The 107090-nt window shown below is 69.8% G+C and carries 113 protein-coding genes and 1 pseudogene (2 of these 114 only partly in view); 58 read left to right on the top strand and 56 right to left on the bottom strand.

All coding sequences use genetic code 11. The features are described 5' to 3' along the window. On the top strand, positions 1-352 hold the 3' portion of the coding sequence (locus ACZ1DY_RS34510; protein ID WP_257484711.1) for a DUF3224 domain-containing protein. It extends 26 nt beyond the left edge of the window; only the last 352 of its 378 coding nucleotides appear in the window; its start codon lies beyond the left edge, outside the window; it ends in the stop codon at positions 350-352. Between the two features lie 85 nt (positions 353-437). Here ACZ1DY_RS34510 and ACZ1DY_RS34505 read toward each other — a convergent pair whose 3' ends face one another. From ACZ1DY_RS34505 to ACZ1DY_RS34495, 3 genes are all read right to left on the bottom strand, one after another. Further along, positions 438-1379: a S1C family serine protease gene (locus ACZ1DY_RS34505; protein ID WP_465482171.1), complete on the bottom strand. Its 942-nt coding sequence runs from the start codon at positions 1377-1379 to the stop codon at positions 438-440. Positions 1380-1459: 80 nt separating this feature from the next. Further along, a complete protein-coding gene (locus ACZ1DY_RS34500; RefSeq protein ID WP_465482170.1) occupies positions 1460-2788 on the bottom strand; it encodes a M20 family metallopeptidase in 1329 nt (442 codons plus the stop codon). Continuing rightward, positions 2785-3555: a class I SAM-dependent methyltransferase gene (locus ACZ1DY_RS34495; RefSeq protein WP_257484714.1), complete on the bottom strand. Its 771-nt coding sequence runs from the start codon at positions 3553-3555 to the stop codon at positions 2785-2787. The genes ACZ1DY_RS34500 and ACZ1DY_RS34495 overlap by 4 nt, the downstream gene beginning before the upstream one ends. A gap of 141 nt (positions 3556-3696) precedes the next feature. Here ACZ1DY_RS34495 and ACZ1DY_RS34490 point away from each other — a divergent pair, with 141 nt between their 5' ends. The 3 genes from ACZ1DY_RS34490 to ACZ1DY_RS34480 are packed head-to-tail and all read left to right on the top strand — an operon-like array spanning position 3697 to position 6672. Next, positions 3697-4638: a DNA-3-methyladenine glycosylase family protein gene (locus ACZ1DY_RS34490; protein ID WP_465482169.1), complete on the top strand. Its 942-nt coding sequence runs from the start codon at positions 3697-3699 to the stop codon at positions 4636-4638. A gap of 35 nt (positions 4639-4673) precedes the next feature. Further along, complete coding sequence (locus ACZ1DY_RS34485) at positions 4674-5387, top strand: M50 family metallopeptidase (protein ID WP_007031724.1); 714 nt, start codon at positions 4674-4676, stop codon at positions 5385-5387. 52 nt (positions 5388-5439) lie between these two features. Further along, on the top strand, positions 5440-6672 hold the full coding sequence (locus ACZ1DY_RS34480) for an aldehyde dehydrogenase family protein (protein ID WP_465482168.1): 1233 nt from the start codon (positions 5440-5442) through the stop codon (positions 6670-6672). Positions 6673-6782: 110 nt separating this feature from the next. Here the strand turns inward: ACZ1DY_RS34480 and ACZ1DY_RS34475 are convergent, their stop codons facing one another. The 4 genes from ACZ1DY_RS34475 to ccrA form a co-directional block, all read right to left on the bottom strand. Next, the gene (locus tag ACZ1DY_RS34475; RefSeq protein ID WP_257484717.1) at positions 6783-7928 is read right to left on the bottom strand and encodes an adenylate/guanylate cyclase domain-containing protein; all 1146 of its coding nucleotides are present in this window, start codon (positions 7926-7928) and stop codon (positions 6783-6785) included. Next, the gene (locus ACZ1DY_RS34470; RefSeq protein WP_007031721.1) at positions 7928-8377 is read right to left on the bottom strand and encodes a universal stress protein; all 450 of its coding nucleotides are present in this window, start codon (positions 8375-8377) and stop codon (positions 7928-7930) included. Before ACZ1DY_RS34470 ends, ACZ1DY_RS34475 begins: the two co-directional genes overlap by 1 nt. 105 nt (positions 8378-8482) lie before the next feature. Continuing rightward, positions 8483-9592 (bottom strand): chromosome segregation protein, encoded by a 1110-nt coding sequence (locus ACZ1DY_RS34465; protein ID WP_465418597.1) that lies wholly within the window; start codon positions 9590-9592, stop codon positions 8483-8485. A gap of 104 nt (positions 9593-9696) precedes the next feature. Next, the gene (gene ccrA / locus ACZ1DY_RS34460) at positions 9697-11046 is read right to left on the bottom strand and encodes a crotonyl-CoA carboxylase/reductase (protein ID WP_126732823.1); all 1350 of its coding nucleotides are present in this window, start codon (positions 11044-11046) and stop codon (positions 9697-9699) included. A 203-nt stretch (positions 11047-11249) separates the two neighbouring features. Here ccrA and ACZ1DY_RS34455 point away from each other — a divergent pair, with 203 nt between their 5' ends. Together ACZ1DY_RS34455 and ACZ1DY_RS34450 are read left to right on the top strand one after the other, a co-directional pair. Next, positions 11250-11618, top strand: a complete 369-nt coding sequence (locus ACZ1DY_RS34455) for an SPW repeat protein (RefSeq protein WP_125673593.1) — start codon at positions 11250-11252, stop codon at positions 11616-11618. A 16-nt stretch (positions 11619-11634) separates the two neighbouring features. Next, positions 11635-12198, top strand: a complete 564-nt coding sequence (locus tag ACZ1DY_RS34450) for a TetR/AcrR family transcriptional regulator (RefSeq protein ID WP_126732824.1) — start codon at positions 11635-11637, stop codon at positions 12196-12198. Here ACZ1DY_RS34450 and mce read toward each other — a convergent pair. Then, positions 12192-12641, bottom strand: a complete 450-nt coding sequence (gene mce, locus ACZ1DY_RS34445; protein ID WP_093937501.1) for a methylmalonyl-CoA epimerase — start codon at positions 12639-12641, stop codon at positions 12192-12194. The two genes, ACZ1DY_RS34450 and mce, sit on opposite strands and share 7 nt — an antisense overlap. 131 nt (positions 12642-12772) lie before the next feature. Here mce and ACZ1DY_RS34440 point away from each other — a divergent pair, with 131 nt between their 5' ends. Together ACZ1DY_RS34440 and meaB are read left to right on the top strand one after the other, a co-directional pair. Continuing rightward, positions 12773-13954, top strand: a complete 1182-nt coding sequence (locus ACZ1DY_RS34440) for an acetyl-CoA C-acetyltransferase (RefSeq protein ID WP_126732825.1) — start codon at positions 12773-12775, stop codon at positions 13952-13954. A gap of 5 nt (positions 13955-13959) precedes the next feature. Next, on the top strand, positions 13960-14928 hold the full coding sequence (gene meaB, locus ACZ1DY_RS34435; RefSeq protein WP_395874346.1) for a methylmalonyl Co-A mutase-associated GTPase MeaB: 969 nt from the start codon (positions 13960-13962) through the stop codon (positions 14926-14928). 216 nt (positions 14929-15144) lie between these two features. On the opposite strand, the gene ACZ1DY_RS34430 is transcribed toward meaB, so the two are convergent. Beyond that, entirely contained in the window at positions 15145-15732 is a 588-nt protein-coding gene (locus ACZ1DY_RS34430; protein ID WP_126732827.1) for a hypothetical protein, read from the bottom strand. Positions 15733-15878: 146 nt separating this feature from the next. Between ACZ1DY_RS34430 and ACZ1DY_RS34425 the strand changes: the two genes are divergently transcribed. Then, the gene (locus ACZ1DY_RS34425; protein ID WP_465485743.1) at positions 15879-16559 is read left to right on the top strand and encodes a peptidylprolyl isomerase; all 681 of its coding nucleotides are present in this window, start codon (positions 15879-15881) and stop codon (positions 16557-16559) included. Here ACZ1DY_RS34425 and pdxR read toward each other — a convergent pair. Further along, a complete protein-coding gene (gene pdxR / locus ACZ1DY_RS34420) occupies positions 16556-17935 on the bottom strand; it encodes a MocR-like pyridoxine biosynthesis transcription factor PdxR (protein ID WP_465482167.1) in 1380 nt (459 codons plus the stop codon). The two genes, ACZ1DY_RS34425 and pdxR, sit on opposite strands and share 4 nt — an antisense overlap. Positions 17936-17981: 46 nt before the next feature. On the opposite strand from pdxR, the gene ACZ1DY_RS34415 reads away from it, so the two are divergent. Continuing rightward, on the top strand, positions 17982-18446 hold the full coding sequence (locus ACZ1DY_RS34415) for a carboxymuconolactone decarboxylase family protein (protein WP_016336647.1): 465 nt from the start codon (positions 17982-17984) through the stop codon (positions 18444-18446). Beyond that, positions 18443-19186 carry an isocitrate lyase/PEP mutase family protein gene (locus ACZ1DY_RS34410; RefSeq protein WP_465482166.1) on the top strand — a complete coding sequence of 248 codons (744 nt, stop codon included), beginning with the start codon at positions 18443-18445 and terminating at the stop codon, positions 19184-19186. Before ACZ1DY_RS34415 ends, ACZ1DY_RS34410 begins: the two co-directional genes overlap by 4 nt. A 62-nt stretch (positions 19187-19248) precedes the next feature. Here ACZ1DY_RS34410 and ACZ1DY_RS34405 read toward each other — a convergent pair whose 3' ends face one another. The 6 genes from ACZ1DY_RS34405 to ACZ1DY_RS34380 all read right to left on the bottom strand — a co-directional run bounded on the left by ACZ1DY_RS34405 (position 19249) and on the right by ACZ1DY_RS34380 (position 25173). Beyond that, a complete protein-coding gene (locus ACZ1DY_RS34405) occupies positions 19249-20877 on the bottom strand; it encodes a solute symporter family protein (protein ID WP_465482165.1) in 1629 nt (542 codons plus the stop codon). After that, complete coding sequence (locus tag ACZ1DY_RS34400) at positions 20874-21215, bottom strand: DUF485 domain-containing protein (RefSeq protein WP_063272717.1); 342 nt, start codon at positions 21213-21215, stop codon at positions 20874-20876. The genes ACZ1DY_RS34405 and ACZ1DY_RS34400 overlap by 4 nt, the downstream gene beginning before the upstream one ends. A gap of 67 nt (positions 21216-21282) precedes the next feature. After that, positions 21283-23016 carry a sodium/solute symporter gene (locus ACZ1DY_RS34395; protein ID WP_465482164.1) on the bottom strand — a complete coding sequence of 578 codons (1734 nt, stop codon included), beginning with the start codon at positions 23014-23016 and terminating at the stop codon, positions 21283-21285. Further along, positions 23016-23363 carry a hypothetical protein gene (locus ACZ1DY_RS34390; protein ID WP_257484726.1) on the bottom strand — a complete coding sequence of 116 codons (348 nt, stop codon included), beginning with the start codon at positions 23361-23363 and terminating at the stop codon, positions 23016-23018. Before ACZ1DY_RS34390 ends, ACZ1DY_RS34395 begins: the two co-directional genes overlap by 1 nt. Next, positions 23360-24130, bottom strand: coding sequence for a LytR/AlgR family response regulator transcription factor (locus ACZ1DY_RS34385; RefSeq protein WP_465482163.1), 771 nt, complete (start codon positions 24128-24130; stop codon positions 23360-23362). Before ACZ1DY_RS34385 ends, ACZ1DY_RS34390 begins: the two co-directional genes overlap by 4 nt. After that, positions 24127-25173 carry a sensor histidine kinase gene (locus tag ACZ1DY_RS34380; protein WP_257484728.1) on the bottom strand — a complete coding sequence of 349 codons (1047 nt, stop codon included), beginning with the start codon at positions 25171-25173 and terminating at the stop codon, positions 24127-24129. Before ACZ1DY_RS34380 ends, ACZ1DY_RS34385 begins: the two co-directional genes overlap by 4 nt. A gap of 71 nt (positions 25174-25244) precedes the next feature. On the opposite strand from ACZ1DY_RS34380, the gene ACZ1DY_RS34375 reads away from it, so the two are divergent. After that, a complete protein-coding gene (locus ACZ1DY_RS34375) occupies positions 25245-25724 on the top strand; it encodes a hypothetical protein (protein ID WP_465482162.1) in 480 nt (159 codons plus the stop codon). A gap of 69 nt (positions 25725-25793) precedes the next feature. Here the strand turns inward: ACZ1DY_RS34375 and ACZ1DY_RS34370 are convergent, their stop codons facing one another. From ACZ1DY_RS34370 to ACZ1DY_RS34350, 5 genes are read right to left on the bottom strand one after another with little or no spacing between them, the layout of a single operon-like run. Next, positions 25794-26783 carry an ABC transporter substrate-binding protein gene (locus tag ACZ1DY_RS34370; protein ID WP_257484730.1) on the bottom strand — a complete coding sequence of 330 codons (990 nt, stop codon included), beginning with the start codon at positions 26781-26783 and terminating at the stop codon, positions 25794-25796. A 28-nt stretch (positions 26784-26811) separates the two neighbouring features. Then, complete coding sequence (locus ACZ1DY_RS34365; protein ID WP_240600417.1) at positions 26812-27873, bottom strand: ABC transporter permease; 1062 nt, start codon at positions 27871-27873, stop codon at positions 26812-26814. Next, the gene (locus tag ACZ1DY_RS34360) at positions 27870-28634 is read right to left on the bottom strand and encodes an ATP-binding cassette domain-containing protein (protein WP_126732836.1); all 765 of its coding nucleotides are present in this window, start codon (positions 28632-28634) and stop codon (positions 27870-27872) included. Before ACZ1DY_RS34360 ends, ACZ1DY_RS34365 begins: the two co-directional genes overlap by 4 nt. Then, positions 28631-29686 (bottom strand): class I mannose-6-phosphate isomerase, encoded by a 1056-nt coding sequence (locus ACZ1DY_RS34355; RefSeq protein ID WP_465482161.1) that lies wholly within the window; start codon positions 29684-29686, stop codon positions 28631-28633. The genes ACZ1DY_RS34360 and ACZ1DY_RS34355 overlap by 4 nt, the downstream gene beginning before the upstream one ends. Next, positions 29683-30669 (bottom strand): LacI family DNA-binding transcriptional regulator, encoded by a 987-nt coding sequence (locus ACZ1DY_RS34350; RefSeq protein WP_034315485.1) that lies wholly within the window; start codon positions 30667-30669, stop codon positions 29683-29685. Before ACZ1DY_RS34350 ends, ACZ1DY_RS34355 begins: the two co-directional genes overlap by 4 nt. Before the next feature lie 263 nt (positions 30670-30932). Here ACZ1DY_RS34350 and ACZ1DY_RS34345 point away from each other — a divergent pair, with 263 nt between their 5' ends. Both ACZ1DY_RS34345 and ACZ1DY_RS34340 read left to right on the top strand, forming a co-directional pair. Then, entirely contained in the window at positions 30933-33320 is a 2388-nt protein-coding gene (locus ACZ1DY_RS34345) for a GH92 family glycosyl hydrolase (RefSeq protein WP_465482160.1), read from the top strand. 203 nt (positions 33321-33523) lie between these two features. Next, the gene (locus tag ACZ1DY_RS34340) at positions 33524-33892 is read left to right on the top strand and encodes a DUF3817 domain-containing protein (protein ID WP_465482159.1); all 369 of its coding nucleotides are present in this window, start codon (positions 33524-33526) and stop codon (positions 33890-33892) included. Positions 33893-33953: 61 nt separating this feature from the next. On the opposite strand, the gene ACZ1DY_RS34335 is transcribed toward ACZ1DY_RS34340, so the two are convergent. Further along, positions 33954-34454, bottom strand: a complete 501-nt coding sequence (locus tag ACZ1DY_RS34335) for a MarR family winged helix-turn-helix transcriptional regulator (RefSeq protein ID WP_465482158.1) — start codon at positions 34452-34454, stop codon at positions 33954-33956. A gap of 87 nt (positions 34455-34541) precedes the next feature. Between ACZ1DY_RS34335 and ACZ1DY_RS34330 the strand changes: the two genes are divergently transcribed. Beyond that, positions 34542-34841: a thiamine-binding protein gene (locus tag ACZ1DY_RS34330; RefSeq protein WP_465482157.1), complete on the top strand. Its 300-nt coding sequence runs from the start codon at positions 34542-34544 to the stop codon at positions 34839-34841. A gap of 1 nt (position 34842) precedes the next feature. Here ACZ1DY_RS34330 and ACZ1DY_RS34325 read toward each other — a convergent pair whose 3' ends face one another. Beyond that, a complete protein-coding gene (locus tag ACZ1DY_RS34325) occupies positions 34843-35259 on the bottom strand; it encodes a hypothetical protein (RefSeq protein WP_257489907.1) in 417 nt (138 codons plus the stop codon). A gap of 97 nt (positions 35260-35356) precedes the next feature. On the opposite strand from ACZ1DY_RS34325, the gene ACZ1DY_RS34320 reads away from it, so the two are divergent. Next, positions 35357-36319: a tetratricopeptide repeat protein gene (locus ACZ1DY_RS34320; protein WP_257484734.1), complete on the top strand. Its 963-nt coding sequence runs from the start codon at positions 35357-35359 to the stop codon at positions 36317-36319. Between the two features lie 80 nt (positions 36320-36399). Here ACZ1DY_RS34320 and ACZ1DY_RS34315 read toward each other — a convergent pair whose 3' ends face one another. Then, a complete protein-coding gene (locus ACZ1DY_RS34315; RefSeq protein WP_465482156.1) occupies positions 36400-37863 on the bottom strand; it encodes a neutral zinc metallopeptidase in 1464 nt (487 codons plus the stop codon). Between the two features lie 144 nt (positions 37864-38007). On the opposite strand from ACZ1DY_RS34315, the gene glgP reads away from it, so the two are divergent. Continuing rightward, a complete protein-coding gene (glgP, locus tag ACZ1DY_RS34310; RefSeq protein ID WP_126732844.1) occupies positions 38008-40548 on the top strand; it encodes an alpha-glucan family phosphorylase in 2541 nt (846 codons plus the stop codon). Between the two features lies 1 nt (position 40549). On the opposite strand, the gene ACZ1DY_RS34305 is transcribed toward glgP, so the two are convergent. Continuing rightward, positions 40550-40744: a LapA family protein gene (locus ACZ1DY_RS34305; RefSeq protein ID WP_192743073.1), complete on the bottom strand. Its 195-nt coding sequence runs from the start codon at positions 40742-40744 to the stop codon at positions 40550-40552. Positions 40745-41065: 321 nt separating this feature from the next. On the opposite strand from ACZ1DY_RS34305, the gene ACZ1DY_RS34300 reads away from it, so the two are divergent. The 4 genes from ACZ1DY_RS34300 (at position 41066) to ACZ1DY_RS34285 (ending at position 43857) form a co-directional block, all read left to right on the top strand. Continuing rightward, a complete protein-coding gene (locus ACZ1DY_RS34300) occupies positions 41066-41920 on the top strand; it encodes a hypothetical protein (RefSeq protein WP_465482155.1) in 855 nt (284 codons plus the stop codon). A gap of 21 nt (positions 41921-41941) precedes the next feature. Continuing rightward, positions 41942-42298 (top strand): hypothetical protein, encoded by a 357-nt coding sequence (locus ACZ1DY_RS34295; protein ID WP_257484738.1) that lies wholly within the window; start codon positions 41942-41944, stop codon positions 42296-42298. A gap of 16 nt (positions 42299-42314) precedes the next feature. Further along, the gene (locus ACZ1DY_RS34290; protein WP_465482154.1) at positions 42315-42956 is read left to right on the top strand and encodes a putative T7SS-secreted protein; all 642 of its coding nucleotides are present in this window, start codon (positions 42315-42317) and stop codon (positions 42954-42956) included. Between the two features lie 76 nt (positions 42957-43032). Continuing rightward, positions 43033-43857 carry a hypothetical protein gene (locus ACZ1DY_RS34285; RefSeq protein WP_465482153.1) on the top strand — a complete coding sequence of 275 codons (825 nt, stop codon included), beginning with the start codon at positions 43033-43035 and terminating at the stop codon, positions 43855-43857. A 4-nt stretch (positions 43858-43861) separates the two neighbouring features. On the opposite strand, the gene ACZ1DY_RS34280 is transcribed toward ACZ1DY_RS34285, so the two are convergent. Continuing rightward, entirely contained in the window at positions 43862-44257 is a 396-nt protein-coding gene (locus ACZ1DY_RS34280) for a rhodanese-like domain-containing protein (RefSeq protein ID WP_257484741.1), read from the bottom strand. Continuing rightward, positions 44254-44802 (bottom strand): cysteine dioxygenase, encoded by a 549-nt coding sequence (locus ACZ1DY_RS34275; protein WP_126732851.1) that lies wholly within the window; start codon positions 44800-44802, stop codon positions 44254-44256. The genes ACZ1DY_RS34280 and ACZ1DY_RS34275 overlap by 4 nt, the downstream gene beginning before the upstream one ends. Positions 44803-45120: 318 nt before the next feature. On the opposite strand from ACZ1DY_RS34275, the gene ACZ1DY_RS34270 reads away from it, so the two are divergent. The 5 genes from ACZ1DY_RS34270 (at position 45121) to ACZ1DY_RS34250 (ending at position 49348) form a co-directional block, all read left to right on the top strand. Continuing rightward, entirely contained in the window at positions 45121-45933 is an 813-nt protein-coding gene (locus tag ACZ1DY_RS34270) for an ABC transporter ATP-binding protein (protein WP_465482152.1), read from the top strand. A 55-nt stretch (positions 45934-45988) separates the two neighbouring features. Continuing rightward, positions 45989-46768, top strand: a complete 780-nt coding sequence (locus ACZ1DY_RS34265; RefSeq protein ID WP_005167845.1) for an enoyl-CoA hydratase/isomerase family protein — start codon at positions 45989-45991, stop codon at positions 46766-46768. 5 nt (positions 46769-46773) lie between these two features. Beyond that, positions 46774-47736, top strand: a complete 963-nt coding sequence (locus ACZ1DY_RS34260) for a class I SAM-dependent methyltransferase (RefSeq protein ID WP_126732853.1) — start codon at positions 46774-46776, stop codon at positions 47734-47736. Position 47737: 1 nt separating this feature from the next. Continuing rightward, positions 47738-48910, top strand: coding sequence for a class I SAM-dependent methyltransferase (locus tag ACZ1DY_RS34255; protein ID WP_465482151.1), 1173 nt, complete (start codon positions 47738-47740; stop codon positions 48908-48910). A 63-nt stretch (positions 48911-48973) separates the two neighbouring features. Continuing rightward, the gene (locus tag ACZ1DY_RS34250) at positions 48974-49348 is read left to right on the top strand and encodes a DUF427 domain-containing protein (protein WP_257484743.1); all 375 of its coding nucleotides are present in this window, start codon (positions 48974-48976) and stop codon (positions 49346-49348) included. 4 nt (positions 49349-49352) lie between these two features. On the opposite strand, the gene ACZ1DY_RS34245 is transcribed toward ACZ1DY_RS34250, so the two are convergent. Beyond that, positions 49353-50072 (bottom strand): hypothetical protein, encoded by a 720-nt coding sequence (locus ACZ1DY_RS34245; protein WP_465482150.1) that lies wholly within the window; start codon positions 50070-50072, stop codon positions 49353-49355. A gap of 67 nt (positions 50073-50139) precedes the next feature. Between ACZ1DY_RS34245 and ACZ1DY_RS34240 the strand changes: the two genes are divergently transcribed. Beyond that, on the top strand, positions 50140-50916 hold the full coding sequence (locus tag ACZ1DY_RS34240; RefSeq protein WP_465482149.1) for a helix-turn-helix domain-containing protein: 777 nt from the start codon (positions 50140-50142) through the stop codon (positions 50914-50916). Between the two features lie 27 nt (positions 50917-50943). Further along, positions 50944-51369: an acyl-CoA thioesterase gene (locus tag ACZ1DY_RS34235; RefSeq protein WP_465482148.1), complete on the top strand. Its 426-nt coding sequence runs from the start codon at positions 50944-50946 to the stop codon at positions 51367-51369. On the opposite strand, the gene ACZ1DY_RS34230 is transcribed toward ACZ1DY_RS34235, so the two are convergent. Further along, positions 51340-51885 carry a GNAT family N-acetyltransferase gene (locus tag ACZ1DY_RS34230; RefSeq protein ID WP_465482147.1) on the bottom strand — a complete coding sequence of 182 codons (546 nt, stop codon included), beginning with the start codon at positions 51883-51885 and terminating at the stop codon, positions 51340-51342. The two genes, ACZ1DY_RS34235 and ACZ1DY_RS34230, sit on opposite strands and share 30 nt — an antisense overlap. A 28-nt stretch (positions 51886-51913) precedes the next feature. On the opposite strand from ACZ1DY_RS34230, the gene ACZ1DY_RS34225 reads away from it, so the two are divergent. Both ACZ1DY_RS34225 and ACZ1DY_RS34220 read left to right on the top strand, forming a co-directional pair. After that, positions 51914-52789: an aminoglycoside phosphotransferase family protein gene (locus tag ACZ1DY_RS34225; protein WP_465482146.1), complete on the top strand. Its 876-nt coding sequence runs from the start codon at positions 51914-51916 to the stop codon at positions 52787-52789. 31 nt (positions 52790-52820) lie between these two features. Beyond that, the gene (locus ACZ1DY_RS34220) at positions 52821-53291 is read left to right on the top strand and encodes a GNAT family N-acetyltransferase (RefSeq protein ID WP_465482145.1); all 471 of its coding nucleotides are present in this window, start codon (positions 52821-52823) and stop codon (positions 53289-53291) included. A gap of 724 nt (positions 53292-54015) precedes the next feature. Here ACZ1DY_RS34220 and ACZ1DY_RS34215 read toward each other — a convergent pair. Then, positions 54016-55272 (bottom strand): HNH endonuclease signature motif containing protein, encoded by a 1257-nt coding sequence (locus ACZ1DY_RS34215; RefSeq protein ID WP_465482144.1) that lies wholly within the window; start codon positions 55270-55272, stop codon positions 54016-54018. 383 nt (positions 55273-55655) lie between these two features. On the opposite strand from ACZ1DY_RS34215, the gene ACZ1DY_RS34210 reads away from it, so the two are divergent. Together ACZ1DY_RS34210 and ACZ1DY_RS34205 are read left to right on the top strand one after the other, a co-directional pair. After that, entirely contained in the window at positions 55656-56507 is an 852-nt protein-coding gene (locus ACZ1DY_RS34210) for a nitroreductase/quinone reductase family protein (RefSeq protein ID WP_465482143.1), read from the top strand. Between the two features lie 476 nt (positions 56508-56983). Then, complete coding sequence (locus ACZ1DY_RS34205; protein ID WP_457951735.1) at positions 56984-57970, top strand: acyl-CoA desaturase; 987 nt, start codon at positions 56984-56986, stop codon at positions 57968-57970. 5 nt (positions 57971-57975) lie between these two features. Here ACZ1DY_RS34205 and ACZ1DY_RS34200 read toward each other — a convergent pair whose 3' ends face one another. The 4 genes from ACZ1DY_RS34200 to ACZ1DY_RS34185 are packed head-to-tail and all read right to left on the bottom strand — an operon-like array spanning position 57976 to position 60983. Continuing rightward, the gene (locus tag ACZ1DY_RS34200) at positions 57976-58770 is read right to left on the bottom strand and encodes an alpha/beta hydrolase (protein WP_465482142.1); all 795 of its coding nucleotides are present in this window, start codon (positions 58768-58770) and stop codon (positions 57976-57978) included. A gap of 2 nt (positions 58771-58772) precedes the next feature. Beyond that, positions 58773-59711: a sigma-70 family RNA polymerase sigma factor gene (locus ACZ1DY_RS34195; protein WP_465482141.1), complete on the bottom strand. Its 939-nt coding sequence runs from the start codon at positions 59709-59711 to the stop codon at positions 58773-58775. A 5-nt stretch (positions 59712-59716) separates the two neighbouring features. After that, positions 59717-60373 (bottom strand): enoyl-CoA hydratase/isomerase family protein, encoded by a 657-nt coding sequence (locus tag ACZ1DY_RS34190; protein WP_034315833.1) that lies wholly within the window; start codon positions 60371-60373, stop codon positions 59717-59719. Position 60374: 1 nt separating this feature from the next. After that, on the bottom strand, positions 60375-60983 hold the full coding sequence (locus tag ACZ1DY_RS34185; RefSeq protein WP_257484755.1) for a TetR/AcrR family transcriptional regulator: 609 nt from the start codon (positions 60981-60983) through the stop codon (positions 60375-60377). A 250-nt stretch (positions 60984-61233) separates the two neighbouring features. Between ACZ1DY_RS34185 and ACZ1DY_RS34180 the strand changes: the two genes are divergently transcribed. Next, complete coding sequence (locus tag ACZ1DY_RS34180) at positions 61234-61581, top strand: DoxX family protein (RefSeq protein WP_038509265.1); 348 nt, start codon at positions 61234-61236, stop codon at positions 61579-61581. Here the strand turns inward: ACZ1DY_RS34180 and ACZ1DY_RS34175 are convergent. From ACZ1DY_RS34175 to ACZ1DY_RS34165, 3 genes are read right to left on the bottom strand one after another with little or no spacing between them, the layout of a single operon-like run. After that, on the bottom strand, positions 61464-61925 hold the full coding sequence (locus ACZ1DY_RS34175) for a VOC family protein (protein WP_465482140.1): 462 nt from the start codon (positions 61923-61925) through the stop codon (positions 61464-61466). The genes ACZ1DY_RS34180 and ACZ1DY_RS34175 overlap by 118 nt on opposite strands. A gap of 38 nt (positions 61926-61963) precedes the next feature. Beyond that, positions 61964-62620 carry a transcriptional repressor LexA gene (gene lexA, locus ACZ1DY_RS34170; RefSeq protein ID WP_465482139.1) on the bottom strand — a complete coding sequence of 219 codons (657 nt, stop codon included), beginning with the start codon at positions 62618-62620 and terminating at the stop codon, positions 61964-61966. A 10-nt stretch (positions 62621-62630) separates the two neighbouring features. Then, positions 62631-62783 carry a hypothetical protein gene (locus ACZ1DY_RS34165; protein ID WP_465482138.1) on the bottom strand — a complete coding sequence of 51 codons (153 nt, stop codon included), beginning with the start codon at positions 62781-62783 and terminating at the stop codon, positions 62631-62633. A gap of 396 nt (positions 62784-63179) precedes the next feature. On the opposite strand from ACZ1DY_RS34165, the gene ACZ1DY_RS34160 reads away from it, so the two are divergent. Continuing rightward, a complete protein-coding gene (locus ACZ1DY_RS34160) occupies positions 63180-63614 on the top strand; it encodes a hypothetical protein (protein WP_257484759.1) in 435 nt (144 codons plus the stop codon). 1 nt (position 63615) lies between these two features. Here ACZ1DY_RS34160 and ACZ1DY_RS34155 read toward each other — a convergent pair whose 3' ends face one another. After that, the gene (locus ACZ1DY_RS34155) at positions 63616-64065 is read right to left on the bottom strand and encodes a MarR family winged helix-turn-helix transcriptional regulator (RefSeq protein ID WP_126734550.1); all 450 of its coding nucleotides are present in this window, start codon (positions 64063-64065) and stop codon (positions 63616-63618) included. 53 nt (positions 64066-64118) lie between these two features. Here ACZ1DY_RS34155 and ACZ1DY_RS34150 point away from each other — a divergent pair, with 53 nt between their 5' ends. After that, positions 64119-64490: a VOC family protein gene (locus tag ACZ1DY_RS34150; protein WP_321183586.1), complete on the top strand. Its 372-nt coding sequence runs from the start codon at positions 64119-64121 to the stop codon at positions 64488-64490. Between the two features lie 24 nt (positions 64491-64514). Here the strand turns inward: ACZ1DY_RS34150 and ACZ1DY_RS34145 are convergent. Continuing rightward, positions 64515-65333: pseudogene (locus ACZ1DY_RS34145) on the bottom strand (helix-turn-helix domain-containing protein); the annotation flags it as partial. Positions 65334-65435: 102 nt separating this feature from the next. Here ACZ1DY_RS34145 and ACZ1DY_RS34140 point away from each other — a divergent pair. From ACZ1DY_RS34140 to ACZ1DY_RS34130, 3 genes are all read left to right on the top strand, one after another. Beyond that, the gene (locus ACZ1DY_RS34140; RefSeq protein ID WP_465482137.1) at positions 65436-66341 is read left to right on the top strand and encodes an MBL fold metallo-hydrolase; all 906 of its coding nucleotides are present in this window, start codon (positions 65436-65438) and stop codon (positions 66339-66341) included. 9 nt (positions 66342-66350) lie between these two features. Next, positions 66351-67616: a carboxylesterase family protein gene (locus ACZ1DY_RS34135; RefSeq protein WP_465482136.1), complete on the top strand. Its 1266-nt coding sequence runs from the start codon at positions 66351-66353 to the stop codon at positions 67614-67616. Positions 67617-67715: 99 nt separating this feature from the next. Then, complete coding sequence (locus tag ACZ1DY_RS34130) at positions 67716-68852, top strand: FAD-dependent oxidoreductase (RefSeq protein WP_257484764.1); 1137 nt, start codon at positions 67716-67718, stop codon at positions 68850-68852. Between the two features lies 1 nt (position 68853). Here ACZ1DY_RS34130 and ACZ1DY_RS34125 read toward each other — a convergent pair whose 3' ends face one another. Next, positions 68854-69378: a TetR/AcrR family transcriptional regulator gene (locus tag ACZ1DY_RS34125; protein ID WP_465482135.1), complete on the bottom strand. Its 525-nt coding sequence runs from the start codon at positions 69376-69378 to the stop codon at positions 68854-68856. Between the two features lie 89 nt (positions 69379-69467). On the opposite strand from ACZ1DY_RS34125, the gene ACZ1DY_RS34120 reads away from it, so the two are divergent. The 4 genes from ACZ1DY_RS34120 to ACZ1DY_RS34105 all read left to right on the top strand — a co-directional run bounded on the left by ACZ1DY_RS34120 (position 69468) and on the right by ACZ1DY_RS34105 (position 73887). Continuing rightward, positions 69468-70817, top strand: coding sequence for a carotenoid oxygenase family protein (locus tag ACZ1DY_RS34120; protein ID WP_465482134.1), 1350 nt, complete (start codon positions 69468-69470; stop codon positions 70815-70817). A gap of 27 nt (positions 70818-70844) precedes the next feature. Then, positions 70845-71789, top strand: coding sequence for an RNA polymerase sigma-70 factor (locus tag ACZ1DY_RS34115; RefSeq protein ID WP_465482133.1), 945 nt, complete (start codon positions 70845-70847; stop codon positions 71787-71789). A gap of 82 nt (positions 71790-71871) precedes the next feature. After that, positions 71872-73038: an NAD(P)/FAD-dependent oxidoreductase gene (locus ACZ1DY_RS34110; RefSeq protein ID WP_465482132.1), complete on the top strand. Its 1167-nt coding sequence runs from the start codon at positions 71872-71874 to the stop codon at positions 73036-73038. A gap of 30 nt (positions 73039-73068) precedes the next feature. Beyond that, positions 73069-73887 carry an NAD(P)H-binding protein gene (locus ACZ1DY_RS34105; protein ID WP_465482131.1) on the top strand — a complete coding sequence of 273 codons (819 nt, stop codon included), beginning with the start codon at positions 73069-73071 and terminating at the stop codon, positions 73885-73887. On the opposite strand, the gene ACZ1DY_RS34100 is transcribed toward ACZ1DY_RS34105, so the two are convergent. After that, entirely contained in the window at positions 73863-74381 is a 519-nt protein-coding gene (locus ACZ1DY_RS34100) for an SMI1/KNR4 family protein (RefSeq protein ID WP_257484771.1), read from the bottom strand. The two genes, ACZ1DY_RS34105 and ACZ1DY_RS34100, sit on opposite strands and share 25 nt — an antisense overlap. A 4-nt stretch (positions 74382-74385) precedes the next feature. Next, positions 74386-75006: a TetR/AcrR family transcriptional regulator gene (locus tag ACZ1DY_RS34095; RefSeq protein WP_465482130.1), complete on the bottom strand. Its 621-nt coding sequence runs from the start codon at positions 75004-75006 to the stop codon at positions 74386-74388. Positions 75007-75107: 101 nt separating this feature from the next. Between ACZ1DY_RS34095 and ACZ1DY_RS34090 the strand changes: the two genes are divergently transcribed. Continuing rightward, a complete protein-coding gene (locus ACZ1DY_RS34090; RefSeq protein ID WP_465482129.1) occupies positions 75108-76127 on the top strand; it encodes a hypothetical protein in 1020 nt (339 codons plus the stop codon). 15 nt (positions 76128-76142) lie between these two features. Here the strand turns inward: ACZ1DY_RS34090 and ACZ1DY_RS34085 are convergent, their stop codons facing one another. Beyond that, positions 76143-77270: a C40 family peptidase gene (locus ACZ1DY_RS34085; RefSeq protein ID WP_465482128.1), complete on the bottom strand. Its 1128-nt coding sequence runs from the start codon at positions 77268-77270 to the stop codon at positions 76143-76145. Next, a complete protein-coding gene (locus ACZ1DY_RS34080) occupies positions 77270-78229 on the bottom strand; it encodes a nucleoside hydrolase (RefSeq protein ID WP_465482127.1) in 960 nt (319 codons plus the stop codon). The genes ACZ1DY_RS34085 and ACZ1DY_RS34080 overlap by 1 nt, the downstream gene beginning before the upstream one ends. A gap of 53 nt (positions 78230-78282) precedes the next feature. Here ACZ1DY_RS34080 and ACZ1DY_RS34075 point away from each other — a divergent pair, with 53 nt between their 5' ends. Next, the gene (locus ACZ1DY_RS34075) at positions 78283-79041 is read left to right on the top strand and encodes an acyltransferase (RefSeq protein WP_126734537.1); all 759 of its coding nucleotides are present in this window, start codon (positions 78283-78285) and stop codon (positions 79039-79041) included. Positions 79042-79144: 103 nt separating this feature from the next. On the opposite strand, the gene ACZ1DY_RS34070 is transcribed toward ACZ1DY_RS34075, so the two are convergent. Together ACZ1DY_RS34070 and ilvA are read right to left on the bottom strand one after the other, a co-directional pair. Further along, positions 79145-79711, bottom strand: coding sequence for an NADAR family protein (locus tag ACZ1DY_RS34070; protein ID WP_185927198.1), 567 nt, complete (start codon positions 79709-79711; stop codon positions 79145-79147). A 56-nt stretch (positions 79712-79767) separates the two neighbouring features. Beyond that, positions 79768-81024 (bottom strand): threonine ammonia-lyase IlvA, encoded by a 1257-nt coding sequence (gene ilvA / locus ACZ1DY_RS34065; protein WP_126734536.1) that lies wholly within the window; start codon positions 81022-81024, stop codon positions 79768-79770. Positions 81025-81125: 101 nt separating this feature from the next. Between ilvA and ACZ1DY_RS34060 the strand changes: the two genes are divergently transcribed. Further along, a complete protein-coding gene (locus ACZ1DY_RS34060) occupies positions 81126-82313 on the top strand; it encodes a serpin family protein (protein WP_465482126.1) in 1188 nt (395 codons plus the stop codon). On the opposite strand, the gene ACZ1DY_RS34055 is transcribed toward ACZ1DY_RS34060, so the two are convergent. Then, positions 82310-83134 carry an NAD(P)H-binding protein gene (locus tag ACZ1DY_RS34055; protein ID WP_465482125.1) on the bottom strand — a complete coding sequence of 275 codons (825 nt, stop codon included), beginning with the start codon at positions 83132-83134 and terminating at the stop codon, positions 82310-82312. The two genes, ACZ1DY_RS34060 and ACZ1DY_RS34055, sit on opposite strands and share 4 nt — an antisense overlap. 78 nt (positions 83135-83212) lie before the next feature. Then, positions 83213-84640 carry a short-chain fatty acyl-CoA regulator family protein gene (locus tag ACZ1DY_RS34050; protein WP_126734533.1) on the bottom strand — a complete coding sequence of 476 codons (1428 nt, stop codon included), beginning with the start codon at positions 84638-84640 and terminating at the stop codon, positions 83213-83215. A 228-nt stretch (positions 84641-84868) separates the two neighbouring features. Here ACZ1DY_RS34050 and aceA point away from each other — a divergent pair, with 228 nt between their 5' ends. The 3 genes from aceA (at position 84869) to ACZ1DY_RS34035 (ending at position 88431) form a co-directional block, all read left to right on the top strand. Continuing rightward, positions 84869-86155, top strand: coding sequence for an isocitrate lyase (gene aceA, locus ACZ1DY_RS34045; protein WP_126734532.1), 1287 nt, complete (start codon positions 84869-84871; stop codon positions 86153-86155). A gap of 98 nt (positions 86156-86253) precedes the next feature. Further along, entirely contained in the window at positions 86254-87858 is a 1605-nt protein-coding gene (gene aceB / locus ACZ1DY_RS34040; protein ID WP_465482124.1) for a malate synthase A, read from the top strand. Positions 87859-88299: 441 nt separating this feature from the next. Continuing rightward, the gene (locus ACZ1DY_RS34035) at positions 88300-88431 is read left to right on the top strand and encodes a hypothetical protein (RefSeq protein WP_255431986.1); all 132 of its coding nucleotides are present in this window, start codon (positions 88300-88302) and stop codon (positions 88429-88431) included. 285 nt (positions 88432-88716) lie between these two features. Here ACZ1DY_RS34035 and ACZ1DY_RS34030 read toward each other — a convergent pair whose 3' ends face one another. Next, positions 88717-89970 carry a glycosyltransferase family 4 protein gene (locus tag ACZ1DY_RS34030; protein ID WP_240600501.1) on the bottom strand — a complete coding sequence of 418 codons (1254 nt, stop codon included), beginning with the start codon at positions 89968-89970 and terminating at the stop codon, positions 88717-88719. 108 nt (positions 89971-90078) lie between these two features. Between ACZ1DY_RS34030 and ACZ1DY_RS34025 the strand changes: the two genes are divergently transcribed. Next, entirely contained in the window at positions 90079-91845 is a 1767-nt protein-coding gene (locus ACZ1DY_RS34025) for a glycoside hydrolase family 2 protein (protein WP_465482123.1), read from the top strand. Here the strand turns inward: ACZ1DY_RS34025 and ACZ1DY_RS34020 are convergent. From ACZ1DY_RS34020 to ACZ1DY_RS34000, 5 genes are all read right to left on the bottom strand, one after another. Beyond that, complete coding sequence (locus ACZ1DY_RS34020) at positions 91833-92060, bottom strand: hypothetical protein (RefSeq protein ID WP_465482122.1); 228 nt, start codon at positions 92058-92060, stop codon at positions 91833-91835. The genes ACZ1DY_RS34025 and ACZ1DY_RS34020 overlap by 13 nt on opposite strands. After that, positions 92060-93121, bottom strand: a complete 1062-nt coding sequence (locus ACZ1DY_RS34015) for a S1 family peptidase (RefSeq protein ID WP_257484783.1) — start codon at positions 93119-93121, stop codon at positions 92060-92062. Before ACZ1DY_RS34015 ends, ACZ1DY_RS34020 begins: the two co-directional genes overlap by 1 nt. Before the next feature lie 271 nt (positions 93122-93392). Next, positions 93393-93878, bottom strand: a complete 486-nt coding sequence (locus tag ACZ1DY_RS34010; protein ID WP_126734526.1) for a glutathione peroxidase — start codon at positions 93876-93878, stop codon at positions 93393-93395. Between the two features lie 13 nt (positions 93879-93891). Then, on the bottom strand, positions 93892-95403 hold the full coding sequence (locus ACZ1DY_RS34005; RefSeq protein WP_465482121.1) for a 1,4-alpha-glucan branching protein domain-containing protein: 1512 nt from the start codon (positions 95401-95403) through the stop codon (positions 93892-93894). After that, positions 95400-96173 (bottom strand): class I SAM-dependent methyltransferase, encoded by a 774-nt coding sequence (locus tag ACZ1DY_RS34000; protein WP_465482120.1) that lies wholly within the window; start codon positions 96171-96173, stop codon positions 95400-95402. The genes ACZ1DY_RS34005 and ACZ1DY_RS34000 overlap by 4 nt, the downstream gene beginning before the upstream one ends. 69 nt (positions 96174-96242) lie before the next feature. On the opposite strand from ACZ1DY_RS34000, the gene ACZ1DY_RS33995 reads away from it, so the two are divergent. Next, positions 96243-96665 (top strand): hypothetical protein, encoded by a 423-nt coding sequence (locus ACZ1DY_RS33995; protein ID WP_257484786.1) that lies wholly within the window; start codon positions 96243-96245, stop codon positions 96663-96665. Here the strand turns inward: ACZ1DY_RS33995 and ACZ1DY_RS33990 are convergent. Beyond that, positions 96646-97497, bottom strand: a complete 852-nt coding sequence (locus tag ACZ1DY_RS33990) for a DegV family protein (RefSeq protein ID WP_457951781.1) — start codon at positions 97495-97497, stop codon at positions 96646-96648. The two genes, ACZ1DY_RS33995 and ACZ1DY_RS33990, sit on opposite strands and share 20 nt — an antisense overlap. 243 nt (positions 97498-97740) lie before the next feature. Between ACZ1DY_RS33990 and ACZ1DY_RS33985 the strand changes: the two genes are divergently transcribed. The 4 genes from ACZ1DY_RS33985 to ACZ1DY_RS33970 all read left to right on the top strand — a co-directional run bounded on the left by ACZ1DY_RS33985 (position 97741) and on the right by ACZ1DY_RS33970 (position 101375). Next, positions 97741-98526, top strand: coding sequence for an electron transfer flavoprotein subunit beta/FixA family protein (locus ACZ1DY_RS33985; protein WP_126734521.1), 786 nt, complete (start codon positions 97741-97743; stop codon positions 98524-98526). 26 nt (positions 98527-98552) lie between these two features. Then, positions 98553-99512: an electron transfer flavoprotein subunit alpha/FixB family protein gene (locus ACZ1DY_RS33980; RefSeq protein WP_126734520.1), complete on the top strand. Its 960-nt coding sequence runs from the start codon at positions 98553-98555 to the stop codon at positions 99510-99512. 175 nt (positions 99513-99687) lie between these two features. After that, a complete protein-coding gene (locus ACZ1DY_RS33975) occupies positions 99688-100470 on the top strand; it encodes a GNAT family N-acetyltransferase (protein ID WP_257484789.1) in 783 nt (260 codons plus the stop codon). Next, a complete protein-coding gene (locus ACZ1DY_RS33970; protein WP_257484790.1) occupies positions 100467-101375 on the top strand; it encodes a lysophospholipid acyltransferase family protein in 909 nt (302 codons plus the stop codon). Before ACZ1DY_RS33975 ends, ACZ1DY_RS33970 begins: the two co-directional genes overlap by 4 nt. Positions 101376-101399: 24 nt before the next feature. Here the strand turns inward: ACZ1DY_RS33970 and ACZ1DY_RS33965 are convergent, their stop codons facing one another. Beyond that, positions 101400-102290: an NADP-dependent oxidoreductase gene (locus ACZ1DY_RS33965; RefSeq protein WP_257484791.1), complete on the bottom strand. Its 891-nt coding sequence runs from the start codon at positions 102288-102290 to the stop codon at positions 101400-101402. Between the two features lie 134 nt (positions 102291-102424). Here ACZ1DY_RS33965 and ACZ1DY_RS33960 point away from each other — a divergent pair, with 134 nt between their 5' ends. The 4 genes in view from ACZ1DY_RS33960 to mnmA are tightly spaced (at most 48 nt apart) and all read left to right on the top strand, a layout consistent with a single transcriptional unit that may run on beyond the window. After that, positions 102425-103678, top strand: coding sequence for a helix-turn-helix transcriptional regulator (locus ACZ1DY_RS33960; protein WP_257484792.1), 1254 nt, complete (start codon positions 102425-102427; stop codon positions 103676-103678). A gap of 24 nt (positions 103679-103702) precedes the next feature. Further along, on the top strand, positions 103703-105097 hold the full coding sequence (locus ACZ1DY_RS33955) for an MFS transporter (RefSeq protein WP_465482119.1): 1395 nt from the start codon (positions 103703-103705) through the stop codon (positions 105095-105097). A 48-nt stretch (positions 105098-105145) separates the two neighbouring features. Next, the gene (locus tag ACZ1DY_RS33950) at positions 105146-106342 is read left to right on the top strand and encodes a cysteine desulfurase family protein (RefSeq protein WP_465482118.1); all 1197 of its coding nucleotides are present in this window, start codon (positions 105146-105148) and stop codon (positions 106340-106342) included. Positions 106343-106347: 5 nt separating this feature from the next. Continuing rightward, positions 106348-107090 carry the 5' portion of a tRNA 2-thiouridine(34) synthase MnmA gene (mnmA, locus tag ACZ1DY_RS33945; RefSeq protein WP_126734513.1) on the top strand. Its footprint extends 349 nt past the window's final position, so the window shows 743 of its 1092 coding nt (coding positions 1-743); its start codon is at positions 106348-106350; its stop codon lies off the right edge, out of view.

Below are 107090 nucleotides of genomic sequence, written 5' to 3'. Positions count from 1 at the left end.
CACCGTGGACGGCTGGGATCCGCAAGCCACCGAGAAGGCCGAAGGCACCGAGTTCTCCCGGGTGCTGCTGACCAAGACGTTCACCGGCGACGTCGAGGGGACCAGCGCCGTGGAGATGCTGACGGCGGTGAACGAGACGTCGTCGGCGTACGTCGCCTTCGAGCGGCTGGCCGTCACCGTCGACGGGCGCAAGGGTGGCTTCGTCCTGCATCACTCGGCGGGGGAGAACGGGCATCACCTGATCGTCTTGCCGGGCTCCGGTCACGGTGAGCTGGCGGGTATCACCGGAACGGCGGAGATCGTCAAGGACGACGAAGGCAACCACACCTTCACGCTCACCTACGAACTCTGAAAGTCCGTGAAGGCCTCCTGTCGAAGGAGGCCTTCACGGACAGTGCCTGCTGGGCCGCCCCCTGACAGCGGTCCAGACGGCCGGATCAGCCGACGATCTGCTCGGCGATCTTCTTCGCGTCGTTGATGGGGATCGCGAAACCGATGCCGATGCTGCCGGTCGAGGCCGGGTTGTACAGCGCGGAGTTGATGCCGATGACGTTCCCCTGCGCGTCCACCAGCGCCCCGCCCGAGTTGCCCTGGTTGATCGGGGCGTCGGTCTGGATCGCGGTGTAGCTCGGACCGGCTTCGTTCGTGGTCCTGCTGTAGGGCGAGCGCCGCTCCTGACCACTGCTCAGCTCGTCGAGCTTGCGGTTCAGCGCGCTCACGATCCCGGTGGTCACGGTGTTCTGCAGCCCGCCGGGCGAGCCGATCGCGACGACCTGCTGGCCGACGGCGAGCTTGCTGGAGTCGCCGAGCGAAGCCGGCGTCAGGCCGCTCGCGTCCTTCGCCTGGAGCACGGCGATGTCGGCCTTCGTGTCGGCGCCGACCACGCTGGCCTTGTACTGCTTGCCGTCCGACAACGTGACGGTCACGTCGCCCTCGGCGTCGGCGACCACGTGGGCGTTGGTGAGGATGCGCCCGTCCGCCGTCAGGATGACGCCGGAGCCGACCGCCTCACCCTGCGCGGTGGTCACGTTCACCTGGACGACACTCGGCGTCACCTTCGCGGCGACCCCGCTGACGTCACCCGAAGTGTTGTTCCCGACCAGTTGCCCGTTGGCGACCGCGGACGAACCCGTGCCCGACGCCGACGACGTGGAGCCGAGCCCTGAGATCGCCGCTCCGCCGACACCACCGACGAGCGCGGCGGCGAGCGCCGTCGCGCTGACGAGGACGGCGACCCGGCCGCCCTTCTTGCGTGGTGGCGGGGCGACGAGCGGATTCGGCGCGGCCTGCCAAGTGGGGTAACCGGGGTACTGCTGCTGATGCGGCGGCTGGTGCCCACCGGTTGAGGCGGGGCCTGGCCGACTCTCGTTCTCGGTCATGGAACAAGATTCGCGCCCGTACTTGTGAACCGCCTGTGGAATCCCCCTGTGCTTTCCTGAGAAGAATCAGCTGAGAACGCTCAGTCGAAGAACGCCGGTACGTCCAGCGCTCCGCCCGACGCCTCGAACTCTTCGTGCACCGCGGCGCGGAGTTTCGCGTCGGCCAGGTAGTCGACGGCGGTCAGCGCCAGTCCCAGCGCGCCGTCGACGACCGCGCGATCGCCGTCCGGCGAACCGGCCGCGGCCGCGAACTCCTTGGTGTGCAAGGCGGTCGTCGGTCCGGCGATGGCGATCATCGGGTGGATCGCGGGCATCCGGTAGGAGAGATTGCCGAGATCCGTCGAACCGGTGAGGAATTCGGGCACGATCCCCGGCGGCAGCGGTTTGCGGCCGGCGTCGACCTGGTGCACGGACCAACGCCCGGCGAGGGTGGTGTTGAACCGGATCGGGAGATACGCGGGCTGGGCGTCCCATTTCAGTTCGACTCCGCAGCCGGTCATTTCCGCCGCACCACGCGCGATCGCCGAAACCCGCTCGGCGAGGTCGCGCAGCGTGTCCGGCTGCGCGGAGCGGAGGTAGAACAGCAGGGCCGCGCGTTCGGGGACGACGTTCGGCCGCGCGCCGCCGTCGGTGAAGACCCCGTGGACGCGGTCGCCCGACGGCAGATGCTGCCGGAGCGCCGCGACTCCCTGGTACGCGGCGACGGCGGCGTCGAGCGCGTTGCGTCCCATGAACGGCTGAGCCGAGGCGTGCGCGCCGACCCCGTGGAACACCATTTCCAGCTGCCGCCTGCCGAGGAACGGGTGCATGGCGATGTCGTGGCTGAACGGATGCAGCATGACCACCGCGTCGACGTCGTCGAAAACGCCGACGCGGGCCATGGTCTCCTTGCCGCCACCGCCTTCCTCCGCCGGTGTGCCGATCAGCGAGACCCGGCCGCCGAGGCGTTCGGCGACCGCCGCCGCGCCGAGGAAGCCGCCCGCGCCCGCGGTGCAGATGACGTTGTGCCCGCAGCCGTGGCCGAGCCCGGGAAGCGCGTCGTATTCGGAGAGGACCGCGATATGCGGGCCGCTGCCGGGGGTGGTCGCGACCAAGGCGGTGTCGAGCCCGCCCGCGCCGATCGTCACCTCGTGGCCGTGCCGCTCGAGCAGGTCACCGAGCGCGCGGACCGAGCGGTGCTCGGCGAAACCCTCTTCCGGATGAGCGTGCAGGTCCTGGCTCAGCCCCACCAATTCCGCTTCCAGCGCGCGGATCTCGGTGCTGACGGCGTCTCGCGTGGCGGCGTCCGCGCCGTCGTGGGGCGAACCGAGGGGTTCGGCCGCGGCGACGGCGTCCGCGGTCGCGTCGACCAGCGAGCGGAGATAGCTGTCGTCGGGCGGGATCGGCGAAGCGTGCTCAGAGCGGATCATTTCCGGATGTTAACTCCTAGCTCGCCGGTGACGATCTGCGTGACACCGGAGTACCGCTCGCCGACGTGGTCGAAGCCCCGCCGGAACAGCTTCGCCGCGATCTCGCCGCGGTCGAACATCCGCTGCCCGCTCAGCCTGCCGAGGACGGTGTCCGCCAGCCGCATCGGCTGCTCGCCGTGCCGGGCGCTGGTCAGCACCACCAGCGAGCCGCCGGGTTTCAGCACCCGGGCGAACGAATCCAGTGCCGCGTCCGGATCGGCGAACATGTGCAGCGCGGCGAAGCAGCAGACGCCGTCCACAGTGGAATCGTCGAGCGGCAGGTCGACGGCGTCGGCGCGCAGATAGGTCACCGAAGGGGGATTGGGCGCGGCGAGGGCCTTCTCCAGCATGGAGACCGAACCGTCGAGCCCGATGGACAACCCGTCCGGACCGACCGCTTCGCCGAAAGCGCGGGTGAACCTGCCGGTGCCGCAGGCGACGTCCAGCGCGACCTTGCCGGGCCGGAGGCCGAGCGCTTCGAGCGCGATCCGGACCTCGCCTGCCATGCTCGGGCCGTTCAGTCCTTTCGCGACCCTGCCCAATGCCGGCCGCCAGTACCGCTCGTAGATCATCGGCACGGCGGAGGTGCGCATCAGCCGCTGAGCGAGTCCGGTCGGTGGCCCCGCTTGCGGGATTTCCCCCAGCAGGTCAAGGAAATCCTTGCGGTCGGCGGCGGGTGTGGTGCCCGGCCGCAGGAGGCTCCTCAGACGTTCGCGATGGTCCGGCATGGCTGCTCCCTTCACGGTCCTCACCGGAGAATCTGCCATGACCGGCCCGTTCGCGACATTCCCGCCGCCACGACCCGAAACTGTCGGTGGCCCTCTCTAACGTCGGAGGGAGTCGCCGTTCCCCAGCCGAAGGAGCCCGAAATGACCGGCTCGATCCTGCAGCACACCGCCTCGACCACGCTTCGCATCCCGGTGCGCGGCCCGTTCGACCTCGACAAGTCCATCCGTTTCCTGACCGATTTCCCGCCCGCGTGCCGCGCGGACGCCGCCGCCGAACCCGGCACCCTGCGCTTCGCCTTCCCCGCCGAGGCGGGCTGGGAGCACGTCGGTGCGGCCGTCAGACAGAGATCGCCCGGTTCGATCGAGGTGGAGGTCTTCGCTGAAGAAGGCCTCGCCGTCGAAGTCGGCGCCCAGGTCCGGCGGATCCTGTCGGTGGACGTCGACGGCGTCGGCTTCGCCAAGGTCGGCACGGCGGATCCCGTGGTGCGCCGCCTCCAGCAGGCGCACCCCGGGCTGAGGCCGGTGCTGTTCCATTCGCCCTATGAAGCGGCCTGCTGGGCGATCCTGAGCCACCGGGCGGGGATGTCCCAGGCGGCCACGGTGAAACGACGGCTCGCCGAGGAGTTCGGCAGGCCCGTGGACGTCGGCGGGAAGGTCCTCAGGTCGTTCCCCGCGCCGGACGTCCTGGCCGGGCCGGAGGCCGGGCGGGCGCTGCCGGAGGTGAAGGCCGAGCGGTTGCGCGCGGTGGCCAACGCCGCCAAGGACGGTCTGCTCGACGCCGCGTACCTGCGTGCGATGCCGGTGCCGGACGCGTTGCGCTGGTTGCAGCGCTTGCCGGGGATCGGCCCGTTCTCGGCGCAGCTGATCCTGATCCGGGGCGCCGGGCACCCGGACGTCTTCCCCAGTGGCGAACCCCGGTTGCAGGAGGCCATGCGGGCCGCGTACGACCTGCCTGAGGCACCACCCGAAGAGCTGGAGGAGCTGTCCGCCGTGTGGCGGCCCTTCCGCAGTTGGGTGGCTTTCGCCCTGCGCAACGACGGGGAGTTTCGCACGCGCGGGATCGGAGGTTCGATGACCGCCTGACACGGGACATATCCGGCTTGTGGTGAGCTGAAGAGGTGAGCTCGTCTCCCGCCGAAACGGTTTCCGACATCGCCCAGTCCACCCCTCCCGGCACGATCACCCTGGTCACCGGTGGTCTCGCGCTGCTCGTGGTGCTCTCGGGCAGGCCTTGGCGGATCGCCCGCAACCTGATCACGCTCGTCCACGAGGCGGGTCACGCGCTGGCGGCGGTGCTGGTCGGCCGCCGGCTGCAGGGCATCAAGCTGCACTCGGACACCTCCGGCGTCACGGTCTCCCGTGGCAAACCGGAGGGCCCGGGGATGGCGTTCACCGCGCTCGCCGGGTACCCGGCGGCCGCCGTGCTCGGGCTGGTGTTCGCGGGGCTGCTCTCGTCGGACCTGATCACCGTCGTGCTGATCATGATGGCGTTGATGCTGCTGGGTGTGCTGGTGATGGTGCGCAACACCTACGGCGTGTTCACCGTGGTCGCCAGCTCGGTGGTGCTCGGGCTGGTCGCGCTGGTGGCGCCCTCGTGGTTCCAGGCGATCTTCGTCTACCTGCTGACCTGGTTCCTGCTGTTCGGTGGTGTCCGGCCGGTGGTCGAGCTGCAGATCAAGCGGCGCCGGGGAGCGGCCCGGGATTCCGACGCCGATCAGCTCGGCAGGCTCACCGGGATGCCCGCGGTGCTGTGGGTGCTGGTGATGGCCGTGCTGACGGTGAGCTGTCTCTTCGCGGGCGGGTTGTGGCTGCTGGAGCCGACCGTCGCCTGACCGGGGCGGTACGGCAGACTGATGGCTCGTTCCGCGCGGAAGGAGTCAGCAGATGGATGAGGTCGCCAAGGCCGTCGAGGAATGCGCTCGATCGGCGAAACGGGCCGCGCCGTCACTGGCCGCCGCGACCGCGGAGGCGATCGACGCCGCGCTGAACGCCATGGCGGACAAGCTGGTCGAGCACGCCGACGTCGTGCTCGAAGCGAACCAGGCCGACATCGCCAAGGCACGCGAGGACGGCATGAGCGCGGGCCTGCTCGACAGGCTCACCATCACGCCCGAGCGGCTGACCGGGATGGCCGAACAGCTCCGTCTCCTGGCGGGTGCGCCGCATCAGGAGCGGTTCGTCGACGTGTCCACTTTGGACGGAGGCCTGCGGCTGGTGGAACGCCGCCGCCCGGTCGGCGTGATCGGCGCGAACTACGAGGCGCGCCCGAACGTCACGGTGGACGTCGCCTCCCAGCTGGTGAAGTCGCGCAACGGTGGCGTGCTCCGCACGGGTTCCGCCGCGCTCGGCTCGGCGCAGCGCCTGCGCGAGACGGTCATCGCGCCCGCGCTCTCCGAAGCGGGTATCGACCCGGACGTCATCCAGCTGGTGCCGCGCGCCGAGCGCGAAGCGGCTTCCGCGCTGGTCCGGTTCCCCGCGCTCGTGCCGCTGGTCATCCTGCGCGGCAGCGGTGACAGCACCCGGGCGCTGGCCACCGAGGCGGCCGTCCACGGCGTCCGCACGCTGGCGCACGCCGATGGCGGCGGTGTGCTGTACGTCGACGAGGCTGCCGACACCGACAAGGTGCGGGACCTGGTCTTCAACAGCCTCGACCGGCTCGGCGTCTGCAACCGGCTGAACCTGCTGCTGATCCACGAGAGCGCGCACGACCGCGTCTGGCCCGGCATCTCCGGCGCGCTGGCCGAGCGGGGCGTCACCCCGTCGCTCGCGCCGCACGAGCACGCCATCGGCTACGAATGGGCGCTCGACTCCGACCGCGAAGCGACCGTCACCGTCGCGAAGGTCTCCGGCCTGCCCGAAGCGGCGGAGATCGCCAACGAACGGACCTCGGGCCTGGCCGCCGGCATCGCGACCGAAAGCAGCGAAGCGGCCGACGCGTTCTTCGACGCGTACACCGGCACCGGTGTCTTCTGGAACGCCCCGACCCGGCTGCTCGACGGTTTCAAGCTCCTCGCCGTCCCCGAGACCGGCATCAACCTGGACAAGGTCCCCGGCCCGCGCGGCCCGGTCACCTACACCGATCTCTACGTGCGGCAGTACGCCGTGCTGCCCGCCTGACCTCACGTTGGTCGTGAGTGGCGATTCGGGTTAGAACACGAAACGCCACTCACGACCGGGCTCGCTCGCGGAAGTGGTAGCAAAGGTCCCTTGCTCTCCCCGGCAGGGGATCAGCGCCGCCGCCGCTTCGAGCGAGGCCGAGGCGGCAACGAGTCCGCGGTGGCGTCCTCGACTTCCTCCGGAGCGGGCGCGGGGGGAGGAGTGGCGTCGGCCAGCCCCAGCATCTCCGCGGCGAGCTGCTGCGAAGACGCGAACATGCCCGAAGGCCGGTCCCGCGCGCGGCGGAGGGACGAAGGCCGCAGCCGGTTGTAGCCCCGCACCGAAACGGGCCGCCGCGACCGGACCTCGTACTGCGGGAAGCCCGAAAGCTCGGCGGCGAGTTCCTTGTCGACCAGGATGGTGCCCGGCCGCGCGGTCGAGGTGAGGCGGGCGGCGAGGTTCACGACCGAGCCGTAGACGTCGCCGAACCGGCTGAGGATCCGGCCCGAAGCCAGCCCGGCGCGCACGGAGGGCAGGGTCTCGTCGGCGTCGGCGCGTTCGGACAGGGCGAGGGCGATCTCGGCACCGTCGACGGCGGAATCGGCCACGAACAGGACCTCGTCGCCGATCATCTTCACGATCCGCCCGTGGTGATCGGCGACGACCTCGGTGGCGACGGATTCGAACCGGTCGAGGATGTCGGTCAGCTCTTCTTCGCCGACCTGCCTGGTCAGCCGGGTGTAGCCGACCATGTCGACGAAGCCGACCACTTCGGTCCGAGCTTGGAGGTCTTCCTCCGGCATGGCCAGCGCCCGGCCGGCGTAGGCGGCCAGGTGGCGGCGCCAGACGAATTCCTGCACTTTCTCGAGCTCGGGCAGCAGCCGCTCGACGAGCCTCCCGATCTGACGTTCGCTGGTGCCGATCTCCTTGTTCTCGGTGATCATCGTCCACAGCATGTGGACTTGCCATTCCGCGAGCCGCGAAAGGTGCTGGCCCAGCGCGCGCGTCACGGCCAGTTCGATGCTCGGGTCGATCAGCCCCGAGTTCATCAGTTGATCGGCCGTGCGGATGGCTTCGATGTCGGCGTCGGTGAAGACGACCTCGTCGTCCTCGACCGTCGCGAAGCCCAGCGCACGCCAAAGCCGCCGAGAGCGTTCCTCGGGAACGCCTGCCTTCTCGGCGACTTCGAGCCGGGTGTACTTGCGCCTTCCACCGAGCAGGATCCGTTCGAGGCGCTGTTGCAGCGCGTCGGGCGAGATCTCGCCGGGTTCGGGCATCAGGTGGTGTGGACGATGAGCACGTCCACCCCGGACTTCCGCGCGACCTCGGACGGCACGGAGCCCAGGATGCGGCCCGCGAGCGTGTTCAGCCCGCGGTTGCCGACCACCAGCAGGTCCGCGGAGCGCTCGGCGACGACCTTGCGCAGCGAGTCGACCGGGTCGCCCACGACCGCGGCGGTCTCGATGGTCTTCGCGCCGGCCTTCGCCGCCCGGTCGCGGGCGGACAGGAGGGTGTCCTCGGCGGGCGCCGAGCCGACAACCTGGTACGCCTCGTCACCGAGGACGTCCTGCGCCTTCTCCACGTCGCCCTTGTTGGCGGGGTAGTAGGCGCACACGATGACCAGGGTCGCTCCGGAGTCCCCGGCGACACCCGCCGCCCGGTCGACCGCGGCGAACGAGGAATCCGATCCGTCCGTGCCCACGACCACGGTCCGATATGCAGCCATCCGCAACCTCCACCGATCTGACAGCCCGCACCTGCGCGCGAGCAGCGACGATAACCGCTCGTCGGCGGCCTCGCAGGCCGCCGTGAGCACGGTCGGGTGAAAAGGTTACTCGCCAGTCGGTTTCTGCGCTGCCGCAGGTCGCGGTGAAGGCTTCGCGCCGGATGTGGCCTTCGGCACATCGGCCGTCCGGAGCTGCACGGTGGCTTCCGAGTCGGGCGACGGCTTCGCCTTCAGGTCCGCCGGGACATGCGGCTCGTCGCCGAGCACGTGCGTCGCCTCGGCGAGCGCGGTCCGCGCGGAGCGGACCTGCTCGGCCAGGCTGGAGCGCACCTTGCGGAGCGCTTCGACCCGTTCGGTGGCCTGCGTGATCCGCCGGTTGGACTCTTCGGTGGCCTGCCGGACGCGGCGGCGTGCCTCGTCGGCCGCCTCGGCGAGCCGGGCGTTGGCCTCGGTGATCGAGTCCTGCTTGCGCTTGTTGGCGTCGGCGACGGACTCGCGCTGACGGCGTTCGATGTCGGCCTTGGCCGCCGTCTCCTCTTCGAGCACCTTCGCGCGGATGGCGGCGGCGTCCTCGGTGGCCTCGCGGACGCGGCGGGCGGCCTCGGCCTTGCTCGCGGCCTCCTGCTCGGCCAGCGCGTGCATGGCCTCGGTACGCCGCGACGCCATCGCGATCTCGAAGTCCTCTTCGACCTGCGTGCGGCGCTGCTGCGACTCGGCGTCGAGCTTGTCGCGCTCGGCCTTCGCCTTGTCGATGATGTCCTTCGCCTCGGCGCGGGCCTTCTCGAGCACGCCGCGGTGCTCGGCCTCCATCTCCTTGCGACGGAGGTCGAGCTCGTTGAGCAGCTGCTCGTAGCGGGCCCGCATGGCGCTCGCGTCGGTCTCCGCCTTCGCGCGGATGTGCCCGGCTTCGGCCTCCGCGCGCGCCTTGGTGTCGGCGGCTTCGTCCTGCGCGAGCCGCAACATGCGCTGCAGGCGCTCGGAAAGGCCTTCGACGCTGGTCGGCGGCTGGGCGAGCCGGTCGACCTGCCCGCGCAGGTCCGCGATCTCGCCGCGTGCGATCTCCAGCTGCCGTGCCAGGTCGCCCGCCTGTCCGATGGCGGCATCGCGATCGGCGGTGAGCATCTTCAGATCGGCGTCCAGCCGTTCGAGATGTTCGTCGACCTGCGCACGGCTGTAACCGCGCTTCGCCACGTCGAAGCCGGCTCCCAGCGGCACTAGCTCCCGTTCCTCGCCAAGGCTCATTCTTCTACCGTAGTCGAGCTGGAGTCACGGAAGGGTGAGCACCCACGCAACGCGCGGCGAAAGCACGTTCCGGCGCGCTAAACGTTCCGGAAGGCGTTGATCCCGTCGATGTGCTTTTCGCGCAGCTCGTGGTTCCGGACACCCAGACCTTCTTCCGGCGCAAGGGCGAGCACGCCGACCTTGCCCTGATGTGCGTTGCGGTGGACGTCCAGCGCGGCCTGCCCGGTCTCTTCGAGCGAGTAGGTCTTCGACAGCGTCGGGTGGATCAGACCTTTCGCGATGAGCCGGTTCGCTTCCCACGATTCGCGGTAGTTGGCGAAGTGGCTGCCGATGATCCGCTTCAGGTTCATCCACAGGTAACGGTTGTCGTACTGGTGCATGTAGCCGGAAGTCGACGCGCACGTGACGATCGTGCCGCCCTTGCGCGCGGCGTAGACGGACGCGCCGAAGGTTTCCCGGCCCGGGTGCTCGAAGACGATGTCCGGGTCTTCGCCACCGGTCAGCTCGCGGATCTTCTTACCGAACCGCTGCCACTCCTTCGGGTCCTGGTTGTTCTCGTCCTTCCAGAACTTGTAGCCCTCACCAGTGGCGCTGCTGCGGTCGATGATCAGCTCCGCGCCCAGCTTCCGGCAGATCTCCGCCTTTTCGGGGCTGGAGACCACGCACACCGGGATCGCGCCGCCGTTGAGCGCGTACTGCGTCGCGTAGGAGCCGAGGCCGCCCGAAGCGCCCCAGATCAGCACGACGTCGCCCTGCTTCATGTCGGCGCCGTTGCGCGAGACGAGCTGGCGGTAGGCCGTGGAGTTCACCAGACCGGGGGAGGCGGCCTCCTCCCAGGTGAGGTGTCCCGGCTTCGGCATCAGCTGGTTCGCCTTCACCAGCGCGATCTCCGCGAGCCCACCGAAGTTCGTCTCGAAACCCCAGATCCGCTGCTCGGTGTCGAGCATCGTGTCGTTGTGCCCGTCCGGGCCCTCGAGTTCGACGTTGAGGCAGTGCGCGACGACCTCGTCGCCCGGCTTCCAGTTGTGCACGCCGGGCCCGGTGCGCAGCACGACGCCGGACAGGTCCGAGCCGACGACGTGATAGGGCAGGTCGTGGCGCTTCGACAGCGGCGAAAGCCGCCCGTAGCGCTCCAGGAACTTGAACGTCGAGACCGGTTCGAAGATCGAGGTCCAGACGGTGTTGTAGTTGATCGCGCTCGCCATGACCGCGACCAGCGCCTCGCCCGGGCCGAGTTCCGGCGTCGGGACCTCGTCGACGTGCAGCGACTTGCGCGGGTCCTTGTCCCGGCTTTCGAGGCCTTCGAACATGCCGGCCTCGTCCTTGTGCACGGTCACCCCGCGATAGGACTCCGGCACGTCGAGCGACGCCACGGCGCCGAGGTCATCGTTCAGAATGGCCTGCTGGATCTCGCCGAGCTGCGACATCGGAACCTCCGCGAATGGGGGACGGCGTGTGGCGCCCTAAATTACTCATGGGTAACCAGGTCCACAACTGTACGAGACGTGGAGCACGTACACATCCCGAAGCGTTATCGACCGGTCTTGACCGGCCGGCCAACCAAGCGCACCATGGGCGGTGGAGATCTCTCCGACCTGCAGGTTCAGCCGATATTCGGAGGTGAGCACGCATGAACGAACCCACGACGCGCCCTTGGACCCGTCCCCATGACTGGGCGGAGGTGGTCATCGGTGTCGTGGTCGCTCTTTCACCCCTCTGGATGACCACGGACAACACCGCCATGTGGACGCTCGTCATCCTCGGCGCGCTGGTCGCCCTCGACGGTCTCGCGTCGCTCGCGATGCCTGGCATGGTCTATGGCGAAGGCATTCAGATCGTCCTGGGCGCGCTGCTGTTCATTTCGCCATGGGTGATGGGATACGCCGACTTCATGGGCGCGTCCTGGACCGCTTGGATCGGTGGCGTCCTGACCGTGGTGGCCGGGGCGGCGGCGATGCCGATCGCCCAGGCGACGCACCGGACGGCGGGACAGCACTGACCCAGGAGGAAACGGCGTGAAAGAGGATTCGGCGAAACAGCGCATCCTGCGGGCCGCGGAGGCGCTCTTCGCCGAATCCGGTTTCGACGCCACGCCCACTTCGCGGATCGCGGAGCGGGCGGGCGTGCCGAAAGGCCTGGTGCACTACTACTTCCGGCGTAAGTCGGATCTGCTGGCCGCGCTGGTCGCCGAACTGCCCGACGCCCGGATCGAACCGGCCGTCGTGGTCGTCCCCGGCGATCTCGCGGGCAGTCTTCGCGGCCTCGTCGTCGAACTCGACAGGCGGTTCAACCGGTCCTTGGCGCTGTCACACCTGTTGTGGCGCGAGGCCGACACGCACCGCGCGGTCCGCGACGCGCTGGCCGAACGCTTCCAGCAACTGGTCCGGCAGGTGAAGGCCGTGATCGTCGCCGCGACGGGCGGCAAGGTCGCGATCGCCGACGTCGATTCGGCGTCGGGACTACTCGCGCGGGCGGTCAGCCATCGTCACGCGACGGCACGGCACAGCGAAGACGGGGACCCCGCCGAGATCGACCGCGAGGTCCTCTTCATCGCTTCAGCGTTGACGCGGGGTCAGTGACCGTCCTTCGCGGGCTCCACCAGTTCGACGAGCACGCCGCCGGCGTCCTTGGGGTGCACGAAGTTCACCCGGCTGTTGGACGTACCGCGCTTCGCCTCGTCGTAGAGCAGCCGCAGTCCCTGCGCGCGCAGCGCCGCGGCGGCCGCGTCCACATCGGACACTCGGTACGCCAGCTGCTGCAGCCCGGGGCCGCTCTTCGCGAGGAACTTGCCGATCGCGGAGTCGTCACGCAGCGGCGCGAGGAGCTGGATCGCGGTCTCGGTCCCCGCGGTGCCCGGCGCGCGCAGCATCGCCTCGCGGACGCCCTGCTCCTCGTTGACCTCCTCGTGCGCGACCTCCAGGCCGAAATGCTCGGCGTGGAAGGCGATCGCGGCGTCGAGGTCGGGTACCGCGATGCCGACGTGGTCGATGGCGGTCACGAACGGTTTCAGCGCCTGGTTCATGCAGAGCAGGATAGGTGCGCGGACCGGCGGACCGGCGTGCGCCGCCTCACACTGGCTCCATCAAGAGACCCGCGACCCGGGTATGGTCGCGAAGACCCCCTTTGCCCTTGCGCCGATGCTTGGAGGACGCCGTGTCCGGTTCCGTGATCCTGGGTGCCGCCCGTACACCGATCGGGCGATTGCTCGGTTCCCTGAAGGACTTCTCGGGCGCGCAACTCGGCGGATTCGCCATCAAGGCGGCGCTGGAACAGGCCGGTGTCTCGCCGGACGCGGTCCAGTACACGATCATGGGACAGGTGCTCACCGCCGGCGCGGGCCAGATCCCGGCCCGGCAGGCCGCGGTCGCCGCCGGTATCCCGATGAGCGTCCCGGCGCTGACCATCAACAAGGTCTGCCTCTCCGGTCTCGACGCCATCGCGCTGGCCGACCAGCTCATCCGCGCGGGTGAGTTCGACCTGATCGTGGCGGGCGGCCAGGAGTCGATGACCCAGTCGCCGCATCTGCTGCCGAAGTCCCGCGCGGGCTTCAAGTACGGCGACACCACGCTCGTCGACCACATGGCCTACGACGGTCTGTTCTGCGCCTTCGACCAGGTCGCCATGGGTTCGTCGACGGAGAAGTACAACAGCCGCTACGGGATCACCCGTGAGCAGCAGGACGAGTTCTCCGCGCGGTCGCACCAGCGTGCCGCCGCCGCGATCGCCGAGGGCCGCTTCGACGCCGAGATCGCGCCGGTGTCGATCCCGCAGCGCAAGGGCGACCCGGTCGTCTTCTCGCAGGACGAAGGCGTCCGCGCCGACACCACCGCCGAAGGCCTCGCGAAGCTGCGTCCCGCCTTCGCCTCCGACGGCACCATCACCGCCGGCTCGGCTTCGCAGATCTCCGACGGCGCGGCCGCGGTCATCGTCGCGAGCAAGGCCAAGGCCGAGGAACTGGGCCTGACCCCGCTCGCCGAGATCGGCGCGCACGGCGTGGTCGCCGGTCCGGACGCCAGCCTGCACGAGCAGCCGTCGAACGCGATCCTGGCCGCGCTGGCCAAGGCGAACCTGACCGCGGACGCGCTCGACCTCGTCGAGATCAACGAGGCGTTCGCCGCCGTCGGCCTGGTTTCGGCCGACAAGCTCGGGCTCGACCCGGAGAAGGTCAACGTCGACGGTGGCGCCATCGCGCTCGGTCACCCGATCGGCGCGTCCGGCGCGCGGCTCGCCGTGCACCTGGTCCACGAACTCCGCCGTCGCGGCGGCGGCCTCGGCGCGGCCGCCCTCTGTGGTGGTGGCGGCCAGGGCGACGCGCTGCTGATCCGCGTTCCGTAAAGCCCTTGCCGGTACAGCTGGACATCGACGAACTGGTCGGTCGCGCGCGGGACGGCGTCCCCCGCGCGATCGCCCGGTTGCTGTCGCTGGTCGAGGACGCTCATCCACGGTTGCCCGAGGTCGCGGCCAAGCTGACGCCGCATACCGGCAACGCGCGGGTCGTCGGCCTGACCGGTCCGCCGGGTGTCGGTAAGTCGACATCGACGTCCGCGCTGCTCACGGCCCTGCGGGCGCGGGGCCTGCGGGTCGGGGTGCTGGCGATCGACCCGTCGTCGCCGTTTTCCGGCGGCGCGCTGCTCGGCGACCGGATCCGGATGACCGAACACGCCACCGATCCGGGTGTCTTCATCCGGTCGATGGCCACGCGCGGTCATCTCGGTGGGCTGTCGTGGGCGACGCCGCAGGCGGTCCGGGTGCTCGACGCGGCCGGGTTCGACGTCGTGCTGATCGAGACCGTCGGTGTCGGTCAGTCCGAAGTGGACGTCGTGAAACTGGCCGACACCACGGTGGTCCTGCTCGCGCCGGGAATGGGCGACGGGATCCAGGCGGCCAAGGCGGGCGTGCTGGAGATCGCGGACGTGTTCGTGGTCAACAAGGCCGACCGCGAGGGCGCGGACGCGACCGTGCACGACCTCAAGCAGATGATCTCCTTGGTGCGCCGGGAGATCCGCGGTCCGAGCTGGCGTCAGCCGATCGTGCGAACGGTGGCTTCGCGGGGCGAAGGTGTCGAGGACGTCGTCCGGGCGTTGGACGAACACCACGATTGGCTGGTCCGGCGCGACGAACTGCCTCGCCGTCGTGCGGCGCGGGCCCGGGACGAGGTCGAGGCGATCGCCGTGCAGCGGTTGCGCGCGGAAATCGTCGACCTGCGCTCCGGTGACCGGCTCACCGAATTGGCCGAACGCGTGGTCGCGCGGAAACTCGACCCGTTCGCGGCGGCCGAAGAACTCATCGCGGACCTTCGCGGCTCGTGAGCTTGCCCGCTTGAGGTACATGAAGGACCCCTTCCTTGCGCCAGGCGCAAGGAAGGGGTCCTTCATGTACTGGGGAAGGGGTGGAGGTCGAGTTTCCTCGGCTGAGCCGAGGGAAGGGGGCCTTCACGGACCGGCCCGGCACCAACCGCGGCCGGAACCACGGAGGTACCTAAGACACCCTTGGCCCTAACTGTCCTTACCACTCACGAGGCTTGGTCAGAATTCGACGTACATCTTGATGTCGCCGAAATCGCTGTCGAGATTGTCCAGATGGGCGATCGCGTCCTCTTTCCAGACTTCGAGCTGGTTCGTCTCGCCGTAGGTGAGCTGCTCGCCGTCCGCCACCTTGTGGGCGTAGTTCGTGATGGTGACGGTCTGGCCCCGGCAGAACTCCACGCGTTCCAGGAACCGGTCGGCCATGTCGGGATCGAAGACGCGGCCCATCCGGACGTAACCGTTGTTGATGTGCTCCTCGCAGTAGAAGTGCGCCGCGGCCGAGGCGATCCACTCGGTCAGCGACGCGTCGCGAGGCGGCCACTTCTCCCGTACGTGCGACTTGATCTCCCTGGCGAGGCGGATGACGCGGCGCCGTTCGAGATCGCTCAGCCCGTCCTCCTTGCGGAAGTCGAGGATCATGTCGTCGACGACCTTGGCGAGCCTGAGCATGCGCGGCTTGTCGAGTTCGGCCGGTTTCTCCGGCGGCAGCCCGGCCATGACCCGCTCGTGCACGAGGACGTACTGCGTGTACGCGTACAGGAAGGTCAGGGCGTTCAGCTGCCATTGGTGTCGTTCGGCGATCTCCACGGCTCCGACCCTAACCGCGGACCTACTTCCGGACCTGTGTGAGCGCCGGGGATTCACCCTATGCTCTGCTCTTCGTCCACGGCTGGGAGGCAGGAACCGTGCAGAGGATCGCGAAGGTCTTTGTGGCAGTGCTGGGAGCCGGGCTGATGCTCGCGGCCGGCACCGGAACGGCGTCGGCGGAGGGTGCGCCGCCGAAGGTGACGAAGGGGCCGTGCCAGTACACGGAGACGCCGGACGAGCCGGCCGCGCGGCCGGTCCCGCTGCCGCCGGACCCGCGGCACACGCCCGACCGGGGCAAGGTCCCGGTGCAGCTGAAGACCAACCAGGGCAAGATCGACCTGACCCTCGATCGGGCGAAGGCGCCGTGCACGGTGCAGAGTTTCCTGCACCTGGCGAAGCACCGCTTCTACGACCGCACGACGTGTCACCGGCTGACCGCGTACCCGACCTTGAAGGTGCTGCAGTGCGGTGACCCGAGCGGTACCGGCGAGGGCGGCCCCGGCTACAAGTACAAGGACGAGCTGCCCGTGGGCCTGCCGCCCGCGCCGACCGACCCGACCGGCGAGCGCAAGGTGTACGCGCGTGGCGTCCTCGCGATGGCCAACGCGGGCCCGGCGACGAACGGAAGCCAGTTCTTCGTCGTGTACGGCGACTCCGCGTTGCGCCCGAACTACACGGTCTTCGGCACCGTCGGTCACGAAGGCCTCGAAACCCTCGACGACGTCGCCGCCGGCGGCATCAAGCCGACCCCGGAGAACCCCGCCCCGGTCGACGGCGCCCCCGCCCTGAAGACCGACATCCTCCGGGCGCGCCCCTGGTTCTGCTAGGTGACCTCGAAGATGGCCTCGCGCAGGGCTTGGGTGGCGCCGCCGAAAGCGTGCTTCGCGGCGGCGCCGTACCCGATGATGAGCCCTTCGCGTTGCGGTTCGCCGATCCAGTAGCCGCTGAGGCCTTCGAGCCCGATGGCGCGACGGCGGCAGGCGGCCAGTACCTCCATCTCCCGGGGGAGGTCGCCGGGGAACTGGAGCACCAAGTGCAGCCCGGCGGAGATCCCTTGTGGCAGCACGGAATCCGGCAGGGTCGCGAGCAGTTTGTCGCGCCGGGACCGGTATTCGACGCGGCAGCGGCGGATGTGCCGGTCGTAGGCGCCCGATTCGATCAGCTCGGCCAACGCCAGCTGGTCCAGCAACGCCGGTCGCGCCCCGCTCTCGGCCAGCGCCGCGCGCACCGGTTCGACCAGGAACCGCGGCAGCACCATCCAGCCCAGGCGCAGCGACGGCGCGAGCGTCTTGCTCGTCGTGCCCACGTAGACGACCCGTTCGGGTGCCAGCGCCTGCAACGCGCCGACCTGCTGATGGTCGAACCGGAACTCGCCGTCGTAATCGTCCTCGATGACGACTGCGCCGGTCTCCTCCGCCCAGCGGGTGAGTTCGGCCCGCCGCCCGGGCGCGAGGGTGACGCCGAGCGGATACTGGTGCGCCGGGGTGACCACAACCGCCGGACTGTCCAAAGAGGACACTGTGATCCCGTGATCGTCGACGGGGACGCCGACCACGCGGGGACCGTTGGCGGCGGCGATGTTCCGGTAGATGTGCAGCGACGGGTTCTCGAACGCGATCTCGTCCGCGCCGCGCGCGTGCAGGACCCGCGCCAGTACCGCGATCGCGTGCGAGAACCCGGAACACACCAGGATGCGGGCGGGGTCGGCGAGCACGCCGCGGCTGCGGGCCAGGTACGCGGCGAGCGTTTCCCTCAGTTCCGCCGCGCCGGACTCGGCCGTGTAGTCGAACGCCGACATCGGCGCCTGGTGCAGCGCCCGCCGGGTCGCGGCGAGCCAGGCCGCGCGAGGGAACGCGGACAGGTTCGGCCTGCCGGGGCGCAGGTCCCAGCGTGGCGCCGGATTGCGGGGGACGGGCCGCGGCGGCGACGCGGGCAGCGCCCCCGCCGTCGCGACCCGGGTCGGCGCGCCCTGCGTGGTCCGCAGGTAGCCCTCGGCGGCGAGGTCGGCGTAGACCCGCGTGACCGTTCCCCTGGCCACGCCGAGGTCCTGTGCCAGCGCCCTGGTCGAGGGCACCGCGGCGCCCGCCTGCCAGCGTCCCTCGCGGATGGCCGCGCGGATCGCAGTCGCGAGCCCGCTCCGGCCGCTTTCGGGACGCCAGTCCAGGTGGACGTCTATTCCCGAACTGGACCACGAATCTGCCATGACACTGGACCATACTCGTGGGCCAGTCGTCGCTAGATTCGACGGCATGACCGAGCGAATCCATGTGGGCAAGCGAGTGCCCGAGATCTACCAGGCCATGGCCAAACTGCAGGCCGAAGTCGAGAAGGCCGCCGCCAACGCCGGGGTCGACCAGAAGATCCTCGAACTGGTGAAGATGCGGTCGTCGCAGATCAACCACTGCGCGTTCTGCCTCGACATGCACTCCCACGACGCGCTGCAGATGGGCGAGTCGCCGCGGCGGCTGTTCGTGCTGCAGGGGTGGCGCGAGACCGAACTGTTCACCGAGCAGGAGCGCGCCGCCCTCGCGCTCACCGAGGCGATCACGAACGTGGCGACCCTGCACGACGTCCCGGACGACGTCTACGAAGAGGCCACCCGCGTCTTCACCGAGGAGCAGTACCGCGCGATCGTCTGGGAGGCCATCGCGATCAACAGCTGGAACCGGATGTGCGTGACCAGCCACGCGCCGCTGCCCGAGCGCGCCGAATGACGGCGGCCCGGCTGCGGGAACTGCACGTCGCGGGTAGCCCGCTGCTCCTGCCGAACGCGTGGGACGCCGACAGCGCGCGTCTCGTGGAAGCCGCCGGCTTCCCGGTCGTGGCGACGAGTTCCTTCGCCGTGGCCAAGGTCCTCGGGTACGACGACGGGGAGGACGCGCCGGCCGCCGAGATGTTCGCGGCGGCGGCGCGGATCGCGCGGGCGGTCTCGGTTCCGGTGACCGTCGACGTGGAAGGCGGGTACGGCCTCGAAGCGGGAGAGCTCGCGGCGAGGCTGGCCAAAGCGGGTGCCGTCGGCTGCAACTACGAGGACACCGATCACGCTTCAGGTGGAGTACGCCCGCTCGAGGCGCAGGCGAAACGGGTCGCGGAGTTGCGCGAGGCCGCCGGGGACGCGCTGGTGATCAACGCCCGCGTCGACGTCTTCCTCGGCGCGTCCGACGAACGAGCGGTACTGGACGACGCGATCTTGCGGGCCAAGGCGTACTTCGAGGCCGGGGCGGACTGTGTCTATCCGATCATGGTGAAGTCGCCGGAGGTGCTCGGCGAGTTCGTGAAGGCGGTGGCGCCGGGAGCGGTCAACGCCGCCCCGATGCCCGGAGGCCCCGATCTCTCCGCGCTCACGGCACTGGGGGTGGCGCGGATCTCGCTGGGTACCGGGCTGTGGAAGTCCGTCCGCGCCGATCTCCGCGCGAAGCTGGCGGAACTGACTGCGGGGAAGCTGCCTTACTAGGGGAAATGGGAACCGGGGCGGTGCGGCCGGGGGCGTTGGTGCCGGCCGCACCGTCCCGGCGACTAGTGGGCGACGGCCTTTTCGGCGCCCGCCCCGGTGAGGGACCGGACCTCCATCTCGGCGTACTTCTTCTGGTTGTGCTCCTTGGACAGCACGGTCCCGAGCCAGCCGAGGAAGAACGCCACGGGGATCGAGACGAGACCCGGGTTGTCCAGCGGGAACCAGTGGAAGTCGACGCCCTGGATCATCGAGGCGCTCTTCCCGGTCTTCGGGTCCACGGGCTTACCCGAGACCGCAGGCGAGAACACGATCAGCACGATGCAGACCGCGAGACCGCCGTAGATGCTCCACAGCGCGCCCTGGGTGTTGAACCGCTTCCAGAACAGCGAGTAGAGGATCGTCGGCAGGTTCGCCGACGCCGCCACCGCGAAGGCCAGCGCCACCAGGAACGCGATGTTCTGCCCGTTGGCGAGGATGCCGCCGAGGATCGCGACCGCGCCGATCACCAGCGCGGTGATCCGGGCGACCTTCACCTCCGAAGCCGGGGACGCCTTGCCCTTCTTGATCACGTTGGCGTAGACGTCGTGCGCGAACGACGCCGACGCGGTGATCGTGAGCCCCGCGACCACGGCGAGGATCGTCGCGAACGCGATCGCCGCGATCAGGCCGAGCAGGATCGGGCCGCCGAGTTCGAGCGCCAGCAGCGGGGCCGCCGAGTTCACGCCACCGGGTGCCGCCTTGATCTTGTCCGCGCCGACGAGCGCGCCGGCGCCGTAGCCGAGCACCAGCGTGAACAAATAGAAGACACCGATCAGGCCGATCGCCCACACCACGGAACGACGGGCTTCCTTGGCGGTCGGCACCGTGTAGAAGCGCATCAGGACGTGCGGCAGGCCCGCGGTGCCGAGCACCAGCGCGATGCCCAGCGACAGGAAGTCGAGTTTCGTCGTGCCGCTCTTGCCGTACTGGTTGCCCGGCCCGAGCAGCGCCTCACCGGCCCGGCCCGCCTTGTCCACGGCGCCCTGCAGCAGCGCGGAAAGGTTGAAGCCGTACATGCCCAGCACCCACAGCGTCATCGCCAGCGCGCCGGCGATGAGCAGCGCCGCCTTGATGATCTGGACCCACGTGGTGCCCTTCATCCCGCCGATGAGCACGTAGGCGATCATGATGATGCCGACGATCACGATGATCGCGGCCTGCCCGGCCTTGCTCTCGATCCCGAGCAGCAGCGCGACGAGGCCACCGGCACCCGCCATCTGCGCCAGCAGGTAGAAGAACGACACCGCCAGCGTGGACGTCGCCGCCGCGGCCCGCACCGGGCGCTGCTTCATCCGGAACGCCAGCACGTCGCCCATGGTGAACTTGCCGGTGTTGCGCAGCAGTTCCGCGACCAGCAGCAACGCGACCAGCCACGCGACCAGGAAGCCGATGGAGTAGAGGAAACCGTCGTAGCCGTAGATGGCGATCGCGCCGGCGATCCCGAGGAACGACGCGGCGGACAGGTAGTCACCCGCGATGGCGACGCCGTTCTGCGGGCCGGTGAAGGCGCGGCCGGCGGCGTAGTAGTCCGAAGCAGTCTTCGTGTTGCGGCTCGCCCGGAACACGACGAACAGCGTGACCACCACGAACAGGCCGAAGATGGTGATGTTGAGTACGGGGCTGCTGCCCTCGACTCCGGCGGCGAGGTTCATTTGGCCTCACTCTCGATGTCCGTGCGGATCTTCTCCGCGATGGGGTCGAGTTTCTTGTTCGCGTAGCGGACGTAGAGCCCGGTGATCACGAAGGTCGAAACGAACTGCAGCAGGCCGAAGACGAGGCCGACGTTGATGTTGCCGACCAGCTTCGTGCTCATGAAGCCGTGCGCGTAGTCGGCGAGCAGCACGTACAGCAGGTACCAGAGGAGGAACAGCGCCGAGACGGGGAAGACGAACCGGCGCAACCGAGCCCGCAGTTCCTTGAACTCCGCGCTGTCATGGGCTTTGTCCCAGTCCGTTTCCGGTGGACTGGGAGCGTTCGTTTCGGTACTCATCGTGCTCTCCTCGCACCGCGAATGTGTTCCGCGACACGTTAAGGAGAGGTCAAGGAGACCGGAACCTTCAGCGGTTCAAACGTCTGCCGAGACGACGAACGGTCGACGAACGGTGGTCGGACCACGACGAAGGGGTCTCGGCTGTGCGATCGTCCAAGTGCAGCCGCAGCATGGCGGCCGTCGACCAGGCGGGAGGCCTGCCCCGCAAGGAAACCACGATCATTACTCCGAATGCCAGCGGAACCGACCACGGCGCGGGCTGCGACACGAGGATCGCGGGCAGGCCGCTCAGGCTGGGGACGAACAGGGCCACGAGGATCGAGCCCGAAGACGCGACGAGCCCAGCGAGGACACCGCTGATCGCGCCCGCGGCGGTCAGCCGGTTCCACCAGATGCCGAGCACCAGCAACGGGCAGAACGTGGACGCGGCCACGGTGAAGCCCCAGGTGACGAGCACGCCCGCGTCCAATCTGGCCGACGGCAGCGCGAGCAGGACCATCACCGCCGCCGCCCCGAGCACCGACCAGCGCAGTCTCCGGAGGCCGCCGGGCGCCAGGTCGTGCGCGACCGCGCCGGAGATCACCAGCAGCAGCCCGAGCGACGTCGCCAGGAACGCGGCGAACGCGCCCGCCGTCAGCAACCCGGTGAACAACGAGCCCGCCCAGCCGTCGTCGATCTGTGCAGGCAGCGCGACGACGACCGTGTCGGTCGCGCCGGAGACGTACAGCTCGGGCACCAGCACGCGGCCGAAAACGCCGTAAACCCCTGGGAACAGGTAGAAGACGCCGAGCAGGGCGACCGTGATCGCCGCGGTCCGGCGGGCGGCGCGGCCGTCCGGGCTGGTGTGGAAGCGCATCAGGACGTGCGGCAGGCCCATGGTGCCGAGCATGGTGGCGATCAGGATCGCCCACGTGCCGAGCAGCGGATAACCCTGATCGCCGAGGTCGAGCAGCGGCCGCTGCCAGTCCGGCCCGCCCAGCGGGGCACCACCCCGGACGGCCGGAACCGGGGTGCCCTCGGCGAATACCAGCGTCTCGCCGCTCCTGGCGACCAGCTCACCCGGTGGCACGACGCGTTTTTCCGGGGCGAGCAAGGTGGTCGGCTCGCGCAGGGTCAGCGTCACGTCGATCTCGAAGGACAGCCGGGTGTCGCGGGCGAAGTGGGTGAATTCCACCGGATGCACCGAAGCCGATCGCTGCTCCGGGGAGACCTGGGAGACCAGCCAGATCGCGGGAACGATGAACAGCAGCAGTTTCAGCACGAACTGGAAGGCCTGGACGTAGGTCGCCGCGCGCATCCCGCCGAGCGCCAGCGTCGCGCTGACGGCGGTGCCCGCGATGACCACGCCGACCCAGTACGGCGTGCCGCCGACGGCGGTCAGCACCAGCCCCGCGGTGCGGAATTGCGGGACCAGGTAAAGGGTTCCGATCACCAGGACGACGACGGCGGCCAGACGGCGCAGGGCGGGGGAGGCGAGCCGCGCCTCGGCGAAGTCCGGCACGGTGAGCGCGCCGGAGCGCCGCATCGGCGCCGCCACGAGCACCAGCATCGCGATGTACCCGGCGGTGAAGCCGACCGGATACCAAAGCGCGCCGATACCGTCCTTCACCACCAGCCCCGCCACACCGAGGAACGACGCCGCGGACAGGTATTCGCCGGAGACCGCGGCGGAGTTGACCAGCGGCGAGATCCGGCGCGAGGCGACGAGGAAATCCGACGTCGTGCGCATGGCCGCGACCCCGCGCAACCCGATCAGCAGGGTGACCAGCACGACGGGGGCCACCGAGAGCGCCGCGACCACTACTCGTCCTCGATCTTTTCCGCCCGGCGCAGCTGCCACCACGACAGCAGCGCCATCGCCGGGTACGGGAGGATCGCGATCATCAGCCAGGACAGCGGGATCCCCAGCAGCCGCACCGAATCCAGCCCGGGGAACACCCCGAACACCAGCGGGAGCCCGAACACCAGCCCGAACATCCCGGCCAGCGCGGGAATCCCGCGGCGGCGCTGGGCCCGGTAGAGGGCGTCCGCGCGTTCCGCGTCGCCCGCGGCGAGACGGGGAACCCGCCACCGTCCGCGTGAACGGCGCCGCGAATGCGCGAGCCGGGTCTGCGGGCTGGTGACGGCCACCCGTTTGACGCGGCTCACGGACGGCTTCCCCGGCCCAGTTCACCGCGTTGCGCGGCGGCGAGCAGCCGGTCGCGCAGGTCGCGCGCGTGACGGCGGCTCACCGGCACGTCACCCGCTTCGGTATGCGCCAGCAGCCCGCCGGTGGTGTCGCTGCGCAGTTCGAGCACGGCGTCCACGGAAAGCAGGAAACCCCGGTGCACGCGGGTGAATCCTGTTCCTTCCCAGTACTCTTCGAGCCGGGAGATGGGCATCCGCGTGACGTGGACGCCGGATTTCGTGTGCAGCCGGACGTAGTCGCCGTGCGCCTCGACGAACTGGACGTCGTCGCGGCGGACGTACCGGGTGCGCCCGCCGGATTCCACCGGCAGCGCGGACATCGCGTCCGGCGCGGGCTTCGGCTCGTCGGGCTGGTTGCCCGCCATCCGGACCACTTTGGACAGTGCGGCGGACAGCCGTTCCGCGCGGACCGGCTTGAGCAGGTAGTCGACCGCGCCGATCCCGTACGCGGCCACGGCGTGCCCGTCGTGCGCGGTGACGAACACGATCACCGGCGGTTCGCTGAGCCGGGCCAGCAGCGAGGCGAGCTCGAGCCCGTCGAGGCCGGGCATGGAGATGTCGAGGAAGACGGCGTCGAAATGACTGCCCTGCAACAGCTTGAGCGCGTTCAGTGCGTCACCGGCGGCGACCACCTCGGCGACTTCCGGTGCCTCGCGCAGCAGGCTGCACAGCTCGTCGAGGGCGGGCGGGACGTCGTCGACCGCCAGCACCCGCAGCCCGTTCGTCACGGCAGCACCCCCGGCTGGAATCGGGGCACGCGCACCACGACCCTGGTGCCCGCGCCGGTCTCGGTCTCGACCGTCAGGCCGTACCACGGCCCGTAGACGCTGCGCAGCCTTCTGTCCACATTGGCCAGTCCGACGCCGCCGTCGTCGCCGTGCCCGGCCAGGATCGCCGCCGCGCGTGCGGGGTCCATGCCGACACCGTCGTCCTCGACGCTGATCACGCAGTCGTTCCCTTCCGCCATTCCCTGAACCTGGATGAACCCCGCCTCGGCGCGTGGCTCGATCCCGTGCCGGATCGCGTTCTCCACCAGCGGTTCCAGCACGAGGTACGGCACCGCGACGGCCAGCACCTCCGGCGCGACGCGCACCTGCACCCGCAGCCGCTCGCCGAGCACCGCGCGCTGCAAGGCCAGATAAGTCTCGATGGCGCGGAACTCCTCGGCGACCATCGTGTACTCGCCGTGCCGGGCGAGGCTGTAGCGGGTGTACTCGGCGAAGTCGAGCATCAGGTCGCGGGCGCGATCCGGGTCGGAGCGGACCAGCGAGGAGATCACGGTGAGCGCGTTGTAGACGAAATGCGGCGAGATCTCGGCCCGCAGCGCGCGCAGCTCGGCTTCCGCGGCCTGCTCGGCGGAGGCCTCCAGCCTGCCGCGTTCGAGCGCGTGGACGACGAGTTCGGCGGCCTGGCGGGCGACGGCGTTCTTGCCGTCGGTGACCAGGAGGACCCCGGCCAGCTCGTCGTGGACGTGGAGCGGCAGCGCCCACAGCCCGGGTTCGGACACCGGCGTCTCGGAGTGGAGGACCTCGTCGAGCGCGGAGGCGACGACGTCGTCCGCCGCCGGACGGCCGGACCAGACGAGCGAGCCGGACAGGTCGGCGAGACCGAGCCCGGCGACCCCGAACAGCCGCCGGAGGCCGTGCGCCGCCTGGCGGGCGCGGGGTCCCGCCAGGCCGTCCATGAGATCGTCCGAGACGCGCTGGGCGGCGACGAGCACCGGTACCGGATCGACGCTCGCGGCGGGACGCCAGGGCAGACGGGTGCTCATCCGGCCTCCTCCACGACGTCGGGGCCTAGATCCTAACGTCGCTGAGTGGTTTCGCCGGTTACGCTCCGGGCATGGTCACTGGGGATGCCGTGGTGCTCCGGCTGGACGTCGTGATGCGCCGGGTCGCGTGGGCTGGGTTCGTGGTGTTCGGCGGGGGCGGCCTGGTGGCCGTCGTGCTGTCGTCGTTCTCCGGCTCGGTTTCCGGGGTGGTGTTCAGCCTGCTCAGCGTGGCCTTCGCGGGGCTGATCCTGCTCGCGCTCCGGAAGTCGGCGGGCTCGCTGGTGATCTCCGCCGCGGGGTTCGCGGTGCCGGGGGTGTTCGAGGTCCGGTGGACCGAGGTCACGCGGTTGCGGGTGTACCGGGAGAAGCGGCGCGTGGGGCGGTGGATGCACTGGTGGCACTACCGGCTCGACTGGACCGGTTCGGGGCCCGAAGTGCTGCTCGAGGACGGTGAGTACAGGTACGCGCTGGGTCACCTGGGCGGTGGCGCCCGGCTGTACGGAGCGTTGGAGCGGTTCGCGCCCGCTGGGGTGGTCGAGTTGCGGGAGTGAGTGGGTCCCGTGGGTCGTGAGTGGCGATTCGGGTTCTAACCCGAATCGCCACTCACGACACGAGGTGAGTCAGCAGCTCTGCTTGTAGAAGTACTGCGCGTTCGCGTCCATGTTCGCCTTGGTGATCGAGTGCAGCGAAGCGGTCAGGTTCCGGGTCACCGGCTTGCCCTCCAGCGCCGCGATGGCCTGCTGGACACCCTGCTGCCCGATGGCGGCCGGGTCCTGCGCGATGAGGCCCTGGTACTCGCCCTTCTTCAGCCCCTCGATCTCCGACGGCGAAGCGTCGAAACCGATCAGGTTGACCGCGCCGATCTTGCCCGCGTTCCGCAGGCCGGTCGCGGCGCCCTCACCGGTGTTGAGGTTGGTCGCGAAGATGCCGATCAGGTCCGGGGTCGACGCCAGCGCGGCGGTCACCTTGGACGCGGCCTGGTCGGGCTCGTTCTGGGTGAACTGCACGCCCGCCGACTTCAGGTTCGGGTAGTTCTTCAGCTCGTCCTCGAAGCCCTTCGCGCGGGTGTTCGTGGTCGAGGTGCCCGCGATGGTGTCGAGCACCAGCACCGAGCCGGTCTTGCCCGCGGCCAGCTCCGCCATGGTCTTGGCGGCGAGCTTGCCGCCCTCGGCGTTGTCCGAGGAGATCGACGACTCGGCCACGCTGGTGTCCTTCAGCGCGGTGTCGACCTCGATGATCTTCGAGCCGCGGTTCTTGACCTGCTGGATCGGCGCGAGCATCGCCTGCGCGTCGGTCGGCGCGATGAGCAGCGCGGCGGGCGGGTTGGAGCCCAGCGCGTTGACGAGCTGGGTCTGCATGGCCGCGTCGAACTTCTGCGGCGCCTGCGTGGTGAGCTCGTAGCCCGCCTTCTTGGCCTCGGCCTCGGCGCCGCACTGCATCGAGATGTAGAACGGCTCGGCCTGCACGCCCGGGATGAGCGACAGCTTCTTGTTGTTGGTCTTGGCGCCGGAGTCGCCCGACGGCGCCTGGCCGACGGTGCCACCGCCGCACGCGGTGAGCAGGAGGGCCGCGGAAACGGCGGCACCGGCGGCGAGCAGGGTCTTCTTCATGGGGATAGCACCTCTTTGTGCGTAGGGATCAGCGAGAGTTGCGGCGACGACGGCGCCGCTGGTCGAACCAGACCGCGGCGATCAGCACCGCGCCGACCGCGATCATCTGCCAGAAGTCCTGGACCTGCGTGATGTTGAAGCCCTTCTTCAGCACGGCCGGGATGAACACGCCGATCACCGTGCCCAGCACCGAACCGACCCCGCCGAAGAGACTCGTGCCGCCCATCACCGTGGCGGCGATGGCGTTGAGGTTGTCGGTGGTGTGCGCCGAAATGGTGGTCGACGCGTAGTACGCCAGTGAGAGGAAACCGGCGACACCGGCGAGGAAACCGGTGAGCGTGTACACCTTCAGCAGATGCGCGGTCACCCCGATGCCCGCCCGGCGCGCGCCCTCGGCGTTGGAGCCGACGGCGTAGGTGTAGCGGCCGAATTTGGTGGTGTGCAACAGCCACGCGCCGATCAGCGTGATCACCACGGCCACCAGCACCAGGTTCGGCACGCCGCCGAACGACGTCCCGTAGCCGAGCGTCTTGTTGAGCTCGGTCGGCACGCTGCGCACGTCGGACCCGTTGTTCAGCAGGTACGCGGCGCCGAGCGCGGCACCCATCGTGCCGAGCGTGACGATCAGCGGCGGGATGTTCGCCACCGCGATCAGGAAACCGTTGATCAGCCCCCAGATCGTGCCCGCGACGACCGCCGCCACGAGCCCGGCGGTGATGACGCCCCACCCTGCCTTCGTCGCGTCGCCGTCCGGGCTCAGCGCCTCCATCGTCTTGCCGGCCACCATGCCCGCGAAGATCAGCACGGAACCGACCGAGAGGTCGATCCCGGAGGTGATGATCACGAACGTCATGCCGACCGAGAGCACCAGCAGCACCGAAGTCTCGATGAGCAGGGTCTGGAAGGTGAACAGCGTCGCGAACTCGGCGGGCGCGATCGCGGTGAACACGATGATCAGCGCCAGCAGCACCAGCGCGATCCAGAACGTGTTCGCCCCGATCATCCGCTGCCCGATCGACCGCTTGCCGAAGCCACCGTCCACTGTGGTCTGGATCTCGGGGCCGTTCTTCGTCGGAGTGGACACGGTCACGCCGCCTCCTCTTGTACGAGGGCGCCCGTCATCGCGGCGACCAGGTCTTCCAGTTTCGTGTCCGCGCCGGTGAACCGGGCGACGCGTTTGCCGAGCCGCAACACCTCGACGCGGTCGGCCACCGACAGCACCTCGGGCATGTTGTGGCTGATCAGCACGACGGCGATGCCCTTGTCCCGCACCTTCTTGATCACGTCGAGCACGCGTTCGCGCTGCACGACGCCGAGCGCGGCCGTCGGCTCGTCCATGAACACGACCTTCGACGCCCAGACGACCGACCGCGCGACGGCGACGCTCTGCCGCTGCCCGCCCGAAAGCGAGCCGATCGGGACGTCGGTGCTCTGCAGGGTCACGCCGAGCCGCTGGAACTCCTCCACGGCCTGGCGTTTCATCTCCTTCTTGTCCAGCATCCCGAGTTTGCCGAGGATCCCCTTGCGGTGGATCTCCCTGCCCAGGAACAGGTTCGCGGCCGGGTCGAGTTCCGGTGCGACCGCGAGATCCTGGTACACCGTCTCGATCCCCATGCGCCGTGCGGTGGTGGGGGAGTCCAGCACCACCTCGGAGCCGTCGAGCAGGATCTTCCCCGACGTCGGCTGCTCCGCGCCGGAGAGGCATTTGACCAAAGTGGACTTCCCGGCGCCGTTGTCACCGATCAGCGCGGTGACCTCACCGGCCCGCGCCTGGAAGGACGCGCCTCGCAGCGCCTCCACTGAGCCGTAGCGCTTGACCAGGTTCTGTGCGTCGAGCAGGAGTTCGCTCACGATCGCTCCCTCTTCTCGGGTGCGGGCGGCCGGCAGCGGATGACGGTGACGTCGCCATCCAAAGTGGACTGACCGGCGTCGTGCGGGACCACGTACGTCTCGCCCTTGCGCAGCGCGTACTCGCCGCCGTGTTCGGTGCGGAGTGTCCCCGAACCGTCCATGACGACCAGCACCGCGAACGACGGATCGAGTGACAACGTTGTCGACCTACCGGAAAGGCCGGGGCGCAGCTGATCGGCACGGAAGAACGCGTCGCTGCCGTCCGCGAGAAGGTCCACAGTGGACGCTTCGTCGCCCGCGGTGCGCTTGACGATCGAGCCGAGCCGTTCTTCGTCCCAGCCGGTGGTGTCCAGGGTTTCGATGGCCGTCTCGAAGCCGATGCCGAGGTGCGCCTTCTCCGGGTTCGCCAGGAAGTCCCGCCATTCCAGGGTCAGCGAGAAGTCCGTCGGCTGCTGGAGCTCGACGACGAAGACGCCTTCGCCGATCGCGTGCGGCAGGCCCGCCGGGATGTAGACCGTGTCGCCGGGGGTGACCGCGACGCTGTTCAGCGCTCCGAGCATGGCGGGAGCGTCCTGCGTGCGGGCCCATTCGTTGACCGTCGCTTTGTCGACGGTCTCCTTGAAGCCCGGGTAGACGCGCGGGTCGTCGCCATAGGTGCCGACCACGATCCACGCTTCGGTCTTGCCGAAGTGCGAGTCGAAGTGCCGCTTCGCGAACGAGTCCGACGGGTGGAAGTGCACCGGCAGGCGCTGGCCCGCGTCGAGCAGCTTCACCAGCAGGCCGGTCGAATCGCCGAGCGCCTCGACGTGTTTGGCGCCGAGCCAGGCGGACGGGTTCTCGCGGACGGCGTCGCGCAGCCAGACCCCGCTGGGCAGCTTGGTCAGGCCGTTGGTCTCCTGGCCGAACATCGTGGTGGCCGAGCCGACCCAGTCCTCCGGGCCGTACTTGGACTCGGAGGAAGCGCCCCGCAACGCGGCGATGGCGTCGCCGCCGCGGTAGAACTGCGGCGGCTGGTTCGCCGGCAGGCGGATCGGTTCGAGGTGGCCGCTCATGAAGGGGCGACCTCCCCGGAACCGCGGGCTACGAGATGCACGGGCAGAACTACCTTTCTCGGTGCGGATTGATCTCCCTGGACCCGGGCGAACAGCAGTTCCGCGGCCGCCCGGCCCAGTGCGCTCACGTCGTGCGCGATCACGGAGACCGGCGGATCCAGCAGATCCGCCAGCTCGAAGTCGTCGAAACTGATCATCGCGGGACGCCGCTCCGCGTGCGCCAGCGCGCGCAGCAGGTGGACGGCGACCCGGTTGTTGCCCGCGATCACGGCGGTGGCCGGATTCGGCCCGGTGAGCAGCCGCTTCACCGCGTCGCCGACGCTCTCGGCGGTCGGCGTCCGCATCACGACGAGGTGCTCGTCGTAGGGGATCCCGTTGCGGACACAGCCTTCGCGGAAGCCGCGCAGCCGTTCGCCCGCGGTGAAAATGTCCGGGCTGTCGGCGAGGAACGCGATCCGGCGGTGGCCGTGTTTCGCCAGCTGGGCGACCGCTTCGACGGTGCCGCCGATGTTGTCGACCAGCACCGTGTCGGCCACGATGTCGCCGGCGGGGCGGTCGAGGAACACCACGGGCGTGCCCGCACGCATCTCGGGGACCAGGTAGCCGTGCTGCATCCCGGCCGGGACGACGAGGATGCCGTCGACACGGCGGGAGCAGAACTCCAGGACCAGTTCGCGTTCGCGGTCGGAGTTCTCCTCCGACGAACCGGTCAGCACCTGGCGGCCGAACGAGGTCGCGATGCGTTCGACGGCCCGGTTGAGCTCAGAGTAGAAGGGGTTTCCGACGTCCTCGACGATCAGGCCGATCGTCCCGGTCGTCGAGCCGCGCCGCAGGTTCCGCGCGCCGAGGTTGCGCCGGAACCCGAGCTGCTCGATCGCCGCCATGACGCGCTCCGCGGTGTCCGGATGGACGGCGGGCTCGTCGTTCACCACTCGCGAGACGGTCTTGATGCTCACGCCCGCGAGCCGGGCCACGTCACTCATCGTGGCCCGTCGGCCGGTGGTGCGGTGGCCGTTGTCCGGTCCGCTGGAAGACAACGTTGTCATAGTGGCCGGAATTGAACGCCAGCGGCGCGGCGATGTCAATGCCCGGTTCGTCCTTGGCGCGTTTTCCGAGTTCGAACCGTTACGGCCCTCCGGGTCGCTGTCCCGAATCGGACAGGGTTCGACGAACCTCTTGACCAGGTGGTCCGTTCTTGTCGAAGGTGGGCGGGCAGCGACAACGTTGTCAGGAGGCGGCCTTTCCCATGCCTGCACGCACCTCGATCCGCGTCGCCGGGTTGCTCACCGCGCTCGTCGTCCCCGCCGGGCTGGTCACGCCCGTCGCGGCGGCGGCGCCCGGTGGCGACCCCGTGGACGCGGTCAACACCTTCATCGGCACCAAGGACGACGGCAACACCTTCCCCGGCGCCTCGGCGCCGTTCGGGATGACGCAGGTCAGCCCGATTTCCTCGCATTACGCCGGCTATCGCTACGACGACACCGCGATCCGCGGCTTCGGGCATTTCTTCCTGTCCGGCGCGGGCTGCTGGGAGCAGGGCGGCCTCGTGTCGTCCCTGCCCACCACCGGCGCGGTCGGGCCCGGCGCGGCGTTCGACACCACGAAACCCGAGACGTTCGACCACAAGAAGTACGCCTCGCCGTACACGCACGAGGGCGAGGTCGGCAAGCCCGGCTACTACAAGGTCCGGCTCACCGGTTACGGCGGCGTCGACGCGGAGACCACCGCGACCACGCGGACCGGCGTCGAGCGGTACACCTTCGCGAAATCGGGCGACGCAAACGTTTTCGTCAACGTCGGCCAAGCCAACGACAAGGAACCGGTGACGGCGAGCCAGGTCCGCGTCGTCGGCGACCGGACGGTCGAAGGGATGGTGGAGTCGCAGGCGTTCTGCGGTGGGAAGCCGTACAAGACCTGGTTCACCACGACGTTCGACAAGCCGTTCAAATCCTTCGGCACCTGGTCGCCCACCGGCGGCACGCCGGGTTCGAAGGAGTCGGCGGGCGGTGAAGGCCTGCGTGGCGCCTGGCTGACCTTCGGCGGCGGGCAGGTCACCGCGACGACGGCGATCTCCCATGTGGACGCTTTCGGTGCCCGGCTGAACCTGGCGGCGGAGAAGGGGCGCTCGTTCGACGCGGTCCGCGACGGTGCCCAGCGCGCCTGGCGCAAGGAACTGTCCTCAGTGGACATCAAGAGCGGGACGAAGGACGACCGCACGGTCTTCTACACCTCGCTGTACCACGCGCTGCTGCAGCCGCTGACCGGCAACGACGCCGACGGCCGCTACCGCGGGTTCGACGACAAGATCCACCGCGCGCTGGGCTGGACCTACTACGAGTTCTTCTCGTTGTGGGACACCTACCGCACGCAGAACCAGTTGCTCGCGCTCTTGCGGCCGGCTCGCGCGAAGGACGTCGCGAAGTCCGTGCTCGCCATCCACGACCAGGGTGGCTGGCTGCCGCGCTGGGCGTACGCGAACCAGGAGACGAACACGATGACCGGCGATCCGGTCACCCCGTTCCTGGTCGACCTGTGGCGGTTCGGCGCGCTGTCGGGTCAGGAGTTCAAGGCGTACCAGGCACTCTTGCAGAACTCGCGCGAGATCCCGCCCGCGTCCTCGCCGTTCCAGGGCCGCTCGGGGAACGCGAGCTACCAGAAGGACGGGTTCGTCCAGTACGACAAGGACTTCCCGAAGAAGGGGCAGGACACCGACCCGAACCACGGCGCTTCGGCCACGCTGGAATACGCGCTCGCGGACTGCTCGTTGTCCATCATGGCCGCCGGGCTCGGCAAGGAGGTCGACGCGAAGGCCTTGGCGGAGAAGGGACGCAGCTACCGCACGCTGTGGGACTCGTCGGTGACCGACCGCGGCTTCACCGGGTTCTACCGGCCCAAGGTCGAAGGCGGGGAATGGTTCAGCCCGGCGGGCAAGCCGTACACCCCGCAGAGCCAGGACGGATTCCACGAGGGCACGTCGTGGCAGTACCAGTGGCTGACCCAGCAGGACGTCCCCGGGCTCGTCGAGCGGATGGGCGGTGAGGAGAACGTCGGCAAGCGGCTCGACGACTTCTTCGCCTACGGGGATCTGGTCAAAGACCCGGCGAAGACCGTGCGCGAGGAATGGGTCGTCGGCCCGTACAACTACTACAACCAGTTCCGCTACAACCCGAACAACGAGCCGGATCTGCACTCGCCCTGGATGTACACGCTGACCGGGCAGCCGTGGAAGACCTCGGCCGTGGTGCGCGCCGCGCACACGTTGTTCACCAACGCGCCGAACGGTGTCACCGGGAACGACGACCTCGGGACCATGTCCGCGTGGTACGTCTTCAGCGCGCTGGGGCTGTACCCGGCGGTGCCGGGCACCGGCCAGTTCGTGCTCAACGCGCCGCGGTTCGAGAAGTCCGTGGTGCATCTGGAGAACGGCCGTGACATCACGATCAAGGCCGACGGCGCCGACGGGTCGAAGCTCCAGTACGTCCAAGGGCTGGGAACCGGCTCGCAGCGGGCGTATGTCGGGTTGGAACAGTTGACGCGGGGGACCACTTTGGACTTCAGGCTCACGGACGACCCGTCGAAGGCGACGTGGGCGACCGGTCCCGAAGGGGCGCCGAAATCGCCCTGCGCCGGGTGATCCGAGTGGTTTAGACCGGTTCGTACCGGGGGTCGTGAGGAGCATCACGGCCCCCGGTGTTCCGGTGAGCGTCGTCACGCCTCACACTGGTATTACCACGTCCGACAGCGCTGTTGACGTTCTTGGCGAGTCCGCCTTGGACAGTGCTCGTCGGACGTAGTCATGTGTGTACGCATAGTGGTGAGACCCCACAGGAGGAGAAAGTGTCCAGCAAGGCCGCTCTAGTATTCCGCGTGGCCGCGGTAGCCGAAGCCCTCTCGTGGGCCGGGCTGCTGGTCGGGATGTTCCTCAAGTACGCCGTCAAGCTCGGCGAGGGCGGCGTTCCCGTCCTCGGCATGGTGCACGGCGTCGTCTTCGTCCTCTACGTGCTGGTCTCCCTGTCCGTGGCGAAGCCGCTCGGCTGGCGCCCGAAGACCCTGATCCTCGCGCTGCTCTCCAGCATCCCGCCGCTGTTCACGTGGCTGTTCGAGTCCTGGGCCCTGCGCAACGGCAAGCTGGACGGCCCGCAGCGGCTGTCGCACGGTGGGGTCGGCCTGTTCGCCACCAAGTCCGCGGAGCCCGCCGCCGTCTGATTCTTTAGCGCGTGAAGGCCCCCTTCCCTCGGCTCAGCCGAGGGAAGGGGGCCTTCACGCGCTATTCGGCGAAGTCGCCGGTGGCCTTGCGGACCTTGGTGAGCAGCTCGGTGAGCTGCTCGGTCTGCTTGCCGGTGAGCCCGGTCAGCCCGAAGTCGATCTCGGTGACCGCCTTCGTGGCCTCTTCGCGGCGTACGCGGCCTTCGTCGGTGATCTCGACCAGCGTGGTCCGGCGATCGGTCGGATGCGGCACGCGTTTGACCAGGCCGTCCTTCTCCAGCCGGTCGACGATGTTGGTGACGCTCGTCGGGTGCAGCTGCAGCCGCTCGCCCATCACGCGCATCGGCAGATGGGACGCGCGGGCGAAGGTCAGCAGCACCAGCGCCTCGTACCGGGCGAAGGTCAGCCCGTGCGGTTTGAGCGCACCGTCCACCGCGGACTGGATGATCTGTTGCACGCGCATGATCCCGGTCACCGCGGCCATGGTTTCGGAGGGCCCGATACGGGCCTCCCACAGCTGCGCCGCGCGGGCGATCGGGTCGAACGGCAACGGACGGCTCATGGCGCTCGAAGTTACCAGCGGGTACCCGTGCCATGCCGCACCACCGGGTGTTATGCGTGGGAAAAGCGTCTGAACGAGGAGCAGAAGATGATCGTGGCCTTCAGTGTCAGCCCGTCCGCGGCCGAGGAGGACGGCGGTGTCAGCGAGGCGGTCGCCCGCGCGGTGAAAGTGGTCCGTGAGTCGGGCCTGCCGAACTCGACCAACGCCATGTTCACGAACATCGAGGGTTCGTGGGACGAAGTGATGGACGTCGTGAAGCGGGCCGTCGAGGCCGCGGGCGAGGGCTCGTCGCGGGTCGGGCTGGTGCTCAAGGCCGACATCCGGCCGGGTTTCGAGGGGCAGCTGACCGCGAAGGTGGAGCGCGTCGAGAAGCACCTGAGCGAATGAGTCAGGGGAGCGGCGGGGTGAACGAGACCAGCCACAGCTTGTCCTTGACCGCGATGGCCACCGGGTAGCCGAAGGAACTGCCGTCGCCCAGTTTCCCGCTGACGGTCGCCGACGTCGGCGCGAGCTCGTCCGGGGCGAACTTCACCGTGACGTCGTGGGCGCCGCGTTCGGTCAGCGCGTCGATATAGGACTTCGCGAAGTCGCCTGCCGACGCGGGCGGGTAGTCGATGAGTTCGGAGAGGGCCTCGACGTCGTGTTCGTTGAGCGCGGCGGTGAGGCCCTCCCGGAGTTGCCCGGGAGTGGCGACACCGGGATCGGGTTGATGGGCGATCAGGACCGTGATGACGCTCACCCACGTGACGGCGATGGCGATCGCGACGGCCACGGTGGCCGTCCTGCGTGTCGGAATGTCGATCACCCCCTCGTGGCGAGCCTGCCGGAACACCGACGTCCTGCCAAGCGGGCAGCCGGGGGCATGCGGTGAAACGCTCGGGGATGCGTGCCAGGATGGAACCGTGACACACCCACGCGGATCAGCATCGAAGACGGCGGCCCTCTCCGCCGCGCTTTCCGGCGCGGTCGACCTTTCCGCGCTCAAGGCGCGTGCCGAGGCGCCCCAGAAACAGCCTCCTGCCCCACCTCGTCCGGCGGACGGTGCCGCTCCCGCCACGGCCGGCGCCGTGATCGACGTCACCGAGGCGACGTTCCAGGCCGAGGTCGTCGAGCGCTCGCTGCAGCAGCTGGTGGTCGTCGACCTGTGGGCCGAATGGTGCGGCCCGTGCAAACAGCTCAGCCCGGTGCTGGAGCGCCTCGCCGCCGAGTCCGGTGGCGCCTGGGTGCTCGCGAAGGTGGACGTCGACGCCAACCCGCGCATCGCGCAGCTGTTCGGCGCGCAGTCGATCCCGACGGTCATCGCCATCGGCGGCGGCCAGCCGGTCGACGCGTTCTCCGGCGCGCTGCCCGAACCCGAGATCCGCAAGTGGCTCGGTTCGCTGCTCGACGCGCTGCGCGACCGGCTGCCCGGTATCAAGGCCGCCGAGCAGAACGGCGGCGGTGTCGAGGTGCCGGAGGACCCGCGGTTCACCGAGGCCGAGGAGGCCTTCGAGCGCGGCGACTTCGCGGCGGCGCAGGCGGCCTACGAGCGCATCCTCGACGTCGAACCCGCGAACGAGGAGGCCAAGACCGCGCTGGCGCAGGTCAAGTTCACCGCTCGCGCCGAGGCCGCCGGCCCGGACGCGATCGCGAAGGCCGACGCGAACCCGGCCGACCTCGACGCCCAGCTCGCCGCCGCGGACCTCGAAGTCGCGGGGCAGCAGCCCGAAGCGGGCTTCGCGCGGCTGATCGCCGTCGTGCGGCGTACCGCGGGCGACGAGCGCAACCGCGTGCGGGAGCACCTGGTGGCGCTGTTCGACCTGTTCGACTCGGCGGACGAGCGCGTCATGAAGGCGCGGCGGGATCTGGCTAGCGCTCTGTACTGAGGTTTCTCGCGGTACATGAAGGCCCCCTTCCTTGCGCCTAGCGCAAGGAAGGGGGCCTTCATGTACCTGGGCGGGACCGATCAGCCGTACTGGGTCGAGCAGACCGCCGAGCTCTCCAGGTAGCCCTTCCGCAGCGCCTCGATCCGCTCGAAACCGTTGTCCACGCGCTTGCCGTTGACGTCGGCCGAGACCAGGCTCTCCGGGCTCAGCAGGTCCGAGATGGCCTCGTCGAGGTCACCGGAAGAGAGCCGCAACGTCGCGCCGGGCACGGTGCTGGCCTTCGCCCAGGCGCCGACCAGGCAGGCGGTGCGCAGACCCGCGTTCGCGTTGTCGATCGACGCGCCGACACCCTTCTGGATGCCCATCGCGTACCGGGACGCGATTTCCGAGAACGCGGCGAAGTCGCCCTTGCCCTCGCTGTGCCCGCTTTCCCATTCCTCCTGCTGGTCGACCGGCTGGGCGAGCTCGCGCAGCTTGGCCAAGTCGATGCTGACGGTGTTGTTCGACGGGCAGTACGACGCGGGCGGGGTGCTCGGGCCGCCGGGGCAGCTGCCGTTGCCGTCCTCGGTGATCTCCGGGCCAGGGACGCCGGCGCCCACGAAGGCCTTGTCCAGGCTCTCCTTCAGGATCCCGATGATCTTCATGTCGAGCTTCGCGTCGCCCTTGCCCTTGTCACCCTTGTCGAACGGGCGCTCGGTGATCCGCGCCTTGATGTTGTCCTCGTTCATCGCCGCGCATTCCTTCGGGCCCTTCTCGAACCCGACCTGGAACGCGTACGTGCGGTCGAACGCCGTGCCGTGCGCGCCCTGTTTGGTCGCGCTGGTGCCCGCCTGGTCGCGGATCAGGAACAGCGACGCCATGACCTGGTTGAGGCCCTCGGACGTGGAGACGCGGTAGAACTTGCTCTTGTCCTCGGCGACCCAGCGGAAGTAGCCGCCGGCGAAGCAGTCGGCCTGCTGCTCCTTGACGATCGACGGGGTGTTCTTCTTGATGCTGGCCTTCTCGCCGAGCCGGTACTGCACGGCGTGCCCGAGTTCGTGGGCGAGGACGACGGCGCCCGCCATCTTCCCGAACCGCTCGCGCAGCATCGGCAGCAGCACGCCGCGGTCCCACGCCACCAGGTCACCCGGCGGGCAGTAGAACGCGTTGACGAGCTTCTTGACGCTGCCGCATTCGGTCTCTTCGTCGTCGGTCTTCGCGCTGTAGGACAGCAGCGACTTCAGCGGCTCGTACGGCTGCCCGAAGTCGCGCGGCATGACCTCGGTCCAGTAGGCCTGCGCGTCGGCGATGGCGGCGATGGCGAGCTGGTCGTCTTCGGAGCCGTCCTCGTTGCGGACCTGCAGATCCGGCTTGGGCGCGTTCGGCTTGAGCCCGCTCTCGAAATGCGTGACCGGCAGACCGGCGATGTCACCGGCGCCCGGCTGGCTGCCCTGCTGGCCGGTCGAGCTTCCCTTGTCGCTGCAAGCGCTCAGCCCGAGGGCCAGCACCGTCACGACCGCGATCAGAGCCGGGCGCTTGAAACCCCGCGCTCCCCCTTGGATCATGTTCACTCGCTTGTCGTCAGGGCCCCGACCGGGCCGCGTACTCCGGCAAGCAGGGACCCTACCCAGCGCTTATGGCCCGCGTGCAGGTAATCCCCGAAGTGGGTCTTGAGCGGGGCGGGGGCCGTGCCGATATGGTCGCTCTTCATGAGAGCAGTCCGCCGGTTCACCGTCCGCGCGAGCCTGCCGGAGTCGCTCTCCGGCCTCGGTGACCTCGCCACGAATCTGCGCTGGACCTGGCACCCGCCCACGCGCGACCTGTTCGCGTCGATGGACGCGGAGCTGTTCAACCGCGTCCGCGACCCGCTGCGGATGCTCACCGCCCTGCCACCGGCTCGGCTCGACGAACTCGCCGTCGACGACGCCTTCCTCGCCCACGCGCGCGAGGCGGTCGCCGATCTGGAGCGCTATCTCGCCGAGCCGCGCTGGTACCAGAAGCAGGACGACGCCGACCTCCCGCCCGCCGTCGCGTACTTCTCGATGGAGTTCGGGGTCACCGAGGCGCTGCCGAACTACTCGGGCGGCCTCGGTGTGCTCGCCGGGGATCACCTCAAGGCGGCGTCGGACCTCGGCGTGCCGATGGTCGGTGTCGGGCTGCTGTACCGCGCCGGGTACTTCCGGCAGGCGCTCTCGCTCGACGGCTGGCAGGTCGAGCACTACCCGGTGATCGACCCGAACGCCTTCCCGCTGGAACTCGTGACCGACGGCGGCAAGCCGGTGCTGGTCGACGTCGCGATGCCCGCCGGGCGCACGCTGCACGCCCAGATCTGGAAGGCCCGCGTCGGCCGGATCCCGCTGCTGCTCCTGGACACCGACACCGAGGCCAACGACGAAGACCTGCGCGCGGTCACCGACCGGCTGTACGGCGGCGACGCCGACCATCGCATCCGGCAGGAGATCCTGGCCGGGATCGGCGGCTTCCGCGCGGTGCGGCGCTACTGCGAGCTGACCGGGCACCCGCAGCCGAAGGTGTTCCACACCAACGAAGGCCACGCCGGATTCCTCGGGCTGGAACGCGCCCGCGAGATCATCCAGGCCGACGGGCTGGCGTTCGACGAGGCGCTGCCCGCCGTCCGCGCCGGCACCGTGTTCACCACGCACACCCCGGTCAGCGCCGGGATCGACCGGTTCCCCGTGGACCTCGTCCAGCGGTACTTCACCGACGGCAGGCTGGTCCCGGACGTCGACCCGCGCCGCGTGCTCGCGCTCGGCGCGGAGGACAACCCCGGCCTGTTCAACATGGCGCATATGGGACTGCGGCTCGCCCAGCGCGCGAACGGCGTCTCCGCGCTGCACGGCCGCGTGTCGCGGCGGATGTTCTCGCGGCTGTGGCCGGGATTCGACTTCGACGAGGTGCCCGTCTCGTCGGTCACCAACGGCGTCCACGGGCCGACCTGGGTGGCGCGCGAGCTGAGCGCGCTGCTCGGGCGCAATCACGAGGAGCTGGGTCTCGACGGCGCGCGGGGCAAGCCGCTGCGGGACGGCGTCAGCGACGAGCAGTTGTGGGCGCTGCGACGGGAACTGCGCGAGAAGCTGGTCGCTGAGGTGCGGCGCCGGGTGCGGGCCGCGTGGATGCAGCGCGGCGCGTCCGCGCTCGAACTCGGGTGGACCGACACGGTCTTCGACCCGGACGTGCTGACCGTCGGCTTCGCGCGCCGCGTGCCGACGTACAAGCGGCTCACGCTGATGCTGCGCGACCCGGAGCGCCTGCGCGCGCTGCTGCTGGACGAGCGGCGTCCGATCCAGCTCGTCGTCGCGGGCAAATCGCATCCGGCCGACGAGGGCGGCAAGCAGCTGATCCAGCAGATCGTCCGGTTCGTCGACGATCCCGAGGTCCGGCGCCGGATCGTCTTCCTGCCGGACTACGACATGTCCATGGCGCGCTACCTCTACCGCGGCTGCGACGTCTGGCTGAACACGCCGGTGCGGCAGCTGGAGGCGTGCGGCACCTCGGGGATGAAGTCCGCGCTCAACGGCGGCCTCAACCTGTCCATCCGCGACGGCTGGTGGGACGAGTGCTACGACGGCAGCAACGGCTGGGCGATCCCGACCGCGGACGGCGTCACCGACCCGCTGCGCCGTGACGAACTGGAGGCCGCGGCGCTCTACGACCTGCTGGGTCACCAGATCGCGCCGTTGTTCTACGACCGCGGCGCCGACGGCGTTCCCGGCGGCTGGATGTCGATGGTGTGGCACACGCTGGAGACCCTCGGGCCGCGCGTGCAGGCCGCGCGGATGGTGCGGGAGTACGTCGAATCGGGTTATCTGCCCGCCTCGCGCATGGTTGCCGAAGCCACGGGTGACGGATACCGCGGCGCGCTGTCGCTGGCCGACTACCGGACCAAATTGGACGTCGCCTGGCCGCGGGTGCGGATCTTCGACACCGAACTGCTCGTCGAGGGTTCCGCGCCGATGGTCACCGGGACCGAGGTGACCATCCGGGCGCGGATCGACCTCGCCGGTCTCGAACCGTCCGAAGTGGACGTTCAGGCCGTCGTCGGGAAGGTGGGCGACGGGGACGAACTGAGCGACCCCGTCACCGTCCCCATGTCGGGCGACGGGATCGGCGCGTTCGCGGCGCGGCTGAAACTGCCGCATCCGGGCTCCATCGGTTACACCGTCCGCGTGCTGCCGAAACACCGTCTGCTGGCGACACCGGCGGAATTGGCGCGGGTCGTCCACGCCTGAATCACCTCAAGAACGGCGCACCGGTCCCATGCGGGTACCGGTGCGCCGAGACGTATCCGGCGTACCGCGCGTATTCCCATGCCTGGGCGAACTGAACGAGTTCCGCCCGGCGGCGCTGATGCCACCGTGCCGAAACGAGCCAGCCGGCCGCGGCCCCGAGCAGCATCGCCAGCCCGACGATCACGACGAGTTCCATTCCGTACTCCTGATTCCTGGCCGCTCGATCAGCGGCGGTCGCTCCGACGCTAAGCGGATTGATCGTCTTCGCGCACCCTCTGCCGGGCCTTGGCCAGTAAGTGGTCATGAGACGTACGTACGGTTTTCATATGCCACGGATTGGTCACCGGCGTTCGTTGTCAATTCGGTGGCGAACAAAAGGGGGTTCGAGCCCTGATGGTGTCCAAAAAATGGCAAAAGTGCAGGTGAAAGGCGCTTTATCGGGCGCGTGGGGGCGATTCGTGCGGCATATTGTGATCGCCTAGGCTCTTCGTCCTTGAGGTCGCGCAGGGGAGGAATAGTGACTTCGACGAGGAAAAGAAAAAAGCCCGAGGACAGCGTGCTCGGCATCCACAAGCGCAATGGCATCTGGCAGGACGGGCTCGCCAGGGTGATGGGCCCGGAGCTGCTCGAACGCTGGGGGATCGCGGAAGACGCCGAGGCGTCGCGCGTGCGGGAGATCGCGCTCCTGCGGTTGAGCCGTGTCCTGAGGCAGTTCCCGAAAACCGAAATGCATCTGATCGTCTGGACCGCGTACAACCTCGGCGCGGCTTCGCCCGGGGAGGAAAGCGGAGTCGTCCAGCGGCTCCAACGATTGGTCGACGAGGGCGGCGTCGAATGCAGCGTCCGGACCTGCACCCGCCGGTTCAACGACACTTTCCTGCCCGCTGTCGTGGACAGCCTGAGCGCGGAACAATGCGCGATCACCGACGAGGACCTCACCCGGGCTTCGCGCTGGCTGGCCGGGAACATCCGGCCCGAGCCTCCGGAACCCGCCGTGGTCGCCGACGGACTGTCCGCCGCGATCCGAGGGTTGCGGACCCCCATGGACCCGGTGCTGAAGATGTTCCTCGACGGCCCTGTCCACGGCCCCGCGGACCGCGACGGTGTGCCGCTCGCGGCGAAGCTCGATACCCGGGGCGAGTGGCTGTGCGTCTTCACCGGAGAGCGCCTGCTGGCCGCCTATCGCGAGTCCACCGGTGCGGGCTGGGCCCGGATCGGCCGGTGGACGGGGCGTGACGTCGTGCGGACGGCGGCGGGCCGCATCTTCCCGACCGGGATCCTGATCGATCCGAGTCCGGTGCTGGGCGCGGGAGCCGACGCCACGCTCCCCCTCCCGCCGGCGGAGATCGACCGGCTCGCCCGTGAGTGCTGACCCGAGACGAGGACACCGGACATGTTCGATTTCGAGGCCGTTCCCGGCGAGCTCGGCCGGGCGGGCGACCGGCTCCACGACATCACCGAGATGATCACCAGGCAACCGGCGCTGAAGTTCAAGGCCACGGCGAGCGAAGCGGGGGACCCCGTGCTCGTCGCGGCGCTGGAGAGCTTCCAGGAGGCTTCCGCGCACAGCGTCGCCGTGCTCGCCGAGGATGTGCGGCGCCTCGGGGACCGGCTGGGCGAGGCCGCGCGCGCCTACCGGAACGGCGAAGAAGCGGCGATCGAGAAGGTCACTGCGATCGGGGCCGCCGAAAGCCTTGCCCGGCGGACCGGCGACTCGGACGACGGCACCATCCGGGCCGTTCTCGGCTGAGCGAACAGGACGGACGATGAAGCCGGAAGACCCGGACGGGGCGAGCGCGCCCTGGACGGCCGGGACGGTCAGCGTGCTCCGAAGCGAGGCGGAGCGCTTGCGGGCGGTTTCCCGGACGTTGGAAGACCAAGCCGTCGAGGTGCGCCAGGTAGATCCTCATGGCTGGTCCGGCACTGGACACGACGCGTATTCGGGCCGCCGGACCGAGTTGGCCGCCCGGTGCCGGATGGTCGCGGAGGAGCACGCCCGCGCCGCGCGGGCGCTGGACGATTACGTGGCGGTCCTGGAGCAGTTGACCCGGACCGCGCGGGACACCGCGGATCCCACGCTCATCCGAGGGTTGATCGCCCAGCGGACCGAGGCGGCGGCACGGGCCGCGGCCACGCTCACCGAAGTGGGCAGGGACCTCGCCGCGTTGAAGACGGTGCTCGGTGAGGTCGACCGGCGCGTGGTCCAGGAATCCCGGCCCGCGCCTACCGCTGGGCCGATTTCACCGACGCCCGACACCGGCCCGGACCAGACTGAACTGGTGCCCGCTCTCCTGCTGGCCGATCCGGTCGAATTCGACCGGCGGGCGCAGGGACTGAGTGACGCCATGTGGCGATTCTGGTCCATTTCCCCGTTTGTCAAGCCGGTGGCGAACAGAGGAAACCTCTGATCTTCGATTTCCGCCGGACAATGCGGAACGGCCTGGTGAAATACACTTTGCCGGGCCCTTCCCGAATGGCGGAGGAATGGTGGCTTCGGCTAAGGAAACGAAAACCTCGCGCAGAGCCAAGGACCGGCTGCACCATGTCCACGCCCGCGCCGGGATCCGGCAGGACGGGCTGCGCCACGCGCTGGGGCCGGAATTGCGGGGCATCTGGGGGATCGCCGAGGACGCCGATGCCGGCCGGACGCGGGAAATCGTCCTTCTGCGGCTGAACCGCGTTCTCGATCGGTTCGCCGACCCGCTCATGCCCGAGATCGTCTGGACCGCCTACAACCTCGGCGTGGATCCGGTGCACGGCGGGGCGGGCATGGTCGGCCGGATCAGGACCATGGTCGGCCGCGGCCGGGTGCCGGTCTCCGAGCGCACCTGCACCCGGCGGTTCTACGACTTCCTCGGCAGCGTCAAGAACAGCCTCGACGGTTTTCAGGAGGACCTCACCGGCGAAGACTTCAGGCTCGCTTCGCGGTGGATCGCCGAGAACGTCCGCCCCGAGCGGGAACGAAGCCCGCGCGAGCCCGTCCCCTCGGTCATGCGGATGTTCCTCGACGGCACGGTGTGGGGCCCGGCGGACGAGGCGGGCGCCCCGGTCCCGGCCAGGCTCGGCGCGCACGGAGACTGGCTCTGCGTCTTCACCGACGAGCGATTGCTGGCCGAGTACCGCGCGGTCACCGGCGCGGGCTGGGGCCGGATCCGGCACCGGACCGGCCGCGAGGTCGTGCTCGCGGCCGCCGGCCGCGCCGCGGCGACGGGCGTGCTGGTCAACCCCAGGCCGACGCGGGGCACCGGGATCCACGCCGCGCTCCCGCTCTCCCCGGAATCGGTCGCCAGGCTCGCGGTCCGGCGGTAGCGGATCAGGGAACGGCGGGGGTGCCGCCTTCCCGGACCGGGAGCCCCGCCGAACGCCAGGCCCGGAACCCGCCTTCGAGGTCGGTGGCACCCGGCAGGCCGAGCCGCTGCAGGTCGGCGGCGGCGAGGCTCGACGAGTACCCCTCGTTGCACACGACGATCACCGTCGAGTCCGGTTTCACCTCCGGCAGCCGCCATTCGCTGTCCGGCGCGAGCCGCCATTCGAGATGGATCCGCTCGACGACCACCGAGCCGGGGATCTCGCCCTCTTCGGCCCGGTTGACGTGCGGGCGGATGTCCACGATCAGGGCGCCGTCCCGTTGCAGCCGCAGTGCCCGCTCGGGCTCCGCCCGGTCCAGTCCGGCCCGGGCGGTGGCCAGCAGGCTGTCGATCGCGCTCATCGGCCCAGTATCGGGGCCAGCGAGGGGATCTCGGCGGGAACGTCGGCGAGCGTGGCGTATTCGCGGGTCGCGACCAGCGGCGGCGAGTAGGCGTGGACGCTGGCGGCGGGCTCGGTGCCGATGCCGGTCACCTGGTGCGCGCGCCCCGCGCCGAAGCCGATGCCCTCGCCCGCGACGTGGGTGCGGCGCCGCACCGGGCCGCCGGGGTAGCGGTACTCCTCGCCGATCTCCCCCTGCAGCACGGTGAACGAGCCGGACGCGCCGCCGTGGTCGTGCGGTTTGGTCTGCTGGCCGGGCAGCCACGACAGCAGCCACAGCTCGACGCCGTCGGTCAGCGCGAGCCGCGCCCACCAGCGGTGGTCCGGGTCGAAGCGCAGCAGGCCGCGCAGGCCCGAGGTCAGCTCGGTGGTGACCGTGGAGGTCAGCTCGGCCAGTTCGCGGGGAGTCCAGAGCAGACGGTCGGGGTGCAGCAGATCGGGGAGCAGCGGATCGGCCAGCTGCGGGTGGATCTCGAAATCCTGGCGGGGCGTGATGGACGTGGTCACGGAAAGGCTCCTCGTGAAGGTTCGCGGGCGCGGAAGGCAAGGCGCGGCGCGACACGGGGAGTGCCGTCGGAAAGAGGAACTCAGCCGTGTCGCGCGGTGGTACACCCGCACGAGGCGACGAGGAGCAGATCGATGGCCCGGCGGCGCCAGAAAGAGCCCCCGATGACGGGGAAGGCGGCGGACACGGACCTGATCACGTCGCCGATGGTGCCACAGCCACCGCGCGCGGGTCGCTTCGTCCCACTTCCTGGACCAGCCGCTTTCCCCCGACCGGCGGCCCGGTGCACACACGCGCGCGAGTGCGGACACAATGGGCGCGTGAGCGAGCCGATCCAGCCCAGCGAACTTGACGACCTCGTGATGAGGATGACCGGTGTCGGGGTCCGCCGAACAGGCAACGACCTCCTCGCCGACCTCGATTGGACCGTGGAACTGGACGAGCGCTGGGTGGTGCTCGGCCCGAACGGCGCGGGCAAGACCACCCTGCTCCGGCTGGCCGCGGCCGAGCTCCACCCGACCACCGGAACGGTCGACCTGCTCGGCGACCGGATCGGCAAGGTCAACATCTTCGAGCTGCGCCCGCGGATCGGGTTCACCTCGGCCGCGATCGCCCAGCGTGTGCCGGGCGAGGAGCGCGTCGTCGACGTCGTGGTGAGCGCCGGTTACGCCGTCGTCGGCCGCTGGCGTGAGGAATACGACAGCCTCGACACCGACCGCGCCATGGAGCTCCTCGGTGCCCTCGGCATCGCGCACCTGGCCGACCGCACCTTCGGGACGCTGTCGGAGGGCGAGCGCAAGCGGACGCTGATCGCGCGTTCGCTGATGACCGACCCGGAGATGCTGCTGCTCGACGAGCCCGCCGCCGGGCTCGACCTCGGCGGCCGCGAGGACCTCGTCGCCCGCCTGTCCGAGCTGGCCCTCGACCCGGAGGCCCCGGCCATGGTGCTCGTCACCCATCACGTGGAAGAAATCCCGCCGGGGTTCACCCACGCGCTGTTGCTGCGCGACGGCCGCGCGGTCGCCTCCGGTCTCGTGGACGACGTCGTGACCAGCGACAACCTGTCCAAGACGTTCGACCAGGACCTCCTGCTCGAACGATCCGGTGATCGCTTCTTCGCCCGTCGCCGCTGACGGGTCGTACTGACCGGTAGCCTGCACTCTGTCTTGGACGGTTAAGGAGGACGGCGTGGGAGAGTTCGTAAGTCTCGAGGTCGAAGGCGGGGTCGGCACGATCCGGCTGGACCGCCCGCCGGTCAACGCGCTGAACAACCAGGTGCAGGCCGAGCTGGCCGAAGCGGCCCGTGAGGCCTCCGAGCGCGACGACGTGCGCGCCGTGATCCTCTACGGCGGCGAGAAGACCTTCGCGGGTGGCGCGGACATCAAGGAGATGGCCGAGCGCACCTACCCGGAGATCGCGAAGTTCGGCGCGGCGCTGACGGCGTCGCTGGCCACCATCGCGAACATCCCGAAGCCGGTCGTCGCGGCCATCACCGGCTACGCGCTGGGCGGCGGCCTCGAACTCGCGCTGACCGCCGACCGCCGGATCGCCGGTGACAACGTCAAGGTCGGCCAGCCGGAGATCCAGCTCGGCGTCATCCCCGGCGCCGGCGGCACGCAGCGCCTGGCGCGGCTCATCGGCCCGAGCAAGACCAAGGACCTCGTGTTCACCGGCCGTTTCGTGAAGGCCGAAGAGGCCCTCGCGCTCGGCATCCTCGACGAGGTCGTGGCGCCGGACGACGTCTACGCCGCCGCGCACAAGTGGGCCTCGCAGTTCGCGAACGGCCCGGCCGTGGCGCTGCGCGCCGCGAAGGCCGCCATCGACGGCGGTCTCGACACCGACCTCGCGAGCGGTCTCAAGCTCGAATCCCACCTCTTCGCCGCGCTCTGGGCGACCGAGGACCAGCGCAACGGCATGAAGTCGTTCATCGAAAACGGCCCTGGCAAGGCCACCTTCGAGGGGAAGTAAGCCCGATGACGCAGGTGAACGATCCGGCGCCGAATCCGCACGCCACCGCCGACGAGGTCAAGGCCGCCTTCGACGACCCCAAGCTCGCCAACGTGCTCTACCACGACTGGGAAGCCGGGACCTACGACCAGAAGTGGTCCATTTCCTACGACGAGCGCTGCATCTCCTACGCGACGGACGTGTTCAACGCCGTCGCCGGTGAGGACGGCCAGCCGTACCCGACCGCGATGGAACTGGGCAGCGGCACCGGTTTCTTCCTGCTGAACCTGATGCAGGGCGGGGTGATCAAGAAGGGTTCGGTCACCGACCTCTCACCGGGCATGGTGCAGGTCGCGCTGCGCAACGCCGAGAACCTCGGCCTCGACGTCGACGGGCGGGTCGCCGACGCGGAGCGGATCCCGTACGAGGACAACAGTTTCGACCTCGTCGTCGGGCACGCCGTGCTGCACCACATCCCGGACGTGCGCGCGGCGTTCGCGGAGGTGCTGCGGGTGCTGAAGCCGGGCGGCCGGTTCGTCTTCGCGGGCGAGCCGACGAAGGTCGGCGACTTCTACGCCCGCAAACTCGGCCAGATCACGTGGTACCTCACCACGAACCTGACCAAGCTCCCGGTGCTGAACGGCTGGCGCCGCCCGCAGGAGGAACTCGACGAGTCCTCCCGCGCGGCCGCGCTGGAGGCCGTGGTCGACATCCACACCTTCGACCCGTCCGAACTCGAGTCGATGGCCCGCGGCGCGGGCGCGCAGGACGTCCGCGCGGTCACCGAGGAGTTCGCCGCCGCGCTCGCGGGCTGGCCGATCCGGACCTTCGAAGCCGCCGTGCCGCAGGAGAAACTGACCCTGCGCTGGCGTCTGTTCGCGTACCGGCTCTGGCTGCGACTGTCCGCTTTGGACAAGAAGCTGCTCGCCAAGGTGCTGCCGCGCGAGCTGTTCTACAACGTGATGATCACCGGTACCAAGCGATCGTAGGTTGCCGTACCAGTTCACCCTCGACGACGTCGCCTTCCTGCGCTCCGGCGCGGGAAGCGCGGCGCTCGCCGAATGCTCTTCCCTGCCGCTGACCGACAAGACCCGCATCGCCGACGTCGCCGCCGTGCGCCGGATCGCCCCGGACCACGCGGCCGCGGTGCTGGAAACGGTGGTGCTGCGGCGGAAGTCGTCGTACAAACTGGACGCCGCGGGCTCGTGGCTGTTCACCGGCGACGCCCTCCAGCAGGCCAGCGCCACGCTGGTCGCCCGGCACCGGGCTTCGCGGCTGGCCGGTCGTGACGTCCACGACGTGACGTGTTCCGTCGGTGCCGACCTGATCGAGATCGCCCGCGTCGCCGCCAAGGCGCTGGGCTCGGATCTGGACGACGTCCGGCTGGCGATGGCGCGGCACAACGCCGCCGAGGCCGGGGTTTCGCCGGCGTTGCTCAGGGCCGACGCGTTGCGGCCGGTCAGCCGGGCCGCGGTCGTCGTCGCCGACCCCGCCCGCCGTGACTCCGCCGGGCGCCGGGCGTGGAAACCCGCCGACTTCCTGCCACCGCTGGACGGCCTGGTCGACGCCTATCCCGGACGCGAGCTTTCGGTCAAATGCGCGCCTGGCCTCGATTTCTCCATCGCGCCCTGGGCGGACGAGGTCGAACTGGTCTCTTTGGACGGTCAGGTCCGCGAGGCGTGCCTGTGGCGCGGTGTGGGCTCGACGGTGTCGCGCCGGGCGACGGTGTTGCGTTCGGACGGTACACAATGGACGGTCACCGACGCCGATCCCGACGAGATCCCCGCGCGTGAGCCGGGTGAATGGATCGTCGACCCCGACGGCGCCGTCGTCCGGGCCGGCCTCGTACGGCACTACGCGGCGCGGCACGGGTTGTGGCAGCTCGACGAGCGCATCGCGTACCTGACCGGGGACACCCCGCCACCCGGGATCCGGGCGTTCCGGGTGTTCGAGCACGGACCGTACAGCGAGAAGAACCTTCGCGTCCTGCTGAAGAAGCACGACATCGGCCGATTGGAAATCCTCGTCCGCGGGCTCGACATCGACCCGGACGCGTTGCGGCGCAAACTGAAGCCTCGCGGTGGCGAGGAAGCGACTCTGGTGCTGACCAGGATCGGTCGTTCCGGAGTGGCGTTCCTCTGCCGCGCGCAGCTACCCGCCTGAGGGAATATCCGTGCGGCCGGCGTCGCTGTGCCCGGTATCGGAAACCCTCGAGGGAGCTGATCCATGTCTGACAAGAAGGTACTGAAGCCCAGCGCCGAGCACCCGATCACGGTGGAGCCGAACAAGGCGCGGGTGGTCGTCACGGTGGGTGGGAAGGTCGTCGCGGACAGCGCGAACGCGCTCACGCTGCGGGAGGCGAACTACCCGCCCGCGCAGTACATCCCGCGCGCCGACGTCGACTTCGGCCTGCTGGAGCGGACGGACCACTCGACGTACTGCCCGTTCAAGGGCGACGCGTCGTACTACAGCATCCGCACCGGTGACGGCGTCGCCGAGAACGCCGTCTGGACCTACGAGGCGCCGCACGACGCGGTCGCCGAGATCAAGGACCACGTGGCGTTCTACCCGACGAAGGTGGACGCGATCGAAGAGCGCTGACCCGTCACGGGAGCTGGTTGATCCGGTCCCCGTCGGCCGCGAGCGAGGTGTCGGACTCGATCGGCCAGACCTCCAGCCCCGGTGCCTTGACCAGGGCGTCGATGAGGGCCTGCTCGCCCGCGACCAGGGTCGAATCGAAGTCGACTTCGGTGGCGACGCACCACGCGCGGTCGTCCGGCCAGAACAGGTTGGGCGACTGCGCCTCGAACCAGTTCGGCCGGGGCCGCCAGCCGAGTTCCGTGGCGGACGTCAGCGGGCCTTGGAAGAGCAGGTAGTCCCGGCCGGGGTGGCGCAGGCGTGGCGCGTCGAGGTGCTCGCGGGACAACGTCGCCTCGTCGGCCCAGCCGTAGCCGTCCCAGAGGCCGAACCAGGCTTCCGAAACGGACGTGTGCTCGCCGAGGACGGCCAGCAGCGCGGTGAGGCTGTGCGACGGCAGCGTGCCGCGTCCCGGCGGCGAGCCCCGCCAGAGCGAGCCGGTGAGATTCACCGGATCCGGGGAGCCGACCAGCGCGTGCCACTGCATGGCGCCATGGGCGCGCCGTCCCGTCTCGGCCGCGGCTTCGCTCCAGCTCGCCCAGCCGCCGCGGTCGCGCTCGGCGGGGTGGCACAGGCGCGCGTAGGCGGCGTAACCACGCGGAACCGTGCGACCGGCCGCGCCGAACGTCCCGCCGAGCCTGGGAAAGATCCACTCGGCGGGGGACGGGTCGAACACCGGTCGCAGCACGGCGGCAAGTCTTCAGCAAGATCAGGTGGAGCGCATCTTGTCGGTGGGCGGGGGCATACTGCCGGACGTGGGTGTTCCGCTGCGTCGCCGTTCGGGCCGTTCGGTGTACCGCGAAAGCACGCCGGGCGCGGCCGTGGCCGGCGTCGTCGAGAGCGCCTGGACGGGGCTGGTGGGCTGCCGTCGGCCGCTGAGGGTGTTCCCGGACGGCTGTGTGGACCTCGTCTGGGACGGCTCGGTGCTCGCCGCGGTCACCACGGTGCGCGGGGTGCTGCGGCACGAGCTGCCGTCGGCGGAGTGGACCGCCGGGTTGCGCCTGAAGTGCGGCGTCGGTGGTGCGGTGCTGGGCCTGCCGATGACGGAGCTGAGCGCGGGCGCGACGCCGTTGCGCGACCTGTGGGCCGCCGGCGCACGCCGCGCGGAGTCCGAGCTGGCCGGGTGCGGGACGCCCGGCGAGGCGCGCTCGGTGCTGGAAACGCTGATCGCCGAAAGGCTCCGGGACGTCGAGGTGGACGGGCTGTCCCTCGCGGCCGCTCGCGCGCTGCGTGCGCCCGGTGCACGGACCGACCGGGTGGCCGCGGAGCTGGGCGTGAGCGAGCGTGGCCTTCGGCGGCACATGCGGCGTGACGTCGGCGTCGGTCCCAAGGAGCTGCAGCGGGTGCTGCGGTTCCGCCGGTTCCTCGAGCGTGTCGGGGCCGTGGGCCGGGGCCAGACGTCGCTCGCCGACGTCGCCGCCGATGTGGGCTACGCGGATCAGTCCCATCTCGGGCGCGAATGCCGCCGGCTGTCGGGGACTTCGCCCGGCGCGCTCGTGCGGTCGTGGACTGGCCGAAACGTTCCAGACTGAGCGGTCCGCCGGGGCGAAGATCGGAAGGTGCCCGAACCTTTCCGCGTCACCATCGACATCCGCACGGACGATCTCGACATCAACGGTCACGTCCGCGGCCCCGCCTACCTCGCGTACGCCGATCACGCGCGCTGGGAGTGCGTGTGGGCGGCCGGCGTGGACCCGTTGGCGCTCAAGGCCGGGAACCTCGGCCCGGTCAACCTCGAAACGACGATCCGGTTCCGCCGGGAACTACGTGCCCGCGCGCGGATCGACGTCCTGACCAGGTTCGCCTGGGAGCCGGGCAAGGTGTCACGGGTCGTCCAGGAATTCGTGGCACCGGACGGCGCCGTCGTGGCCGAGGTCGAGAGCCTTTCCGGGCTGCTGGATCTCGAAAGCCGCCGCCTCGTCCCGGATCCGGGGCGGCACTGGCGGCAGTACGCCTCACGGCCGGAAATCCTCGGCCTGCCGTGAGCCGGTTGGCCTTTCGTAGAGGCTGGTGGGCCATTTCGCCTCGGGCGGATCGGCCACGTGCTCGAAACCCATGCGCTCGTAGAACCCGCGCAAGGCGGCGTTGTCCCTCGTGGTCGCCACCCGGACGAAGGCCTTGTGGTGAGTCGTGGCCTTCTCGCCGACCCAGTCGATGATCCTGTCCCCGAGCCCGGCCCCGGCCGCCTCCCGCGCCACCGCGAGGCGGCCCAGGTAGTAGGCCGGTTCTCGCGTTTCACCCCAGAGCCCGGGATCCGCCTCGGTCACCACACAGGTCGCGATCGGCTCGCCGTGCCCGACGACCAGCAACGCCTCACCCGCCTGGATCTGATCGCGCACCGGCTCCCGGGGAAAGCGTTGCGGCCATTGGTGGATCCCGCGCCCGGTGAGCCAAGCGGCGGCTTCGGCGAGGAGGTCGAGTACGGCGTCTTCCTCACCCGGCAGGGCCGGGCGGATGGTGCGCTCGGGGGTGAGTGGCTCGGGGCCGGTGAGGATCGGCATGGCCCGATGATGCCCGCGCGGTGGTTGGATGTCCGTCGTGGTCGACGAGAACCTGGTGCGGAAGCTGATCGCGGCGCGGTTCCCCCGGTGGGCGGGGCGGACGGTCGAACGGTGGCCGTCGGGCGGCACGGTCAACGCCATGTTCAGGTTGGGCGACGACATGGTCGTCCGGTTGCCCCTGACCGAAGGCGGCGCGAAAGACGTGGCGCTGGAGCAGAAGTGGCTGCCGCGCATCGCGCCACGGCTGCCGACACCGATCCCCGAGGTGCTCGGCGCGGGGGCACCGGCCGACGGCTACCCGTGGCCATGGTCGGTGTATCGCTGGCTGCCGGGCGAGAACCCGCGGCCGGACGCGCTCCGCCTGCCCGTACCGCTGGCCGAAGACCTGGCCGAGTTCGTGCTTGCGATGCGGCGAATCCCCATGGCGCAAGCGCCGAAAGCGCACCGCGGCGGACCGCTCACGACGCTGGACGCGGAGACGCGGTCGGCGATCGAAAGCCTGCGCGCGATCCCCGAGGAGAACGTCGACTGCGACGCCGTCCTCGCCCTTTGGGAGGAGGCATTACGGGTTCCGGCGTGGGAGGAAGCACCGGTGTGGCTGCACGCCGACCTGATGCCGGGCAACCTGCTGGTGGACGGCGACCGGCTTTCCGCGGTGATCGACTTCGGTTGCCTGGGCGCGGGCGACCCGGCCTGCGACCTGTTCCCGGCGTGGAACCTCCTACCCGCCGACGCGAGGGACGTCTTCCGCGAGGCGCTCGGAGTGGACGAGGCGACCTGGAGCCGCGGCCGCGCGCGGACGCTTTCGCAGGCACTGATCGCGCTGCCGTACTACCGCGGGACCAACGAGGCGATGGCGGGGAACGCGAGGCACGTGATCCGGGCGGTGCTGGACGAAGCGTAAATCGCTTGATCCTCCGAATTACGGTTCCAGCATGACGAAGACACTCCGGCTGGCCGAGGTCACCGCCGCCAACTTCGAGGCCGCGATCGAGCTGAAGGTCCACCCGGCGCAAGCCCATTTGGTCGCGCCGGTCGTGAAGTCCCTCGCCGAGGCCTACGTGCACCCCGGCGTCGCTTGGCCCCGCCTCATCTTCGACGGTGACCGGCTGGTCGGTTTCCTCATGGCCTTCCTGGACATCGACTTCGCCGGCGACGGCACGGGTACGGACATCCGCTCGGGCCTCTGGCGGCTCAACATCGCGGCAGGCGAGCAGGGCCGAGGCTACGGCCGGTTCGCGGTCGACGCCGTGGCCGCCGAGATCCGCCGCCGGGGCGGCGACCGGCTCACCGCGTGCTGGCACCCAGGCGACGACGGGCCCGAGCGCTTCTACCTGAGGCTCGGGTTCCGCTTGACCGGGGAGACGAGCGGGGACCAGGTGGTCGGGGAGTTGGCGCTGGATTAGGGATTACGCCTGGCGCCGTGGGTTGGGTCGGGCAGGTGAGGTGAAGGGGACTTTCCTCGCGTCGGATGTGGGGAGGGGCCTTTCGTGCCGTGGTTTCTGATGGGTGGCGGGGTGGGCGGGCCGCAGGGTGGCCGGGGCGGGGTGGCCGGTCGTGTTGTGACGGCGGTGAGTGGGTGGCGTGGCGGGGTGAGGGGTGAGTGGGGCGCGGCGGCGGGGTGAGCGGTGAGCGGGCGGGCGCGGTGGGGCGAGGGGTGAGTGGGTGGCGCGGAGGCGGAGCGAACGTTGAGCGGGCGGGCGCGGTGGGGCGAGGGGTGAGTGGGTGGCGCGGCGGCGGGGTGAGGGGTGAGGGGGCGGCGCGGCACGGCGACGGGTGAGCGGGCGGCGGGGCAGCGGGGCGAACGGTCGCGTTGTGAAGAAGTTCGCGCAACGTAGCAGGGGCGTTCGGCCTGAGGTGGGGCTCTTAAGGGTGGAAAGGCAATGACTGAGCTCCCGCCGAACGAGCTTTCTTCACTTGCCTCAAGTGAAGCAGTCTCCGCGGCGTGGTTCTGGACTGGTCTACGGGCCGCTCGTGCATTCCCTGGCCACTCTTGTCGCTGGACGCCCGATTGGCGTCATTGGGCACGCTTCGCTCACGACACTTGCGAAGTGCCGGATCGGGTACCGCGACTCCTGTCTCATGTGGACAGTCGCGCTCCCTGGCAAGCCTTTCGGCTTCCGGTTCGGCCTATGTTCTGAGGTGCATGGTGTTGCGTCTGGGTGTTCCGGTGGGGTCGAGGTAGGTGGGTGGGGTGAATTCGGGGAGTCCGTCTTGGGCGATTTGGACTTTCCATTCGCTGTGGTGGATCAGGCGGTGGTGTTTGGTGCAGAGCAGGACGAGGTTGTCGATTTTGGTTTCGCCGTGGTGGCGCCAGAAGACGATGTGGTGGGCGGTGCAGCGGGGTACGGGCATGTCGCAGCCGGGGAAGGCGCAGCCGCCGTCGCGGATCGTCAACGCGTACTTCTGAGCGAGGGAGACGGTGCGTTTGGAGCGTCCGATGTCGAGGGGTTCTCCGGCGGTGCCGAGGACGCCGGGGCGGACGCGGGCGTCGCAGGCGAGGATGCGGGCGTCGGTGGCGCTGATCGGGCCCACGAGGTCGAGGTGTGCTTCGCCGAGGTCGTTGATCAGGTCCTCGTAGGACATGGTGACGAGAATGTGGGTGGCTTCGCCGGCTTGGCCGGGGAGGTTGCGGCTGGTGGTTTTCAGTCGGACGTAGTCGGTGAAGGCGTCTCCGTAGCGTTCGTCTTGGGTGCGGGAGTCGCGGACTCCGTCGATGGCTTTGTGGGGTTTGGCCATGGGGTCGAGGTCGGATTTCAACCGGGCGTAGGTTTCCAGGTCGAGCCGAGCCTTGAGGCCGAGGGTGCCGTCGCGGTGCTGGACGAACCGCAGCTCCGGCCGGGTGTCTTTCGGATCCTCGTTGCGGGGCTCTTTGCCGTCGGGGTCGAGTTCGTCCAGCAGGCGGCGTCCGGCGCGGGCGATCTGCCGTGGCCCCGCCCGGCGCGCCAGCTCGACCAGGATCGCCTCCCCGGCCCGCACGTCGTCCTCGGGCACGGTGGAGGGGATGCGGGCGAGGGTGCGGATGATCGCGTCGATCTGACCACCGCCGATCGCGCCCTCCGCGGCGGCCTGGGCGGTCAAGGGCGCCAGTGGTGGTTCGGGGTCTCCGCCGATGGCCGGGCCGGGGTGCAGGGCCAGGACCCGGTCTGCTCGGGCGCTGGCTTCCTTGTCCGTCACGAGGAAGTCCTCGAAAATCAACGCGGCCAACGTCGAATGCCCGCTACACCCACGCACCCCACGGGAATTGATTTCCGCCAGGATCGCGTTCTGTTCCGCATCCGCCCGGCGCTTCAGGACTTCGAGTTCCTGTTTGCGGGCATGCAGCGTGGCGGTGTCGACGCGCCACCACTCGGTGGACGTCTCCTGGGGTGCATCGTTGCTGGCCACGACCTCAAATCTACTCGAAATCGAACACCTGAGCTAGCCCAAACGGCCCAACGGAGAGAATTGCCGAAAAATGGCGACCGCGAAGGAGTCTTAAAGCAGCGAAGCGCCTTAACTTGCCTTCGGTTAAGCGAAAGCGTGGTGCGCAGAGGCCCAGGCTCGTGCTAACGTCGTCCTCGAGCCCCGTATGGGCCTACGCATGGAGGTAGCGGCTACTCGGCCACCAGAGATCGGCACACACCGTCTCTCGTATTCAGTCATCCCCTCGTCGTGGGACGACGCCTCCATGTGGTGCGCCCGAAAACCGGGTGCGTCCAGGTTCGTGTGCGCTCTTCCGGTGGCGGTTCCGCGCCCTCCTGTCGACACATCGACGGGAAAGGACCGCATTGACCGGCTTCAACGACCAGGTGATAGAGGAATTCAGGCGGAGCAAGGGAAAGCTCGGCGGCATGTTCGAAGGATGGCGGCTGATCCTGCTCACCACCACCGGCGCCAATACCGGTGCGCGACGGACGAACCTGTTGGGCTACCTGGAAATCGACGGCAAGACCGTCGTCGTCGCTTCGAACATGGGGGCGCCGGCTCATCCGGGCTGGTATCACAACATCCGGCGTGACCACCGGGTCACGATCGAGACCGGGAGTGAGACCTACGAGGCCATCGCGGCCGTTCCGCCCGCGGCGGAACGTGACGCGTTGTTCGCGAAGATCGTCGCCGCGGAGCCGGGTTTCGCCGAGTACCAGGCGAAAACGACACGCGTGCTGCCGGTCGTGATCCTGCACCGGATCGACGACCGGGTGCGGGGGCTGGGGGACTTCCTGGTGGAGGTCCACGACTGGCTGCGGGAGGAGCTCAAGACGCTGCGCGCCGGGGTGGACGACATCGTGGCCGGGCGTGCGGACACGCTTCTGATGGAGAAATCCCTGCGGGCACACTGTATTTCGTTCTGCGAGGCGTTGACCAAACATCACACCGGCGAGGACATGGGCGCGTTTCCCATGCTGGCGCAACGGTTCCCGGCGCTCGGGCCGGTGCTGACCCGACTCGGGGAGGACCATGCTGTCGTCGCGGGCCTGCAGAAGCGGATCCGGGAGCTCGTCGAGGGGTACGTCCACGGCGAGAGCGACCCCGTTCGCTTGCGCGACGAGTTCGACGCGCTCGCGGGGGTGCTCGAAGCGCATTTCGCCCATGAAGAGCGGACGGTCGTGGCGGCGCTCAACGTGACGGCGCCCGGCTGATCGATGCGGACGCCCTGGGGTTTCGGCCCCGGGGCGTGTATCGTGGGAGATGGCGGCGCCTTCGCGGCGCGACGCCGTTCCGGCACGAGGCGGGTGGAATTCGCCCCCGGCCTCGCCGAAGACCGCGAACCCAGCGGTCCCTCCGAAAGGTTTCACAGTCAAAACTCACAGCACCGACAGTGCGCTGTTCAGCCACCCGCTCGACACCCAGGTCGAGCGCCACGACCCCGCGACCCCGCAAGGGGAGCGATACATGGATCTTTTTCGCGAACCTTCTTACCCCACACCGGAACCTTCGGCCGGCGCCGTTCGTTGACCGGATAGACCAACGTTTTGGGTGTCGTGTTGTCCAAGCACGCTCGCGCAGAATTCGTCGCGGGCGTCGCCTTTCGTGCGTCGCGCCGTGACATCGGCTGACACAGCCGATACCAGGCTGGCAAGAGGCACAGCTTGGCCATCGACAAAGAAGTGACGATATGACTTCAGTTCTAAACAACCCGGACAGCGCAGAGCGGCAGGCGCCACAGCCCCTGTTGTCCGGGGAGCAGACCAACACCGAAAACTTTCTCGTCAAGCTGTTCGCGGTGGTGCCGCTGCTGGCGCTCGCCGCCTCCGTCCCCTTCGCGTGGGGCTGGGGCCTCGGCTGGGTGGACCTGGGCCTGGCCGCCGGGTTCTACTTCCTCACCGGCCTCGGCGTGACCATCGGTTTCCACCGCTACTTCACCCACGGCGCCTTCAAGGCCAACCGCGGCCTGCGGATCGCCCTCGCGGTCGCCGGCAGCATGGCCATGCAGGGCCCGGTCATCGGCTGGGTCGCGGACCATCGGCGCCATCACGCCTTCGCCGACCGCGAGGGCGACCCGCATTCCCCGTGGCGGTTCGGCACCACCCCGGCGGCGCTGGCCCGCGGCTTCTGGCACGCCCATATGGGCTGGCTGTTCGACCGCGAGAAGACCAACGCCCAGCGGTTCGCCCCCGATCTGCTCGACGACCGTGACATCGCCCGGATCGATCGCCTGTTCCCGCTGCTCACCGTCGTCACGCTGCTCGCGCCCGCCGTCCTCGGCGGTGTGATCACGATGTCGTGGTGGGGCGCGGTCACCGCGTTCTTCTGGGCCAGCCTGGTCCGGGTGGCGCTGTTGCACCACGTCACCTGGTCGGTGAACTCGCTCTGTCACATGATCGGCGACCGCCCGTTCGCCGCCCGCGACAAATCCGCGAACTTCTGGCCGCTCGCCATCGCCTCGATGGGTGAGTCCTGGCACAACTCCCACCACGCCGATCCCACCGGCGCCCGGCACGGTGTCCGCCGTGGCCAGCTCGACATGTCGGCGCGGCTGATCTGGCTGTTCGAGAAGGCGGGCTGGGCGACGGACGTCCGCTGGCCCAAGGCCGATCGCCTCCGCCGGAAGCTCAACCCCGGCCACGCGCTGTCACTGGGCCGGAGCGCGAACCGGGCCTGAGCCCGTCAGCGAACCGCGCCCGTGATGGCGCCGATCAGTTCCGGTCCGTCGGACAACGCCGGATCGTTGTGATCGGCGCCGGGGACCTCGATCGCCTCGGCACCGGCGGCCCGCGCCACGGCGCGGCTCTGCTCGGCCGGGACGATCGAGTCCGCGGCGCCGTACACGACGGTCACCGGTGCCTTCACCCGGGCGACGTTGTCCCTCGTCGGGAACTCGTCCCGCAGCAGCCAGCGGACCGGCAGGAACGGATAGTGCCGCTGCCCGACCGACGCGAGGTCGACGAACGGCGAACGCAACACGAGCGCTGCCGGCGGCCGCTCGGCGGCCAGTTCGGTGACGACCGCGGAGCCGAGGCTCTCGCCGAAGTAGATCAGCGGCGTCCCGGCCTCGCGGACCAGGAAGTCCTGTGCGGCGCGGGCGTCCAGCGCGAGCCCGTCCTCGGACGGCTCACCGGGGTTGCCGCCATACCCGCGATAGTCCAGAAGCAGCACCGAGAGCCCGCGCGCGGTCAGCGCGCGGGCCATCGGCACGCGGTACGACCGGTTCCCGGCGTTGCCCGGCGCGACCAGCACGGCCGCTTTCGCGCCGGCGACCGGGAAGTACCAGCTCGACAGGTTCAGCCCGTCCGAGGTGGTGAGCGTGACGTCCCGGCCGCCGGGCAGTACGGCGGCGGCACCGGTGAGCGGACCTGCCTCGGGGAGGTAGATCAGCTTGCGCTGGAAGGCGAACGCGCCACCGAAGACCACGCCGATGATGGTGACGGTCACCGCCAGCGCGATCAACACCCACTTGCGCATGCTCAGGCCTTCGCCGGGGGAAGGCCGAACCGCGCGAACAGGTCCGCGTCGAGGAACGAGGTGATCTCGCGGATCCGGTCTTCGCGCAGGGAAAGCACGTTGATGGACCAGGCGCGATGGACGGCGTCGGCCGATTCGCCCAGGTAGCAGGCGACGGCGGGCTGCCCGTTGGCGGTGAGGACCTCTGTGCGCCAGCTCGGGCACCGGCCCAGCGGGACGGCGACCGCGAAGCCGGTCACCGCGTCGATGCCGCTGTACCAGTGCGCGAGCGGTGGCATGGACCAGGTGACGTCCTTGGTCAGCAACGCCACGAGCGCGTCGGTGTCGCCGCGCTCCAGCGCGGAGGCGAAGCCCGCGGCGATCTCGCGTGCCTTGGTGTCTTGGAGCTTCTCGGGCGGTGGGACCTTCTCGGCCACGATCGCCCGCGCGCGTTGCAGCGCGCTGTTCACCGCCGCGACCGAAGTGTCCATTGTGGACGCGATTTCGGCGGCGGTGAAGCCGAGGACGTCGAAGAGCACCAGCGCGGCCCGCTGGTTGCCCGGCAGGTGCTGCAAAGCGGCGACGAAGGCCAGCTCGATGGCTTCGCGCCGCTCGTACCGGGCGTCCGGCGCGTCCGGGTACGGGCCGAGCCACGCCACCTCGGTCACCGGGGTGTCTTCGAGCACGACTCGCTCGCTCGACGGACCCAAGTCCATCGGCAACGCCCGCTTGCCGCGAGCGGCCACGACGTCCAGGCAGGTGCGGGTGACGATGGTGTAGAGCCAGGTACGCATCGAGCCGCGGCCCTCGAACCGGTCCATCCCCCGCCAGGCCCGCAGGAGCGCGTCCTGCAGCGCGTCGTCGGCGTCGTGGACCGAGCCGAGCAGCCGATAGCAGTGGGCGTGCAGTTCGCGGCGCAGCGGCTCGACCAGGCGGTCGAACTCCGCGTCGTCGGTGGGCACGACGGCTACTTGGCGCGAAGCGCGGTGACGGCCGGAGTGAACATCGTCGTCTTGATCGCGGACAGCGTGCCGCGATCCTTGCCCGCCAGCGGGCGGACGAGATCGGCCGCGTACTCCAGCAACGCGGGCTTCTCGGCGACCGCGTCGACGAGCCCCAGGTCCCGCGCGTCCGTCCCGCCGAACCGGCGGCCCGTGGTCATCGACGCGATCGCGGCGGCGGGGGTGAGCTTGCCCTGGATCAGCGCCGCCATCCCCGGCGTGAACGGGATGTTGATATCCGCTTCGGGGAAACAGAAGTACCCACGGTCGGCGCGCATCACCCGGAAGTCGTGCGCCATCGCCAGCATGGCCCCGGCGCCGAACGCGTGCCCGTTGATCGCGGCGACCGTGTGCACGCCGAGGGTGAGCACGCGGGCAAGCAGTTCGTGGACGTCGGCGACGTACTGCGCGGCCTGGGCGGGGTTGCTGGTGAGCCAATCGAGGTCGAGGCCGTTCGAGTAGAACTTCCCGGAGCCGACCGTGACCAGCACGGCCGGATCCGGATAGGCGACGACGGTGTCCAGCTGGGAATGGACGGTTTCCAGCCAGGAAGGCGAAAAGCGGTTCTCGTCGTCTCCGAGGTCCAGCAGGAACACCGGGGCGTCGTGGCGCAGCGTGGGCATGTCAGTCCTTTCGTGGGGGCGGGAGCAGGAGTATGGCGCGCACCGCGGCGGCGAGCCGGGTGCGGGAGTCTTCGGAGATCGGCTCGCCCGCGGTGAACGCGCGGCGGAACAGGGCCGTCGGCAGATCGACGACGCAGGTGGTGAGCACCTCGACGGCCTGCGCGTCCTGCCGGTCCCAGAGCCGTCCGGCGAGCCGGACCAGGAGCGCGATCAGGCGTTTGTCGAGCGCCAGGAGGTCGCCGGCGAGATCGTCGGGGACCTGCGGGCCGAGCAGGTGCTCCTTCTTGACCGTGATGAGCAGGCGGGCGGCCTCGGGCCTTCGGTCGGCGAACAGGGCCGGCGCGCTCGCGGCGGCGACGACCGCCGCGGCGGGGTCTTCCGCTTGATCGGCCAGCTCGGTCTGGAGGTCGAGGAACTCGCCCGCCGCGCGCAGCCAGACGCGGGCCAGCAAGGCGCCGAGCGAGCCGAAGGCGTGATAGATCGTGCCGTTGGACACCCCGGCGGCGGTCGCGAGCGACCGGACGGTGACGCCCTGGGCACCGGCCTCGACGACCAGGCGCTCGGCCGCGTCGAGCAGCCGGTCGAGGTCGTGCACGCGGGGGCGGGGCATGGGGCGACGGTAACAGAGCGCTTGCTCCAAAACAATAAGAGAGCAGTCGCTCTAAAACGTGCGCCAGGAGAGGAGGCGGCCGCCGCCGACCAGGACGACGGCGGGCCCGGAGCCCGCCCGTTCACCGGCGATCGGGGTGCCGTCGCGGGATGTGACGTGGGTCATGTCCACCTCCGCCGCCAGGTTGTCACATCCGGCGTGCGGCCGGGGTCAACCCGCTGAACCACCGAGAACCCGAGGAGAAACCGAAATGACCACCGCCTATGTCATCGTCACCGTCGTCGGAGCGTTCATGGCCGCGTTCTCGGCCGCCTCGATCTTCTTCCGTGCCAAGTGGGTGGTGCAGCCGCTGGCCGACTACGGCGTCCCCCGCGGCTGGTGGACGCCGCTCGGCGTCGCCAAGGCGGCGGGCGCGCTCGGCCTGATCGCCGGCCTGTGGGTGCCCGCGCTCGGCGTCGCGGCCGGGATCGGCCTGGTGCTCTACTTCACCGGCGCCGTGATCACCGTGCTCCGCGCGCACTGGCCGTCGCACGTCGCGTTCCCGCTGATGTACATGGCACCCGTCGCCGCCTCGTTGGTGCTCGGCTTCGCCGCTTGAGGTCTGGAATCCGGGGTCCACACCGCGAGTTCGGCGCCGCCGGGCTCGCGGAAGTGGAACCGGCGCCCGCCGGGGAACGAGAACGGCTCGGCCGTGACGACCCCGCCGGCGGCCTCGACGGAAGCCTTCGCCCGTTCGAGGTCGTCGGTGCGGATCGTCACCAGCGGCGCGGTCGTCTGCTGCGCGGTGTCCTCCTGGAAGCCGAACGAGACCACGCTGCCGCCCTGGACGTCGGTGTACGCCGGGCCGTACGCCGCCGCCGTCCACCCGAAGGCCTTTTCGAAGAACCTGCCCGAGCCCGCCGCCGAACTCGACGGGAACTCGACGAAGTCGATTTCGTACATGGGCGCCGAAGCTACCCCGGACCACCGACAGAAAAGTGTCAGACGCTGCGCAGGACCGACACCACGACGCCGAGCACGCTCGCGCGGTCGCCGTCGATGACGTCGTAGGCGGGGTTGCGCGGTTCGAGGTACACGTGGCCGTCGCGGCGGCGGTACACCTTGACCGTGGCCTCCTCGTCGATCATCGCGGCGACGATCTGGCCGGAGTGCGCCTCCTGCTGCTGCTTCACCACGACGATGTCGCCGTCGCAGATCGCCGCGTCGATCATCGAATCACCGCGCACCCGCAGCCCGAAGACGTTGCCGCGCCCGGTGAGTTCACGCGGAAGGGTCATCACGTCGTCGACGTGCTCGACGGCCGAGATGGGCGTTCCCGCGGCGATGTCACCGACGACGGGGACCGGCACGGAGTCCTCTGTGGACGCCTTCGACAAGGTGCCGTGCAGGAAGGCGCGGACGTCGATGGGGCGGGAGATCGAGCTGCTGCGGCGGAGGAAACCCTTCTCCTCCAAGGCCGCGAGGTGCTTCGACACCGAGGACGTCGAACGCAGCCCGACCGCTTCGCCGATCTCGCGCGTGCTCGGCGAGTATCCGTACTCCATCACCCATTCGCGGATGGTCAGCAGGATCTTCTGTTGCCGTTCCGGCAGGGAAGCGGCTTCCTCGAACAGCTCGGGATCTTGGTAGGCGGTCATCATCGGAATGTTAGTTCGTACAGGCCGCCGCGATCGCCGCGGTGTCCCAGTAGAACGGCCGCACCTCGGTGATGCGCCCGTCCTCGACGGTGATCGTCTGCAGGATCGGGAAATCGAGCTCGTCGCCGGTGGCCCTGGCGCGGGCGTGCACGTGGGTCAGCACGACCAGGGGGGCTGGTCTCGCTCAGGAAGCTCTGCTCCACCATGTCGAAGACGTCCCAGGTGTCGCTCATCGCGGTGAAGAACCGCTCAATGCCGTCGTGGCCGCGCCAGATTCCGCCGTAGGGCAGGGAATCCGCCTGGTGCAGCACCACGCCTGGGGAGAAGAACGGGGCGAGCGGCGCGAAGGTGGCGCCGCCCGCGGCGAGGTACTCGGCTTCCGCCGCGTACATGCCCTTGAGCACGGACAGGGCGTCTGGTGTCGTCGTCACGACGACCACTGTGACGCGCGGCGCCGCCGATCGCTGGCGGTTATCCGTCGTCGAGATCGGCCGGATGGCGGCCAGGGCGGGCCGAAAGTCCGATCCCGCCGAGGTTTCCGCGAGGTTGACTCGATCGTATGAACACGAAGATCACCGCGGCGGTCCTCGCCGCCGCGACGGCCACGGTCGCCCTGTCCGGATGCGGTCTCAAGGAAGGGCTGACCGAAAAGGCGAACGGACACGTCAAGACGGTCGGCTACGCGACCGGCGCGGAGGGAAAGCGGGACGCGGACGCCCGTCTGCCGGAGTGGGTGCCGGACGGGGCGACGTCGATCACGGAGGTCATCCGGACCACGGGTTCGGAGCGGCTCCTGAAATTCACCGGCGGGACGCTGCCCAGCGTCTGCGTGCCGGGGGCGGCCGCGACCCAGGCGGCCACCCTCGCCGCCCAGTGGTGGCCTGCCGGGCAGGAGAGCCGGACCGACAAGGTCTGCGGTGAATGGCACGTGCTGGTCCAGGGCGCCGACGTGTACGCGTTCAAGCCGGAGACGTTGGTGAGCAAGCGGTCCTGAGTCACTCTTCGGGGGTGAGCGCGTCGGCGCAGGCGGCGAGGTCGTGCAGCAGCCGGTCTCGCTGGTCCGCCGAAAACGGCGTGAGCATCCGATCCTGGACCGCTCGCACGGCGCCGCTTGCGGCGCGGAGCCGTTCGCGTCCCTCGGGGGTGAGCGTGCTGGGCAGGGCGCGGCCCTGAGGCGCCGTCGCCGGGCGGGTGATGAGCCCTCGGTCCTGCAGTCCGCGCAGGACCAGGTTCATCGACTGCCGGGTGACGAACACGGCCCTGGCCAGTTCCGCGTTGGACAGCCCCGGACGCTGCGAGAGCACTTCGAGACAGGAGTACTGCGGCACGGTCAGATCGAGGGGGCGCAACGCGGTGTCCATCGCCGTCCGGAGCGCCGTCGCCGCTCGTTTCAGCATGTATCCCACCGCCTGGTCCAGCGGCCCGACCTGCTCGCCTTGACTCATGTCAGCATCATGACATACGTTGCTTATGTCAACACACTGACATGGAGGACGACATGACCGTGACCGGACCCGATTTCTTCTCGCTGCAGGTACGCGACCTCGACCGCGCCGCCGCGTTCTACGAAACCCACCTCGGGCTGAGCAGACTGCCCGTCGCACCGCCGCACGCGGTGGTGTTCGGCACGAAGACGATCCCGTTCGCGGTGCGGGAACCCGTGCCGGGCACGGATCTCGACGCCATCTCCCCGCGGCCGGGATCAGGGGTGGCGATGTGGCTGCACGCCGACGACGCGCAGGGGCTGCACGACCGGCTGGCCGGCGCCGGCGTCACCATCCTCACGGAGCCGTTCGACGGGCCTTTCGGCCGCACGTTCGCCTTCGCGGACCCGGACGGCTACGCGATCACCGTGCACGACAAGGCCTGAGCCCGCTTGCCGCAGCAGCGCGAGTGCTTGCGCGTCGGACGAGCCGGCGGGGGTCGTGCACACGATCAGCAGCTGATCCGGTGAACGGGCGATCGACAGGGTCTGCTGGGTCACCGTGACCGAACCGACGACCGGATGCCGCAGTTCGTAGCTTTCGGCGTCACAGGGCCGCACGCGATGGTCGCTCCAGAGCGAGACGAACTCGGGGCTCTTCATCGTCAGCTCGCCGATCAGCTCCGCGAGCAGCGGGTCTTCGGGATACTTGCCGACGGCGATCCGCAGGTTGCCGACCACCGCGCGGATCTTCCGCTTCCAGTCGGCGTACAGATCCCGGCAGTGCGGGTCCAGGAACAGCAGCCGGCTCATGTTCGGCCGTCGCGCCGGGTCGTCCGGCGCGTGGAAGTCCAGATGCCCGCCCAGCAGGGCGTGGCCGAGGGCGTTCCACGCCAGGACGTCCGAGCGGCGGCCGAGCACCAGGGCGGGAGCGTCTACGGTGCCCAGGAGATCCCGTGTCTCGTCGTGGAGTTTCTCGGGCCGGGGACGGCGTGCCCGCGGGGTTCGGCGGGCGGCGGTGGCGAGCCTTTCGAGGTGTTCGCGTTCGTGGCCGTCGAGCCGGAGCGCGCGGGCGATGGCGTCGAGCACCTCGGCCGAGGCGCCGCGTGACATGCCCTGCTCCAGCCGCGCGTAGTAGGAGACGCTGACTCCCGCGAGCTGGGCCAGTTCCTCACGCCGCAGCCCCGCCACCCGGCGGCGTGCCCCGAAGTCGCGCAGGCCGACGTCTTCCGGGCGCAGCTGAGCCCGTCTCGCCTGCAGGAAGTCGCCGAGCGGGCCAGGTCCGTCCATGAACCCGAGTATCCGTGGCGTGGCCACCGTCAGCCACACCCTCCCAGTGGGAGGAAAAGCGGGGCGTGGTCCGGGCGCCGACCGGCCTCCAGGCTCGGTGACATGGACGAGATCACCATCGGAGACGTCACGGTCACCCGCGTCAAGGAGTTCTACGGTTCGCTCGGCATGACGCCTGCCGAGTTCCTGCCGGACAGCCCCGGCGGGGCGTGGGACGAGCACCGCGACTGGCTGGCGCCCGACTTCTGGAACCCCGAGACGAACGAGTGCCGCACGGCGCTGCAGTCCTGGCTGATCCGCAGCGAAGGACGCACGATCCTCGTCGACACCGGGGTCGGCAACCACAAGGACCGGCCCTACGCGGCGGTGTGGAACCGCCTCGACACCGCCTACCTCGACAACCTCGCGGCCGCCGGGGTGCGGCCCGAGGACGTCGACGTCGTGGTCAACACCCATCTGCACATCGACCACGTCGGCTGGAACACGCGGCTCGACGGCCGCACCTGGGTGCCGACCTTCCCGAACGCCGAGTATCTGATGCCGCGGCCCGACTTCGACTTCTGGAATCCGGCCGAAGCGCACGATTCCGTGCTGGGGCGGGGAAATCAGAACGTCTTCGAGGACAGTGTCGCGCCGGTGCACGAGGCTGGGCTGGCCCGCCTGTGGGACGGCACGCACCGCATCGACCGGAATCTGCGGCTGGACCTCGCGCCCGGCCACACCCCCGGCTCGTCCGTGCTGACCCTGGAATCGGGTGGGGAGCGGGCGTTGTTCGTGGGCGACCTTGTGCACACCGCGCTGCAGATCGTGGAGCCGGACACCAATTCGCCCTATTGCGAAGACCCGGCGGGATCCCGTGCCACCCGGCACAAACTGCTCGGCCGGGCCGCCGACGACAACGCTCTCGTCTTCCCCGCGCATTTCGGTGCTCAGGGCGCTCTGCGGGTCGAGCGCCGGGGATCGAAGTTCGCGATCGCGCGGTGGGCCGGGTTCTCCGCCCTCTCCTGAGGAGTTTTCGTGTACGTACGAGCAGAAACCCCGTCCGGTGTCGTGCGCGGCCGCCGCGACTCCTTCGGTGAGCTCTACCAGGCCGTCCCGTACGCGGCGGCGCCGACCGGACCTGGCCGCTTCCTCCCGCCGTCGCCGCATCCGGGCTGGCCCGGCGTCCGCGACGGCACGCGGCCCGGGCCGACGGCTCCCCAGCCGGTGCGCGACTTCGGCGGGCTCGACATGACCCCGTATTTCGGACCCGGCTGGGTGCGCGGCGACGAGTACCTCACCGTCGACGTCCGGACGCCCGCGGCGGACGGCGGCCGCCGCCCGGTCACGGTGTTCGTGCACGGCGGCGGCTTCGTCACCGGTTCGGCCCGCGCGGCGCTGTACGACGGAGGAGCGTTCTCCCGTGACGGCGTCGTCCTGGTGAAGGTGAACTATCGCCTCGGCGTCCCCGGATTCCTCGACCTGGAGGGCGCTCCGCGCAACCGGGGGCTGCTCGACGTGCTCGCCGCGCTCGGCTGGGTGCGGGACACGATCGCGGTGTTCGGGGGCGATCCGGGCAACGTCACCGTCTTCGGGCAATCCGCGGGGGCCACGCTCACCGGCGCGCTGCTCGCGACGCCGGAGGCCAAGGGAACGTTCCGCCGGGCGATCGTCCAGAGCGGCAGCGGAACCGGCGCCTTCACCCCGGAGCAGGCCGCCCGGGTCACCGCGGCGGCCGCTTCGGCGCTGGGAACCGAGCCCACCGCGCGAGCGTTCGGAGAGATCCCGGACGAACGGTTCGTGGAGATCCTGCCCGCACTGGCCGGTCTCGATCTGCGGACCGGAACCGCCGAGGATCCGCTGGCCGGGCTGAGCCCGTTCAGTCTCGTCGCGCCGGTCCAGCCCGCCGACGGTCCTCTCCACGGCGACGTCGCCCTGCTCATCGGCACCAACACCGAGGAAGGAAACCTTTACGGCCGGCCGGATCTCGGGCACACGCTGTTCGGCGCCGGTACCGAGCGGCTGGCGACGGCGCACGCGCGGATCTCGGGCGGCCGCACCCACCGGTACTCGTTCGGTCATCGCTCGACGGCGTTGAACGGACGGCTCGGCGCCGCCCACACCGTCGAGCTGCCGTTCGTCTTCGACGTCGCGGGCGAGCCGTGGCTGCACGGGGAGGCGGGCCTGCTCGGGCCCGATCCCGCCCCGGAAGGTCTCGCGGGCAGGATGCACGGCGCGTGGGTCGCCTTCGCGAGGACCGGCGACCCCGGCTGGTCTGCGGACACCGTCGAATTCTTCGGCTGACAGCGCCTGCCAGACCGGTGCCAGCGTCGTGTGCGCCGCCTGCCAGCGGCCGGGAGCACGCTCTGGAATGTCATTCCAGAAGCGATCCGAGGGGTCATCATGTACACACCTGTCACGATCATCGGCGCCGGTCTCGGCGGGCTCACCCTGGCGAGGGTCCTGCACGTCCACGGCATCCCGGCCGAGGTCTTCGAAGCGGAGGCGTCTCCGACTTCGCGCCTGCAGGGCGGGATGCTCGACATCCACGACTACAACGGGCAGCTCGCCCTCGAAGCCGCCGGGCTCATGGACGAGTTCCGCGGCATCGTCCTGGAAGGTCGCCAGGCGCTGCGGGTCCTGGAGTCGGACGGGACCGTCCTGTTCGAACGGGGCGACGACGGCACGGGCGGGCGCCCCGAGGCGCAACGCGGGGACCTGCGGCGGATGCTGCTCGATTCGCTCCCGGCGGGCACCGTCCGGTGGGGGCGCAAGGCCGTCGGCGCCCGGACGCTCGGCGACGGCCGCCACGAGGTCGCCTTCGACGACGGCACCACCGTCGTCACGGGTCTCCTGGTCGGCGCGGACGGGGCCTGGTCGCGGATCCGGCCGCTGCTCACCGGCGCCGTACCCGAATACTCCGGCAGCTCCTACATCGAGACCTACCTGTACGACTCCGAAACCCGGCATGTCGCCGTGGCGAAGACGGTCGGGGGCGGATCGATGTTCGGGACCGGGGCCACGGAGGGCGCGAGTATCAACGCCCACCGGGAAAGCGGTGACACGCTGCACGCCTATGTGGAGCTGAGCAAGCCGTTGGAGTGGTTCGACGCCATCGACTTCACCGACGCCGAAGCCGCCAAGGCGCGGATCGCGGCGGAGTTCGACGGCTGGTCGCCCGAGCTCACCGCGCTGATCACCGAAAGCGACGTCGCGCCGATCCATCGCCCCGCCTTCGCCTTGCCGTCCGGGCTGCGGTGGGAACGCGTTCCCGGAGTGACGTTGCTCGGCGACGCCGCGCATCTCGCGCTGGCGAACGGGGAAGGCGCCAACCTGGCGATGCTCGACGGCGCCGAACTCGCCAAAGCCCTCGCGGCGCGTCCCGGCGACGTCGAGACGGCTCTCGCCGAGTACGAGCAGGCCATGTTCGTCCGCTGTGAAACGCCCATGGAGGAGGACTTCCTGCTCGAAAGCATCTTCGGGGACGACATCCCCGAGCGGCTGCTGAACCTGTTCGGAGTCGAGGAACGGAAGGCCTGAATCAGGCCTTGCCGCCGGCGAGGGCCTCCAGGCCGCGGACGATCTTTTCCGCGCCGGGGGCCCGATCCGGGTCGACGAGGTGCTGCATCATCACGCCCACGATGAGGGCGAGCTGGACGGCTCCCGCCGCGTCGGCATCGGTGGGAGACAGCCGCTCGCCGAGAACCTTCCGGGCTTCGTCCTGGGCATCGGCGAGCCGTTCGCGGAGGTCCGGGAAACGGATGGCCTGCGTCGCGCTCTCCAGGACCGCGGTCCACAGGTCGCGCTGCTCGGCGAACGAGCCGACAAGGTTCTGCCAGGTGGCGAGGGGTGAAGCGCCCTCCGGTTCCCGCAGCCTCTCCACCGCTTCGGTGGACAGCTCGATCATGGCCTCGTTCATGAGGGCCTCTTTGGAGCCGAAGTGGTACCCGATGGAGCCGAGGTTCGCGCCGGACGCGGCGGTGATGTCCCGCGCGGTGGTGTGCGCGTAGCCGCGTTCGACCAGGCAGCGCTTGGCCCCGTCGAGGAGGTCCTCTCGTTGTCCCATGCCGTGATCCTAGCGGTGCGCTGTGACAAGCGTCTTATACAAATGTATTATACAAGCGTTCAAGACATCTCACCGCCAAAGGAACGACGATGAATCGCTACGTCCTGGGCAACTTCGCCCCGGTCACCGAAGAGATCACCGCCTTCGACCTGCCCGTCAGCGGGAAGATCCCGGACGACCTCGACGGCCGCTACCTGCGCATCGGCCCGAACCCGCTGGGCCTGGAAGACGCGTCGGCGCATATCTGGACCCTCGGGGAGGGCATGGTCCACGGCGTGCGCCTGCGCGACGGCCGCGCCGAGTGGTACCGCAACCGCTGGGTCCGGTCGGCCTCCGTGGCCGACCGGCTCGGGGAACCGCGACGCGGGCAGGTCACCGACGAGCGCCTGGACTTCGCACCGAACGTCCAGGTCGCGGGCCACGGAGGTCGCCTGTACGCGCTCATCGAAGGAGGCCTTGCCCCGTACGAACTGACCGACGAACTCGACACCGTCGGACCGGCTTCCCTCGGTGTCACGGAACAGGGTTTCGCGGCCAACGCGCACAGCAAGTACGACCACGCCACCGGCGAGCTGCACTCGCTCGCCTTCCGCTACGGCGCGGACTTCGTGCAGCACATCGTGATCGGTCCCGACGGGCGCAACCGGAGCGTCACCGACATCAAGGCGCCGACCCTGCCGTATATGCACGACTTCGCGCTCACTGAGCATTACGTGGTGTTCTACGAGTCCCCGATGGTCTTCGCGCCCGAGCGCCTCGCGACCGGGGTGCCGTTCCACTGGAACCGGGACCTGCCGTCACGGCTGGGCCTGCTGCCGAGAGCGGGCGGGACGGTGCGGTGGTTCGAGACCGCGCCGGTCATGGTCGGCCACACCCTGAACGCCTTCGAGGACGACGGAAACGTGGTGGTCGACGTGGTCGTGCACCCCCGCCCGGTGGACTTCGGCGACGTCGGCGCCTCGAAGCCGGTGCTCGAACGCTGGACCGCGGACCTCGCGGCAGGCCGGGCCACGCGCACGCTGCTGCACGACCGCCCGCAGGACTTCCCGCGCCTGAACGGCCGGTTCGGCGGAAAGCCTTACCGCTACGGCTATTCGGCGGTGGCCGAGCTGTACGCCACGCCGAGCGTCACCGAACCGGACCGGCCGGACGAGGGTTTCAGCAGTGCTCTGCTCAAACACGACCTCATGGCCGGCGTCACCGAGACCCACGAGTTCGGTCGTGACGCGAGCGCGGGGGAGACCGTGTTCGTCCCGTCCTCCCGCGCGGCCGTGGAGGACGACGGCTACAACCTCGTCTACGTCCACGACCGCGACCGGGGTGCGGCGGACCTGGTGATCCTGGCTTCGCAGGACTTCACCGGGGAGCCCCTGGCGAGGGTCCACCTGCCCGTCCGTGTCCCGCTGGGACTGCACGGCAGCTGGATCCCCGCCGCCTGAAACCGGCGCGATGGCTAATCTGGGGCAATGCCGACCGGTGCGCGCGACGTCGAGGTGTTCGAGGCGGCCCGTGGCCGGCTGGAGGCGATCGCGTATCGCCTGCTGGGGTCGGCGACCGACGCCGAGGACGCGGTCCAGGACACGTTCCTGCGCTGGCAGTCCGCCGATCGCGAATACGTCGAGACGCCCGAGGCGTGGCTGACGAAGGTGCTCACCAACATCTGCCTCAACCGGCTCACCTCGGCGCGGGCCCGGCGGGAAACCTATGTGGGCCAATGGCTCCCCGAGCCGGTCTTCGCGGGGGACCGGATGCTCGGCCCGTCCGACACCGCCGAGCAGCGTGAATCGGTCTCCATCGCGATGCTCACCCTGATGGAACGGCTCTCGGCCAGGGAACGCGTCGTGTACGTGCTGCGCGAGGCGTTCGGGTACTCCCACGCCGAGATCGCCGAGGTCCTCGACGTCACCGAGGTGAACTGCCAGCAGATCCACCGGCGCGCCAGGCGGCATCTGGCGGCCGACCGGCGCCGTGTGGAGGTCGACACGGCCGCGGCCCGCAAGATCGTCGAGGAGTTCCTCGCCGCGGCGCTCAGTGGCCGGACCGACGCGCTGGTGCGGATGCTGGCCGACGACGCGATCAGCGTGGGTGACGGCGGCGGCGTGCTCTTCTCGCTGCCGCGGCCGGTCACCGGCGCGGTCCGGGTGGCGAGGTTCCTGCGCGGCCTCTTCAAGCCGAGCGCGGCCAAGTGGTCGTTGATCGGCGGCAAGCCCGAGCTGTTCTCCACCGTCGCCAACGGCATGCCCGCGCTGGTGCTGACGGTGGAGGACAGGCTCGTCGGCGTCGTCTCCCTGGAGGTCACCGCCGACGGCGTCGCCGCGGTCTACGCCCAGGTGAACCCCGCGAAACTCGACCGCGCGGCGGGGCAGTGGGGCATCTCCGAGCACGGGGAACCGCTCACCGTCACCTGGTGACCCGGATCACAGCCCGCCGCTGTCAGGTTTCGTGTCGCTGCCCGGTTCAGGAAGCGAACACCGACCGGACAGGAGTGAGACCATGAAGCACCGAATCGTCGTTCTCGGAGCCGGATACGCCGGAGCCAACGCCGCCCGGCGGCTCGCCAAGCGGCTGCACCCCGCCGACACCGAGATCACCCTCGTCAACGCCGACCCCGAGTTCGTCGAGCGGGTTCGCATGCACCAGCTCGCGACCGGCCAGGACCTGAAACCCCGTCTGCTGACCGACGTTTTCGCGGGCACGGGGGTGGGGGTGCGGACGGCGTGGGTCACCGCGGTGGACGCCGAGCGCAAGACCGTCGCCCTCGACGAGGGTGAGATCGCCTACGACACGCTCGTCTACGCCCTCGGCAGCGCCGCCGCCGACAGCGGCGTTCCCGGTGTCACCGAACACGCCCACCACATCGACGGCAAGGGTTCCGCGCTGCGGCTGCGGGAACGTCTCGCCGGCCTCACCGCGGGCGGGACCGTGCTCGTCGTCGGCGGTGGGCTCACCGGCATCGAAGCCGTCACGGAAATCGCGGAAGCCAGGCCGGATCTCGACGTCGCGCTCGCGGCCCGCGGCGGTCTCGGCGATTGGATGAGCGAGAAGGCCCGGCGCCACCTTCGCGGGGCCTTCGAGCGGCGAGGCATCACCTTGTACGAAGACACCGACATCACGAGTGTCGGTCCGGACGGAGCGACGACCGCCGACGGTCGCGGGATTCCCGCCCAGGTGACCGTCTGGACGGCCGGTTTCGCCGTCCATCCCATCGCCGCCGCCACGACCCTGGACGTCTCCGCGACGGGGCAGATCGTCGTCGACGACACGATGCGGTCGGTCTCGCATCCGGATGTCTACGCCGTCGGCGACGCCGCGTTCGCGACGGGCGCGAACGGGACGCCACTGCGGATGTCCTGTGCCTCGGGGGTTCCCACGGCCTACCGCGCGGCCGACGCCATCGTCGCCGGTCTGACCGGCGGCACACTCCCCGAGAACAAGATCGGCTACACCGGCCAGTGCGTCAGCCTCGGCCGCCGCGACGCCGTCGTGCAGTGGGTGACCCCGGACGACCGGCCCAAGGACTCGGCGCTCACCGGCAAGACGGCCGCCCGGCTCAAGGAGATCATCTGCAACGCCGCGGCCTGGAGCGTCTCGCACCCGACGTCGATGCTCCCCGTGCGTCGCCGCCGGATCGTCGAGGCCGCGCAGCCCGTCAACGTGTGACCATCCGCCCCGCCGAACGAAGGAACGATCATGATCCTGCTCACCGGAGCGAACGGCGTCGTGGGACGTCAGGTGAAGAATGTCCTGGTGCGCCGAGGTGTCGACGTCACCGCGGTCACCCGCGGCGACGGGGACCTGTTCAGTCCTGCCTGGATCGAACCGGCGCTGGAAGGTGTCGAAGCGATCCAGATCAGCCCGCGGGCGACCGGCCCCGGCCTCGAAGAACTGCTGAAGCTGGCGGCCGGACGAGGGGTGCGGCGGGTGGTGCTGTTGTCGGCCACCACCGTCGAGTACCCGGCCGGGGAGGCGCGGTTCGCCGACCAGTTCAAGAAAGCCGAAGAGCTCGTCACGAGCTCCGGTCTGGAGTGGACGGTCCTGCGCCTCGCGGATTTCGCCGCCAACGCGCTGGCCTGGGTGCCGCAGATCCAGGCGGGCGACGTGGTGCGCGGCGCGTACGGACGCGCCGCCACCTCCCCGATCCACGAAACCGACATCGCCGCGGTGGCCGTGCGAGGCCTTCTCGGCGAGCTCCCGGCGGGGTCGGTGTACACGCTGACCGGTCCGGGATCGGTGGACCAGCACGAGAAGGTGCGGCTCATCGGCGCGGCCATCGGCCGGGCACTGTCCTTTCAGGAGCTCCCGCCCGAGCGGGTCCGGCAGGGGATGCTCGCGCAGGGACTGCCCGAGGAGGTCCCCGCCCGCCTGCTCGGTTCCCTGGCCGACTACAGCGAGCGTCCGGGCCCCATGACCACCACGGTGGAAGAGCTCCTCGGACGGCCCGCGCTCACGTTCGCGGACTGGGCGCGCGACAACGCGCCGTCTTTTCAGGCCCAGCCGATCCGCTCGTAGAACGGCGTGATCCACGCCCGGAACCGATCGCCGTGGGCTTCCTGGGCGGCGGCCACGACGGCGTCCGGATCCTCGGACGGCGTCAGGCCCCGCCCTCGGAGCCACTCGACGAACAGCTCGTGCGAGCCGCTGTGGTCGTCGTCTTCCGCGCGGTAGTAGTAGGCCGAATCGTGGTCGACCATGATCTCGGCGTCGAAACCCAGCAGCCGCAGGAAATCCGTGAAGTCGCGGGCGATGACGTGCTCGCCGCCCTCGTCGCCGAAGACCACGATCGGCTCTGTCGCGTCGTCGGCCCGCCAGATCGCGTATGTCGAGCCGCTCCCGTTCGCCTGGGCGAACGGGATCAAGCGCGAGAGGAACTCGGGGTCGTCCAGCTCCTGGGGGAAGCGGCTTTTGTCGTCGTAGTCGGACAGCTCGAAACCGTCGGCCAGGTAGTCGCCGGTCGAGTCGTGGAGGTCCTTCAGCTCGTTCAGGACCGGAATCGGGGAGTACACGCGATCACCTTATGCCGCCACGGGCTTCGGCGGCGTCGAGTGCGGGAACGAGGGGGGCGAGCGCGGTGCGGAGCAGGTCGGGCAGGGAGCCGGAAGGTACGACGAGCCCGCCGGTTGTGAGCGGCTGTAGCCACTGCTGGAGTGCGATGCGCACCGCGGCGGTCACGCTCGCCGCGAGCACATGGGCGACGTGTGGCGGGATGTCGACGAGGCGTTCGGTGATCGCGTCGGCGAGGGGGAGTTCGATCGCGCTGGTGGTGTCGGTGAAGGCGGCGCGCAACGCCGGACGGGTGGTGATCAGCAGCAGCGCGTCGCGATGGTGCTCGCCCGGGTCGGTGTAGAGCTCGACGATCGCTTCGATCACGGCGTCGGCGAGGCCGGCTTCAGCGGGCCGGGCCGCCACCGCCGCCGCGATGCGTGCTTCCCGTTCGGCGGTGACGGCGGCGACGATGGCCTGCTCGCGGCTGGAGAAGTAGTTGTTGTAGGTCCGGGGCGAGACTCCGGCGGCCTCGGCGATGTCGTCGACGCGCACGTTTTCGGGGCCACGCTCCAGGGCCAGCCGCAGTGCCGCCTCGCGCAAGGTCTTTCTGGTCGCCTGCTTCTTCTGGTCGCGCAATCCGGTCACCGGCCGAGTGTCCCACCAAAATTGCGCGGACGCAAATTTGCGTGCACGCAAATTTCCGCCTAGTCTCGGGCACCACATTCCGACACGAGAGGACCGAACCCATGCGTGCCAAAGGCATCGCCTACGACACCGGCTTCGTCAGGGGCGGCGAGAACTCCCGCGAGAACTTCGATCTCGACCTGGTGAAACGGGAGCTGGCCATCATCCGCGACGACCTGCACTGCAACGCCGTGCATCTCGTCGGCGGCGACCCGGAACGGCTGGAACAGGCCGCCCACCTCGCCGCCGAACTCGGGCTGGAGGTCTGGTTCTCGCCCTACCCACTGGAGCTGACGCCCGAGGAGATGCTGGCGTTGTTCGCCGACTGCGCGCGGCGGGCGGAGCGGGTCCGGCGGTCGGGAGCCGAAGTCGTGTTCGTCACCGGCGTCGAGCTGAGCCTCATGGACCACGGATTCCTGCCCGGTGACGACATCGCCGAGCGACTCGAACGGCTCTTCGGCAGGCCGGAGAGCCTGGGTGAGCGGGTCGCCGAGGCGAGCGCGCGGCTCAACGATTTCCTCGAGGAGGCCGTGGCGACGGTCCGTGAGCGCTTTCTCGGGAAGGTCACCTACGCCTGCATCCCGTTCGAGCGGGTCGACTGGACCCTCTTCGACATCATGGCGGTCGAACTCATCCGGTCCGCGGAGGTGGCCGACCGGTTCCAGGAAGGGGTGCGCGCCCTTGTGGCGCAAGGAAAGCCGCTCGCGATCACCGGCTTCGGCACGGCCACCTGGCGCGGCGCGGGCGAGCTGGCCCCGCGCAGTATGGAGATCGTCGAACACGACGAGATCGGCCGCCCGGTCCGGCTGAACGGGGAGTACGACCGCGACGAGGCCGGGCAGGCCGAGTACCTGCGCGAGCTGCTGGAGATCTTCGACGCCGAAGGTGTCGACGCCGCCTTCGTCTACCTTTTCGCGCTCTCCAACTACCCGCACCGTCCCGACGACCCTCGCCGTGACCTGGACCTGGCCAGCCTCGGCATCGTCAAAGTCCTGGAAAACGGCGACGGCGAAACCTATCCGGGCATGCCGTGGGAACCCAAGGCCGCGTTCGCGGCGCTCGCCGAGTACTACCGCGGCTGAACACGGCCCCTCGGGCTAAGCCGTCGGGCGGCCCGCTCCGGCGTAATCGTCGCCCTGCTTCCGGTAGGTGTGCACCTGCACCGCCTGCCCGGTCTGCGGGGCGTCGATCATCTGCTGGTTCCCGATGTACAGCCCGACGTGGTGGATCTTCGTGTTCGGCTCGCCGTAGAAGATCAAGTCGCCCAGCTGGGGATCGGTCACCTTGTTCACGCTGTGGTACTGCGTGTGGGCGGTGCGCATGAGCTTCACCCCGGCGCTCGCGTACGCGGCCGTCGTCAGGCCGGAGCAGTCGAAACCGGGGTCGCCGCCGCCGGTGCCGTTGCCGCCCCAGACGTAGGGCAGCCCGATCTTGTCGATGGCGAAGTTGACCGCGCTCAGGGCCGCCGCGTTCGGCGGCTGCGGGCTCTGGCCGACCGTGCCGTAGACGTTCACCGTCGCGAGCGTGCGGTGCATCAGCAGCGGCGCGGGCTGCAGGGTGCTCACCGCGTTCCACCACGTCTGGCCCTGGCCGAGGTCACGGCCGCCCGCGCACAGGGCCCGGCCGGCGGTGAGCGTGGCGTCGTCGATGTTCTGCGGATCCGGCTTCCCACCGGTGGCCGAGGCCTGGAACTGGTTCCATACCGACGGCGTCAGCTGCAGCGGGCCGCTGGCGTTCGCGGACGAGACGACCTTGTTGTAGAAGTCGCGGACCTCGACCGCGCCGAGCGGTTTGGTCAGCACGCCGTCGGCGTTCAGGCCCGAACCGGCGGCGCGGCCGTGGTCGGAGGCGATCTTGCCGAGCGCGGCCAGCGTCACCCAGGAAAGGCGGCAGCCCGGCGTTTCCTTGCTCAGCGTGACGGTGGTCTTCGCGTAGCCGGTCATCGCGCGCAGCGGGATGTCGAGCCAGCCGCTGGTCTTCGACACCCAGGCGTCGAACTCCAGCCCCATCTGCTGCGGGACCTTCGGCTGTTCCTTCGGCATCTCCGCCGGGGCGGAAGACGACGGCGGCGGCTCTGGCGGAGCCGAGGACTGGACGGCGGCGGCTTCGGTCTTCGGCTCGTCCTTCGGCGCGAAGGTGATGGCGGCGACCAGGGCCGCGGCCGCGACGACCACGGCCGCGCCGATCACCGGAAGTCTGCGGCGGCGCGAGGTTTCCTGCTCCATCACCGGCCCCCGGTGATCCGGCCGAGGACGAAGTCGCGGAAGGCGTCGACGTCGGTGGTCAGCGCGACGTCGATGGTGCGGCCGGGCACGGCTTGCGGGTCGGTGCTTCGCAGCCTTCGCCGGTCTACCAGCGTCGCGCCGCGGGCGGGGCCGAAGCCGCACTCGACGTCCACGGGGTACGCGTCGACGTCGAGGATGCCCGGCCGGATCGCTTCGGCCACCGCGACCGCGTCGTGCATGACCATCCCCGGCATGCCGAGGATCGGGGTGTAGTGCTTCACGTACGTCGGGGTCAAAGCTTCGAGCGCCGCACCGAGCGGGCCGGAGGCGGCGAGTTTGCCGAGCCAGTCCGTGTCGACCGAACACTGGTGCGTGATGTCCAGCGGCACCAGCACCGTCGGGATGTCCTCGTCGACCAGCACCCGGCGCGCGGCCTCGGGGTCGCTCCAGATGTTGAACTCGGCCGCCGTGGTGGAGTTCCCCTTGGTCACGCCTCCGCCCATGATGACGATCCGCCCGATCTTCTCGCGGACGTCCGGATGGGCCGCCAGCAGCAGCGCGATATTCGTCAGCGGGCCGATCGGGGCGATGGTCACCGGCTCGTCGGCGGCCTCCAGCAGATCCACCAGCAGGCGGACGGCGCCGCGTTCGTCGAGCGGGCGCTTCGCCTCCGGCAGCGTCCCGGCGTGGCCGGACAGGCCGTCCTGGCCGTGGACGAACCCGGCGGGTTTGGCGTTGTCGTACACCAGCGGCCGCGCGGCGCCGGCGGCGACCGGCACGTCGTCGCGGCCGAAGAGCTCCAGCAGGCGGCGGGCGTTGGAGGTGGTGTGGCTCAGCGGGACGTTGCCGAACACCGTGGTCACGCCGAGGAGTTCGACGTCCTCGGACTGCGCGGCCAGCGCCAGCGCGAAGGCGTCGTCGACCCCCGGGTCGGTGTCGATGATCAGCTTGGTGCCCATGCGCGTGATCCCCTTTGCGGTCGGCGGCCTGAACACAGGTTACGGTCACCGGTATGACGTCCATGTGGGGTGCGCCCGCGCTGTCGCGGCTCCGCGCTTGGGGCCAGGCCCGTCGTGATCCGCGTCAGGCGAAGTTCCTGACCAGGGACTCGCTGCGCTGGGTGCTGCGAAACCGCGCGTACACGCCTTGGTACCTGGTCCGCTACTGGCGGCTGCTGAAGTTCCGGATCGCGAACCCGCACATCATCCTGCGGGGGATGGTGTTCCTCGGCAAGGACGTGGAGATCCACTGCCGCCCCGGCTACGGGCGGCTGGAGATCGGCCGCTGGGTGCACATCGGCGACGGCAACGCGATCCGCTGCCACGAGGGTTCGCTGCGTATCGGCGACAAGGCGGTGTTCGGGCGGCAGAACGTCCTCAACGGTTACCTCGACATCGAGCTCGGCGCGGCCACGCTCGTCGCGGACTGGGTGTACATCTGCGACTTCGACCACGTCACCACCGACATCACCGTCCCGATCAAGGACCAGGGCATCGTGAAGTCGCCGGTGCGGATCGGGCCGGACACCTGGATCGGCACCAAGGTCTCCGTGCTCAAGGGCACCCGGGTCGGCCGCGGCTGCGTCCTCGGCGCGCACGCCGTGGTTCGGGGCGAGATCCCGGACTACTCGATCGCCGTCGGTTCGCCGGCGCGCGTCGTCCGGAACCGGCAGGACGACTACGCCGCCGACGCCGCCCGCCGCGAGGCCGTCGCGGATATGGCGCGCAAGGCGAACAAGGCACTGCAGAAGACCCTGGGCGTCGACTCGTAACTCGCGTGATCGAAGGCGTAACTCGCGTGATCAGAGCCGTAACTCATGAGTTACGCCTCTGATCACGCGAGTTACGTTCCTGATCACGCGAGTTACGCGAAAGCTAGCCGCGCAGCTGCTCCCGGACCTCCATGAGCGCGAAGCCCAGGAGGTTCTGGCCGCGCCAGTAGTCGGGGCGGGTGGCGTTCTTGTCCTCGCGGGCGAGGCCGCTGCCCCAGACCAGGTCCATCCTGGACGCCTCGACGATCACCTTGTCGCCCGTGCTCAGCAGGAACTCGCGCTCCTCGGCGTGCTGGCGGAACTTCTCGAGGTTGCCGTCGATGACGATGTCGAAGCGGTGCCGCTCCCAGACCTCGGCGTCGAATCCGGTGACCTCGCGGCCGAGGATCTTGGCGGTCTTGGGGTCCGGCGCCTGACGGATGTTGGCCGCGGCCTCGTGATCGCCGAACAGCTCCGCCTTGCTCGCCATCATGTAGTGCTCGGCGGTCGGGTACCGCTCGCCGCCCGCGACGAACGGCGCGTGCCACCACTGGCTCAGGCAGGCCGCGTTGATCCGGCCGCTCTTGAGCGGGGTGTGGCCGTAGAAGAGCTGGTACTCGGGCTCCGCGCCGCTGTGGACCAGCTCGCGCAACGCATCGAGACTCCGGACTCCGTCGACCTTGCTCACCATGGCGACCAGTGGACCACAGGCCACCGACAAGTCCCTCAGTGGCCCACCGCGGCGGTTCAGACCAGGAAGTGGAACAGCGGGCTTCCCGGTTCCACCCGCTCCACCTGCAGCGGGCTCGCCTCCAGCCGGTGCAGCAGGCCTTCCAGGTCACCGGGCCGCGCGAGTTCGACGCCGATCAGCGCCGGACCGGTCTCCCGGCTGTTGCGCTTCACGTACTCGAACCGCGTGATGTCGTCGTCCGGCCCGAGGACCTCGTCGAGGAACCGCCGCAGCGCGCCGGGCTCCTGCGGGAAACCCACCAGGAAGTAGTGCTTCAGTCCTTCGTGGATCAGGGACCGTTCGAGCACTTCGCCGTAGCGGCTGACGTCGTTGTTGCCGCCGGAGACGACGCACACCACGATCTGCCCGGGGTCGATCTTCACCGCCGTGCCCAGCGCGGCCGTCGCGAGCGCGCCCGCGGGTTCGGCGATCACGCCGTCGGACTGGTACATCGCGAGCATTTCCGTGCAGATCGCGCCCTCGGCGACGTCGGTGAGCTCGACACCGCCGTCGCGGACCAGCGGATAGGTCACCGATCCGGCCTGCGCCACCGCCGCGCCGTCGACGAAGGTGTCGACGTTTTCGAGCCGCACCGGCTCACCGGCCGCCAGCGCGGCCGCCATACAGGTCGCGCCCGCCGGTTCGACGCCGACGATCCGCATCTCCGGGGCCCGTTCCGCGGCCCACGCGGCGATCCCCGCGAGCAGCCCGCCACCGCCGACCGGCACCACCATCACGTCCGGGACGAACCCGAGCTGCGCGACGACCTCCATCGCGACCGTGCCCTGACCGGCGACCGTCTCCGGCGCGTCGAACGCGGGGACCAGCGTCGCGCCGGTCGTCTCCGCGTCGTGCTTCGCGGCGCTGAAGGCGTCTTCGTAGGTCTCACCGACGACGATGACTTCGATATGCGAGCCGCCCAGCGTCGCGATCCGCTCGCGCTTCTGCCGGGGAGTCGTGCCGGGAACGTAGACGCGGCCGTTCGCGCCGAGCCGTCGGCACGCGTACGCGACGCCCTGCGCGTGGTTGCCCGCGCTCGCGCAGACGACGCCGCGCTCCCGGTGCTCCGCGTCGAGCTGGACGATGAAGTTGTACGCGCCGCGGATCTTGTACGAGCGCACGGTCTGCAGGTCTTCGCGTTTGAGCCAGACCCGGGCGTCGACCCGCGCCGAGAGCCGCTCGTTCGGTTCGAGCGGCGTGCGGGTCACCACCCCGGCCAATCGCTTGGCGGCCTCTTCGACCGTTCGGGCGCTCACCGTTTCGATCCCTTGCACGAATGCTGAATGTACTGACCGGCCCCGGCCACGACGGAGAGACGTCCGCTTTCCGCCGGGCACGGTGCAACCGAACCGGGCACGGAGACCGTCTCCCGGTCATGACTCGGTGCTTCGTGCTCGGCCTGGTCGTGCTGCTCACGGCCTGCGGAGCGGAACCTGCCCGCGAAGAACCACCGGCGCCGCTGCCCGTCACCCAGCAGGTGGACTCCGGCACGGCCGCGGCGGTCACCGCTGCCGGCGCCTTCGGGCTCGACCTGCTCACCGCGCCGGCGTTGGCGAGCGAGAAGAACCTGGTGCTGTCACCGGCGAGTGTCTCCACGGCGCTGCAGATGGTCGGCGCGGGCGCGATGGGCGACACCGCCGCGCAGATCCGGAAGGTGCTGCGTCTTCCCGGAGACGGACCTCTCGTCCCGCCGGTCGCCGGCCACGAGGACCTGAAGGTGTCGAACACCGCCTGGATCCAGCGGGGCCTCCGGATCAAGCCCGGGTACCGGGACGCGTTGCGTGATCGGTTCGGTGCGGCGACGAGCGACGAGGACTTCGTCACCGACCCCGGCGGCGCCCGCGAGCGGATCAACCGGACGGTGGCGGACCAGACCCAGGGGAGGATCGAAGACCTGTTCCCGGAGAAGTCGATCACCGAGGACACCCGGCTGGTCCTCGCCAACGCGCTGTACCTGAAAGTGCCATGGGCGCGGGAGTTCCCCCGTGACCTCACCGTGGACGCGCCCTTCACCCGGGCCGACGGGTCGGCGGTGACCGTCCCGATGATGCGCACGGCCCCGGAGATCCAACTGGGTTACGCCGAAGGGCCGGGGTATCAGGCGGTCACGTTGCCTTACCGCGGCGGGCGGCTGGCCTTCACCGTGATCGTCCCGGCCGCGATCGACGCCTTGCGCGGCAAGGGAATCGCCGGGCTGCTCGGCGAGATCCGGCCCGCCACCGTGGAACTGGCCATGCCCAGGTTCACCGTCAGGTCCGCGCTGGACCTGTCGGCGCCGCTCAAGGAAGCGGGCATGCCGGCGGCGTTCGGGCCCGCCGCCGACTTCAGCGGCATCACCGACGAAGCCCGGCTACAGATCGCTTCGGTGCAGCACAAGACCTTCGTCCAGGTCGACGAGGAGGGCACCGAGGCCGCGGCGGCCACGGGGGTCGACGCCCGCGCTGTGTCGGCCGAGCTGCCGCGCACCGTGACCGCCGACCGTCCGTTCCTCTTCGTCATCACCGACACGGCCACCGGGTCGCCGCTGTTCCTCGGGCGGATCGGCGACCCGGTCGCCGGCTAGCGGAACGCGGCCAGATGCGTCCGCGCCCAGGTCGCGAACGGCCGCGGCGCCCGGCCGGTGAGGTCCTGGACGGCGCCCGTGACCGCCGAGTCGTCGAACTCGCCCTCGGCGAAGAAGCGGAAGAAGGCGTCGACGTACTTCTCCGGCATCTCCGCGCTCATCGTCACGCGGGCCTCCGCGTCCGAAAGCGGTTCCAGCCGTAGCTCCCGCCCGAGCAGTTCACTCAGGACACGCAGCCGGTCGGCGGGCCGGAGCGAACCAGGGCCGGTGATGGCGTATGCGAGCCCTTCGTGTCCCGGCGTGGTCAGCGACTCCGCGGCGACGGCGGCGATGTCGTATGGGTCGATCGTCGCCACCGGGACGTTCGCGAACGGCTCGCGGACGACGTCCCCGGCGCGAAGCTGCGGGATCCACTGCAGCGAATTCGACATGAACCCGCTCGGCCGCAGGAAGGTCCACGCCAGCTTCGATGCGCGCACCGCCGCCTCGGCCGCCATGTGCATCCCCGCGACGGCGTTGTCCGCGTGCCCGCCGACGACCGAACGGGACGACAGCAGCGTGACCTGCTCGACGCCCGCGTCGCGCATCACCGCGAGCGCGCCCGGCATGTCCTCGTAGCCGCCGAGCAGGAAGACCGCCCGGACACCCTCCAGCGCGGGCTTCAGGCTCGTCGGCTCGTTGAGATCTCCTGTCACTCCCTCGACGCCGTCCGGCAGCGGCCGCGGCGTGCGGACCAGCGCCCGGACGGGATGCCCGCCGCGCGCCAGGATTCCGGTCAGTTCCGAGCCGACGTTGCCGCCTGCCCCGGTCACCAAGATCATGCGTTTCTCCCCAGTGCGGTGGCCGCCGTCACAGGCCGCGGCCGTCGCCGGTCACCCTGCCAGGGAGATCAGGGCGGCTCAAGGCGACTTGGGCACCGCCGGGTAGGGGACGAAGGTGCTGGTGTTCTCGTCGACGGTCAGCTGCTTGCCGATCGTCGGGAACGCGCGCTGCGAACAGGCCGGGCGTTCGCAGACTTTGCAACCCATGCCGATCGGGGTGGCCGCGGCGCGGTCGTCGAGGTCGAGCCCGGTCGAGTAGATGAGCCGTTTCGCGTGCCGCAGTTCGCAGCCGAGGCCGACGGTGAACGTCTTTCCGGGGCTGCCGTAGCCGCCGATGTTGCGGGACACCGTCCGCGCGACCCAGAAGTAGCTCTTGCCGTCGGGCAGGGTCGCGATCTGGGTGAGGATCTTGCCGGGCTGGGCGAACGCCTCGTAGATGTTCCACAGAGGACAGGCGCCGCCGACGCGGGAGAAGTGGAAACCCGCGGCGGACTGGCGCTTCGACATGTTCCCCGCCCGGTCGACCCGCACGAACGAGAACGGCACGCCGCGGTTCTTGGGACGCTGCAACGTCGAGAGCCGGTGACAGACCGTCTCGAAGCCGACGCCGAAGTGGTCGCAGAGCCGCTCGATGTCGTAGCGGAAGCGTTCGGCGCTCGCCAGGAACGGTCCATAGGGGAGGATCAGCGCGCCCGCGAAGTAGTTCGCGAGCCCGACCCGGGCCAGCGAACGCGCGGCGGGTCCGGAGAACGCCCACGAGTCGGCGAGTTCGGTGATCAGGTCGTCGTATTCCAGCAGCGCGATCTGTGAGGCCATCCGGAACGCCTGCTGCCCGACGCGCAGGCTCGGCGCCAGCCGCAGCACCCGCGGCCCCGGTTCGTAGCGGTGCTGTTCGCCGTTGGTCTCGTCGATGCCCTCGCTCGTGACGTCGACGCCGTAGCGCTGGATCAGCGTCTCCTTCAGCGCCGCGAGCACCTGACCGCGTTGCAGCGGGATGTCGTGCGCCATCCGTTCGGCGCGTTCGTCCAGCTCGGCGACGTAGTTCTCCCGCTCGTAGAAGAAGTCGCGGACCTCTTCGTGCGGCAGCGAGCCCGCCGCGCTGCCGTGCATGCCCAGCCCGTTTTCCGTGGTCAGCGCGGCGGTGTTCTCGACGGCGTTGCGGTAGCTGCGGTGCAGTTTGACCAGGGCCTGGGCGATCGTCGGCAGATTCGTGGCGAGGTCGTTGAGCTCGCTGTTCGTGACGTCCACGCCGAGGACCTCGTCGAGCAGCGCCTCCTTCACATCGGCCACCAGCCGGGCGGTGTCGTTGTTCGCGAAGAACTCGGTGTCCACTCCGAACGCCTGCGTGATGCGAAGGAGCACCGGAACGGTCAGCGGACGCGAGTTGTGCTCGATCTGATTGAGGTAACTGGGTGAGATCTCCAGCACACGAGCGAGATCCGCCTGGCTCATCGACCGGCTTTCGCGCAGATGCCGCAGCTTCGCTCCGGCGAAGGTTTTGTCCACTGAGGCCTCTCTGTCCGCAAGGTTTCCGGGCCTGAACGATTCAGTGAACGGTCAAGCCCGTGGATTTTGCCTCTGGTTGCGAATCAGCGATTCGCAACCTTTGCAAGATGCTACGGAAGCTTCGCAGAAATTGGCAAATTGGAGGCCTGGATCGGATTTCCCCTGTCATGTCAGGGTCTTGGCAGGAAAGGCGATCACTCGCAAACTTCGCAACACCGGGAGAATCCGATGACTCAGCACGCGCAGCAGCTGGAGCAGGCGGCCGCCGAACTGGCCAAGCAGTGGGAGACCGACCCCCGCTGGGCGGGCGTGAAGCGTTCGTACTCCGCGGCTGACGTGGTCAAGCTGCGCGGCAGCGTGGTCGAGGAGCACACGCTCGCTCGCCGCGGCGCCGAGAAGCTGTGGGACCTCCTGCACACCGAGGACTACGTCCACTCGCTGGGCGCACTGACCGGTAACCAGGCCGTGCAGCAGGTGCGCGCCGGCCTCAAGGCCATCTACCTGTCGGGTTGGCAGGTCGCCGCCGACGCCAACCTCTCCGGCCAGACCTACCCGGACCAGAGCCTCTACCCGGCCAACTCGGTGCCGGCCGTCGTCCGCCGCATCAACAACGCGCTGGGCCGCGCCGACCAGATCAACTGGGCGGAGGGCAACACCGACATCGACTGGTACGCCCCGATCGTCGCCGACGCCGAGGCCGGTTTCGGTGGCCCGCTCAACGCCTTCGAGCTGATGAAGGGCATGATCGCCGCCGGTGCCGCGGGTGTGCACTGGGAGGACCAGCTCGCTTCCGAGAAGAAGTGTGGTCACCTCGGCGGCAAGGTGCTGATCCCGACCAAGCAGCACGAGCGCACGCTGAACGCCGCCCGTCTCGCCGCGGACGTGCTGAACGTGCCGTCGCTGATCGTCGCCCGCACCGACGCGCAGGCCGCCACGCTGATCACCAGCGACGTCGACGAGCGTGACCGCAAGTACGTCACCGGCGAGCGCACCGCCGAGGGCTTCTACAACGTCACCAACGGCATCGAGCCCTGCATCGACCGCGGTCTGGCCTACGCCGAGTACGCCGACCTGCTGTGGATGGAGACCTCCAAGCCGGACCTCGAGGTCGCCCGCCAGTTCGCCGAGGCGATCAAGGCCAAGTACCCGGACCAGATGCTGGCCTACAACTGCTCGCCGTCGTTCAACTGGAAGAAGCACCTGGACGACGCGACGATCGCGAAGTTCCAGCGCGAGCTCGGCCACATGGGCTACAAGTTCCAGTTCATCACCCTGGCAGGCTTCCACGCCCTGAACTACTCGATGTTCGACCTGGCGCACGGTTACGCCCGCGAGGGCATGACCGCCTACGTCGACCTGCAGGAGCGCGAGTTCGCTTCGGAGGACCGCGGTTACACCGCCACGAAGCACCAGCGCGAGGTCGGCACCGGCTGGTTCGACAACGTCGCGACCGCGCTGAACCCGGAGAGCTCGACCACCGCGCTCGCCGGTTCCACCGAGGCCGAGCAGTTCTGATCACTCGCAATTAGGTGACGGGTGGCGGTCTTTCGACCCCCGGGAGACCGCCACCTCCCTTCCCTTCTATCTCTCGCGAAGCCCAGCGGAGGCACACCATGGTTGAGAAGCTGAACTACCGGATCGACGTCTGCGGACCTGCCGGTGACCGGTTCGACGAGATCCTCACCCCGGCCGCGCTGGACTTCGTGGCCAAACTGGACAACGCGTTCGCCGGCCGCCGCCGCGAGCTGCTCGACGCGCGCCGTCTGCGCCGCGAGAAGCTGCAGTCCGGGGAGGAGCCGCTGGGCTTCCTGCCCGAGACGCGCTCCATCCGCGACGACAGCAGCTGGTCGGTCGCCCCGGCCGCGCCCGGTCTCGAAGACCGCCGCGTCGAGATCACCGGCCCGACCGACCGCAAGATGACGGTCAACGCGCTGAACTCCGGCGCGAAGGTCTGGCTCGCCGACTTCGAGGACGCGACCTCGCCGACCTGGCACAACGTCATCGACGGCCAGCTCAACCTGTACGACGCGATCCGCCGCAACATCGACTTCACCACCGAGGCCGGCAAGCGCTACACGATCGGCGACGAGCCCGCGACGATCGTCGCCCGCCCCCGCGGCTGGCACCTGGTGGAGAAGCACATCCGCATCGACGGCCGCCCGGTCTCGGCGAGCCTGGTCGACTTCGGCCTCTACTTCTTCCACAACGCGCGCCAGCTGCTGGCCCGCGGCAGCGGCCCGTACTTCTACCTGCCGAAGCTCGAGAACCACCTCGAAGCGCGGCTGTGGAACGACGTCTTCCTGCTGGCGCAACGGGAACTCGGCATCCCGCGCGGCACCGTCCGGGCCACCGTGCTGATCGAGACGATCACCGCCGCGTTCGAGATGGAGGAGATCCTCTACGAACTGCGCGAGCACGTCGCCGGGCTGAACGCCGGCCGCTGGGACTACATCTTCAGCGTCATCAAGAACTTCTCGTCGCACGGCGCGGACTTCGTGCTCCCGGACCGCGCGCAGGTGACGATGACCGTCCCGTTCATGCGCGCCTACACCGAACTGCTGGTGCGGACCTGCCACAAGCGCGGGGCGCACGCCATCGGCGGCATGGCCGCGTTCATCCCGAGCAAGGACCCGGAGATCAACGCGACCGCGCTGGAGAAGGTCCGCCAGGACAAGGAACGCGAGGCGAACGACGGTTTCGACGGCTCGTGGGTCGCGCACCCCGGCCTCGTCCCGGTCTGCCGCGAGGTGTTCGACGAGGTGCTCGGCGGCTGGCCCAACCAGCTCGGCAAGCTCCGTGAGGACGTCGTCGTCACCGCCGAGGATCTGCTCGACGTCGCCAGCGCGGGCGGCGAGGTCACCGAAGCGGGTGTCCGCGCCAACATCAACGTCGCGCTGCGCTACATCGACGCGTGGCTGCGCGGCACCGGCGCGGCGGCGATCCACAACCTGATGGAGGACGCCGCCACCGCCGAGATCGCCCGCTGCCAGGTGTGGCAGTGGATCCGCAACGGCACGAAGCTCGAAGACGGCACCGCGCTCACCCGTGAGCTGGCCGTGTCCTATTTGGACGAAGAGCTGACCTCGGTGCGGGCGGAACTGGGCGAGGGCAACCGGCTCGGCGACGCCTACGAGATCTTCACCGAGACCGCGCTGGGCGAGAAGCTGCCGAGCTTCCTCACCACCGGCGCGTACGCGCGATACCTGACCACTCACTGATCCAGGCTCCGGCCGCCTCTACCTGACGCGGGGCGGCCGGGTTCCACACCGGTTTGGGACGGTGTGGCCCAACGGGTCCGGTGGCGGCGGCTCCCCGCCACCGGACCCGCTTCACGCGCGCGCCCCTCCGGTAGCGCCTGTCGGGCGTGCGCCCGTCGCGGAGGCCCCGTCCTCACCACACCACCGTGGACGGGGCCTTCGCGGCTTTTTCATGCCGAACATGCGTGATCGAAGGCGTAACTCGCGTGCTTGGAGGCGTAACACGATGATCCGGCTCCAAGCACGCGAGTTACGGCTCTGATCACACTCACGGGACCGGACGAAACGGTCACGGACCGCGATTAGGTAGGGGTACGTAGTGATACCCCCGTTGTTTCGGCGGCGGGTCGCGCGGATGCTCTGCGCCGGGTGGGGATTCCGCCCGTTTCCCGAGGAGCCACCATGAAGAAGCAGTTGAGAACCCTCTTGGCCGCGACCTTCGCCGTCCTCGCCGTCGCCCTCGCCGCCCCGGCGGTGTCCGCTTCGGCCGGGGTCTCGGCGCAGCCGGACTGTGTCCGGCCGTGCCACTTCTGACCGGCGTCACCTAGAGCAGCCCCGGGGGTCGCGCCCCTCGCGACCCGCGACGCTCGTGGAGGGGGATCCGGGTCCCCCGACGTCCCGGATTCCCCTCCGCCCCCGCCTTCCCGCGGCGGCGCGCATGTCGCGAAAGCCACTTTCGGGACATCAGACGTCCCGAAAGTGGCTTTCGCGACATGCCTTGACACGGCCGACCGCGCACCCCGCCAACGTTGCGAAAGCCACTTTCGCAACGTTGAAGGTTGCGAAAGTGGCTTTCGCACCACGAAACACCAGGCGGGATCAGGGCTCGAAGGCGTTCCCGGTCGCGATCTTCGGCCGCCCCAGTTCCACCGGCTCCCCGACGCGAGCCCGCCGGTAGACCGCGACGGTCGCCTCGGCGATCCGCCCCCAGTCGAAGTCCGCCGCCAGGCGCGACTGAGCGGTCAGCGCCCGCCGGGCGGCGGCGACCTCGTCGTCCAGCACCGCCTCGACGGCGTCCCCGAGGGCGTCGACGTCGCCGGGGCTGAACGCCAGGCCGGTCTCGCCGTCGACGACGACCTCGCCGAGCCCGCCCGCGGTCGAAGCGACCAGCGGCGCCTTCGCGGCCGCCGCCTCCAGCGCGACGATCCCGAACGGCTCGTACCGGCTGGGCAGCACGACGGCGTCGGCCGCGGCCAGCACGGCGCGCAGTTCGCGGTCGGACAGATGCCCGACGAAGTCCACCGCGCGGCGCACGCGCAGCTTGCGGGCCTGGTCGACCAGTTCCTCCAGATGCCGTCCCTTGCCGGCGACGACCAGCCGCGTCCCCGGTTTGGCGCGGCGGATCCGGGGGAGCGCGGCGAGCAGGTCCTGCACGCCCTTCTCCCACTCCAGTCGTCCGAAGTAGAGCAGCAACGGCGCGCCGGAGGGGCTGTAGACCTCGCGCGCGTGCGCGACCTCCTCCGCGGGCACCTGCCAGGTGCGTTCCTCGATGCCGTTGTGGATCACGGTGACCGCGTCGCCGTCGACCTCGAACAGGTGCGCCACCTCGCGGCGCATGGCCTGCGAACAGGTGATCAGCGCGTCCGAGCGGTTCGCGAGCCACCATTCGACGGAGTGAACCTGCTGGTTCAGCGGATGCGAGAGCCAGCCGGAGTGCCGCCCGGCCTCGGTGGCGTGGATCGTGCCGACCAGCGGCACCCGCGCGGCCTCCGCGATCGCGATCGCGGGATGGGTGACCAGCCAGTCGTGGGCGTGCACCACGTCCGGCTGCCAGGTGCGCAGCAGGTCGGTGGCGGCGCGGACCATCGCGTGCCCCATGGCCAGCGTCCACGCGACGAGGTCCCGTTCGAAGGTCACGTGCATCGGATCCTCGGCGACCCGGATGATCCGGACGCCTTCGACCACGCGATCGGTCCTCGGGTGGGTCTCGGCGTCGGTGCCCGCCGTGTGACGGCACAGGACGACCACGTCGTGCCCCTGCCGGGCGAGATGCCTGGCCAGGGCGTGGACGTGCCGTGCGAGTCCGCCGACGACCACGGGTGGGTACTCCCACGACAACATCAGCACGCGCATGGGTGGAGGTTACTCGTGAGTCGGTCGTCACCGGGACGGGGCGATCACCCCTCCCGGTGAACCCGATCGAGGGCGACAGGAGCGACGATCTTTGCCACCATCGGGTCGATGACGTCTTCGGTGAACGCGGCCGGACCGGCCTTCAAGTCCGTCGAACCGGTGCTCTCGACGCCGTGGTCCGCACACGTCGGGCCCGGCGGCGCGCTGCCGGAGTACCCGCGTCCGCGGCTGGTCCGCGAACGCTGGCTGAACCTCAACGGCGTCTGGGAGTACGCGGGCAGCGGCGCACCCGGCCGGAACGGATACGGCGAGCGGATCCTGGTGCCGTTCCCGCCGGAGTCGGCGCTCTCCGGTATCGGACGGCGGGACGAAACCCTCTGGTATCGCAGGGTTTTCGAGGTCCCGTCCGGTTGGGACGGTCAGCGCGTGCTGCTCCACTTCGGCGCCGTCGACCAGTCCGCCGAGGTCTGGGTCAACAACCAGAAGGTGGCCGTCCACGAAGGCGGATACACGGCCTTCAGCGCGGACATCACCGGCGTGTTGCGCCCGTCGGGATCGCAGGAACTGACCGTCCGCGCGACGGACCGCACCGACGCCTCGACCCACCCCGTCGGCAAGCAGCGGAACGCCCCGGAAGGGATCTTCTATACCGCCGCGTCGGGTATCTGGCAGACCGTCTGGCTGGAGCCCGTGCCGTCCGCGCACGTCCGGGATCTCCAGACGACGCCGGATCTCGAAGGTGTGACGGTTGTGCCGAAGGTCACAGGCGGCGCCCGGGTGGAGCTGATCGTGAGCGAGCCCGACGGCCCGGAAGTGGCACGCGTCGAGGGAGAGGCAGGACAGCAGTTGCGCGCGGAGGTCCCTTCGCCGCGCCTCTGGACACCCGACGATCCGTATCTCTACGACCTCCAGGTCCGCCTACTCGACGAAAGCGGCAACCCGCTGGACGTCGTCGAGTCCTACACCGGGCTCCGCACGATCGGGACGGTCACCGACGTCCAGGGCAGGCCGCGGATCGCGCTCAACGGCCGGATCACCTTCCTCCACGGCCCGCTCGACCAGGGCTATTGGCCGGACGGGATCCACACCGCCCCCACCGACGAGGCGTTGCGGTTCGACCTGGAGAAGACCAAGGAACTCGGCTTCAACTTCGTCCGCAAACACGTCAAGGTCGAGCCGGAGCGCTGGTATCACTGGGCGGATCGGCTGGGCCTGCTCGTCTGGCAGGACATGCCGTCGCTCACCGTCTCCTTCGACGGCCCGCCAGGGACGGCGCCCGATCCGGTGCCGGAGGCGAAGGCGCGGTTCGAGGCGGAACTGATCGAGATGATCGAGCAGTTGCGTGGGGTGACCTCGATCGTCGGCTGGGTGCCGTTCAACGAGGGCTGGGGCGAATTCGACACCGCGCGGATCGCGAAGCTGGTGAGGGACCTGGACCCGACCAGGCTCGTCGTCGCGAACAGCGGGGTGAACTGCTGCTTCTCGCGGCCGGACACCGGCGCGGGCGACGTCTACGACGACCACACCTACGTCGGGCCGGGAAAGCCCGCGGTGAAGGACGGCAGGGTGATCGTCGACGGTGAGTACGGCGGCCTCGGCCTGGTCCTCGACGAGCACCGCTGGCCGGGGGAGCCGCAGGCCTACGAGATGACGCCGACCTCGGCACAGCTGACGAAGCGCTATGCCGAGGTCAGCGAACAACTCGAACGGATCATCGCCGGAACCGGCCTTTCCGGCGCGATCTACACCCAGACCACCGACGTCGAGAACGAGGTCAACGGCCTGCTCACCTACGACCGGCGGGTGGTGAAGGCGGACGCGGCGACCGTCGCGGCCCGCAATCGCGCGGTCATCGAAGCGGGTCAGTCCGGCTGAGTCTCCACCGGCCCACCCGAATCCCGGACCCGGACGGGCACCCCGAGCAGCTGAGAAGGCAGCTGCCCGGGGTCGTGACCGGGGTTCATCCACACGTCGACCGTGGGTGCCCCCTCGGCCTCGCCCTGCCCGACGCCGACCACTCCCGGGACGTCGTCGAGCCACCGGGACGCCGCCACCAGCGCGGCGTCGATGTCGGAGACTTCGTCGGCCACTACGGATGCACCCGGATCCCGAGCGACGCTTCGACCAGCGAGATCCGGTTGATCACGGTGACCACCGGCGAGCCGGCGAACAGCAGGCCGACGGCGTTCTCGCTCAGGTCCGCCACGAGGCTGCCCGAGTCGCCACCGGCCGACATGTCGGTGGTCAGCAGCTGCTGCGCGAACCGGGCCACCCGGCCGCCGCCGTAGTTCACGTCGACGGTGGCGTTGATGTTCGTGATCCGCCCGGTCGTCCAGTTCGTGGTCCGGCCGGTCTTCTGCACGAGCGTGCCGACCGCGGGCGCCACGTTGGTGCCCTTGAGTTCGCCGACCCAGAAGATCCGCCGGTCGAGGTCGTGGAACTGGCCTTCGGCGATCGCGGCGTCGACGAAGTTCAACGGCACCGGCTGCCCCGGCTGGATGAACTTGATCGGCACGAACCGGCTCAGCCTGGCGATGACGTCGGTGGGGACAACGCCGCCGTCGAACGGGCCGGGCTGCAGGATCGGGTCGCCGATGGCGGCCGCGTTGGAGTTCGCCAGCACGTGGTTGTTGCTCAGGATGTAGTACCGCGGCGGTTTGCCGGGCAGCGCCGTCGCGTCGTAGACCGCGGTGCCGTAGGTGCCGGCGGTGATCTTGAAGTGCCCGACGCTGAGCCCGCCGAACGCCGGGCGGAACTTCTTGGCGAGGGTGAACGGACCGACCTGCTCACGGGCGAGTTCGTCGGGGCGGCTCAGGGCCGGCGCCGGGACGTCGTCGAGCACGGTGGATGAGCCGTTCGCCTTCGGTGGCGCGATACTGCGGCCCGCCTGCAGCACGCCGACCTCCTGGACGTCGGTGGGCACGCCCGCCAGCGTCGCGGGGACGAGGTCGTCGTCACGCAGCATCTCGTGCGGCATCTTCGTGTCGACGAGGACGGTGATCGCCTTCTCACCGGTGTCCCTGCCCCCGGACCATTTGGTACCGAGCGCGACACCCACCACGTTCTGCCGGTTCAGCAACGAGTCCTCTTCGGCCGCCTGCACGCTCGCGAGGGAGAGGAAATCGTCCGGGATCATATTGTTCTCGATCATTTCGGCCACACTTTTCTGGTTGTCGGCGTTGACGAAGTGCGGGACTCCCGACGAAAGAGTGTTCCCCTGTCCGCGGGGCGGCGCCATAGTGCAATCGGGTACGGCGCTTCACCGACGAATGTCAGTATTTCCCTTGTGTGGCAAGGGTTTGTGATCGAGCAACCGGCCATCGCGCGAGTGCCGGGGGTGTTCGAGGACTTTGGTCACCGGATCGCCGGAAAAGGAAACAGGCCGGCTCCGGAGAGCCGGCCTGTTCGGTGGAAAGCGCGGGTCAGCCGATCGTGGCGTCGATCGCCTTGGTGATCACTTCGTCCTCGGGTTCGGTGCGCGGGCGGAATCGTCCCACCACTTCACCGGACGGGGCGACGAGGAACTTCTCGAAATTCCACTGCACGTCCCCGGCGGCGCCTTCCGCGTCGGCCGCCTTGGTCAGCTCGGCGTAGAGCGGGTGCCGGGTTTCGCCGTTCACGTCCAGCTTTTCGAACAGCGGGAACGAAACGCCGTACGTCGTCGAGCAGAAGGTCTGGATCTCCTCGGCGGTGCCCGGCTCCTGGCCGGCGAACTGGTTGCACGGGAACCCGACGACGGAGAAACCCTTGTCCGCGTAGCGTTCCTGCAGCTTCTCCAGCCCGGTGTACTGCGGCGTCAGCCCGCATTTCGACGCCACGTTCACCACCAGCAGCGTCTTGCCCTCGAGCGCGCCGAGCGTCGTGTCCTCGCCCGCGAGCGTCTTCAGCGGAATGTCGTGGATCCCCATGCTCTCCCTTTCGTCATTTCCTCAGCAGATCACGCGCGTCGACGTGGCCGAACGGTCCGTCGTCGCGCCGGAACGCGGCCGCGGTCTCCCGCGCGCGGTCGAGCGCACCGTCGCGGAGCAGCCCGGCGAGCGTGTCGAACCGTTCGGTGTGCACCTTCGCCCGCCGCCGCGCGTAGTCGGCGGCGGAATCCTTGGTGACCATGAACGCCCAGTCGCTCGACAGCGCCAGCATCGCCTCGGCGACGGCCTGGTCGCGGACGGCGTCGCGGGTCGTCGTGTCCATCCCGGTGACCAGGTCCAGCATCCGGTGCTGCAGCGCGGCGTTGTCCCGCACCATGTCGGCGACCTGCTCGCCGTCCCAGACCCGCCAGTCCTTGCCCGAGCCCCACGACGACGCCGGGAGATCGACCTTCCCGCCGAGGTGACCCGCTTCGAGCGCGCCCTTGAGCGTGGTGACGCGGACGCCCGCCTCGGGCAGCGCGCGCAGGACACCTTCGAGCCAGGCCGGGCCCTCGTGCCACCAGTGTCCGAAGAGTTCGGTGTCGTACGCGGCGACGACGAGCGATTCGCGGCCGTGCTCGGCCTTGAGCGAACGCAGGCGGGCGACGACGGTGTCGACGAAGTCCTGGACGTGGCCGCCGAGGGTGGCCGTCGCCATCGCCGGGTCGTACGGCGCCTTGTCCGGTGGCTCGACGGTCTTGCCGGTCACCCTGGACGGTTTGAGGCCGACTTCGTGCGCCCAGGTGTGGAAGTCGCGGTACGCGGCATGGCCGGGGTAGCCGGCCTTCGGCGACCAGACGCGGTACGTGACTTCGAGGTCGCGGCCGAAGCAGACGACGTCGGAATCACCGACGGTCCGCGCCGCCGAGGTGTCGCCGTGCAGGGACGGCCCGTCGACCATGAACCGCCGGACGCCCGCGGCGGCGTATCCGGCTTCCATTCCGGGCGCGTAACCGCATTCAGGTGCCCAAATGCCCTCGGGACGCCGTCCGATCCGCAGCGCGGTGTCGGCCAGCCCGCCGCGCAGCATGAAGTCGCGGACCGCCGGATCGAGCAGCGGCTGGAACGGATGCGCCAGGGGGCCGCCGAGCAGTTCGATCGTCCCGTTGTCCACAAAGGACCGAAGGATCGGCGAGAAACCGTGCCGCCAGTGGGTTTCGAGTTCTTCCGATGCCTTGAGCGCCGTCCGGTATTCGCTCGCCGCGAGCTCGCGCAGCAGCGGGTCGCCGCGCCACAGCGTGGACGCGTGCCAGGAGCGCAGCTGCCAATGCCCGAGCCAGTCGTGGAAGGCGTCGATGCAGTACGGGTCGTCAAGCTGGGCGGCGAGGATCGGCGTCATCCCGAGGGTGAGGACGTCCTCGCGGCCCTCGTCGGCGAAGCGGCGCAGGAGGTCGACCATCGGCAGATAGGAGTGCGCCCACGCCTGGTAAAGCCATTCTTCGCCGACCGGCCAGGACCCGTGGTGCGGCAGCCACGGCAGGTGGCTGTGCACGACGAGGCAGAACGTGCCTTCGTACTCGCTCATCCGCGCACCGCCACGGCCACGAGATCGAGGCTGGCGTCGAGGTCTTCGCCGTGGATCGCGAAGTCCGTGGCCTGGATGGCTTCGACGTCGGCGAGCAGTTCGGCAGGCCAGGTCGCCTGCCCGGGCAGCTGCCCCATGACGACGTCGAGCTGCGCGTCGATGATCGAGCCGCCGTACTTGGCGTCCAGCTTCGCGACACCCTCGCCGTGGTGGAGGCCGTGCAGCGTCTCGACCTCGAAACCGGCGCCGCGCAGCAGTCCGTCCAATTCGGACGGTGCGAGTTCCCTGGTGTGGAACGGGTTGAGCGGGGTGTCGCTGTCCGGGGTGAAGGTCAGCCGGTTGGGCGTGGTGACGATCAGCCGTCCGCCGGGGGAGAGCACGCGGCGGCATTCGGCGAGGAAGGCGCCCTGGTCCCAGAGGTGCTCGATCACCTGGAAGTTGGCGACGACGTCGACCGAGGCGTCGCGCAGCGGCAGGAACACCAGGTTCGCCCTGGCCACGCCGATGCCGGGGTAGCGGCGGGCGACGTGCTCGGTGGTGGGGACGTCGTAGTCGAGGGCGAGCACCCGCTCGGCGACCGTGGCGATGAGCCCGGCGCCGTAACCCTCGCCGCACCCGGCCTCCAGGACGGTCTTGCCTTCGCACAGCGACAGGAGCTTTTGATACGCGGCCTCGTGGCGCCGGAACCAGTAATTCTCCTCGGCGATGCCCGGCACGGTGCGTTCACCGGTGAGGTGCAGCGCTTCGGCCCTGGTGGCTGGGGTGGTCACGCCGCGACCCTACCGGCCGGTCACTCGGCCCGTGTGTCACGTTTCGCGGCGCTGTCCAGTCCAGGAGGTATGCAACGGACATTCACCCGCGTACTGCTCGTCGTCTTCGGTCTCATCGAACTGCCCGTCGGGCTGTGGCCGCTGATCAGCCCGGAGGGCTTCTACCGGGACTTCCCGGGGTTCCGCACCGGCTGGGTGGCGATGGACGGCCCCTTCAACGAACACCTGATCCAGGACTTCGGCGGCCTCAACCTGGCGCTTTCCGCGATCCTGATCGGCGCCGCCGTGATCGGGACGACCGCCGTGGCCAGGCTCGCCGCGCTCGCCACCTTCTGTTTCGGGCTCCCGCACTTCCTCTACCACCTGGGGCACGTCTCGCATTTCGAGCCGGTGGACCAGGTGCTGATCGTCGTGACGACGGCGCTGGGCGCGGTGCTCCCGATCGTGCTGGCGCTGATCCCGTCGAAGCGGGTCACACCGGCGAAACCGTGATGCCGATGGCGCCGGGGCCGAGGTGGGCGCCGAGGATCATGCTGGCGTCCACCAGGGTGCTGTCGACCATATGCGGCAGCCGCGCCCGCAGCCGTCCGCCGATCTCGAGATCGCGTTCGTCCGGGCCGAACCGGGTGATGGCGACCTCCACGTCCTGATCGCCCGCGCACTCCACCGCGAGGTCGACGAGTTTGTTGAGCGCCCGCCGCTGGCCCGGCACCCGGGTCAGCGGGGCGACCTCGCCGTTCTTCACCGTCAGCAGGGGTTTGATCGAGAACGCCGAGCCGAGGAAGGCCTGCGCGGCGCCGATGCGGCCGCCGCGGCGCAGGAACTCCAGCGTGTCGACGTAGAGGATCTCCCGGCTGCCGCGGAACCGGCGTTCGGCCGCGTCGATCACCCGGGTGGCCTGCCCGCCGGCGGCGGCGACCTTGGCCGCCGAGGTCGCCGCGAAACCGAGGCTCATGCCGGTGGTCCCGCTGTCGAGGACGTGCACCGGGACGTTCACCTGCTGGGCGGCCTCGCGGGCGGCGTTCACCGTCTCCGACATGCGGCCCGAGATGTGGATGCTGACGATCGCGGAGGCGCCCTTGCTCGCGGCGTCCTGGAACGCCCAGAAGAACGCGGCGACCTCGGGCGGCGCCGTCTTCACCGGGGTCCCGGCGCGCAGATGGCCGATGATCTCCTCGCGGTCGTAGCGGTTCTCTTCGTCGAACTGCTCTCCGACCTGCAGTTGCACCTGAACGACGCCGATTCCCCAGCGTTCGGCGACCGGGGCGGGAAGGCAGGCGGTGGAGTCCGTGATCACGGCGACGGGGCCGGGCATGGAACGCATGGTCGGGCAGGCTATCGCCTCACCCTCGGCGCGAGTACCCCGGAATACGGCCGTTCGGGTTAGTCGGCCGGTAACACTCACTTACGGGTGAATTACCTGGACGATGGTCCCAGTAAAACGTGCATCCAGGTGAATGAGGTCACCTCGGGGGGCCGCGACGCTGAAATGGCCCTAATCTACCGGCCAGTAGAGCTGTTGCCCCGTGGCCGACGCCGGCCACCAACGGGAGGTCGAAGTAGACCCATGACGAACATCGTTGTCCTGGTCAAGCAGGTACCGGACACCTACTCGGAGCGGAAGCTCTCCGGTGCCGACAACACTCTTGACCGCGAATCCGCCGACGCCGTGCTCGACGAGATCAACGAGAAGGCCGTCGAAGAAGCCCTGAAGATCAAGGAAGCCGGCGAGGGCGAGGTCACCGTCGTCTCGGTGGGTCCCGACCGCGCGACCGACGCGATCCGCAAGGCGCTGTCCATGGGTGCCGACAAGGCCATCCACGTCTCCGACGAGGCCCTGCACGGCTCCGACGCGATCGCCACCGCCAAGGTGCTCGCCGCCGCGATCTCGAAGGTCGAAGGCTTCGACCTGGTCATCACCGGTAACGAGGCCTCCGACGGCCGCGGTGGCGCCGTGCCGGCGATCATCGCCGAGCTGCTCGGCCTGCCGCAGCTGACCCACGTGAACGAGCTGACCGTCGAGGGCACCTCGATCAAGGCCGACCGCTACACCGAGGACGGCGTCACGCACCTCGAGGCGAACCTGCCCGCGGTGGTGAGCGTCGGCGAGAAGATCAACGAGCCGCGCTACCCCTCCTTCAAGGGCATCATGGCCGCGAAGAAGAAGCCGGTCGAGACGCTGACCGTCGCGGACCTCGGCGTCGACGCCGGCGAGGTCGGCCTCGGCAACGCCTGGTCGTCCGTGCTCGAAGCCTCCCCGAAGCCGCCGCGCACCGCCGGCGAGCGCGTCGAGGACGAGGGTGACGGCGGCAGCAAGGTGGCCGCCTACCTGGTCGCGCAGAAGCTCATCTGAGACAGGTTTCGAGGAGGAATAGGGAAATGGCTGAAGTACTCGTCCTCGTCGACCACGTCGACGGTGAAGTCAAGAAGGTCACGCTCGAGCTGCTGACCGCCGCTCGTGAACTGGGTGAGCCGTCCGCGGTCGTCGTCGGCCCGACCGGCACCGCCGCCAAGGCGAAGGAAGCCCTCGCCGCGCACGGCGCCGCCAAGGTGTACGTCGCCGAGGGCGACAACGCCACCGGCTTCCTGGTCACCCCGAAGGTGGACGTCCTCGCCGCGCTCGCGGAGCGGACCTCCCCGGCCGCCGTGCTCGTCGCGGCCAGCGCCGAGGGCAAGGAGGTGTCCGCCCGGGTCGCGGTCCGCCTCGGCTCCGGTCTGCTGTACGACGCCGTCGGCGTGAACGGCGACGGCAGCGTCGACCAGTCCATCTTCGGTGGCGCGTTCTCGGTGAAGTCCAAGTCCACCAAGGGCATCCCGGTCATCTCGGTCCGCCCGGGCGCGGTCGAGGCGGCCCCGGCCGAGGGTGCCGCCGCCGAGGAGACCGTCGAGGTCCCCGCGGGTGACCCGGCGAAGTCCGCCAGGATCACCGGCGTCGAGCCGATCGTCGGCGGCGACCGGCCGGAGCTGACCGAGGCCTCGGTCGTCGTCTCCGGTGGGCGCGGTGTCGGCTCGGCCGACAAGTTCGACGTCGTCGAGGCGCTCGCCGACTCGCTCGGTGCCGCCGTCGGTGCTTCCCGCGCCGCCGTCGACTCGGGCTACTACCCGGCGCAGTTCCAGGTCGGCCAGACCGGTAAGACGGTCTCGCCGCAGCTGTACATCGCGCTCGGCATCTCCGGCGCGATCCAGCACCGCGCGGGTATGCAGACCTCGAAGACCATCATCGCGGTCAACAAGGACGCCGAGGCGCCGATCTTCGAGATCGCCGACTTCGGTGTGGTGGGCGACCTGTTCAACGTCGCGCCGCAGCTGACCGAAGAGGTCCAGAAGCGCAAGGGCTGAGTCCTTCGTTAGGAGCGGACCGTCCGGGATTTATTTCCCGGGCGGTCCCTTTTCTGTGATCCGAAAGTGATCTTCCAGCCTGAGAGAACCCTGAGAACCCGCAATTAACTGAACGTGCACTATTCGGCCATCGGGCGCATTGTCGTTGGTACCCCCTGAGGGGTAGACCTGGGTCATGACGACGTCACAGCTCCTCGTCAGTACTGACCAGGCAGGTGTCGAACTCCCGGCCGATGCGCCGCGTTACTCCCTTCTCGTGGCGAACGGGAACGAAGAAGTCGTTGCCGCGCAACGCCTTCGCCATCAGGTGTTCGCCGAGGAAATGGGGGCGACGCTCAATTCCCTCGAACCCGGGCTCGACGTCGACTACTTCGACGAGTTCTGCGACCACCTCGTGGTGCGGGACGACAACACCGGCGAGATCGTGGGCACGTACCGGATGCTGCCGCCCGATCGGGCCGCGCGGGCGGGAAAGCTTTACTCCGACAGCGAATTCGATCTCACCGCGCTCGATTCGCTGCGGCCTTCGCTGGTCGAGACGGGGCGTTCGTGCGTGCATCCCGATCACCGCAGCGGCGCCGTGGTGAGCCTCGTCTGGGCGGGGATCGGGCGCTACATGCTGCTGGCGGGCCACCGGTATCTCGCGGGCTGCGCCTCCGTGCCGCTGACCGACGGCGGAGCCTACGCGGCGGGCGTCTGGGATGTCCTGCGCGCCAAGCACTACGCGGATGAATCCCTTCGGGTGACGCCGCTCAACCCGTGGCGGACCGAGGGTGTCGAGCGGCCCGCCCGCGCGATCCTCCCGCCGCTCATCAAGGGCTACACCCGCCTGGGTGCGAAGATCTACGGCCCGCCCGCGCTCGACGCGGATTTCGGTGTCGCGGACTTCTTCGTCCTGCTGGATCTGCACAACGTCGACGAGCGATACCTCAAGTACTTCCTGGGAGTGCAGGGATGACCCACGCCTGGATGCCGAAGTCGCCGTGCGGCGACGGCTGCCTGAGCGAAGGGGCGCCGACGGTGGCGTTCGGCCGGCGCGTCCTGCGGTTCACCGCGGCGATCGGCGTCATCTTCGGCGCCTTCCTGTCGGCGCCGCTGGTGCTCGTGCTGCGCGGTATGCCCCGGGAACGGCTGGTGCGCCTGCTCTTCGTCGGGATCTTGAAATCCTTCGGGGTGAAGCTGCGCGTGCTCGGCGACGAGCGGTTCCGTGCCGTGCCCGGCCGTGGCGCGCTCGTGGTGAACAACCACATCTCGTGGCTGGACATCATCGCGGTCAACGCCGTCCAGCCGATGCGGGCGCTCGCCAAGAAGGAGGTCGGCGCCTGGCCGGTGCTCGGCCTGCTGGTGCGCCGCGGCGGCAGCATCTTCCTCGACCGGGAGAACCTGCGGAGCCTGCCCGCGACGATGGACGAACTCGCCGACGCGATGCGCGGCGGATCACTCGTGAGCGTGACGCCGGAAGGCACCACCTGGTGCGGTCTCGGCTCGGGCCGGTTCCGCCCGGCGACCTTCCAGGCCGCGATCGACGGCGGGGTCCCGGTGCGGCCGCTCGCGCTGCGGTTCCGGCTCGCCGACGGGCGGGAGACGACCCAGCCGGCGTTCATCGGGCCGGAGTCGCTCATCGCCTCGCTGCGGCGGGTCGCGGCACTGCGCGGTCTGGTGCTGGAGGTGCACGTGTGCCCGGAGATCGCGCCGGGCCGCGCCGCGGACCGGCGGGAACTGGCCCTGCTGGCGGAATCCGCGGTGCAGGCGGCGCTCGGGCGGGTGCAGATCCCGGTGCAGCGGCGGCGGCGCGCGGCAGCGGTTCCGGCGGCAGTGGAGGTCACGAAGGTGTCTGGTCTCGTGAGTGGTAAGGACGGTTAGAACCGTCCTTACCACTCACGAGGTTCAGGACAGGGCCAGCGTGATCTTCCCGCCCGCGTGACCGGTCGCGCTCTCGCGGTGCGCTTCGGCGGCATCGGCGAGCGCGTAACTCGACCCCAGCTTCAGCTTCAGCTCCCGCGCGACCAGATCCTCCAGCACGGCCTGGGTTTGCGAGCCGCTCGCCGAGAACTTCAGCCCCTGTGCGTAAGCCGCCGGGTCCGCGATGGTGATCAGCCGGTCGGGTGAGCCGAGCAGGTCGACGGACTCGGCCAGGACACCGAAGCCCGCCGCGTCGAACACCGCGTCGACGCCGTCCGGCGCGACCGAACGGACCCGCGGCACCCAGCCGTCGCCGTACCGCACCGGCACCCCGCCGAGCTCCTTCACCTCGTCGAGTGACGAAGCCCCGGCGAGCCCGACGACCGTGGCGCCCAGCGCGACCGCGGCCTGCGTCGCGATCCGGCCGACCTGACCGCTCGCGCCGTGGATCACCACCGTCTCGCCCGGCTTGACCTCGAGTTCGCCCAGCACCCGCAACGCCGTCTCACCGACGATGGGCAGCGAGGCGGCCTCCGCCCACGAAAGGCCCGCGGGCTTGCGGATGACGGTGGTCGCCAGCGCGTACTCCGCGTAAGCGCCGGTGTCGGACCAGCCGAAGACCTCGTCACCGACGGCGAAATCGGCGCCTTCGCCCACCGCGTCCACGACGCCAGCCAGTTCCAGGCCGAGGATGTGCGGGAAGTCGACCGGGCGGACCTCCGCCATCGCGCCGGACCTGATCTTCCAGTCGATCGGGTTGACGCCCGCGGCCTTGACCGCGACCCGCACCTGACCCTGGCCGGGCTCCGGCAGCGGAACCTCGGCCGCCTGCAGGACATCCGCTTCGCCGTACTGGGTGATGGTGATCGCTCGCATGTTCACTCCTCATCGGATTTCTTCGCTGCGATCAGTCAACCGGCGCCCGGGCCTCGCCCGAACCAGCCGGACGAGCAGTGTTCACTAGCCGGGAGAGCAGCGTCCCCGCGCCGGAACGCGCTTACTGTGGGGTCATGGACCCGCTGCACGTGCTGAGCCAGGTCGAGTACATGCTCGCCGCTCCGCGCCCCGAACTCCTGCCGCGCTTCTCCGCGACGGCCGCGGCCGTGCTGCCGCACCGCGCCGCCGCGATGGAGACCGGTGACTGCTCCCGCCTGCCGATCAAGGTCCACGGCGATCCGGCGATCACCGGCGCGGTCACGAGCGCCGAACTTCAGCGGCTCGCCGCGCTCGGCGTCCCGGGCAAGGCGGTGGTGGCCGAAGGGACACTCGGCGGGAAACGCCGGAAACTCGTCGTCCTGACCTCGGCGCCGGTGATCGGCAAGGGCGCGATGATCGCGCTCGTCCCCACCGAGGACGAGCCGTCGGGCAGCGCGCTCGACTTCGTCGCGAAGCTGTGGGACATCGTCAGCGTGAACGCCGCCCAGCGCGCCACCGACCCCGAGCCCGCCGTCCTGGAGAGCAACATCGCGGCGGCCACCGCGCGGGCGCGGGCGATCACCGATCTGGGGCAGACGCACGCGACCACGCTGACGTCGCTGCTCGCGGTGCTGCGGTCCCGCAAGCTCGGCGACGCCGCCGCCCGGCAGACCGCGACCGATCTCGCCGCGACCGCGCTGGTCGAACTGCGCTCGATCGCCGACCGCGATCAGGAACTCTCGGCTGAGCCGGCGTCGGAGGCGTTCGGCACCCTCGTCACGCAGCTGGCTCCGTTGGTGCGCCACGACGACGTGACCGTCGACCTCGCCGGGCCGGACGACGAACGGCCGCTCCCGCAGGACATCGCGCACACCGCGCGCACGGTCTCGCGCGGCCTCGTGCTCGCCGCGCTGGAGCGGGGCGCCGGCCGGGTCCGGGCGTCCTGGCGGATCGACGGGCAGCACCTCCGGGTCACCGTGCGCGACGACGGCCCGGACGTCGCCCGCGCCGTGCCCGCCACCGGTCTCACCGAGCGGATCACCCCGCTCGGCGGCCGTTGGGAAGTCGACGCCGTACCCGATTGGGGGGCCACGATCACCGCGGTCCTGCCGCTGGGCGTCCAGGAGACGCCGGAACTGCGCCCGCTCGACCGGCTCAACCCGCGCGAACTCGAAGTCCTCGCCGGGATCGCGCGCGGGAAACGCAACCGGCAGATCGCCGAAGAGCTGGCGCTGACCGAGCACACGGTGAAGTTCCACGTGCGGAAGATCTTGGGGAAGCTGGAGGTCACGTCGCGCGGCGAGGCCGCGGTGCTGGCGCGTGAGCTGCGTCTGGAGTCGGTGTCTTGAGCTTGACCTCCACCGGGCTGGAGGTTGCAGGCTCGTCGTATGACGATCACTGGGGACGAGGCCAAGCCGAAGGGTGTGCTCTGGACACCTGAACACCGCGTGACCACCATCGGACTGCTGCTCATGGTCACGCTCATCGCGTTCGAGAGCATGGGCGTCGCCACCGCGATGCCGACGATGGTGGCCGATCTCGACGGCCTCGCGCTGTACGCCTGGCCGTTCACCACGTTCCTGGTCGCCAGCGTGGTCGCGACCGTCCTTTCCGGACGCCTCGGCGACCGCAAGGGCCCGGCGCCCGCGCTGCTCGCCGGTACCGCGTTGTTCGCCGCCGGGCTGCTCGTCGCGGGACTCGCGCACGACATGCCGCTGCTCCTGCTCGGCAGGGGATTGCAGGGCTTCGGTTCCGGCCTCCTGCTGGTCTCGGTGTCGCTGCTGATCGCGCTCACCTTCAGCGACCGCGAACGCCCGGTGATCTACGCCGCCAACGCCGCCGCGTGGGTGCTGCCGGCGGTGATCGGTCCTTCGATCGCGGGCGTGGTGACCGTGAGCGCCGGCTGGCGCTGGGTGTTCCTCGGGCTGATCCCGCTCACCGGGATCGGGCTCGCGCTGCTGGTCGTCGTCACGCGCAAGCTGCCGTCCCACGTACCCGGCGAATCCGCCAGGCGGGCGGGCGTCGTGCCCGCGGTGATCGCCGCCCTCGGTGTCGCCGCGCTCACCTGGGCGGCGCAGCATCCGTCCCTCGCGGCGCTGGCCTACGGCGGCGCCGGCCTGGCCGCGCTCGCGTACGCGCTCCGCAAACTCCTGCCCGCCGGGACGCTGACGTCGCGCCCGGGGTTGCCGACAGTGATCGCTTCGCGCGCGCTGATCGCGGGCGCGTACGCCGGGATGGAGGCCTATCTGCCGCTCACGATGACCGAGGTCCACGGCTACAGCCCCGCGCTGGCCGGGCTGCCGCTGACGGTGACCGCGCTGGGCTGGTCGGCGGGGTCGATGCTCCAGGGCCGCATGCTCGACTGGTCGCGCGAAGCGTCGCTGCGGACCGGGTTCGCGCTGGTCGCGGCCGGTCTGGCGATCTTCGTCTTCGTCCCGCTGCCCTCGTTCCCCGGCTGGATGGCGTTCGTGGCGTCGGCCGTCGGCGGCTCCGGGATGGGGATCGCGATGCCCGCGATCTCGGTACTGCTGCTCCGCTACTCGCCGGAGGCCGAGCGCGGGTTCAACACGTCGGCGCTGCAGCTCGGCGACTGGGTCGGATCGGCTCTGACCATCGGTTTGGGCGGTGTCCTGCTCGCTTCGCTGGCGTCGGCGAAGGAGCCTTCGGTGGCGATCCTGGTGCTTTCGGTGGTGCTGACCGGCATCGCGTTGCTGGGGGTGCGGCTGACCGGCCGGTGGCCGTCGGATATGAGCGCCGCCACCCGCTGACCAGGGTGGGCTTGGTCACGCCCCGGAGCGGGCTACCCTGGTGTAGCGATGACCTATCTCGACCACGCGGCGACCACCCCGATGTTGCCCGAAGCCGTAGCGGCGATGTCCGAGGCGCTGTCCACAGTGGGCAACGCCTCCGCGCTGCATTCGTCGGGACGCCGGGCGCGCCGCCGGGTCGAAGAAGCCCGCGAGGTGATCGCGGAGGCGCTGGGCGCCCGGCCGTCCGAGGTGATCTTCACCGCCGGTGGCACGGAGAGCGACAACCTCGCGGTCAAGGGCATCTTCTGGGCCCGCAACGGCGAGGACCCGAAGCGGAACAGGGTGCTGTGCAGCACCGTCGAGCACCACGCCGTCCTCGAGTCCGTCGAATGGCTGGAGCAGCACGCGGGCGCCGAGATCACCTGGGTCGAGGTCGACCAGGCGGGCCGGGTCACCCCCGAGTCGCTGCGCACCGCGATCGGCGACAGCCCCGAGACGGTCGCGCTGGCCACCGTGATGTGGGCGAACAACGAGGTCGGCACGATCAACCCGGTCGCCGAGCTCGCCGCCGTCTGCGCCGGGCACGAGATCCCACTGCACACCGACGCCGTCCAGGCCGTCGGCGCGGTACCGGTCGACTTCACCGAAAGCGGCGCCGCGGCGCTGACCCTCACCGCGCACAAGCTGGGCGGCCCGTACGGCGTCGGCGCGCTGCTGCTCGGCCGCGACACCGCGTGCGTGCCGGTCCTGCACGGCGGCGGCCAGGAGCGCGCCGTGCGTTCGGGCACGCTCGACGTCCCCGCGGTGATCGCGTTCGCGACGGCGGTGAAGGTCGCGGTCGACGGCCGCGAGGAGTACGCCAAACGCGTCGCCGAGCTGCGGGACGACCTGATCGAGGCCGTCCGGCGCGAGGTGCCGGACGTGGTGCTCAACGGCGGCGAGGGCGATCGGCTGCCCACGCACGCCCACTTCACCTTCCCCGGTTGCGCGGGTGACAGCCTGTTGATGCTCCTGGACGCCAAGGGCATCGAATGTTCCACCGGTTCGGCGTGCACGGCGGGTGTCGCGCAGCCGAGCCACGTGCTGCTGGCCATGGGTGCCGAACCCGCGGCCGCGCGCGGGTCGCTGCGGTTCTCGTTCGGGCATACCTCGGCACCGGAAGACGTTGAAGCGGTTTCGAGGGAGATCGCGGGCGTCGTCGACAGGGCGAGGCAGGCGGGGCTCGCCGGAATGCGCAAGCAGACGCAGAAGCAAGAGGTGTGAGGAAGATGCGCGTACTGGCCGCGATGAGCGGGGGAGTGGACTCGGCGGTGGCCGCCGCGCGCGCCGTGGACGCCGGGCACGAGGTCGTCGGCGTGCACCTGGCGCTGTCGGCGAAGCCCGGCACGCTGCGCACCGGATCCCGCGGCTGCTGCACGATCGAGGACTCCGGTGACGCGCGGCGCGCGGCCGACATCCTCGGCATCCCCTTCTACATCTGGGACTTCGCCGAGCGGTTCACCGAAGAGGTCATCGAGACCTTCGTCGGTGAGTACGCCGCGGGCCGGACGCCGAACCCGTGCGTCACCTGCAACGAGAAGATCAAGTTCGAGGCGCTGCTGGACAAGGCGATGGCGCTCGGCTTCGACGCCGTCGCCACCGGGCACTACGCCCGTCTGTCCCTTGTGGACGGTGTGCCGGAGCTGCGGCGCAGCGTCGACACGGGCAAGGACCAGTCGTACGTGCTGGCTTCGCTCACCCCGGAGCAGCTGCGGCATTCGCTGTTCCCGCTGGGCGACTCGTGGAAGACCGACGTGCGCGCCGAGGCCGCGAGCCGTGGCCTGTCGGTGGCGAAGAAGCCGGACAGCCACGACATCTGCTTCATCCCGGACGGGGACACGAAGAGCTTCCTGGAGAAGCGGCTCGGCCAGCGTCCCGGGCAGCTCGTCGACGCCGAGACCGGCGCCGTGCTCGGCGAGCACACCGGCGTGCACGGCTTCACCGTCGGCCAGCGCAAGGGGCTCGGCATCGA

It is taken from the genome of Amycolatopsis sp. PSD-21, assembly GCF_055561455.1.
This window is presented reverse-complemented; position numbering and strand designations above follow the sequence as displayed.

What these genes read in the sequence shown, in the direction of transcription:
- ACZ1DY_RS34505 (WP_465482171.1), bottom strand. Translation starts at nt 1,379, where the DNA reads ATGACCGAGAACGAGAGTCGGCCAGGCCCCGCCTCAACCGGTGGGCAC.
- ACZ1DY_RS34500 (WP_465482170.1), bottom strand. Translation starts at nt 2,788, where the DNA reads ATGATCCGCTCTGAGCACGCTTCGCCGATCCCGCCCGACGACAGCTAT.
- ACZ1DY_RS34495 (WP_257484714.1), bottom strand. Translation starts at nt 3,555, where the DNA reads ATGCCGGACCATCGCGAACGTCTGAGGAGCCTCCTGCGGCCGGGCACC.
- ACZ1DY_RS34490 (WP_465482169.1), top strand. Translation starts at nt 3,697, where the DNA reads ATGACCGGCTCGATCCTGCAGCACACCGCCTCGACCACGCTTCGCATC.
- ACZ1DY_RS34480 (WP_465482168.1), top strand. Translation starts at nt 5,440, where the DNA reads ATGGATGAGGTCGCCAAGGCCGTCGAGGAATGCGCTCGATCGGCGAAA.
- ACZ1DY_RS34475 (WP_257484717.1), bottom strand. Translation starts at nt 7,928, where the DNA reads ATGCCCGAACCCGGCGAGATCTCGCCCGACGCGCTGCAACAGCGCCTC.
- ACZ1DY_RS34470 (WP_007031721.1), bottom strand. Translation starts at nt 8,377, where the DNA reads ATGGCTGCATATCGGACCGTGGTCGTGGGCACGGACGGATCGGATTCC.
- ccrA (WP_126732823.1), bottom strand. Translation starts at nt 11,046, where the DNA reads ATGTCGCAGCTCGGCGAGATCCAGCAGGCCATTCTGAACGATGACCTC.
- ACZ1DY_RS34455 (WP_125673593.1), top strand. Translation starts at nt 11,250, where the DNA reads ATGAACGAACCCACGACGCGCCCTTGGACCCGTCCCCATGACTGGGCG.
- mce (WP_093937501.1), bottom strand. Translation starts at nt 12,641, where the DNA reads ATGAACCAGGCGCTGAAACCGTTCGTGACCGCCATCGACCACGTCGGC.
- ACZ1DY_RS34425 (WP_465485743.1), top strand. Translation starts at nt 15,879, where the DNA reads ATGCTCGCGGCCGGCACCGGAACGGCGTCGGCGGAGGGTGCGCCGCCG.
- pdxR (WP_465482167.1), bottom strand. Translation starts at nt 17,935, where the DNA reads ATGGCAGATTCGTGGTCCAGTTCGGGAATAGACGTCCACCTGGACTGG.
- ACZ1DY_RS34415 (WP_016336647.1), top strand. Translation starts at nt 17,982, where the DNA reads ATGACCGAGCGAATCCATGTGGGCAAGCGAGTGCCCGAGATCTACCAG.
- ACZ1DY_RS34410 (WP_465482166.1), top strand. Translation starts at nt 18,443, where the DNA reads ATGACGGCGGCCCGGCTGCGGGAACTGCACGTCGCGGGTAGCCCGCTG.
- ACZ1DY_RS34405 (WP_465482165.1), bottom strand. Translation starts at nt 20,877, where the DNA reads ATGAACCTCGCCGCCGGAGTCGAGGGCAGCAGCCCCGTACTCAACATC.
- ACZ1DY_RS34400 (WP_063272717.1), bottom strand. Translation starts at nt 21,215, where the DNA reads ATGAGTACCGAAACGAACGCTCCCAGTCCACCGGAAACGGACTGGGAC.
- ACZ1DY_RS34380 (WP_257484728.1), bottom strand. Translation starts at nt 25,173, where the DNA reads ATGAGCACCCGTCTGCCCTGGCGTCCCGCCGCGAGCGTCGATCCGGTA.
- ACZ1DY_RS34375 (WP_465482162.1), top strand. Translation starts at nt 25,245, where the DNA reads ATGGTCACTGGGGATGCCGTGGTGCTCCGGCTGGACGTCGTGATGCGC.
- ACZ1DY_RS34370 (WP_257484730.1), bottom strand. Translation starts at nt 26,783, where the DNA reads ATGAAGAAGACCCTGCTCGCCGCCGGTGCCGCCGTTTCCGCGGCCCTC.
- ACZ1DY_RS34355 (WP_465482161.1), bottom strand. Translation starts at nt 29,686, where the DNA reads ATGAGCGGCCACCTCGAACCGATCCGCCTGCCGGCGAACCAGCCGCCG.
- ACZ1DY_RS34350 (WP_034315485.1), bottom strand. Translation starts at nt 30,669, where the DNA reads ATGAGTGACGTGGCCCGGCTCGCGGGCGTGAGCATCAAGACCGTCTCG.
- ACZ1DY_RS34345 (WP_465482160.1), top strand. Translation starts at nt 30,933, where the DNA reads ATGCCTGCACGCACCTCGATCCGCGTCGCCGGGTTGCTCACCGCGCTC.
- ACZ1DY_RS34335 (WP_465482158.1), bottom strand. Translation starts at nt 34,454, where the DNA reads ATGAGCCGTCCGTTGCCGTTCGACCCGATCGCCCGCGCGGCGCAGCTG.
- ACZ1DY_RS34330 (WP_465482157.1), top strand. Translation starts at nt 34,542, where the DNA reads ATGATCGTGGCCTTCAGTGTCAGCCCGTCCGCGGCCGAGGAGGACGGC.
- ACZ1DY_RS34315 (WP_465482156.1), bottom strand. Translation starts at nt 37,863, where the DNA reads ATGATCCAAGGGGGAGCGCGGGGTTTCAAGCGCCCGGCTCTGATCGCG.
- glgP (WP_126732844.1), top strand. Translation starts at nt 38,008, where the DNA reads ATGAGAGCAGTCCGCCGGTTCACCGTCCGCGCGAGCCTGCCGGAGTCG.
- ACZ1DY_RS34305 (WP_192743073.1), bottom strand. Translation starts at nt 40,744, where the DNA reads ATGGAACTCGTCGTGATCGTCGGGCTGGCGATGCTGCTCGGGGCCGCG.
- ACZ1DY_RS34295 (WP_257484738.1), top strand. Translation starts at nt 41,942, where the DNA reads ATGTTCGATTTCGAGGCCGTTCCCGGCGAGCTCGGCCGGGCGGGCGAC.
- ACZ1DY_RS34290 (WP_465482154.1), top strand. Translation starts at nt 42,315, where the DNA reads ATGAAGCCGGAAGACCCGGACGGGGCGAGCGCGCCCTGGACGGCCGGG.
- ACZ1DY_RS34285 (WP_465482153.1), top strand. Translation starts at nt 43,033, where the DNA reads ATGGTGGCTTCGGCTAAGGAAACGAAAACCTCGCGCAGAGCCAAGGAC.
- ACZ1DY_RS34280 (WP_257484741.1), bottom strand. Translation starts at nt 44,257, where the DNA reads ATGAGCGCGATCGACAGCCTGCTGGCCACCGCCCGGGCCGGACTGGAC.
- ACZ1DY_RS34260 (WP_126732853.1), top strand. Translation starts at nt 46,774, where the DNA reads ATGACGCAGGTGAACGATCCGGCGCCGAATCCGCACGCCACCGCCGAC.
- ACZ1DY_RS34250 (WP_257484743.1), top strand. Translation starts at nt 48,974, where the DNA reads ATGTCTGACAAGAAGGTACTGAAGCCCAGCGCCGAGCACCCGATCACG.
- ACZ1DY_RS34230 (WP_465482147.1), bottom strand. Translation starts at nt 51,885, where the DNA reads ATGCCGATCCTCACCGGCCCCGAGCCACTCACCCCCGAGCGCACCATC.
- ACZ1DY_RS34225 (WP_465482146.1), top strand. Translation starts at nt 51,914, where the DNA reads ATGTCCGTCGTGGTCGACGAGAACCTGGTGCGGAAGCTGATCGCGGCG.
- ACZ1DY_RS34220 (WP_465482145.1), top strand. Translation starts at nt 52,821, where the DNA reads ATGACGAAGACACTCCGGCTGGCCGAGGTCACCGCCGCCAACTTCGAG.
- ACZ1DY_RS34205 (WP_457951735.1), top strand. Translation starts at nt 56,984, where the DNA reads ATGACTTCAGTTCTAAACAACCCGGACAGCGCAGAGCGGCAGGCGCCA.
- ACZ1DY_RS34200 (WP_465482142.1), bottom strand. Translation starts at nt 58,770, where the DNA reads ATGCGCAAGTGGGTGTTGATCGCGCTGGCGGTGACCGTCACCATCATC.
- ACZ1DY_RS34190 (WP_034315833.1), bottom strand. Translation starts at nt 60,373, where the DNA reads ATGCCCACGCTGCGCCACGACGCCCCGGTGTTCCTGCTGGACCTCGGA.
- ACZ1DY_RS34185 (WP_257484755.1), bottom strand. Translation starts at nt 60,983, where the DNA reads ATGCCCCGCCCCCGCGTGCACGACCTCGACCGGCTGCTCGACGCGGCC.
- ACZ1DY_RS34180 (WP_038509265.1), top strand. Translation starts at nt 61,234, where the DNA reads ATGACCACCGCCTATGTCATCGTCACCGTCGTCGGAGCGTTCATGGCC.
- ACZ1DY_RS34175 (WP_465482140.1), bottom strand. Translation starts at nt 61,925, where the DNA reads ATGTACGAAATCGACTTCGTCGAGTTCCCGTCGAGTTCGGCGGCGGGC.
- lexA (WP_465482139.1), bottom strand. Translation starts at nt 62,620, where the DNA reads ATGACCGCCTACCAAGATCCCGAGCTGTTCGAGGAAGCCGCTTCCCTG.
- ACZ1DY_RS34160 (WP_257484759.1), top strand. Translation starts at nt 63,180, where the DNA reads ATGAACACGAAGATCACCGCGGCGGTCCTCGCCGCCGCGACGGCCACG.
- ACZ1DY_RS34155 (WP_126734550.1), bottom strand. Translation starts at nt 64,065, where the DNA reads ATGAGTCAAGGCGAGCAGGTCGGGCCGCTGGACCAGGCGGTGGGATAC.
- ACZ1DY_RS34150 (WP_321183586.1), top strand. Translation starts at nt 64,119, where the DNA reads ATGACCGTGACCGGACCCGATTTCTTCTCGCTGCAGGTACGCGACCTC.
- ACZ1DY_RS34140 (WP_465482137.1), top strand. Translation starts at nt 65,436, where the DNA reads ATGGACGAGATCACCATCGGAGACGTCACGGTCACCCGCGTCAAGGAG.
- ACZ1DY_RS34130 (WP_257484764.1), top strand. Translation starts at nt 67,716, where the DNA reads ATGTACACACCTGTCACGATCATCGGCGCCGGTCTCGGCGGGCTCACC.
- ACZ1DY_RS34125 (WP_465482135.1), bottom strand. Translation starts at nt 69,378, where the DNA reads ATGGGACAACGAGAGGACCTCCTCGACGGGGCCAAGCGCTGCCTGGTC.
- ACZ1DY_RS34120 (WP_465482134.1), top strand. Translation starts at nt 69,468, where the DNA reads ATGAATCGCTACGTCCTGGGCAACTTCGCCCCGGTCACCGAAGAGATC.
- ACZ1DY_RS34115 (WP_465482133.1), top strand. Translation starts at nt 70,845, where the DNA reads ATGCCGACCGGTGCGCGCGACGTCGAGGTGTTCGAGGCGGCCCGTGGC.
- ACZ1DY_RS34110 (WP_465482132.1), top strand. Translation starts at nt 71,872, where the DNA reads ATGAAGCACCGAATCGTCGTTCTCGGAGCCGGATACGCCGGAGCCAAC.
- ACZ1DY_RS34105 (WP_465482131.1), top strand. Translation starts at nt 73,069, where the DNA reads ATGATCCTGCTCACCGGAGCGAACGGCGTCGTGGGACGTCAGGTGAAG.
- ACZ1DY_RS34090 (WP_465482129.1), top strand. Translation starts at nt 75,108, where the DNA reads ATGCGTGCCAAAGGCATCGCCTACGACACCGGCTTCGTCAGGGGCGGC.
- ACZ1DY_RS34085 (WP_465482128.1), bottom strand. Translation starts at nt 77,270, where the DNA reads ATGGAGCAGGAAACCTCGCGCCGCCGCAGACTTCCGGTGATCGGCGCG.
- ACZ1DY_RS34080 (WP_465482127.1), bottom strand. Translation starts at nt 78,229, where the DNA reads ATGGGCACCAAGCTGATCATCGACACCGACCCGGGGGTCGACGACGCC.
- ACZ1DY_RS34075 (WP_126734537.1), top strand. Translation starts at nt 78,283, where the DNA reads ATGACGTCCATGTGGGGTGCGCCCGCGCTGTCGCGGCTCCGCGCTTGG.
- ACZ1DY_RS34070 (WP_185927198.1), bottom strand. Translation starts at nt 79,711, where the DNA reads ATGGTGAGCAAGGTCGACGGAGTCCGGAGTCTCGATGCGTTGCGCGAG.
- ACZ1DY_RS34060 (WP_465482126.1), top strand. Translation starts at nt 81,126, where the DNA reads ATGACTCGGTGCTTCGTGCTCGGCCTGGTCGTGCTGCTCACGGCCTGC.
- ACZ1DY_RS34055 (WP_465482125.1), bottom strand. Translation starts at nt 83,134, where the DNA reads ATGATCTTGGTGACCGGGGCAGGCGGCAACGTCGGCTCGGAACTGACC.
- aceA (WP_126734532.1), top strand. Translation starts at nt 84,869, where the DNA reads ATGACTCAGCACGCGCAGCAGCTGGAGCAGGCGGCCGCCGAACTGGCC.
- aceB (WP_465482124.1), top strand. Translation starts at nt 86,254, where the DNA reads ATGGTTGAGAAGCTGAACTACCGGATCGACGTCTGCGGACCTGCCGGT.
- ACZ1DY_RS34035 (WP_255431986.1), top strand. Translation starts at nt 88,300, where the DNA reads ATGAAGAAGCAGTTGAGAACCCTCTTGGCCGCGACCTTCGCCGTCCTC.
- ACZ1DY_RS34030 (WP_240600501.1), bottom strand. Translation starts at nt 89,970, where the DNA reads ATGCGCGTGCTGATGTTGTCGTGGGAGTACCCACCCGTGGTCGTCGGC.
- ACZ1DY_RS34025 (WP_465482123.1), top strand. Translation starts at nt 90,079, where the DNA reads ATGACGTCTTCGGTGAACGCGGCCGGACCGGCCTTCAAGTCCGTCGAA.
- ACZ1DY_RS34015 (WP_257484783.1), bottom strand. Translation starts at nt 93,121, where the DNA reads ATGATCGAGAACAATATGATCCCGGACGATTTCCTCTCCCTCGCGAGC.
- ACZ1DY_RS34010 (WP_126734526.1), bottom strand. Translation starts at nt 93,878, where the DNA reads ATGGGGATCCACGACATTCCGCTGAAGACGCTCGCGGGCGAGGACACG.
- ACZ1DY_RS34005 (WP_465482121.1), bottom strand. Translation starts at nt 95,403, where the DNA reads ATGAGCGAGTACGAAGGCACGTTCTGCCTCGTCGTGCACAGCCACCTG.
- ACZ1DY_RS33995 (WP_257484786.1), top strand. Translation starts at nt 96,243, where the DNA reads ATGCAACGGACATTCACCCGCGTACTGCTCGTCGTCTTCGGTCTCATC.
- ACZ1DY_RS33990 (WP_457951781.1), bottom strand. Translation starts at nt 97,497, where the DNA reads ATGCGTTCCATGCCCGGCCCCGTCGCCGTGATCACGGACTCCACCGCC.
- ACZ1DY_RS33985 (WP_126734521.1), top strand. Translation starts at nt 97,741, where the DNA reads ATGACGAACATCGTTGTCCTGGTCAAGCAGGTACCGGACACCTACTCG.
- ACZ1DY_RS33980 (WP_126734520.1), top strand. Translation starts at nt 98,553, where the DNA reads ATGGCTGAAGTACTCGTCCTCGTCGACCACGTCGACGGTGAAGTCAAG.
- ACZ1DY_RS33975 (WP_257484789.1), top strand. Translation starts at nt 99,688, where the DNA reads ATGACGACGTCACAGCTCCTCGTCAGTACTGACCAGGCAGGTGTCGAA.
- ACZ1DY_RS33970 (WP_257484790.1), top strand. Translation starts at nt 100,467, where the DNA reads ATGACCCACGCCTGGATGCCGAAGTCGCCGTGCGGCGACGGCTGCCTG.
- ACZ1DY_RS33965 (WP_257484791.1), bottom strand. Translation starts at nt 102,290, where the DNA reads ATGCGAGCGATCACCATCACCCAGTACGGCGAAGCGGATGTCCTGCAG.
- ACZ1DY_RS33960 (WP_257484792.1), top strand. Translation starts at nt 102,425, where the DNA reads ATGGACCCGCTGCACGTGCTGAGCCAGGTCGAGTACATGCTCGCCGCT.
- ACZ1DY_RS33950 (WP_465482118.1), top strand. Translation starts at nt 105,146, where the DNA reads ATGACCTATCTCGACCACGCGGCGACCACCCCGATGTTGCCCGAAGCC.